Below are 102,126 nucleotides of genomic sequence, written 5' to 3'. Positions count from 1 at the left end.
GACAATCGTTTTCGGTGACAGCCTACTGAATTAAACGAATGATATTCACCAAACGGGCGCTATTCTTTTATAGAGAAGCGTCTTTTTCTTGTATTTCAAGTCTTCTCATGGTTAAGTAATTTTTTTGTTTTATACGATTGTTGAATAACTAACGTATAAAAGAGACTCTCCTTGAACATAATAGAATCTAGATTAATTGATTTATAGAATGGGAGCGTGAAGAATAATGTTATTATCTGAGGCCTGGGAACAGTATCAATTAGATAAAAAAATTGAGGGATATTCACCTCTGACTTTAAAAACATATTGTTTTCAATATAATCTTTTATTACGTTATTTCGGTGACATTAACATGAGTGAATTTACTACAGAAAAACTAAAGGGTTACTTAATTGAAGCAGGAGAACACTTAAAGCCATCTAGTTTAGGACACCGAGTTTGCATCAAATCACTTTTTAGCTGGACACATGATGAAGGTTTTATTCTTAAAAACCCTGCTGCTAAATTAAAAGAGCCGAAGTTAGGCAAAAGAATCCCAAAATTCCTTTCGGAACTAGAGATTGAGCATCTTAGGGAAGCATGTCATAACTCAATGGAGAATGCATTATTTGAATTTTTGTATTCTACTGGCTGCCGTATTGGGGAAGTCGTAAAACTGAATCTTGTCGATATTAACTTCTCAACGAATTCTGTCATTGTACATGGGAAAGGTGATAAAGAAAGGGAAGAATACTTTAATACTCGTTGCACCATTTGGTTAAAAAGGTATCTAGATGAAAGAGATGATGAGGAGCCTTGTTTGTTTATTACGGAAAGAAGGCCAAAAAGAAGTATGAGTATTGATAACCTAAGATTTATTATCAAACGTATATCAAATCGTGCCAGGATTAAAAAGAGTATTCATCCTCATCAATTACGTCACAGCTATGCTACACATATGATTAACAACGGTGCGCCACTTGAAGTGATACAAAGCTTACTTGGTCATGAGAAGAGTGAAACCACGAGAATATATGCTCAGCTGAGCGGAAAGTTGAGACACGATTTTTATATTAAATATTTTTGAAAGCTACAGAAATTAATCTTTAATCAAAATTGAGGCGTGCATATATAAAGACGTATCTTTTTGAATTGCGCCATATAGTGGAGGAAGGATTTTAAAATTTACATACAGAATTATTTTGTGTGAAGAAAAGGGGGAAAAGAATTGAACCATGATTTTTATCGCTCATTATTTCCTATATTAGCTACCCACACACACCTAGCTAGTTGTTCCCAAGGTGCATTAGCAAAGTCTGTTTCAAAAGCTATTGAGGAATATCATAATAGCCTACTTCTGTCAGGGAGTAATTGGAATGAAGCAATTAGTAAAGTGGATGAGACTAGGGTGAAATTTGCTGAACTTATTGGAGCCGAAACAGATGAGGTTACTGTATTATGTTCTGTTTCTGATGCTATTTCTGCTATTGCAACTTCCCTTCCTTATCAGCAAGAGAAAAATAAAATCATGTTTACGGATATAGATGTTCCAACTGTCGGTCATATATGGTTTGCACAAGAACAATTTAAGGATAATGTTTCCGTAATACGTTCTTCCAATGGGGAAATATCTCTGGAACAATATGGAAAAGAAATAACAACTGATACGCTTATTACATGTATTCCCCATGTGAATTATTACAACGGATATAAACAAAACGTTAGAGAGATTGCTGGGATTGCGCATAGAAAAGGCTCGCTTTTATTCGTCGATGCTTACCAATCAGCAGGACATATTCCAATTGATGCAGCTCTAACTAACGTTCCAATCGTTTATGTATTCTGTTTTGTCATCAGAAATCCTCTTGTTAAATTAATCAGTTTTTCTTGAACGACATGAGTCTTTTTATTCAATGTATACATGCTCAGCCAATTATACGATATCACTTCTATTTCTAATTTGTTAAAATGGTCCTTGATAGTAAGAATTTTCAAAAAACACTAAGGAGGATATACTATGTTTCCAGGATCTTTATATGAAACACATGTTCAAACAAAAAATTTAGAAACAGCAATAGAATTTTATAATAAACTAGGATTAGATCTAGCTCATTATATTGAAGAGCGCCGTGTAGCATTTTTTTGGTTTGATAAAAATAAAAAGAGAGAACAAATGCTGGGCGTTTGGGAGGTTTCAGAAGAAGAATTTCATAAAAGCCACTTTGCATTCAAGATTAACTATGAAGATATAATTAATGCAAGAGAATGGCTACTCAATAAAGGTATATGTCCAAGATCGGCTTTTGGTCTTGAACCTACTGAGCCCATGGTACAAACCTGGACACCTACTGCTAATCTTTATTTTTACGATCCTGACGGCAATTCATTAGAGTTCCTTTGTTTACTTCCTGAAAAGAAAAAAAATGTGGTACAAGATGTCATGTATTTAAGTGAGTGGGAAAAACTGGAAAGTGATGAATAAATTTGGTTTTTGACTCAGGGTGTTACTAGCAAAATAACTAAAGAACACTTTTACTGCTCCTTTGCATATTTCAATATTCCGTAATCGGGCGCGATTGTAGAATTTCACATCTATAAAATGATCAAACTTTTTTATAAATATTGTATAATTTTTCATATAGAATGAATCCGTTTTGATCAATCTTTTTTCAAAATGGGTTCTATTAATTTAACGTAAAATATGGGTTTGCGAGGTATTTTTGATCAGACTTTATTATAAAGCTACAATTAGAAGTGTTGGTTATGGCTCATGCAAAAGATGTTTTATCGGATCAATTGTTGGCAAATGCTAATGACCCAAGTTGGTACCTACCATTTTCAAATTCAGTAGAAAGATTGTCTGAGGAACATGCATTTTGGACGCCAAACGAAGAAAGTAATAGTATTGCTGAAATTGTGCAGCATCTACTATATTGGAATCAAACATGGCAAACAAGGTACCAAAAATCTAACGTTGATGCTGTGCCTTCAATAGGAAATAATAATAACAGCTTTATTATTCCTGAAAATCATACTTTTGCTGCCTTAAAAAAACAACTATTAGAGGTGCTTTTACGTTGGCAAGAGTTATTATCTGAAGAAAAGGTTGAGAGAGAAGTTAATGGTTATCCTGGACACGTGAAATGGTGGGCAATACTTGGAAATGTGTCAACTCATAACGCATATCATATTGGCCAGATCATTTATATCCGGAAGTTGCAAAATAGCTGGAAAATAGATGCAGGAGTAGATGAATAAATAAAAGTTGCACTAGTACTACTTGAACTCAAGGTTGCAATAGTTTAAGATCTAGCTGTCATTATGGCAGCTTTTCTTATTGTACAACGTGAAGGATAGTGAAAATTGCAAAGTTTTAAGGACAGATTTAAACTTCGCATAAATCTGTCCTTATAGGGAAAAATATGTAAGGTATTGTGCTGGAAAGCACTTGCCTATTCTAAATAAGGAGTGAGATGAGTGGCTGATAAAAACGAACGTAACCGTGTCGATAATGATGCTGGCGAAGCGGTAGGAACTGGTGTCGGTGCTGTCGCTGGAGCTGCTTTGGGTTCTGTTCTTGGTCCACTTGGTACCGTTGCAGGAGCTGTTGCAGGAGGAGCGATGGGTAACAAAGTCGGCGAAGGTGCCGATGAGGCTAATGACAGTGTTGCGAACCGAGAAGATTAGACTTTAACCAAGGTGACACTGAATGAATTGGATTCCCAAAAAGGGAGTCCTTTTTTTATTAAGTTAATTCAGCTTTTTTAGGTAAATTCCCAGTAAGATTGTGAATCAACTCACTTAAAGTAACGGGTGCGTTAGTTCAACAAGCTATAAGCAGCAATCATAATCATTTTCTTGATCTTCCGCAATCGGGCGATTTAATGGAGGAAAGATCACAAAAATGATCAATCTTTTTATAAAAACTTAAGGAATCCAAAATTAAACTTACGCATTTTGAGCAATCTTTTTTCAAAATGTGTGGGTTTCTTCTATATTATAAAATCAATATTTGCAGTAATACTTTGATTAAACTTAAATTGAAACCTACACCATACCAATTAAGCACCCCTTCTAAAGTAATAGTAACATCAGGGTTATATAAATATAGTATCATCAGAGATTGAGCGTATAGAAAGTATTACCAATGAATTTATGGCAGTAGCCAAACCGCAGGTGGTAAAGATGCAGCCTAATGATATTAGTGTGCTAATTGACCAAGTTTTAATGTTACTTCAACCTCAAGCAATGATGAATAATATACAAATCAGAACCGATTGTACAACTGGCCTTCCATTGATACCTTGTGAAGGAAATCAATTAAAACAAGTATTTGTTAATGTTTTAAAAAATGCAATTGAATCCATGCCAAGGGGAGGGGGAATTCTGATTCAAATCGATAAACTGAATAATGATCAAATAGGGATTCGTTTTATCGATCAAGGATGTGGGATTCCCGAAAATCGTATACCATATCTCGGAGAACCTTTTTATAGTATTAAAGAAGAGGGGATTGGTTTAGGATTAATGATTTGTTATAAAATTATTGAAACACACCAAGGAAAGATAAGTGTTCAGAGTGAAGTGAATAAAGGAACAACAGTTGAAATCACTCTCCCTATTTGTACACTTCAAAATTAATACATTACTTTATCTTTTTCCGACAGAAGACTCCTTCCTCAAAAATGTGAAGGTGTGAAACACCAATTTTAGATGGGGGATGAATTACGTTTCTTTGTATACTGTAGTTATCATACTAAAAAGCGAGGCGCGACCCATGATAGTAAATAAGGTATATAAATGTCGTATCTATCCCAATAAGGAACAAGAAATATTAATTGCCAAAACCATTGGTTGCAGTCGTTTTGTATTCAAGCGTTTTCTTGCTCTTTGGAATGATATCTATAAAGAAACAGGAAAAGGATAATTTGTTTAAATGAAAGTATTATCAGCCTGAACTAATCTTATTCACAGTAAGGTGGGTACCTATGGTACAATTTGAGCTTCCGTAACCTGGTCTGGTGTAAATGATGGAGGAAAGAGGATCATCAATTGCTCACACAACGATTATGCGCTGGTTTCATCAAAATGGACCTCAATTAGAAGAGAAAGTACGACATCACCTTAAATCAACAAATGATTCGTGGAGAGTCGATGAAACCTATATTAAAGTAAAAGGTCAATGGATGTACTTATATCGTGCAGTTGATTCAGAGGTTAATATAATTGATTTTTATCTAAGTAAATCAAGAGATAAACAAGCAGCCAAGCGCTTTTTCAGGAAAGCCTTGGTTTTTTCGTATGTTTCTAAACCTTGCGTGATAACAGTAGATAAGAACCCTGCCTATCCTATAACGATTCAAGAGTTGAAAGAAGAGAAACATATGCCTAAAGGCATACAACTAAGGCAAGTTAAATGTCTCAATAATATAGTGGAACAAGACCCTCGGTTTATTAAAAGACGAGTTTGTTCTATGTTAGGGTTAAAGTCATTTAAAACAGCAATCTCTATATTGAGTGGTGTTGAAGCCATGCATATGATGAAAAGAAAGAGGGTAACTTATTTTACCGGACGAGTCTGTCCAAAACCAGAAACAATTTATTCATAAATTGTTTGGCTTAGCTTCATAAGATAGAAATGAAGAGGGAATTGCCACTCTATGTTTCTAACTAACATTTTTGCAACAGAGCCCGCAATAGTATAGTATTTGACAAAGTTTACCCGCACTCTTCAAATTTTTAAAAACTTTGCAACAGAACCTAAAAACCTACCCGTAGATAGGTAGGTTTCTTGTTTATATTTATCTTATCTTTAAGGATATTTTTTCCAGAGTAGCCCCTCATAATCAGAATCGTTTCCGTACCCCCTATTGATTTACTTCTTTTGCTACAAGGGCAGCATATGCTTCTGCACCTGCTTTCGTTAAATGTACGCCATCTGGTGCAAAGTATGCCGTATTTCCGGCACTTGCTGAATGCCAATCGACTAACACCACATTTTTGTAAGCTGATGCTGCTTCTTTTAACTTCTCATTCACCAACGATTCCCACGGACGTGGTACCCTCGTATTGATTAATATAATTTTACGTTCATTCCCGATTACTTCTATTAATGATGCTAATTGCTCCTTGGTAAAGGCTCCATTTGTACCTAATCCAATAATGACATGATTTCCTAAATTCCCCTCATTCTTTAGCTGTTCCACAGCGGGGATTGCTTGTGACATTTGCCGACCTATTTTCGCATCAATCCTAATATTAGGAAAAGCATTCTTTAAATACGGAGCAATATCAATCATGATGGAGTCTCCTACAGCTGTAACTGTTAGAGGATCTTTAGGCTGTGCGGGACTCTCTTCTTTTTGTTCTTCTTTATTTTGAGGTGGTTCATCGGCTGGTTTTTCCCAAACTGCAACTGGATGTTTAGCCTGTTCTTCTTGCACTGCTTCCACCGTATCTTTTTGAGGATTCTCCTTTGCTTTACTAGCTGTTGTTAATCCAAAAGTAGCTATCGAAGAAATGCATACTGCACATATTAAAGCTAACTTACCACTTACAGTTAAGTTTCTTATTTTCAAGTTCTTAATCCGAATATTCTTCAATGCGCCTTTTCGTATTGGATTTTCAATAAACTTCCACGAAATTTGTGCAGCAATTATAATAAGAAGAAATTGAAGAATTGCTCGTGTAAACGAAAAATCTCCAGCATGTACCTTCGGAGTCGTCAATGTAATAATCGGATAATGCCAAAGATATATTCCATATGATCGTACACCCATCCAACGCAGTGGTCTAAATCTCAAAAATTGTGCGATTCTGCTAGCCGGATGCGCAAGGTTAGCGACTAACAAGGCTGTAGCAAGTGATAAAAGGACCATTCCCCCACGATATAGAAACGGCTCATATTGATTCGTCTTCCAAAACATAATGAGAATGATGCTAAGAGCAATTCCCCCAATAACATCAAGAATAAGACGTGCTTGCGGAATAATTTTATTCGCAAGCCTACTACTTGGCCAAAGTAAGGCGAGTGCCGCTCCAATTAGTAAAGAAAAAGCCCGTGTATCAGTACCGTAATAAATTCTACTCGGGTCAGAGCCTGGTTCATATAGGATTGCCATTGCTAAAGCGGATGCAAGCGCTCCTAGACAAATAAATAAGATCATGCGTGATTGTTTTCTTATGTAATAAAATCCCGAACTAATGACGAATGGCCAGACCACATAAAATTGTTCCTCCACAGCTAACGACCAAAAATGATTTAGCGGGGAAGGCTGACCAAAGCTATCAAAATAAGATAATTTATGATAGATATACCACCAATTACTAAAATATAATAAAGCGGCTAATGAGTCTCCTCGCATTTTTACAAGTAAAGAACTATGAAAGATTGTAATCCAGGCTAAGGTGACGATGAGCATGATAAGCATTCCGGGAAGTAATCTTCTTGCCCTACTGAGCCAGAATTTCTTTAAGTCAATTCTTTTATTCTTCTTCCATTCTATAGCCAGAATATCTGTAATTAAATAACCGGAAAGTACAAAGAATACGGTGACACCTAAAAATCCACCGGGCATCCAATTAAAATTGATATGATACAAAATAACACCTAGTATGGCTAGGCCCCTTAGACTATCTAATCCAACCATATAGCGACTATTTTTCTTTAATGGTTCGGGCATTCACAGTCCCCCCTATGTTTATCTAAAAATCTATTCATTTCATCTAATACTTCCTGTTCAACTTTTGAACGCATAATGTTTACAGTATAAGGGGGAAATTCACGTGAATCACCTTCAAATTGAATTATATTACCCGTTGGAGTATCCTTCATAGGTTCAGTCCAAGACATTAGAATAAATGCACTTACTTTAATTTTAACAATGTGAATTATATAGAAAATCCATAATATATTAATTTGTTATGAAATCATATTTCTTTCATAATAAAAACAATATAGTCAATTAGAATTACTATATTGCGTATAGTACAATGAGCTTTAAATAAAGTCAACTGAGTGGGCTTTATTTAAGGAGGTTTTATACATGAATCAACGAGCATTTAGTGAATTAGATCTTACATCACTTTTGTCATTATCCCTTAGTACAGTGATTGATGAACTACATGACAGATTGAATGAATTGGGGTTTGGAGATATTAGACCTGCACATGGTTTTATGTTTAAATGTATTCCCCCTGATGGAGCAACAGGCATAGAACTAGCCGAACACTTAGGGATTACAAAACAAGCTGTAAGTAAAATGGTGGATTATCTTGAGAAAAGTGGTTATATAATGCGCCGAACTCATCCCACTGATAAAAGAGGGAAGCTTATCGTTTTGACCGAACGAGGTTGGTTAGTATTGAAAGCAAAAGAAGAAATACTAACTGATATTGAGAGGCGCTGGATTGAAAACATAGGTGCTGAGCGTATGCAAATGCTCAAAGAAGATTTAACAAAATTAGTTTATGAAACAAATAAAGGTAAATTGTCATTGAGGTCTAGACCTGTTTGGTAAATATAGAGTGTCTCACAATATTAGATTGATGGGTAAACGTTGAGGAAACTACTATTGAAGAGATATATCAACCAACATTGAATAACAAAATAGCTTCCGACTCATATATGGAGTGATAACAACGGCGGGGAATTAGCACAACGTGGAACTGAATATCTAATTAAAAAAAGGATTGAACTGGATATGGGTGCTATTAAGACGCATGGATATAACGGTTCTGGTGCAAAAAAATTATCAAACTTGGACATACTAATACTACTAATCTAAAAAGGATGTGGATGATGTATGTCTAAGCCAAGTGCATTCAAATGGAAACACTATCAACCAGAGGTTATTGTGCTAATGGTGAGATGTTACCTACGGTACAATTTAAGTTTTCGTGACCTTGTAGAAATGATGGAAGAGCGAGGACTATCTATCTCTCATACGACCATCATGCGTTTGGTTCATCAGTACGGTCCTGAATTGGACAAGCGGATACGCTGTCACCTCAAGAAGGCTAATGATTCTTGTCGAGTCGATGAAACGTATATCAAAGTAAATGGGAATGGATGTACCTCTATCGTGCAGTAGATTCCAAAGGTAACACAATCGATTTTTGACTAAGAAAAACAAGAAATCAGAAGGCTGCAAAGCGCTTTTTCAAGAAAGCTTTGCGGTCTTTTCATGTTTCGCACCCTCGTGTCATAACAGTCGATAAGAACCCTATTCTTGAAGTTGAGATCACGTTGCTATTCTCTTATGTTAATGAGAATAGTAACGTGATTTTTATGAAATATGCACCGAAAAATTTATAGTAATAAGTCTGGCATTACCTCTCTAATTATTAGGATATTTTTCCTTAATATATGCATACTAAACATACTATAGAAGGTGCATAGAAGGTGAGGAAGTCATGGTTAAATTTTTGAAAAGGTTAAAATATAGAAGCAGTCCTAAATCATTTTCAATACGAGACAATACTCATTTTCAGAAGGGAAATATAGAGGGCTCTGTATTAGAAGCGAATTTATTAAAAAACATAGCTGAGCTTCAGGCTGTATTTTGTCAATCACCGGATTTAGTGATTCGCCAGTTTCAAATGAAAACAGATGGATTAGAAGCAGCTTTAGTGTATCTGTCTGGATTAATAGATAAACAATTGATTCAAAATCACGTTCTAACCCCTTTAATGAATAGTGTTTTTGATCCTAAAGTGGAACTTCCAATTACATTAGGACAAATTAAAATTATTAATACGTGGAGTCAGATTGAAAATGCTATTTTAGAAGGAGATAGTGTTTTATTAATTCACGGTCGAACTACAGCGTATCAATTGGACACAAAAGGATGGCCGCAAAGAAGTATTGAAGATGCTCATAACGAAATATCTCTAAAAGGTGGGCATCAAGGGTTTGTAGAAACCGGAGCTCAAAATATTGCAATGATTCGAAGGTATATTCCACATCGCGAATTAATGATAAAAGAGATAACAATTGGTATGCGAAGCAAAACAAAGATTTCTATTTTATATTTAAAAGATGTAGCTTCTGAAGAGGTGCTGAAGGAATTAGAAACACGGATTCAAAGCATAACAGTTGATGCTGTTACTAATACTGGTGAACTAATTGAATTCATTGAAGATAACCCGTACTCACCATTTCCACAATTTATGTTAACAGAAAGACCTGATTTAGCCGTTTCGCACATTCTACAGGGCAGATTTGTGACCGTAGTGGATCATTCGCCAAATGTATTAATTGCTCCAACAAATTTTATCTCTTTTTTTCAAGGGGTGGATGATTACGGTACAAGATGGCTAGTTGCTTCCTTTATTCGTATCCTTCGTTTTATCGCCTTTATGGTTGCTCTATTTTTGCCTGCGAGTTATGTTGCGTTTATTTCCTTTAATTTTGAAGTTATTCCTGTAGAGCTTTATTTATCTATTGCAGAGTCAAGAACAAGCGTACCTTTTGCTCCAGTAATGGAAGCATTACTTATGGAAATAACGCTGGAAATGATGAGAGAAGGAGCCTTACGCCTACCTACCCCGATTGGTCAGACAGTTGGAATGGTAGGAGGTATTATTATTGGACAAGCAGCTGTTCAGGCCGGAATTGTAAGTAACATTATGATTATTGTTGTTGCTGTTACAGCCATATCTTCTTTTATTATCCCTAACTATGATATGGGATCCGCAGTTAGACTTGTACGATTCCCAATGATGATCTTAGCTGCATTATTTGGAATTGTAGGACTGGTTATCGGGTGGATGACATTAATTGGACATCTTATCAGTCTTGAATCGCTAGGAACTCCCTATGGAACACCGTTAGCACCGTTTCGCTTTGCAGATATGAAAGATACTTTTGTACGCTTTCCTTTATGGGCGATAAGAAGGCGTCCTAAGGGTACAGGAGCTATTCAATCTATTCGACAAGGAAAGAATCAAAATAAAAGGTGAAACTATGAAAAAATATGCCTATAATGACATCACGCTAATGCAGTATATTGTTTTAATCAATGGAATGCAGGTCGGCACTGGCGTTCTATCTCTTCCACGTGTGCTTGCAGAAAAAGCTGGAACAGATGGATGGATAGCTATATTGATTGGCTGGATATTTTCCACAACATCAGGTGTTTTTATTGTGAAAACAGCTGCAAAATATCCCGAGGACACACTTTACGAAATTCTTATACGATTTTTTGGGAAAATAATAGGGAAAACACTTGTTGTTATTTACATGATGTACTTCGCTTTTTATACTTGTACTGTTCTTGTGAACGCTATGCTTTATCTTAAGGGATGGCTTCTTCCCAAAACACCTGCCTATCTCGTTATCTTTTTGTTTTCGATTCCTACCTTTCTTGTCGCACGTAACGGCCCTCGTATTATAGGGCGGTACTCCGAACTTACTTTTTATATGATGCTTTGGATTCCGATATTTTTTTTGGTACCTCTTAAAGAGAACGGAAGTTGGATGCCATTCTTTCCGCTCTTAAAAGAGGGATGGAAACCTATATTAACGGCTGTACCGACCACTGTTTTTGCTTATTTAGGATTTGATATTGCGTTCTTTTTATATCCCTTTTTACAAAAAAAACAGTATGCAGTCCATGGAATGGTTATTGCAAACACTTTAACGATGGTATTTTATTTATTCGCTACTATTGTTTGCTTTGCCTATTTTAGCCCTGATAGTATTACGCAATTCAACCAACCGGTACTAAATTTACTTAAAGTAATTGAATTTCGTTTTTTAGAACGTTTTGACATGATTTTATTGGCTATTTACTTGCCCGTTGTTTCTACATGCTGGATTCCTGCCTTATACTGTTCTGTATTTTGTTCAAGCCAATTACTTGGGAAACAAGATCACAGCTCTCATGTAGTTGTTCTCTTATTGCTCATTATCGGCATCGTATTCTGGGTTAGTCCTAGTTGGAATCAAGCCGAAACGGGGCTACAGGTATTATCCAATGCTGGGATGGGGTTAACCTATATATTACCTATCATTTTATGGATGTATGGCTGGCTATATGAGAAGTCTCATTGGGGGAAGATACATTGAAAAGAAAAGTACTATGTTGTATTTTGTTATCGGTGTTCATGATGACTGGATGCTTTGATCAAACGAATATTGAAGATGTTTCCCTTACTCTTGTACTTGGTATCGATTTAGATCGTAATAATAATTTATTGGTGTATATGTCAAGTCCTGTTTTTAATAAAGAAGCAAAGGTAAAAGAAGAAGTTACGGGTGTGAAATCTGCTACGATTCGAAATTCTAGAGACAAATTTGATGCTACCGTTATGGCACTTACCTCGGGAAGTAAAACACAGGTTATTTTAGTTGGAAAACGGCTATTGAAACAAAAAAATTGGATGAAATATCTTGATCCATTTCAACGAGACCCCAAAAATACAGTTACCACAAGGGTTGTTGCTGTTGATGGACCTGTTTCAGATGTCATCTTTTATAACCCAAAAGATAAGCCGCGTCTTCCTTTATATTTAACAAAGCTAGTTGAGACCGCCGCTTTAAGAAATATCACAGTAAAAACAAATCTTCAAGAATTACATGAACAAATAGCAGACAAAGGGGTAACAGCGAATATTACTGAAATGAAAAAAACGAATAAAATATTTGTGACAGGTACAGCTTTGTTAGATGAAAAAGGAAGGTATAAATTAACGCTAAATGCTGATGAAAACAAATTATTACGCATTTTGCAACAAGGAACCACAGGTGATTTTTCATTTACAATTCCAATTAAACTAAAGTCAAATAGCCAGGATAAAGATTGGACAAGCTTTACTGCCTATAGCATTAAAGTAAAGACAAAGGTGAGATATGATAATAGATTTATATTTAATACAGATATAAAGATGAGGGTCGGCATTACAGAACGGCTTTTTTCGTTCAATACAAGAAAAGATGCAGCAAAATTACAAAAGGCGATTGAAGCTAAGCTGGAAGCTGATTTCAAGCAATTAATGAAGAAAATACAAACTGCCAACATTGATCCCATTGGACTTGGGGGATACGCAAGAACTTACACATATCCAGAATGGAAAAAAGTCCAAAACAAATGGAATAATGCATTAGCAAAGGGTGATGTAAACATCAAGGTAGATGTAGAAATTGGTGGGATGGGAACGATTAAGTAACAGGAGTTCAACTGAGATTCGTACTAAATTTACAAGTATCTTCAATTTTAGAATGGGAATTTTCTTTAATAGGAGTCCAGCTGTACCCAGCAAGCTAAGAAAAACAAATACTCCAAAACAAACAATGTACATTTTTTTGTTTTGGGGTGTTATAAAATTCTTAAGTCGATGGATGTGTGGTGAGACCTCATATAGGAAGTATCGGGAAAGATGAATCAGTAATAGCTACTTATATAAAAATTACATAACTGTAGTCGATATAAATCCATTAAATGAGACGATTACTTGTACTGATGCTTTTCGTAATAAGAGGAATTTTTAAGTTTGGTGATGTAATTGAAGTGAATTAGAGGGGGAGAAATAAAAATAATTATCTCTTCCTAACTTAATTATATCACGTAAACAACGTTCGAAATAGACTGTTTCTTCTCATTTAATACTGCTACAATCGAGAACACATGCAAAGTAAGGAGAGATGTTACATGAGTTCTTTCGTTCTCGATTTTCAGGAAATAGAAAAAACGCAGCTTTCGCTCGTTGGTGGAAAAGGATTGAATTTGGGGGAGTTATCAAACATTCAAGGTATACAAGTGCCAGAAGGATTTTGCGTTACAACGGTAGGGTATGAAAAGGCCATCGAACAAAATGAAGCGTTTCAAACTTTGTTGAATCAACTAGCAATATTAAAAATTGAGGACCGAGATCAAATCGGTGAAATTAGTAAGAAGATTAGAGAAGTCATCATGGCAGTGGAAATTCCAGTTGATGTAGTGGAATCAGTAGCTCATTATCTCTCTCGTTTTGGAAATGAACATGCTTATGCAGTGCGTTCTAGTGCTACTGCTGAAGATTTACCATATGCCTCGTTTGCTGGTCAACAAGATACGTATTTAAATATCATCGGAAAAGAAGACATTTTGCAGCATGTAAGAAAGTGCTGGGCTTCCTTATTTACAGATCGAGCAGTAGTTTACCGAATGCAAAATGGTTTTGAACATAGCCAAGTTTCTATATGTGTTGTCGTGCAAAGAATGATTTTCCCTGAGGCTTCGGGCATTTTATTTACTGCTGATCCGATTACTTCTAATAGGAAGGTGTTATCAATCGATGCAAGTTTTGGACTTGGCGAAGCATTAGTCTCCGGCTTAGTATCTGCTGATAACTATAAAGTAAAGGAAGGGAAAATCGCCGATAAGATGATAGCGACTAAAAAAATAGCTATCTATGGACGGAAGGATGGCGGAACAGAGACGAAACAGATTGATCACACTCAGCAAAAGATTCAAACACTTACGGAACAACAAATATTACAACTAGCACAGATCGGAAGGCAGATTGAAGCTTATTTTGGTTGTCCGCAAGATATTGAATGGTGTTTAGTTGATGATGTATTTTATATTGTCCAAAGTCGCCCAATCACGACTCTATATCCAATTCCAGAAGCAAATGATCAGGAAAATCATGTGTATATATCGGTTGGTCATCAACAAATGATGACCGATACAATGAAACCATTAGGGTTATCTTTTTTCCTGTTAACGACGCATGCCCCTATGCGTAAAGCGGGGGGAAGGCTGTTTGTTGATGCTACACAAAGATTAGCTTCACCTGCTAGTAGAGATTTCTTAATAAACACTTTAGGAAAATCGGATCCGCTCATAAGAGATGCATTAACGACTGTAATCGAGCGAGATGATTTTATCAAATTGTTACCGGATGATGAAAAAGAAAAGAACCGTGGTAAAAGTACGCCACCTGCAAGTTCGCAACCAGAAATCGAAAACGATCCGGCAATCGTTACGGATTTAATAAAGAATAGTCAAGCATCAATCGAAGAGTTAAAACGAAACATTCAAATGAAATCAGGATCGGCTGTACTGGATTTTATTTTAGAAGATATCCAGCAGCAATTGCAGAAAATATTATTTAGCCCTCAAAGTACGGCTGTAATTATGGCGGGGATGAATGCTTCTTCATGGATGAATGAAAAGATGGAGCAATGGCTAGGTGAAAAAAATGCAGCAGACACACTTTCACAATCTGTACAAAACAATATTACGTCAGAAATGGGTTTAGCATTAATGGACGTTGCAGATGTGATTCGGCCATATCCAGAAGTCATTGAGTATTTACAGCATATAGAAGATGACAGCTTTTTAGATGAACTAGTTCAGTTTAAAGGCGGGGATAAAGCACGAGATGCAATCTATGCTTTTCTGAATAAATATGGAATGAGATGCAGCGGCGAAATCGATATTACGAAAACGCGCTGGAGTGAACAGCCAACTACAATTATCCCGATGATTTTAAATAATATAAGAGACTTTGAAGCAGGTGCTAGTAAGCGGAAGTTTGAAGAAGGGCTACAAGAGGCTTTGAAAAGAGAAGAAGAGTTATTAGACAGATTGAAGTATTTGCCAGATAGCGAACAAAAAGTAGAAGAGACGAAGCGAATGATCAGTTTAATTCGGAATTTCGCTGGCTATCGTGAATATCCAAAATACGGCATGATTAATCGCTATTTCATATATAAGCAGGCATTATTGAAAGAAGCGGAACGATTAGTACAAAATAGTGTTATTGCTGAAATAGAAGATATATACTATCTGACTTTTGAAGAACTTCACGAAGTCGTCTGCACGAATAAACTGGATTACGAGGTTATTAATAAACGGAAAAATGAGTACAAATTATATGAAAAACTAACGCCCCCGCGTGTTATCACGTCTGATGGTGAAATTATTATAGGTAAATATAAACGAGAAAATCTCCCTACCGAAGCAATAGTAGGTTTGCCCGTTTCTTCTGGAGTGATAGAAGGAAGAGCTCGTGTTATTTTAAACATGGAAGATGCGAATTTAGAAGAGGGAGATATATTAGTTACGGCATTTACTGATCCTGGATGGACACCATTGTTTGTATCTATAAAAGGGTTAGTTACCGAAGTTGGCGGACTTATGACACACGGGGCAGTGATTGCACGTGAATATGGGTTACCAGCAGTCGTCGGAGTAGAGAACGCTACGAAATTAATAAAAGACGGACAACGAATTCGGGTACATGGAACAGAAGGGTATATCGAGATACTGTAATTGTGCCTTAGATAAATAAAAAGATCATCCACTACATATAGTGGACGATCTTTTTGTTTTTTTAAACCAGCTGAATAGAAAGGTCCGTTACAGTACGACACGTATACTGTAGCCCTTACTTCCTACAGTTTGTATTGCTGCGGAGGATAGTTGCAGTTAGGGTGTAAGAATATTGAAAAAATGGCAAACTCCCTGAACACTAGAATGAGTACTAACAGAAGTTACTATCTCTCCTTTTCGAACTACATTGTCTCCTATAATTATAGTCAAGCCATGCGGACGGTGAAACAACAATAATTATAGTCAAGCCATGCGGACGGTGAAACAACAATGATATTAGAAATCACAATTGAAAAAGTATATCTTGCAATTATATACAGAAATTTTAATAGTTTTATCAACTTTCATCAATATTTTCCGAGAACATCGATGAATCAGAATGTATATCAATCTAAAACAAAGAATATTTTCAAAAATATTACAAATCAAGACAATATATTGCAAATTATTTGAATATTATTTATTATATAAACGTTGTACCGTATTTAATATTGGGGAGGAATAGGGATGAAGAAAAAGCCTTTTAAAGTGCTGTCTACGCTTGCGGCGGCAGCTGTGCTTAGTTGCACATTTGGGTTTGGTAGTCAATCTGTTTATGCGGCAACGCCGTCTAATGTAGGAGCTTTAAGTCCAATTGATAAAAATTTAATTCAGGAGGATCGTCTAGCAGATGCGCTCAAGAAACGCGGTATAATTAGTGAATCTGCGTCGAAAGAAGACACATTAAAAGCTGTTGAAAAATACGTAGAGAAGAAAAAAGGCGAAAATGCTGGAAAAGAACCAGCAGCGGGGGACAGTGTTACGAGAGAAGCTGCTGACTTTTTGAAAAAAGTTAAAGATGCAAAAGCAGATGAGAAAGAAAAAGCTGATCAACCTGCTAGTGGTCCGGTAGCTGGACAAGAGCCGATTAAAGGGGGATTAAACGGCAAAGTACCAACTACTTCAGCGAAGCAAAAACAATATAACGGTGATGTTCGTAAAGATAAAGTTCTTGTATTGCTAGTAGAGTTTGCTGACTTTAAGCATAACAATATTGATCAAGTACCAGGTTATATGTATTCAAATGATTTTAATCCAGAACATTATCAAAAAATGTTATTTGGTGATGAGCCGTTTACACTCTTTGATGGTTCAAAAATCCCAACATTTAAACAATATTATGAAGAGCAATCTGGTGGTAGCTATACAGTCGATGGGACAGTAACAAAGTGGTTGACAGTTCCTGGTACAGCGGCGGATTATGGTGCAGATGCAGGAGATGGCGGTCATGATAATAAAGGACCAAAAGGACCTCGTGATTTTGTAAAAGAGGCATTAAATGCAGCTGTAGAAAGTGGTATTGATTTATCTGAATTTGACCAATACGATCAATATGACAATAATGGTGATGGCAATAAAGACGAATCAGATGGTCTTATTGATCACTTAATGGTCATTCACGCTGGAGTTGGGCAAGATGGAGGCGGTGGTAGACTAGGTGATGACGCAATTTGGTCACATCGCTGGAACCTTGGGACACCATATCCAATTGAAGGAACAAAAGCAAAGGTTGATAACTGGGGCGGTAAAATGGCAGCATACGACTACACAATTGAGCCAGAAGACGGAGCAGTGGGTGTATTCGCACATGAATTTGGTCATGATTTAGGTCTTCCAGATGAGTATGATACGAAGTATTCAGGATCAGGTGAGCCAATTAACTCTTGGTCTGTTATGAGCGGCGGTAGCTGGGCAGGTAAAATTGCAGGTTCAACGCCACCGAGTTTCTCCCCGCAAAACAAAGAGTTCTTTCAAAAGAACATGGGTGGAAACTGGGCGAATATTGTAGAGGTTGACTATGATAAATTAAATCGCGGTATCGGTCTTGCGACGTACTTAGATCAAAGTGTAACGAAATCAACTCGTCCTGGCCTGATTCGCGTTAACTTACCAGATAAAGATGTAAAAGGTATTCAGCCTGCATTCGGTAAGAACTATTACTATAGTACAAAAGGCGATAATCTTCATACAACATTAGAAACACCAGTGTTTGATTTAACAAATGCAACACTGGCGAAGTTTGATTACAAATCATTGTATGAAATTGAAACAGATTATGACTTCCTTGAAGTACATGCAGTGACAGAAGATGGTACGAAAACGTTAGTGGATCGAATTGGCGAAAAGAATGTGAAAAATGGTCTAGACACAACGGACGGTAAATGGGTAGATAAGTCATATGACTTAAGCCAATTTAAAGGTCAAAAAGTAAAACTAGTATTCGAATACATTACAGATGGTGGTTTAGCACCGAACGGTTTTACTCTTGATAACGCTACATTAACTGTCGATGGAAATGTTGTGTTCTCTGATGATGCAGAAGGCGAAGCGAAATTAAAATTAAATGGTTTTGTTGCAGCAAACGGTTTTGATAAGAAGAAACATAACTACTATTTAGAGTGGCGAAACTACGCTGGTGCTGATCAAGCGTTAAAATATAGCAGTGGTGTACCGTATAATACAGGTCTTGTTGTATGGTATGCAGACTCTAGCTTTACAGATAATTGGGTTGGTATGCATCCAGGCGAAGGTTTCTTAGGGGTTGTTGACTCTCACCCAGAGGCAATTGTTGGAACGCTAAACGGCAAACCAACTGTTCAAAATAGTACACGATTCCAAATCGCAGATGCTGCGTTCTCCTTTAATCAAACGCCAGCATGGAAAGTTGTATCTCCAACACGCGGAACATATGATTACAAAGGGTTACCAGGTGTAACGAAGTTTGATGATTCTAAATCGTATATGAACGATTTAATCCCAGATGCAGGACGTAAAGTACCGAAGTTTGGATTGAAATTTGAAGTAGTTGGACAAGCAGATGATAATTCTGCAGGAGCAGTTCGTTTATATCGTTAATAATGGAGAAGCTGTTGAAGAGGATTCCTCTCAACAGCTTTTTTCATAGAAACATAAATTTCAAGTTATTAATAACTTGAAACTTTAATCAGTGGGGGTTTTATTCATCCCCCACTGATTATTAGCCTTCACCAATCGGGCGTTTACGGGCAGCCCGAATCCCACCTAACTTCTTTGCTCCAGCCGAATTTTGAGGTGGGAGTTTTACTGCCCGCAAATAGCGGGATAAAAATAATAATAACTACTCAGCCATACATTTCATTTAGAAGTTTGTTGATGTTCAGATTGATTAAAGCATGTTTCTATGCAGGCAAGCTTATTTCTTTAAGCCAGCTGCATAGAAAGGTCCATGAACTGCGATTGTTGATAAAATATGAGCAATTTCCTCAGGTGTTTCTTTTTGTCCATTATTTAACCATTGTTGAATGACACCTATATGAGCAGATGCCATATAAGAAGCTAAGTATTGGCTTGGGACAAGTAAATTTTCCTTATTAATGAGAGGGCCATTCATATCTTCAAATATTGTTTTCCACATAAAGTCTTTTAATTTTGTTTGGAAAGATAAATCTCCTTTTGGGCTTAGTACAGCTTTCATAAAATCACTATTTTCATTTAGAAATTCAAGAATAGAAGTGATAAGTACGAACGGCGTTGTTGGAGAAGGATTTGATCCAAGTTCAGCAATAACTTCCGGAAGCTTCTGTTTGGCAATGCTAGAAAACTCATGCATAATTTCCTCTTGGCATTTCGTCATTAAATCAAATTTATCTTGATAGTGTGCATAAAAAGTACCACGATTTATGTTTGCTTTCGTTGTAATATCTTTCACTGTAATGACTTCAAAACCTTTTTCTTCAATTAATTCTACTAATGCATTTCGTATGGCAGTTTTCGTACGAACAACACGTAAATCTAAATTACTATCGCGCAAAGCATGTCCCTCCTTAATTTTTTCCAACACATTTAAAGAAAGTGTCTTATAACCGACACATTCACTATTTTTGATTATTGTATAAGATTTAACTTAAACATATAATTCAAAATATAAATAAACAACACGTTGTTGGTTATTATAAATCAAATTAAAGGAGGATAAAAGAAAATGTTAAAAAACAAACTTTTATTATTATCACCAGTTATTGCACTACTTGTTGTTTTTATTTTTTCATTAACTTTATTCCCAACAGTTCAACCTCAGCCGAAAAACGTACCAATCGCAATTGTAAATGAAGATCAAGGAGTAGAAATTCCGAATCAAGCTAAAATGAATATGGGGCAAACAATTGTTGATATGATGAAAAAATCAGCGAAATCAGATGAAGAACCCGCGGTGAAGTGGGTAGAAGTAAAAAATAAAGAAGTCGTTCAAAAAGGTTTAAACAATCAAGAGTACTATGCAGCATTAGTTATTCCGAAAGACTTTAGTGCAAAACAAGCGTCGTTACGAACACCACAGCCTTCTTCGCCTGAAGTCGAAATATATATAAATCAAGGAATGAATACGGCGGCTTCAACTATGGCAGGGCAAATATTAAATGGCGTAGTTGATAATATGAACAATACTGTTCGTACACAACTATTAGACGGATTGAAAGCAAAAGGAGCTACTTTAACAGCAGATCAAGTTTCAAATTTAGTAACACCTATTACGAAGAAAGTGACAAATGTGAATGAAATTGGAAAAAATAGTGCGAACGGTAACTCGCCAATTTCTTTATTCCAACCGTTATGGATTGCAAGTTTAGCTAGCGCAGCAATCATCTTTATTTCGATAAGTAAAATGCCGGTAGGTACAAGAAAAGAAAACTTCGTATTAAAAGTAAAACAAATAGTAACAGGAGCTATTGCGGCGCTTGTAATTGGATTTGGTCTTACATGGATAGCAGATGGAATGGTAGGATTAAATATCTCGGATTTCACGGATACGGCTCTATTTTTATCCATTACATCATTTAGTTTTTTCTTAATGATTTCTGCGGTCCTTTCATTAGTTGGATTAAAGGGAATCGGGTTATTTGCAATGTTACTTTTCTTTGGTGCACCGCTATTGGCGCTAGCGCCTGAAATGATGCCTCCATTTTATCAAGACTGGATTTACTCCTGGTTACCGATGCGATTTATGATAGAAGGTCTAAGAGAAATCTTCTTCTTCGGAAAAGGATTTGCTTGGAATACTCCACTTACTGTACTTGTTTGGATTGGTGTAGTAAGTATGGTTATCATACTTGGAACAGCTTTAAAACGTAGTGTAGTAAAGGAACATAAAACTGAAGTAAATGCTTAAAAATAAAAGCCGTTTCACTGGTAGTGAAGCGGCTTTTGGTGGTGAAATCGATTGGGAAATAATTCAGTGGTAGATAGGATTTTTCGATGTTTTAAAGGTGAGTGAAGAACTAGTATTTACTGTCCCTATATATATACATGCTCCTACTATTTTAAATTGCATAAAATGTTATGCGAAATCATGGAGGGGATACGATGTATAATTCGAATTATCATGATTGGTATAGACAGAATGATAAGTTGATTAGTGATATCGAAAAAGCGATAAACGGAGAGTACACTGCCATAAATTGCTATGCAAAATTAGCTAATATGGCTCCAAATCAAGTAGAGCAAAAACAGATTCTTGAAATCCGTAATGATGAAATAAGGCATTTTCAACATTTTGTACAAATCTATACGAATTTAACTGGCAGGCAGCCGAAACCACAGATCGCAGAAGGTTGCCCTAATACGTACTTACAAGGATTAGAGTTCGCTATACAAGATGAGCAAAAAACAGTAGATTTTTATTTGGAAATTTCAGATGAAACATCAGATGCATCTATGAAAGATTTATTGCGCAGAATAGCTGCAGATGAACAAAATCATGCGGTGTGGTTTTTATATTATTTTGTGAAGGCGAAGTGAGTGTTAAAAATGAATGGCTGATGTGCTGAACATATTAGAAATTATTTTAAAACGCAGTGCAATAATTGAATAAGATATTTAAATGTAAGCAGAAGGAAACCGTTTCGCTAGTAGTGGAGCGGTTTTTTATGATGAAATACAAGTTACATAGGTATCGACAAAATAGAGTAATCAAATTTGATATATAATGTATGAAACAAAAATGAAAATAAAAATAAATAAGCTAGGAGCAAACATATGAAAAGAGGAATTACAGTAGATATTCTAGATGGATATGATAATTTACTTTGGAAAGTGTTAAAGCCAATTGATATTACTGCATTTGATTGGCAAGCCGTGGGAAGGGAGGAAGCTTATATAATAGTAGGGAATGGATTAGGTCCAGAATTATTTTCAGAAGATAACGAGATCATGGAAGGATCAGAATTAAAAAAACAAATAAAAGATAACATATATTATCTTTTATTTGTAGACTTAAAAGCATATCCAAAAGGGGAAGTACTAGGAGAAATTGAAACATATGAAGAATTTAAGGAGAGTAAGTGTGAAGTAGTCGTATTAGTAGCCGATGGTGATTACATACAAATTTATGCGAAAAAACAAGAAGAGATTGAAATGATGTATGAAAACGCACTGAATCAAGGATTTTATGTAGAATATATTACAGATGAAAATGATGGAAGGACTCGTATGTCAGTATGGTAGTAATTTGAAAGGGGAACAGCAATATGGAGAGAAATATTAGTAAAGAATATACAATTCGAATTGCTACTGAAAATGAAAGTGAAAGCATTATTACTCTATTAAAAGAAGTAGCACAGTGGCTGCAAGATAAAGAAGTAAATCAGTGGCAGTATCTTTTGGAAGGAGAAGCTACGGCCGAAATATTAGAAGGCATAAGAGCGAAACATACGTATGTTGTTATGAAAGAAGCTGAAATTGTCGGTACGGTCACAGTATCTCCTAAACAAAATGATTGGGATGAACATATTTTTGGTAAAGAGGAAGTTTCTAATTCATTATATATTCATAGATTTGCGATGAAACGGAAGCATAAGGGGAATGGAATAGGAGAATGGATTTTACAGTGGATAGAAGAGAATGTACAAAGTGATAAAGAGTATTTGAAGTTAGATTGTGTTGGGCATAATCGTACGTTGAATGATTTTTATAAGAGAAATGGTTTTGAGTATGTTGGTAGTACGGATGGGCATAGTAAGTTTCAAAAGAAGAGGGGAAAGTGAATGAATCCAATTAATACCGATTTAGTTAAAAGGTTGATAGGGGAACAGTTTCCTATATGGGCGCATTTAGAAACTAAGCCAGTAAAATGTAGCGGGCATGATAATAGAACGTTTCATTTAGGAGAGCAGATGAGTGTAAGATTACCAAGTGATGCAGCGTATGCACCGCAAGTAGAGAAAGAAAACAAGTGGCTTCCTATATTAAGTAAGGAACTTTCTTTACCAATTTCTGCACCAATTGCGAAAGGGAATCCTTCTGAAGAGTATCCGTGGCCTTGGTCTATTAATAAGTGGATAGAAGGAGAGACGGTCACGAAGCAAAATGTCCGTGACTTAAATGAATTCGCAATGGACTTAGGTTCATTTTTGACAGAATTACAATCAATCGATGCGAGTAATGGACCAATAGCTGGAGCACATAATTTTTACCGGGGCGGGCTTATATCTGTATACGATGAAGAAGCGAGAGAGGCTATTGAAAATAATAAGGACGTTTTTGATGAGACATTATTAAAACATCTTTGGAATTTAGCACTTAGGTCAACATGGGCGTGCAAACCAGTTTGGGTTCATGGAGATATTGCACCGGGGAACTTACTCGTTAAAGATGGAAAACTTAGTGCCGTAATAGATTTTGGCATATTAGGAGTAGGAGATCCTGCTTGTGATGCAGCGATGGCATGGACATTTTTTGATAAGAATAGTAGAAACGTATTTAAAGAAGTATTACGTATGGGTGAAGAAACGTGGAATAGAGCGAGAGGATGGGGGCTTTGGAAGGCGTTAATTACATATGATGCGAATAGGGATAGTAATAAGAAGGTGGCAGAAGAATCTTATCGTGTGATTCAAGTGATTGTGGATGATTATGAGAGGTAATAGAAAAAGCCTATTTGAATCGTATATTTCAAAATAGGCTTTTTCATATGATTAAATATTAGAAATTGAAAGAAGGAATCTAACATTATTATACAGAATATTTAGATAATAGGAGGTGTCGAATTTTGAGTGAAATTGAATTAAAAAGTAATGTAATTAAGACAGGGCGAGAGAGGGGGATTATTCTTCGGTTTGTACTCGCTAGTTTAGTAGGTGTATTCATGTTTTTTGTTCCCGTTACGATAAACGGTGCTTCGTCTATTATGATTGATCATATTGTATCGTGGATTAAAGCTGCTGTTCCTTCTGTAGTACCTTATTATGCACTATTTGTTATGGTAATTGGTGCGATTTATCCGTTCTACACGAAGAAATGGAATGCATCTATTGTAGACATTTGTTTTTCTATTTTAAAAGTAGTCGGCGTTGTTTTCGGTGTATTATATTGTTTTAAAGTAGGACCAGCTTGGTTCTTTGCGCCAGATGTTGGACCGTTTTTGTATGAGAAGTTAGTTATATCAGTAAGTTTACTCGTTCCAATTGGCTCGGCATTTTTAGCGTTATTAGTTGGGTACGGATTGCTTGAGTTTATCGGCACGTTTTGTCGTCCGATTATGAGACCGTTATGGAAAACACCTGGACGATCAGCAATTGATGCGGTTGCTTCCTTTGTTGGAAGTTATTCGCTAGCTCTTTTAATCACTAATCGTGTTTATAAAGAAGGGAAGTATACGACGAAAGAAGCAGCGATTATCGCGACAGGCTTTTCAACAGTATCCGCAACATTTATGATCATCATCGCAAAAACATTAGATATTATGCATTTATGGAATGTTTATTTTTGGACTACGCTTGTTGTAACATTCATCGTGACTGCTATCACCGTAAGAATCCCACCACTTAGTAGAAAACCAGATACATATATTACGAAAGAAGGATTCCCAGAGCCAGTTTATAAAGAGAAAATGTTAGAGCGAGCTTGGGAAGATGCGTTAGAAGTATCAAAATCTGCGCCAAGTATTATGAAAAATATCGCAGTGAATTTAAAAGACGGATTTATAATGACGATGGGGATTTTACCATCTATTATGTCAGTAGGATTAATTGGTATCGTCTTGGCAAAGTTTACACCAATATTTGATTGGATAAGCTATATTTTTTATCCATTTACATGGGCTTTACAGCTTCCAGAAGCGGAACTAGCTGCTAAAGCAGCATCAGTTGGTATTGCAGAAATGTTTTTACCGTCATTGTTAGTTGTAAGTGCACCACTCGTGACAAAGTTTGTTATTGCGGTTGTTTCGGTGTCATCTATATTGTTTTTCTCCGCATCAATCCCTTGTATATTATCAACAGATATTCCGTTAAAAGTATCTGAACTTATTATTTTATATGTGCAAAGAACGATTTTAACGTTGCTAATTATTACACCGATTGCTTATTTGTTGCTTTAAACTACTATATAAGTTTTGAATATATCGAGTTTTCTGACTTTCATAAGCAAATATTTACTCAATAAAAGCGGAAGTCATTTTGATTCAAATGACTTCTTTTTATTTATCGTAAAATCGCAATTCATGCGAGATAATAATCAGTGGAGAGAAATAAAAAACACGAATTAAAGTTTTACTTTATTTCAAAGTAAAAGTCACATTTAGTGTGAATTTAGTTTTTGAATATTCCTTGACAGGAATATTCCCATTTGGATATAATCAATTCAACAAGACGATAATATTAGTGATGATATTGATGTGTTATAACCGGAGAACATCACTTAACGAGGTGAGTGATATGTCGGATGAAATTCCGGGCGTGAACATGGCGACGCTGAGTGCCTTATCTGAACCGAATCGTATGAATATCGTTGAACTGTTGCGTGACGGTCCTCTAACTGTTGGGGAAATTGCCGACCAGCTAGGATTAAGGCAACCACAAACTTCAAAACACTTAAAAGTGCTAAGTGATACTGGAATTGTGGAAGTGCAGGCTGAAGCTAATCGCCGGATTTATAAGTTACGACCTGAGCCTTTCCAAGCACTTGATTGTTGGGTACAGTCATTTAAGCATGTGATGGAAGAGAGATTCGATAATCTAGATAAGTATTTGAAGGAATTACAAAACAAGGAAAAGTCTTAAGGAGGAATTGAAATGTCAAACAATACAATGGTATCGAGAGTAGAGAATGATCGAGTATTAGTACTGGAGCGCGTTTTTGATGCACCGCGTGATCTTGTATTCAGTATGTTTAAAGAAGCAGAACATTTGAAACATTGGTGGGGGCCAAGGGGCTGGGCAATTCCAGCATGCACTGTCGATTTCCGTCCAGGAGGCGTTTGGCACTACTGTATGAAGTGTGTCGATCAGAATATGGGGCAATTCTTTGGTATGGAATCATGGGGTAAAGGGGTTTATAAAGAGATTATTGAGCCAGAGAAAATCGTCTACACCGATTACTTTTCGGATGCTGAAGGCAATGTGAATGATTCTATGCCATCAACCGAGATGACATTGGAATTCATCGATTTAGGCGGAAAGACAAAGCTAATAAACCGTGCAGAATATGTTAACAAAGAGGCACTTAAAAGTGTTATGGACATGGGTATGCTACAAGGTATCACCGAAACTTGGGATCGTTTGAACGAGCGATTGGAGTCGCTGAAATAGATTTTTATACCCCAACTTTATTTTCGGTGATAATTAAGTTTAAGTGTATGGAGTTTAATAAAAATTGTTTATAAAGGAGCGTTAAAATAAATGATTAATAATGTTGGTCAAATTATGTTGTATGTGAATAACCAAGATGAAGTGAAGGAATTCTGGACAGAAAAAGTAGGGTTTATTGTCATTTCAGAGGAAGATAACGGTCAAGGAATGCGATGGATTGAAATTGCTCCGACGAAAGAAGCTGAAACAAGTATTATTCTCCATAATAAAGAGTTAATTGCTAAAATGCAGCCGGAGTTAAATCTTGGTACACCTTCTTTAATGTTCTTCTCAAAAGAATTCGATCGTTTATATAGTGATTTAGTAAACAAAAATGTTACAGTTGGAGAAATTGTAAATATGCCTACAGGTAGAATATTTAATTTTGCAGATAGCGAAAATAACTATTTTGCGGTAATGGAAAAGAAGTAAATTTCAATTCAAATTATGAGTGCGATGCCTGAATAAAGGCATCGCATTTTTTGCTTTAAGCTATATTATATTTCTGTAATGGTGAATTTGATTTTTATATAACAATAAAACGATATATAATAATGTGATATAGTAACAACAAAAGAAGGGGGCTTGCAAATGGAAATTATTCACGAAAGAGCAAAGTTACGGTTAATGGCTAGCAATGATGTCGAAAAAATGTTTTCAATTGTGGAAGGAAATCGGGATATTTGGGCGTATTTAATCTCTAAAATGGATACTGTTCAAGATATGCAGCAATATGTTCAAAAGGCGATAAAAGCTTATGGGGCAGGGAAGGATTTGCCATTTGTTGTTGTTGATGAAAAGACGAATGAAATAGTAGGAAGTACACGCTTATATAATATTTCAGTGGAAGATAAGACGGTCGAATTAGGGAAAACGTGGTATGACCCGAGTGTACAGCGTACGAGTATGAATACAGAATGTAAGTATATGTTACTTGAGTATGCTTTTGAAAAGTTGCATATGCGGAGAGTACAAATTAAGACGGATGCCCGAAATGAAAAAGCACAAAGAGCAATTGAAAGACTGGGCGCAGTAAAAGAGGGTGTACTTAGAAACGAAAGAAAATTGCCGAGTGGACATGTTAGAGATGCAGTTGTATACAGTGTTATTGCAAGTGAATGGCCAGCTGTAAAAGAACGGTTATTAGAAAAATTAGAGTCGTATAAAGAAAAACGATAATTCATAGTAAGAAAGGTGTATTGATTGTCTAGATGAAAAATATACCTTTTTTCTTACAAAACGGTTACTTCTTTTATTTACTTGTGTTTCATCATTCCATTATGATAAAAAATTCGTTACAATGTAGTTGTATGGTAATAAACTTATGAATTACATAAATGTAATGAAAACCGCAAACGAAAAATGAATTGATAATCCTCAATTTTAAATGAAAACCCTTTAATATATATGACAAGAAAAATTCCTTCTTTTAAACAAATTCAAACAAAATGATTTGATATATACGTTTTTATATAGAAGTATGGATGATGTACGGAGGCAGTTATAAATGAAAGAAAATAAGAAAAGTAAGAAAAGAAGAATCTTGCAAGTATTCTTGCTTATGATTTGTTCTATTATTTTATATGTAAGTTATGCAGCTTACGATATTTGGAGTTATCGCTTTAAAACAGATGATGATGTGAAGACAGATGCTGGTATCGTGCTGGGAGCAGCTTCATGGAACGGAAAACCATCTCCTGTATTTAAAGAAAGAATTAATCATGCAATTTCTTTATATAAGAACGGTAATATTAAAAAGATTATTTTCACAGGTGGTACAAAGTTTGAGGCAGAGCTTGAGGAAGCGCGTACTGCTAGAGTGTATGCACTGAAACATGGTGTAAAAGAAGAGGATATTCTAATTGAAACAAAATCTCTTTTCACAGAGGATAATTTAAAGAACGCAAAGCAAGTTGGAATAGAGAATGGAATACGCACATATACGATCGTGAGTGATCCACTTCATATGAAACGTGCGATGAAGATTGCAAAACATCTTAAAATTGAAGCGTATGCATCACCAACTCCAACGTCAGCGTATAAAACGTTAGATACAGAAATTCCCTTCTTTTTTAAAGAATTATGCTCGTATATTGGATACGTAACCTCTTTGCCATTAAAGGCATTGAAAGGGGATTAATATAAGAAAAGAACCTATCCTTTTATAGGAACTTTTCTTATTGTTCAAAAGCATTGTATTTTTATCGGAATAGTGAAACAATAGAGAAGTAACTTCATATAATCATAATGACAAAATGAACGGTTTATGAATCGAACATAAAGGAGATTATGTATGGCACTCTCATTTGTTGAAACAGAAGAACAATCTTTAGTGATTGAACAAATAAATAAATTGATTCCGAAGTTCATGGAAAGGGAGCATCAACTAAGTGAATTAGGGTCATTTCCGTATGAAAATATTAATAATTTGAAAGATATCGGATATACGAAATTAACGTTGCCAAAAGAATTGGGGGGCAATGCGATTTCCTTATATGATTTTGTTTTATTTCAAGAGAAAATAGCAGAAGGCTGCGGTGCTACCGCATTATCAATTGGATGGCACCTTGGCATTGTAAAGGAATTAGCGGAAAACCGTTCTTGGAATGAGGAAATGTTCACTTGGTTTTGTGAAGAAGTGCGTAATGGTGCGCTTTTTAATAGAGCTGCAACAGAACCGAAGACAGGTAGTCCTACGCGCGGCGGAAAACCAGAGACGTTAGCTGTCCAAAAAGGTGAGAAGTGGATTATAAATGGAAGAAAAACGTTTACGACAATGGCGCCAGTACTTGATTATTTTATCATTTCAGCAAGTATTGAAGGAAGAGAAGAAATCGGAGAGTTTGTCATTCCGAAGAATACACAAGGCGTAACAATTGAAGAAACGTGGGATAGTATCGCAATGCGAGGAACTGCGAGCCATGATCTCGTTTTACAAAATGTAGAGATAGAGAACCGCTTTTTTACGGATGTATTGGGCGGGAAAGTGAAACAAAAGGGTATTGGCTGGTTGCTACATATACCAGCATGTTATTTAGGAATTGCACAATCAGCAAGAAATTATGCAGTTCAGTTTGCGGAATCATACAAGCCAAACAGTTTAAACCATTCTATTAGTTTATTACCGAATGTTAGAAGATTAGTTGGAGAATTAGAACTTGAGCTTATGCAAGCTCGTGTCTTTTTATATCAAATTGCGAAAAAATACGATGAAGCAGAAGATAAACTATCATTGCAAGCCGAACTAGCAGCTGCGAAATATGTTGTAACGAACGCGGCAATATCTATTGTAGATAAAGCAATGCGCATCGTAGGAGCGAAAAGTTTATCAGAAAAAAATCCGCTTCATCGCTATTATTTAAACGTCAGAGCAGGATTACACAATCCGCCGATGGATGATGTAACACTGTCTATGCTGGCGGATGCGGCGTTTCGGTCGTAAATTAAAATAGAGGCTATTGAAATATACTAGTCAAGAGCTAGAAGATCCTATTGTAGGGTCTTCTTTTTTTATAAATAATAGATTTTATCCCGCTATTTGTGGGAGCCCTGCAGCCCGTAAAAGTCCGATTGGTGTGGGCTAATAATCAGCATAAGATAAGTTATATAGCGTACATTTTTATTCTTTAGGCTCTGTTAAATTTTAATGTTGATAATTGAGTAAATTAGAGGGAAACCCTTATATTTGGGTTTCCCGTTTTTATACTTTCGACTTTTTCGCTGTTAAGAAACATTTTTTAGCCAAGTAATAATTCGAAGTACCTGAAATGGTTCAAACCAAGTAATTAAAAACATCACAACGAAGAAAGAAATAAGTGATATGAATTTTAATGTTCCCTTTTCCCGTTTAGCAACTGCTATAAAACTTAGTACAATTCCAACTAAAAAAGAAATAAAACTAAAAAGGACAATCGGTTCAGAATAGCCATCTATTATCCAATTTAATCCGAATAATAATAGTCCTATAAACATTAAGGTCATTGACAATACACTGAATTTTTTCATAATTACACCTCCAAATATGATTTTACCATTTTAAGGAGTAAACGATAATTATTTTTTGTTGCATAAGAATTAACAATTACACGATAAACTTAGATAAACGTAAGCTCTCATACGTATCAATCATTTCATACACAAATGACGATAGGAGAAACTCTTTTATATTGTGTTTAGTGCTTTCGTTACTGCAACTATCAACAAATAAAAACCAATAGGAAATAAGTCTCGTCAACTTCAACGATACCATCAAATTGCTCAAAATCCATTTGTTTTAATGCACTTAACAATTTTTGTCTCCAATAAAAAAGCGTAACCCAAGTAACCCCTACGATTTCGGCAGATTTTCGCAGAGAATAGCCTTTGAACATACACTCAACAAATGTAATCCATTCGTCACCTTTTGGAGTACGGTAAAGAACGGTATTCGTTGTATCAGTAAATGTTTTACTACAACACTCGCTCTTTTTCTATGTGGGATAATTTGTTAGTGCTATTCAGGTTGCACCTCAAGCCTCATACTACTCTCAGATCCATCTTCATTATAAGTAAATAAATAATATTCTCCCGGCTCTGGAGAGGAAGCTAATGAACGCAACGTAAATGTTTCACTTTCATTCGCTTGTAATGTATGTTTTATTAGTTGCGCCTCATCTTTTGACTTGATTGAATACGTAAATGCATTTGGCCCAGTGTTTTCAACTGTGATTTTTAAGTCACCGAGACCACTAAAGTCAAATCCAGTACCCATGTCCCCGCGGAATGTATGTGTACTATTAACTAATGATGAACGAAATGTTGGGATTTCATTTGTTTCACTTGATGAGAGAGTAATCGTTTCTTTTGCTGTAACTTTAGCAGGAGTGGAATCTAGTTGTGTATTTTGCTTTGTTAATACAGCAATAGTGCAAAGTGATGCAATGAGAATAAATGAACTAGAGATAACGAACTGTTTTTTTGTAAGAATCATATATTTATATCCTTTTATAAGAATATAAGAATGTACAATTATAAGAAAAACATAACATATATGACATTTATTATCAATTCAAAAAATCTTTCTTTTCATTCTTCTTTTTGTAGTTTTATAGTAGAATGCTATGCTTCTTATTTCACCTCCTGTATAATAAGAAAAAAGCACGAAAAGAGGTTATCTCATGCTAGAGGTTATTGCAACTTGTTTAGAAGATGTGAAGCGAATTGAAAAGGCTGGTGGAAATCGAATTGAACTCATTTCATCATATACAGAAGGTGGTTTAACACCGAGCTATGCTTTTATAAAAAAAGCAGTAGAAGCAGTGCAAATACCAGTTCATGTTATGATTCGTCCGCATGCGAAGTCTTTTACATATACGGAAGAAGAAATTGAAATGATGAAAGAGGATATTGTAGTTGCTCAAAATCTTGGAGCTGCTGGTGTTGTATTAGGTGTGTTAAATGAACAAAATGAAGTTGAAGAAGAGAAATTAGCAGATTTATTATCTGTTGTAGATGGAATAAATGTGACGTATCACCGTGCGATAGATGATACAGAAAATCCAGTAGAAGCGATGAAAGTTTTGAAGAAATTTAATAAAGTCACTCACGTGTTAACTTCAGGCGGAGAAGGAAATGTAGTAGATAATATTCCGGTGCTTAGAGAGATGCAAAAGGAAAGTGAAGGGGATATACAGCTTGTTGTCGGAAGCGGAGTAACGAAAGAGAATGTAAAACAATTGCTAGATGAAACTGGAATTAAGCAGGCGCATGTAGGTACAGCGGTTAGAGAAGATAAGTCATGTTTTTCTGAAATTGACCTAAAGTTAGTACAAGAGTTAGTTGAAATAATAAAGTAAGTATTTAAGAAAGAGGAGAAACGATGAAGACAAATACGAAGAAAGAATTGATCTCATGGATTAAAACGATAGGTATTACACTTACGATTGCCTTTATCGTTCGTGGGGTGCTATTTACGCCGTCATTAGTACAAGGTGAGTCGATGATGCCAACTTTAGAAAATAATGAGCGAGTTCTCGTTAATAAGATTGGTTATAGTATAAACGGATTAGATCGTTTTGACGTTATCGTCTTCCACGGAAAAGAAGGGTATGATTTAGTAAAACGAGTAATTGGTTTACCAGGTGATACAGTTGAGTATAAAGATGATGTTTTATATGTAAACGGAAAAGCGATGGAAGAACCGTATTTAAAAGAATTTAAAGAAAAGGCGTCAGGTCGTGTATTAACTCCTGATTTTACGTTAGAACAAATCACAGGGAAAACGAAAGTGCCAGAAGGCCAAGTATTTGTTTTAGGAGATAATCGTGAAGTTTCTAAAGATGGTCGTATGTTTGGATTTATTTCAGAAGATGAAATTGTCGGAAAAGGACAAGCTGTTTTCTGGCCATTGAAACAAGTAAGAGCATTATAGAGAAAAAAGTATGGGAGAAATATATTCTTCCATACTTTTTTTGTGCCTACTTATTTAAATTGTTGGTTTTGCTATAATTTGAACTTTTGAAAGAGAACCATCCTTATTTCTAAATTTTATCTTGTATTCACCTTCAGGAAGCCAATTACTCCAATTTATACTAAATTCACTTATCGCTTGTTCCCCAGGTTTTAAAGTTACGTCAATCATCCAAGAACCTTTAGAGTTATATAAAGTGTAACTAAAGGGAGAGTCACCTATATTTTTTACAAGAACACTTAAGTCATCCCCATGAAAATAGTTAAAGCTAGAAATACTTGATCCGAAAAAATGAATTTCTTCGTTCGCTATTTTATGATGTTGGGCAACTTTAGCGGTTGACTGAGTATCTTCGTTTGTCGCAAATGTAACATTATAACCTATACAAAAAGATAACATAATTGCAGGAATCACTAGCAGTCTTTTCAAAAGAAACACTCCTCACATTTTGTTGTACATTACTAAATTAAATAATAAACGATATAGATTAAATAAATAATAGTTAAATATTAAAATTTACAAATATAATTAAATATTTTCGTTTTTTTTAAATAACTGACAAAATATATAGGGTAATGTACGAGAAAAAATATTGATAGAATTGAAAGAATATTTTATAATTTTAAATTATATGTTTGTTTCGAAAAATGGAATTTAAGTTCCGAAATTCGGAACGAAAAGGAGACATGATGAGTATAAATAAAACGGCAGTTAAGACAATGGATATTTTAGAGTTGTTTTATGAGCATGAGGAGCTAAGTTTAACAGAGATGGTTCAGCTTACGAATATGCCGAAAACATCTGTTTATCGTTTAATTGGTTCGTTAGAAGAAATGGACTTTTTACAAAAAACAGAAAAGGGCAAGTATCGTCTCGGAGTCGTTTTTTTACGATTTGGTCAACTTGTTTCACAAAGGTTATCCGTAAGAAATATTGCGATACCGTATATGAAAGAGCTTAGAGATAGTTTAGGACAAGCAGTAAATTTGATTATTCAAGATGGTAATGACGCAATTTATGTTGAGAAGATGGAAGGAGCTCAGCCAGTACGTGTTTATACGGCGGTTGGAAGAAGGGCTCCACTGTACGCGGGTGCATGTCCGAGAATTTTACTATCGTATTTTTCTGAGGAAGAGAAAAGGAAATACGTAGAGGAAACAGATTTAAAACAGTTTGCAGATGGAACAATCGTGAATAAGGAGCATCTACTAGAAGTGTTACATATGGCGAAACAAGAAGGGTACACAATTAGCTATTCTGAATTAGAAAATCATACAGCGGCTATAGCAGCGCCAATTTTTGCAAGTGATGGAACTGTTGTAGGTGGCATTAGTATTTCGGGATTAGCAATTGAGTATAGCGAAAGTAACATTGCGTATTTTATTGCGAAAGTGAAAGAGACAGCATACCGCATTTCGAAAGAACTCGGCTTTTGGGCATAGAAAGAGGGAGTGGGATGAAATTTTCTGCGTTAGGGGATCAAGCAATTATTGTTACATTTGGTGAAGAAATTGGGATGGATATATACGAAAAAGTACAACGATTATTTCAAGCGTTGAGGCGGCATCCGTTTGCAGGAATGGTTGAATGTGTTCCGTCGTTTACTTCATTAGCGGTGTACTACAATTTGTACGAAGTATGGAAGCGAAATGAGAGAAGTGAAAGGCCATATGATCACGTTTGCCAGTATATAAAGGAGCTGTGTGATTCATATAACGAGGAAGTGAACCGAGATGTGAAACATATTTCTATACCAGTGTGTTATGGGGGAGAATATGGACCTGATTTAGAAGATGTTGCGCATTATCAAGGATTACAAGTAGAGGATGTTATTCGAATACATAGTGAAACAACATATTTCGTGTATATGTTAGGTTTTACACCTGGGTTCCCTTATTTAGGGGGATTACCGAAAGAACTAGAAACACCTAGAAAAGAAACACCACGGTTACAAATTTCTCCTGGTTCAGTAGGTATTGGCGGAAATCAAACAGGTATTTATCCGCTTGAAACACCAGGAGGCTGGAATATTATCGGCCGAACACCTATTTCTCTATTTAATCCAAAAGAAGAAACACCAACATATATTCAAAGCGGTATGTATTTACGATTTATACCAATAACAAGGGAAGAGTACGTATCGCTTGAGGGGGCTAAAGAATGGATGTAGAGATTTTGCATGCAGGAATGTTTACAACAGTCCAAGATTTAGGACGATCTCATTATCAACAATACGGTGTACCTGTTGGCGGGGCTATGGATAAAGATGCGCTCAGGATGATTAATATGTTAGTAGGCAATGAAGAGAATGAGGCTGGACTCGAAATTACAATAATGGGACCTAAATTGTTAATCAAGAAAACGACATTGCTCGCGATTGGTGGAGCAGATATGGAACCACTATTAAATGGAGAGCGCATTCCATTATGGCGTCCCATATTAGCTGAAGAAGGAAGCATGCTTTGCCTCGGAAAAGCGAAAAGCGGTTGTAGGGCGTATGTGACTTTTGCGGGCGGTATAAATATTGATCATACGATGGGAAGTAAAAGTACTTACATACGTGCTGCTCTTGGTGGTATTGAAGGGAGAATGCTGAAAAAAGGAGACTATTTTCAAATTGGTACAGGAGCAGAAGTTGCAAGTCGTTTCATTCAAAATTTACAAGAAGAAGAGCGTATAAAAACGAAGTGGGCAATTTGTAACAATGCTTTACCAAAATATAAGAAGCATCCTATTCTTCGCGTCATAACAGACTTTGAATATGATCAATTCACAGAAGAAAGTATAAAGTCGTTTTTTTCGAAAGAGTATAAAGTATCCAATTATGCTGATCGCATGGGATATAGGCTTGACGGAGAGATTTTAAATAGAGTTGAAGAGATAGAAATTTTATCGAGCCCAGTTACATTCGGAACAATTCAAGTACCGAATGGTGGACAGCCTATTATATTAATGGCGGATAGACAAACGACAGGTGGTTATCCGAGAATTGGAAATGTAATTTCAGTAGATTTACCTCTTCTAGCGCAGCTGAAACCAGGAGACTATGTAACTTTTGAAAAAATAACTATGGGAGAAGCTGCACAATTATATATAGAACAGGAAATAAGTATGAGTCTATTAAAGAAATTCATCGCTTTACGAAGCTGAGATTAGGAGGAAAACATCGTGACTACAATCGATTTAAATTGTGATTTAGGAGAAAGTTTTGGAGCTTATAAAATGGGGAATGATGATGAAATTCTTCCGTTCGTTTCCTCTATAAACGTTGCTTGCGGTTTTCATGCGGGTGATCCGGCCGTTATGCGGCAAACAGTTGAAAAAGCTCTGAGGCATAATGTAGCAATAGGAGCACACCCTGGATTTCCTGATTTAATTGGATTTGGAAGAAGGAATATGCATGTTTCAGCAAGTGAAGTATACGATTATGTTTTATATCAAATTGGCGCGTTAGAGGGATTTGTTAAAGCTGCTGGAGGGAAAATGCAACATGTAAAACCGCACGGTGCCTTATATAATATGGCGGCAACTGATTCGGAAATTGCGGATGCAATCGCAAAGGCAATTTATCATATTAACCCCAATCTATTACTTTACGGATTAGCGAATAGTGAGGCGTTTATAAGGGCAACAGAAAAATATAATATAACTCTCGTACAAGAAGCTTTTGCTGATCGTACGTATAAGCAGGATGGAACTTTAACGAGCCGTACAGAAGAAAATGCTCTTATAAAAAATGAAGATGAAGCAATAAAACAAGTACTTCAAATGGTGAAGGAAGGGTATGTAGAATCGGTTAATGGGGAGAAAGTAGCAGTTCAGGCGCAAACGATATGTTTGCATGGGGATGGAGAGAAAGCGGTACAATTTGCGGAGAGAATATACAGAACATTCGAATTTAATGGTGTTTCTATATGCGCACCGAAATGAAAAATGAGGGGAAGTGCTGGAAATGATTAAATTAATCGGGATACTACTTGTTGCAGTTGGCTTTTTATTTAGATTAAATACACTATTAGTAGTTATGGTAGCAGGTATTGTTACTGGTATGGTTTCAGGATTAAGCTTTTATGATGTGATCAGCATGTTCGGTAAGTTTTTCATAGAAAATAGATATATGTCTATGCCGATTATACTGACTTTACCGGTAATCGGAATTTTAGAGCGTTATGGATTGAAAGAAAGAGCTGAGGCACTTATAACGAAATCAAAAGGAGCAACAACTGGAAGAGTATTAATGTCATATTTTACGATAAGAGAATCATCAGCAGCACTTGGACTTAATATTGGTGGGCATGCGCAAACAGTGAGACCGCTTGTTGCGCCAATGGCAGAAGGAGCTGCACAAGGTAAATACGGTAAACTCCCTGAAAAATTGAGAGAAAAGATTAAAGCAAACGCAGCAGCTGCGGAAAACACAGCTTGGTTTTTCGGAGAAGATATTTTTATCGCAACTGGTGGCATTTTATTAATGAAAGGATTCTTTGATTCAGTAGGTATGCATGTCGGTGTATGGGATATGGCACTTTGGGGAATTCCAACTGCGATATCTGCCCTTATTGTGAGCTGGATTAGGTTTAGAAGGTTTGATAAGTATATAGAGAAAACAATGAAGGCAGAAGAAAAACAAGAGAAGGAGGCTATATAAGATGAACATCATAACAATGGATACAATTTATTATTTACTAGGGATAATTGTTGCATTTATCGCTGTTCGTATTGCATTTGATCGTGAACATCCAAACCGATTCGGTTCTAGCTTATTTTGGGCATTGTTTGCAGTTACATTCATATTCGGAAATGTAATACCTTCATTTTATGTTGGCTGTATTGTGCTTGTTATGGTCGTATTAGCTTCATTAAATAAAGTAACAAAATCCGAGGAGAAAGAAGTACCAGTGCAAGAACGTGTGAAACATGCTGAGAAATTAAAGAATAAAATTTTCATGCCTGCACTATTAATACCTATTTTTACGATTATCGGTACTTTGACGTTAGGGAAAATCAAATGGGGGAATGTATCCCTTGTTGATCCAGATAAAGTAACGTTAGTTGCATTAGCGTTAGGAGCATTACTCGCATTCATTGCGGCGATGCGTATTACGAAATCAAAAATAACAACGCCTGTTCAAGAAGGAAGCAGATTACTACAGGCGGTTGGCTGGGCTGTTATTTTACCACAAATGTTAGCGGCACTTGGCGGTATTTTCGCGAAGTCTGGCGTTGGACAAGTTGTTTCTGATTTAGTCGGACAAGTGCTACCGACAGAGTATCCATTCGTTGCTGTTATGGCGTATTGTTTAGGAATGATGTTATTTACAGTCGTAATGGGGAATGCATTCGCGGCTTTCGCTGTTATTACTGGTGGGATTGGTTTACCTCTAATTGTACAAATGCATGGAGGGAATCCAGCTATTATGGCAGCACTCGGTATGTTTGCTGGATATTGCGGAACGCTGCTTACTCCAATGGCAGCAAACTTTAACATCGTTCCGGCAATGCTTTTAGAATTGAAAGATAAGAATGCAGTCATTAAGGCGCAAGTACCAATTGCTCTTTCAATTTTCATTATAAATATGTTTATAATGTACGGCCTTGTATATCGTTTCTAATTAGGAGAGTGAAACTATGAAAACAGTATTATTAACAGGATTTAATCCGTTCGGCGGAGAAAGTATCAACCCAGCTTGGGAAGTCGCAAAAAGTTTGCATGAAAAAACAATCGGAGAATACAAGATTATAAGTAAACAAGTTCCAACTGTATTTCATAAATCAATAAGTGTATTAAAAGAGTATATAGAAGAATTAACGCCTGAAATGATTATATGTATTGGACAAGCTGGGGGCAGACCAGATATTACGATCGAGCGTGTAGCAATTAATATTGATGATGCAAGAATTGCTGATAATGAAGGGAATCAGCCGGTGGATGTACCGGTTGTAGAAGAAGGACCAGCTGCATATTGGTCTACGCTGCCGATGAAAGCAATTGTAAAAAAACTTCGTGAAGAAGGTATACCAGCTTCCGTTTCACAAACAGCAGGTACATTCGTTTGTAATCATTTATTCTATGGTCTTATGCATGAACTAGAGAAACATGATAAGAAAATAAAAGGCGGATTTGTTCATATTCCGTTTTTACCAGAACAAGCTAGTAACTATCCAGGTCAACCGAGTATGTCACTTTCTACTATTAGTAAAGGGATAGAATTAGCAATCGAGGTAACGACGGAAGTGGAAGTAGATATTGTAGCGTGCGGCGGTGCGACGCATTAAGTAAAATGAATTGTACAACACCTATTGTAAACAACTGGTATAATAAGTATAGGAATATACATAGAGGTGATTTTTGTGCAATTTGAAGAAGTACGTTCGATATTAGAAAAAGCGAAGAAAATTACAGTGTTAACAGGTGCTGGCGCAAGTACGGAAAGTGGAATCCCTGATTTTCGTTCAGCAAATGGATTATATGCTGATGCGAATGTAGAAATGTATTTGTCGAGAGGCTATTATAATCGAAATCCGAAAGAGTTTTGGAAGCATTATAAAGAAATCTTTCAAATTAATACGTTTCATCAATATAAACCCAATCGTGGGCATCATTTTTTAGCGGAGCTAGAAGAACAAGGAAAAGACGTAACGATTTTAACGCAAAATATTGATGGTTTGCATCAAGTAGGTGGTAGTAAACATGTCATTGATTTACATGGAACACTTCAAACAGCGCATTGTCCGAAGTGTAAAGCGGGATATGATTTACAATATATGATTGATCATGAAGTGCCGCGCTGTGAGAAGTGTAATTTCATTTTAAATCCAGATGTTGTTTTATACGGAGATACGTTACCTCAATATCAAAATGCGATCAAACGTTTATATGAAACAGATGTACTTCTCGTAATGGGAACGTCACTCAAAGTACAGCCTGTCGCTTCATTCCCAGAAATCGCAAAGAGGGAAGTAGGCGCAACAACAATTTTAGTAAATGAAGAGTTAACAGGGAAAGAATCTTATTTTGATTTTGTTTTTCAAAATAAGATTGGTGAATTTGCCGAAGGGTTATCTTCGATTAAATAAGTTTTTGTTTTCGTAAAGAAACTGAGGTGAATGATGTCCACCTCAGTTTTTTTTGTATGAATTATATTCATGTTATTGCTTATTAAGGGGAATGGTAATAAATAGGATACGAAATACAAAAACTGAAAATTAAAACTTTTAATTCTTTTGTAATTAATATAAAATTCTATATATATCATAAAATTAAATTTGATACATAATGATGTAGTTGATTGCACTGTGGTGAACGTATTTTTTATGCACAGAAATGTTAATAGAATGAAGCGAGGGAGCAAAATGAGACAGAAAAAGGAGAAGCAGAAACAGTCGAAAAAGAAAAAGACTCATATTCCGTTTCGGTTAAATGTACTATTTTTTATCGTTTTTCTTTTATTTTCAGCTATTATTGTTCAATTAGGTAAAGTACAAATCATTGACGGAGAAACGTATCGAAATGAAGTGAATAAAAAGGAAGATGTAACGGTGAGTACTCCAGTTCCGAGAGGAAAGATGTTTGACCGGGAAGGGAAAGTTATTGTAAATAATAAACCGTTACGAACTGTTACATATACGAAAATGAAAGGAGTGGACTCAAAAGAGGTTTTAATAGTGGCAAGAAATTTAGCAAAGTTAATTGAAATGCCACAAGAAGATATGGACAAGTTAACAGAGACAGATAAAAAAGATTTTTGGATGCAGTTAAACGAAAAGCGTGCAGCAACAAAAGTAACGAAAGAAGATGAGAGTAAATTTAGGAAGCAGGAAATAGAAGGGAAAGACTTAGATAAGAAAGTAGAAGAGTTGAGACGAGAAAGAATTACACAAGAAGAACTAAACGAGCTTTCGAAAGAGGATATAGAAGTACTAGCAATTAAAAGTAAAATGAATGCGGGATATAAAATGACGCCACAAATCGTCAAAAAAGATGTCAGTCAAAATGAATATGCAGTAGTGAGTGAAAGATTATCGAGCTTGCCAGGCATAGATACGACTGTGGATTGGGAGCGCGAATATCCAAATGACAAAATACTACGTTCTGTACTTGGTAGTGTTTCTAGTGAGAATGAGGGATTACCAAGGGAGCAATTAGACTATTATTTAGTGCGAGATTATAACAGAAATGATCGTATTGGTAAGAGTTACATCGAAAAACAATACGAAGATGTGTTACATGGAACGAAAGAACAGTCTAAAAGTATTACTGATAAAGCTGGAAATATTATTCGGACTGAAAAAGTGACAAAAGGAAAAAGTGGAAATAATTTGATGTTAACAGTTGATATGGATTTACAGAAAAAGGTGGAGGAAAGTCTTGAAAGGAATTTAAGGGCATTTCATTCTTCTGAACCGATGATGGATCGTGCATTCGTCGTTATGATGAATCCGAAAAATGGTCAAATTCTATCATTAGCAGGAAAGAAAATTGTAAATAAAGATGGCGGGATGCAAATAGAAGACTACGCTTTAGGAACGATGATAAGTTCTTACGAGTTAGGATCAACAGTGAAAGGAGCTACGGTATTAGCGGGATATCAAACAGAAGCGATTAAGCCATATACGCATTTTTTTGATGCGCCAATGTTCTTTAAAGGAAGTTCGAAGCCGAAGAAATCGTGGAAAGACTTTGGAGATATTGATGATTTAAGAGCTTTACAAGTTTCATCCAATGTCTACATGTTTAATACGGCGTTAAAGATTGCGGGGATTGATTATGTACCAAACAATCCGCTAGATATTAAACAAGAAGCGTTTAATAAAATGCGTTATTATTTTAGACAATTTGGTCTAGGAGTGCCAACCGGTATAGATTTACCGAATGAATCGTTAGGTCAAATGGGTAGAACCGATAATATACCAGGTTTTTTACTTGATTATGCGATTGGACAATATGACACATATACGCCGCTGCAACTTGCGCAATATATGTCAACGATCGCAAATGGTGGTTACCGAATGAAACCACAAATTGTACAAGAAATTAGAGAGCAACCAAATAGACCAGAGGAAGTCGGAAAAGTCATTCACTCGATGGAACCAGTCGTGTTAAATAGAGTGGATATGGATCTGTCATATATAAATCATGTGAAAGAAGGATTTAGAAGAGTTTTCCAGGAGGTTGATGGGACAGGTACTGGAACATTTAAAGGTTTACCGTATAAACCGGCTGGAAAAACAGGAACAGCAGAGACAGTGTACGGTGGAGAAAGTGATATTGGAAGAGATGAGAACAACTATCGAAAAAAATGTTATAATTTAACTCTCGCCGGGTATGCGCCATATGACGCTGATCCGGAAGTCGCTTTTTCTGTTGTTGTGCCATGGGTGAATAATGATAAATCAGGCATTAATTCTGCAATTGGTAAAGAAATTTTGGATGCATATTTTGATTTGAAAACGCAGAGATCGGGTGTAAGTCCAGTCCCAGTAGCACAATAGCCGAATAAGGCACAGTAAAAACTTCAAATTGTAGTATATCACTGCGCAAATGAAAACATATTGTGCAGTGATATATTTTTGAGTTGAAAAGTGTTTTGATAAGGTGGGAATGGATATGAAAGAGGAGATTAAGAGAGGTTGGGGAAAGTACATACTATTTATATTTGTCCTAGTAGTAACGTACCAGTCTTTCACTTTATGTAAGGTGGAAGGAAAATCAATGCAGCCAACTTTACATGAAGAAGATTACGTATTTGTAAATAAAGCCGCTGTACATTTTTCTAGCTTACAGCACGGAGAAATCGTAATTATTAAGGAAGAGGATGGATCGAAATATTATGTGAAACGTGTGATAGGGCTTCCTGGTGACGTAATTAACATAACGAATGGAACTGTATACGTAAATGACAAAAAGCAAGATGAACCTTATATAAATAAAGATTTATATAATAATACACAAGTGTTTTACAACTTTCAAAAGACAAAGATTCCGCCAAATAAGTTATTTGTAATGGGAGACAATCGTGAACATAGTAAGGATAGTCGAAATGGTTTAGGATATATTGAAGAAGATAACGTTATTGGCAAGGTGGAATTTATATATTATCCTTTTTCAAAAATGAAAATACTAGACTAGTTTAGTATTTTTATTTTATTTTCCTCAAAAAACAATCAATGAATTAGGTGGACCTTTTAATCCGCAGGTGCTCCTATAAAGAGGAGAATAATTAACGCTTTTATATTAAGGTAACGGTTAGGAAATAGAAAGGATATGATGATATGTATAAGTACACAATATGCTTCATTAGAAAAGGGGATAACATACTCCTATTAAATAGAAACAAAAAGCCGACAATGGGAATGTGGAATGGCGTAGGTGGAAAAATAGAGGATAACGAAACGCCATACGAAGGAATAATTAGAGAAACATTTGAGGAAACGGGTATAGAGCTTCATAGTGTAACGTATAAGGGGAATGTCATTTTTAAAGAAAAGAATGATCCTCGGGATAGTGAGGGAATGTATGTGTTCCTTGCTGATTTACCAGATGAAGTACATATTGATACGCCAGTAAGCACTGATGAAGGTATATTAGAATGGAAGTCAATTGATTGGATATTAGACTGTGATAACAGAGGTGTAGTTAGCAATTTACAAAGATATTTACCAATAGTATTAAAAGAAGAAAATAATTTAGGGCATGCCTTTATTTATGAAAATCGTAATATTATTGAGTACACAACTGCTGTTTTGACAGAAGATGATACGAAAAAACAATATGTAAAACATCTCGTTTCACAATAGGAAAAGATACGTTAAAATACTAAGAAAAAGCCAAATTCCAATAAAGAATTTGGCTTTTTGCAGGGAATGCTAATTCAAGGTTTACTCTTCATAATTTGCTTTAATAATAAAGCGGTGTTGCTTCACATCGAAATACCCTTTTTGCAAGATGATTTCATGTATGCGATATAATTCCTCATTATAGCTATCTACTGTAAAATCAGGAATTTGCCACGGAATTGCTTTTAAGTAATAGACAACAGCACCGATATCATAAAAACGTTGAAGAGGGAACTCTTCCTTCGCTTCTAAAATTGTAAATCCATTCTTTTTTAGTTCATTACATGCCGTTTTGAGTGACCAACCTGAAAATTCGCTATTCAGCGGTGCACCAAACAGCTCATTAAGATGGGCACAATCCAGACCACCGACTTGTTGTGTAAGAAATGTTCCATTGGTGGAAAGAATTCTTTTTACTTCAGAAGCAGAATAGGAATCATGTTGATTCACAATTAAATCAAACTGACCATCTTGAAATGGTAAAGAAGTATCATCGGTCACCTCTACAACAGTAACCCCTAAAGGCTCTAATTTCTTTCGTGCAATTGGTACATTCGGAGCATAGCCCTCAGTAGCGTATATAGTTGGTGGGAAGGGTTGTAACATAGATAAAAACTCTCCGCCGCCAGTGCCCATATCTAGCATAGATTCTGCACGCTGCATAAGTTGGAAAGCAGTGCTACCGTACGACCATGATAAAGGCTCGCTATTCATACGGCCAGTTTCTGCAATGAAAGAAAAGTCCCAGCCGCTAAAATTTGTCTTTGCATTTTCTAATAGTGCCGAAAATAATGGATCACGTTTCATATTATGTCCTCCTATTTCGTTAATGAATGATATAGTAAGAAATGAGAAAGGGAGGACCTCTTATTAAAATTAAGCGGTTTTACGTTTCGTGTTCGAATAGATTCATACAAATTCGCTCCTTGCGAGAATAGTTATTTATATATTCGGGATAATCGAGTGAAAATCCTTTGAACTATAAAGGGAAGGTAGATATTTAATGAAGAATTGGATTGAGTTTACAGATAAAGAGTACGATCGAATTTGGGACAGAGTATATAGTGATTATGAGTTTTCACCAAGTGTTTCAATATTTCCATCGTTTAAAGTACCGGGACCGTTTATCACATATGACATCTCTCATTATTTTGGAGAATCGGTAGATTTAAATGTATATGACGATCTGGAAGATAAGGTGTTACAAGCTTTTAAAGAGAATATAGCATCGAATGAATATATAATGGCACTAGATTGGCAACATGAGTGTTATTGGGTGAATCCACACTTAGAGTTTGAAAGAAATGAATTTGATGAGTGGATTATACCAATATTTCCGAATGGAGATTACTATTTCTTTATTCAGAAAGACTTTAAGTGGGGGTATTTAGGCCATCCTTGGGAAGAGAGTATAACGATATTTGGAAAAGAATTAATAGAGAGCTTTGAACAAAATAAGCCAGAAATGTTTCAAAATATTTTAACGCAGGGATAATGTTTTAAAGAGAAAAAACGCTTATACTTCATTTTTGAAGCATAAGCGTTTTTGTTTAAAATACTTAAAAACAAAAATCTTTTGGTAAAGTACCATTTTTTATCACAGTTCTTAATCCATGTTTCATAATCCAAGGATTAACAGGATGGTTTTTATCGAGTAATTGTTGCAACCATTGAAAAACGAGTTCGTTATCTTCTTTTGTAATATCATTGATATGATTGGCTACTGATTTTTGAACATACTTAGAAGGGTCATTCATTAATGGCTCAAGAAGCTTTAAATTATTTCTGAAGTCCCCTTTAAGAGCTCCTATTTTTTTTGCCCAAGGAAGTCTTGGTCTAGTACCTTCTGAAGCTAATCTCCTAATGTGGCTGTTTTCGTCACGTAACCACTGTTGCAATATGTTCAATGTTTCTTCATGGTATTTTTCAAGATAAGGACGAATGGCATATTCAGCAGTATTTCTTTTTGTTATTTCATACATTGCGTTGAATGAGGATTCAAAATCATTAAGCCCATATTTTTCAACGTATTTTGCGATAGGCATATACATATATCCGTTTGTAAATGTGCCGACTTCTGTTGTGTTTTCTGGTCCTAATGTTTTCAGTAATATATGTATTGCTTCATTAAAATCTTTTTGTAATGCATTGTGTAATTCATCTGCTATTACTTCTACACGTTGCTTTAACTCTAAATTTTCAACTTTATATGTTACGGAATCTATAATTTTTTTTTTAGAGAAATTAGGATCATGTTTAGAAATAGAATCAGCCATTTTTCCTGCTAATTCTTCGTTGAATAAAAATTTTAATGGAACGTATTTGCCCATTTCTTCACCTCATTGGTCAGATAAAAACAATTGTTATTTTTTTATCGACAATCCATATACCAACGTCTCACTAGGAGTCGTAATACTAAAACCAGTCGTCTTATAATCAAGTTTTAACGTACCACCAGTGTAGTCTTTCGTGAATGAGTCCATTTGTACGATAAGATGTTCATCTTCATATACAACATCATCCGCATTATATGTATCCCAAATTAAATCCACATCAACGAAAATACTACAAGAGTTTGTCATTGTTCCTCTAATGCGAATGATCTTTTTGTCTTCACGTTCTAGTCTATGTATAGCTGCTTTTGCTTCATCAGTAATACGAATGTTCATGTGATCCCAACCTTTATGTATATTTCTTCTATTATTGCAAAAACAGGAGAAATAGGGAAGGGAGAAGCATTGTAATAAAAAACGAGCAAACAAATTTGTTTGCTCGTTTTACTTTATTTTAGTTCACATTTATCAAGTGGAATTACTTTCGTTTTCTTAGTAAATTTATATCCTAACCATAGTACTAAGAAGAGTGGTAAACCGATGTAAGAAACGAGTACACCGTTCCAGTCGATAGATGCTCCCGTAAATGCTCCGTAGTTTTGTCCTAAAATGACAATGACACAAAGTGTAAATGCAAAGATTGGACCGAACGGGAACCATTTTGCTCTATACGGTAAATCTTTTAAATCTTTTCCTTGGGCAATATATGCTTTACGGAAACGGTAATGACTAATAGCGATTCCTACCCAAGCGATAAATCCTGACATCCCAGAAGCATTTAATAACCAAATGTATACAACACCGTCACCGTATAAAGAAGCGATGAAAGCGACACTACCAACTACTGATGTTGCGATTAATGCGTTAACAGGTACACCGCGGTTATCTAATTTGCCTAAGAACTTTGGTGCTTTTCCTTGGCGAGCTAAATCCCAAAGCATACGAGTTGATGCGTACATGCCAGAGTTACCAGCAGATAAAACAGCAGTTAAAATAACAGCATTCATAACGGAAGCAGCGAAGGCAACGCCCGCTTTTTCAAATACAAGTGTAAATGGACTTACTGTAACATCACTTGCTGCAAGGCTTTCAGTCGTATAAGGAATTAATAAACCGATAACGAGAATTGCTAAAATATAGAATAATATAATGCGCCAAAAGATAGAACGAATTGCTTTTGGAATATTGCGTTCTGGATCAGCTGTTTCACCAGCAGCCACTCCTAGTAATTCAGTTCCTTGGAATGAGAAACCAGCAGCCATAAATACACCGATAATTGCCATGATTCCACCGTTAAATGGTGCATCTGCAACAGTGAAGTTTTTAAAGCCAACAGATTCGCCGCCCATAATTCCAAAAATCATCATAAAACCGACAATTAAAAAGATAATAATAGTAACTACTTTAATAAGTGCGAACCAATATTCAGATTCACCAAAACCTTTAACAGATAAATAGTTTAAGAGAAAAATAATAGCTAAACATAATCCGCTCCAAATAAGAGAAGGTGTATCTGGGAACCAAAATTTCATAATTAATGTTACGGCCGCTAGTTCAGCAGCAATCGTAATCGCCCAGTTATACCAATAGTTCCATCCAAGTGCAAAACCAAGTGATGGATCAACAAATTTTGTTGCATAAGTGCTAAAAGATCCGGTAACAGGCATGTAAGCTGCGAGTTCTGCTAAGCTTGTCATTAAGAAATAAACCATAATTCCAATTGCAGCGTATGCGACTAATGCACCGCCAGGACCAGCGGAATGGATAACACCACCGCTAGCAAGAAATAGTCCGGTACCGATTGTACCACCGAGAGAAATCATCGTAAGGTGACGAGATTTTAATCCACGTTTTAATTCACCTTGTCCTTGTGTAGTTTGCGTTTTAGAGGTAGTTTGATTCGTTGCGCTATTCATGTTCAACACTCCTTTTCTTGTAAGATAGGAAGGAGCGGGGGAGAAAAATACAAAAAACCGCCAAAAGAATTAGGCGGAACGTTTCACAAATAACCACCCCATCATACCCTTCCGTTAAGATAGCACCCCACGTTTACTCGGTATTTTGTAAACGTGACAGTTCTGTTCCTTTCGGAGACAGCCCCAGCCCATATTTCCAGAGAAGAAATATAAACTTCGGCAACTTTTCCTTTCAAACGGAGTCAGGTGACATTCTCTGTGTCTCATCCGCTTTACTAATAAAAGCTGCAACCTCTACCTCATCGGATTGATGAGGATTTATATATTGCTGTGATTTTTAATATATGGCAATTGTAATGAGTTTCTGAAAATATTGCAAGGGATTTTGTTGGGAAAAGTCAAAAAATATCGGTTATTGTATAGGAAACGCTTGCAAAACTCCACCCGAACCTACTGTTATGTAACAATAAGCAAAGAAAAAATTGTTATACAAAAGTTTCGCAAAAAATATTGAAAAACCCTTTAAAATTAAAAGAAAATTCAGAAAATATAATTCGACATAACCATTTAAAGGGGATTAGTTCTTTATTTTGTTTCGAAGAATAAACAAATGCGCGACATAAAGAGTGAATATTCTTTATATTTGTAGTAAAATTGAAGTATCGTTTAATTGAAAAGGGGACATCGTTATGAAATTAGAAACGGAAAGATTACATATAGTACCATGTACAGAAGAATGGCTTCATACTGCAAGTAATCAAGGATTCACAAGCGGTCCACATATTTTAAATCATGTAGAAAATATAAAAGAAGATGGGACTTTATTACCCTGGGGAGCTTGGTTTGTTATTCGGAAAGAAGATGACATCGTTCTAGGTGATATAGGATTTAAAGGGAAACCAAACGAGGAACATACAGTAGAAATTGGTTATGGATTTATTGAGAAATATTGGAATGAAGGTTATGCAACAGAAGCGGTTAGTGAATTAATGAAGTGGGCTTTTCAAACGGGAGAAGTGGAAACGATTATAGCAGAGACGCTCCTTGATAACTATAGCTCAATTCGTGTATTAGAGAAATTACATATGAAAAGAGTAAATAGTACTGAAACGATGATAAATTGGAAGAGTGAAAAATAAAAAAATACTGCCCGAGGGAAATCGGGCGGTATTATACAGGATTATGGCAACATTTGTTTTTGATCTGACGGATAGCCAGCCGTTGAATGCTTTGAATGATTACGGACAGCAATGAAAATAGAAATAATAACGATAAGACCAACTGCCACGTAAGAAAGTGAAATAATAGTTGGGTCCACTTTAAATGTCGTAAGTAGTGTACGTATATTCGTAAAGATAATAAGACCACCAACTAATACGCCAAGTAAATGAGTTGGAACGATGCGCACTAACCATGCGGCAATTGGAGCAGCAATAATCCCGCCAAGCATTAAGGCAAATACCCAAACCCAGCTTACTTGTTCCCAGCCAAGTGAGATGAAGAAACCGATTGTTGCAGCAAGTGAAACAGGAAATTCACTCGTATCTACAGAGCCGATAACTTTTCTAGCATCATTTCCTCTTGCCAGAAGTACAGGTGTTGTAATCGGCCCCCAACCACCACCGCCAGTTGAATCAACGAATCCAGCGAATAAGCCGAGCGGCACAAGTTGTTTAGCAGACATACGCTTATTTGAAGAAACAATTTGTTTTTGAATAATGAATCGTAATAAAATATAAACCCCTAAAGTAAATAAGAATATGGAAATGTACGGTTTAATTACATCGCCAGGTAAATTACTTAAAAAACATGCCCCAACAAATGCGCCAATTGCTCCTGGTAATGTAAGTCTAGAAACTGTATATTTATCAACGTTTCCAAATTTGATGTGAGATGCGCCGGAAGCCGCGGTTGTAACGACTTCAGCCAAGTGAACAGATGCGGAAGCTACAGCTGGTGCGATGCCAAACATTAATAATAGTGAGGTAGACGTTACACCATACGCCATTCCAAGTGCTCCATCAATCAATTGAGCGAAAAATCCAATAATAGCAAAGACAATTAATTTCTGCATAAATAATCCCCCTGTAATAATAAAGTGAAACTTTAATCAGTGGGGGTTTTCTTCATCTCCCACTGATTATTAGTTGAACCAATCGGGCATTTACGGGCAGTTGATCCCCCACCTAACTTCTTTGCTTTCGCTGAATTTGTAGGTGGGGGTCTTACTGCCCGGCAAATAGCGGGATAAATAAAAAGGCACTTTTCCCGTATGAGAAAAGTGCCTTTGGTTTTTCCAATCAGCAATAATTAGATTTGTTTTATTATAATACACATTAATCGTATAAATCAACTAGGTTTTAAAGTTTTTTGAATTGAATGAAAGAAAAATAAAATATACAATAAAAGGATGGAGAGAAAGGGGAGAAAGACATGTTAGCATTTGATCATCTCGTTCACGCAGTACATTGTACACCGGAGGAAGCGGCAAAACAAATGCAGGCACAAGGTTTTCATACTGCGTTAGGCGGAGAGCATACAAACTGGGGTACTTGGAATAGTTTATGTTATTTTGATTTATCATATATAGAATTTTTAGCAGTTCAGCATGAAGAAAAAGCGAAAGAAGCAGAAAATCCATTAGTGCAGGAAACGGTCGTGAAATTACAAAATGGAGAAGGAATGCTACAAATTGCAATTCGAACAGATGCAATTGAAGAATTAGCAGAAAAGTTTAGTAAGCACGGTTTACATACGATAGGACCATTTGAAGGGAAACGTATGAGAAAAGATGGAAGCCTTTTAGAATGGAAAATGTTATTTGTAAAACAAGAAGAAAGCGGACCGAAATTACCTTTCTTTATACAGTGGAATGAAACAGATGAAGAAAGAAGAAACGATTTACGTAAAATAGGTACGATTACGGAACATAAAAATAAAGTACAACAAATTGAAACGATTCATTATGCAGTGAAAAACGTTCGAGAAACAGTTAGGAAATGGAAAGAAGTAATGGGATTAACAGTAAGTTCAGTCACAAAAAATGAACAATGGAATGCTGAATGTCAAAGTGTATTGTTTGGAAATATTAGCGTACAATTTTGTGAACCGATTGGAGAAGGGATAGTATTAGAAAGGTTGAAGAAGCATGGTGAATATCCGTTTGCAGTAGAATTTAAAGGAGAAAATAAACGAGAGCATGAAGTGTTAAGTAGTTTGTACATATATTAATAGAGGTGAACGTTTTGGAAGCAATGTTAAGAGAGATAGAGAGAAAACTAGGGTGGCCTCGTATTGCAAAGTGTACAGCTATTACAAAAGGGTTTTCGCATGAAGAGAAATATAAAATAGAATTAGAGAACAGAGTAGTGTATTTTGTAAAAGTATGTGATGCTGCTAATTTTGAACGAAAACAAGAAGAATATACGTATATGGAACAATTAGAGTCATTACATATCCCGACGCCAAAGTTAATTCATTTCATAAAACTTGAGGAATTAAATAAATGTGTTCAAGTATTTGAATGGATTGACGGAGTAAATGGTGAAGAGGGCTTGCGGAAGTTATCGGTGGAAGAACAGTATAATGTGGGAAGAAAAGCAGGAGAAATATTAAAGAAGATTCATTCGGTAGAAAGAGAAAGTGCGAGTGATAAATGGGAAACATTTCGATGGAAAAAATACGAAAGATACTTAGAAGCGTTAGTAGACTATGAAATAGACTTCCTTGATTTGAAGCCAGTATTAAAGTTTGTAGAGAATCATAAAGACTTATTGAAAAATCGTCCTATCACATTTTTACATGATGATTACCACCCAGCAAATAGTATGATTCACAATAAGGAGTTTATCGTTATCGATTTTGGTGGATATGATTTTGGCGATCCAATACATGATTTTTATAACGTAGCGATTTTTACTACAAGAATAAGCAAACCATTTGCGGCAGGACAAGTTCACGGTTATTGCGGAGGTGACCCGTCACTCCATTTTTGGAAATTGTATTCATTATACGCAGCGATGACATTCCCGGCGGATATTGTGTGGACAAACCGAAGCACACCGCATTTAGTAGATGATATGCTAGAGAGATTAAACCGAATTTTAAAAGATCATAATCATTTTTCATCCTATATTCCAAAATGGTATCAATCACATCATGTGGATATAATAAACAATAAATAACGGAGGGGTTCATTTGGATAAAATAGCGGTAATTTCAGATATACATGGTAATATTCCGGCATTAGAATCCGTACTGAAAGATATTAAATTAAGAGGAATAGAGCGCATTATTTGTCTTGGAGATTTAGTAGGAAAAGGACCTCATTCCAGCGAAGTAATTGAAATTGTTCGTAAAGAATGTGAACAAGTTGTTATGGGGAATTGGGATGATTTCATTACAAAGCCGACTGAATTTGAAGCGTTAAAATGGCATCAAAAACAATTGTCAGAAGAACAAAATGAGTATTTGAGAAGTTTACCATTTTCAATCGAATTTTTTATGAGCGGCAAACTCATTCGTATGTTCCACGCTTCACCGAGAAGTTTGTATGAAAGAATTCAACCACACGCTTCAAGAGAAGAGCGTATTAGTATGTTCGAAAATAGTGAGTTGACAGAGAATATAGAAGGGGAAAGAAAACCAGATGTTGTTTGCTACGGTGACGTTCATCAAGCATACGTTCAAAATTTTAGAGGGAAAACGTTATGTAATGCTGGTAGCGTAGGAAATCCTCTTGAAATTACACAAGCGTCCTATTTAATTTTTGAAGGAACTTACAATGAAAAAGAAGCAGCGAGCTTTTCCATTCAACTCGTACGTGTACCGTATGATATTGAATTAGCCATTCGATTAGCAGAAGAGCTCGATATGCCAGAAATTGAGGAATACAAACAGGAGTTAAGGACTGCTTTGTATCGAGGGTTTAAGGGGAAGTAAGGAATATATAAATCGATAACAATATATCAACGATTTTTCAAATATATCTATCGCAACTTAAAATATATCAATGATTTTTTCAATATATCGACCTACCGACAAAGAGTGACAAACTTTATTCATTATAATTATATTATGTAAACAAAATGCGGGAGGGAATGTCATGCGCCGAAAACAACGCATTAAAGAAATTGCTGATCATATTTTAACGTTAAACTTAAAGCATCCAATAAGGGTTGGAGTGAGCGGTATTACAGCTTCAGGAAAGACAACATTTGCAAACGAACTAGCAGAGGGAATGAAAAAGTGTGGAGTACAAGTAACACGCGCTAGCATTGACGACTTTCATAACCCGAGGGTTATTCGATATGCGCAAGGGAAAGAATCAGCAAGAGGATATTATGAAGATGCACATGACTATATAGCTTTTAAAGAAAGGTTATTAATGCCTTTAGGACCTAATGGAGATTTAAGTTATGAAACGATTTCTCATAACTTAATAACGGACATCCCTGTACAAAATGCACCGCTAGTGGCCTCGCCAAATATGGTGTTAATAGTAGATGGAACATTTCTATTAAAAAAAGACATTGAGCATTTATTTGATTATAAAATTTTTGTAGATACAGATTTTGAGATTGCAAGAAAACGTGGTGCAAAGCGAGAAACCAAAGCGTTTGGAAGTTATGAAGAAGCGGAGAGGGTATTTTTAAACAGATATCATGCAGCTTGTAAGATGTACATAGACGAGCATAATCCGAAAGATTGTGCGGATGTTGTATTTCAGAATAGTAATTTTGATGATCCGGTAGTTGTATTTAAAGGAATTTAAAATCGTTTATATAGCAGAATAAAAAGGTAGAAAGGGTTTAGCCATCTAGGGTTTAAACTCTACCAAATATAGATGTAATAAAAATTATTGCAGTTTTGAATGAGTTAAAATAATGAACTGAAATACTTTATCTCTATAAACATGAAATTTGAAAATGAAAAATAGTGTTATAATTTGTGAAAGGAGATGTTTTGGATGGATAAAAAAGATAATCCAAACGATTGGCCTTTATGGGCGAATGAGTCAGTAGAGATAGTTCATGCAAATCCTGATTGGCAAGATAAAGGAAGATGTGAAGAACAGCAACTTTATGAACTGCTTGCTCCTCTCGGTATAAGCAAGGTAATACATATAGGAAGTACATCCATACCTGGTTTACCTGCAAAACCTATAATTGATCTAATGGCTGAAACAGACTCATTTGATAGAGTAGTAGATATTTCAGCTGAATTGGCTATATATGATTGGCATTATGTAAGTCCAGAATTAGATGAAAGACCTTGGAGAAGGTTCTTTGTGAAAGTTAAGAATAATAGGCGTGTAGCTCATCTGCATTTGATGGTTAAAGGAACTGAGAGATGGGAGCAACAACTTTTATTTCGTAACCGTTTACAAGAAAATCCGCAATTAGTTTATGATTATTCAAATCTTAAGCAAGAGTTGGCTAAAAGATTTAACCAAAATAGAGAAGCGTACACAAAAGCTAAAACAGAATTTATTAAACAAGTTCTAAAATGATTAAAATTTTGATCGTAACTACATTTGAATACAAATGAAAAAACTATACTTTATTTTATAACTTAAACTTACATAAAATGCATGTAAACAAAGTGAGAAGCTTTGGTGTTCCAATGTATTAGTACTATGCGAATACTTATTTTATATGTATTTCCTTTTATGTATCGGGATAAATTTTATATAATAGAATCAATTTCATAGAAGGATAGGTACTTGGTGAAAACCATATTAGAAATCGGCTTAATTTTATGAAAAAAATTACAGGGGAAAAGGGCAAGTTAAAAAACGTAAAAAGGGGACAGGAACTATAATGATGGAAGTACAAGAACTAAAAGAAGAATTGCAACAAATTAAAAATAACAATTATGCTGTACCAGAGGATGTGGACGCATATCCGTATGCACAGTGGATGCTAGATTATATCGGATCACCAGACGCTGAATTACGTGATGAATTGATTTATAGTACGCTTCACACATGGATTACAAATGATGTATTTAGACAAAAAGAATTACGAGGATTAATGTTACAAGCAATTAGTCCTGATTATTTATTTTATAAAATTGGTGAAAAGGGAACAGACTCTGTTTTTAAACGTGCGTTCTCCGTTTTAATTCCGCCGCTTATTTTATCTGTTCATGAAAAAGAACCACTGTTATCTGAAGAACAACTGTACAGTGTGGCGGAACAAGTTCTTGAATATGTCTATTTAGAAGAAGATGTAAGGGGTTACGTAGAAGGAAAAGGCTGGGCACATTCTACGGCACATGCTGCTGATGCACTAGATGCTTTAGCGCGTACAATCCGAAATCGCGAGTTTTCATATGCAATACTAGCTGCTGTTCGTCAAAAAGTTCGTATGAATGACTACTTATACATACACTTTGAGGATGAGAGATTAGTAACGCCAATCATGTCGTTGCGTAACCAAAATATTTTAACTGAAGAAGAGTGGAGCAACTGGCTACATAGTATAGCAATTGTTGAAGACATCCGAAATCCTCAGTATGCTATTTTAGTACAAAATATTAGATCTTTCCTAAGAAGTTTATATTTCATGGCTTTAGAGAAAGAGGGAAGTACTGCCTTTACAGACGATATATTGGAGACTTTGAAGGAATCGCGTAGGTATTAAAAAGTCTTCGAATTAGAGTGTATGGTTCATCATAAATGAGCATTTAAGCAAAAAAAAGAGTTGAAAAACTATCCTTTCTGTGGGTTTCCTACAAAAGGATAGTTTTTTAGTTGAATTGAAATTTTAGACTTAACTATGTAATAACGAGTTTATTAAATATGTAATTGCGGATTTTCTTCATATAAAGTATTAACATATTGTTTTAAATTCTTGATGAATAATAGAATCTCTTGACTAGGCATTCTAGCATGTTGAAGGTGAAATATGTTTCCTTTTCCGATTTCTAACTCGTTTGAAGTTAAAGTAATAGGGATATTCCTAAAGACATGCCATGGAAAGTACAAGTGTACAAAAGTCTCTCTAAAATATATACCCGATTGACAAATTAATACTCCATCCGAAACTTTACTCAAATTACCAAGAACAGACGTATCTAAAAAAGCAATGATTTGTTCTTCTTCTGAAACAATATACCGTGCTCCAATTCCCTTTAAATTTTTTTCTGAAATATGAGTGTCTACAAATAATCCATTATCAGGTTCTAGTAATTCATCGTGCGTCTCAAACAAAGAGCAGATTGATTTTATCTTATTAACTTTAATAACTGGATGTATATCATTTTGCTTTGAATTTTGGAATGAATTTGTAAGAGCTATAAGTAATTCTTTAAATAACAGTGGAGGATAATCACTTCCGTTAATATTAAAACTTTTGTGTGCATCAAAAGATAAAAAACCATCTTTATCAATTTCGATTTGTTTCACTTCATTTAATTGATCCCATTTCATATTCCCTTTACCTAATAGCCAATTTTTCCAGTATAGACCCGAACTTGTAAAGTAAACACCATATTTTCCTGATCCAAACAAATTACAACTTAAAAAAGCGATAATTTGATCATCCGTTGGTATAGAAAAACGTTTTTTTGCAATTGATAAGAAATCTTTAGGGATTCTAGTAACATAAAATCTAGACTGCTGATAGTCTAAACAAATATCAATTAAACGATTAATATCTACATTCAACATGATAATTCTCCGTTTCTTAAATATTTTCGATATAATAAATTATAATATCTTCAGGTAAAAATTAACAGTTTTAATTTATTGTATTTAAAACATGCTGATTCCTGTTAGTGTATTCTTGTCAATTGGATGGGGAAAGTACATAAAAAAATATCTTCCAAACATACTAATAGAATGTGTTGGAGGTGAGTTTTATGGATAAAAAAGATTTTCAAAAAGTTTATAATGAATACTTACATCAAGGGGAAACGCAAGCTCAATTAGAAGTAGCCCAGGAAGTCGGTTCAGGAGCAGAACAAATTGTTGCCGTTCGTAAAAATGATGAAGGTGATTTAATCGCTTTTAAAACAAGTGGTGGAAGAGAATTAGATTATATTACTGCTCTTGATGAAGCAAAATCAGGGAAGTTAGCTCATGTGGACGTATTTCATAAGTATGGCAGGGATATTATACGTAGTGAACCTGATGGTATGAAAGAGAATAACTTAGATAATTTACCTTCTTTTTAAACGGGTAAACCTCAAGAAGAGAATGTTAATTTGGATATTCTCTTCTTTTCTTTGCTAAGTTTTCCCTACAGATAGAAGGTTCATTTCTAGAGTGAAATCTCTTTTTTAAAAAGCTCTCTAAATGTCTCTTTATCTTCTGCTGTAAATGGTTTTGGCCCCTTTGTACGCTTGCCGCTTTTTCGAACCATTGCACTTAAATAACGTGTTTGTAATAGTTGGTCAATGTTTTCATTCGTATACTTATAGCCTTTATGGTGTAGAACGATACAGCCTTTTGCTAAAGCGAGCGAAGCAAGACCGTAATCTTGAGTAACGATTAAATCTTCTTTTTTTGCTAACTGCATAATCCGGTAATCCGCAGCATCTGCTCCAGAATCAACATAAATGGTTTCCACCCCTGCTGGCTGCTTCGCATTAGAATAATGAGAAAAGCTAGTAACGAGGGTAACAGGAATTTCTGCATTCGTAGCTTCAAAAATAATCACATCTTTTACAGGACAAGCATCTGCATCAACGTAAATTTTCATTTTTATCACTCCTATAAAGTGAAACTTTATTCAGTGGGGGGTGTTCATCTCCCGCTGATTATTAGTTGAACCAATCGGGCGTTTATGGGCAGTTGATCCCTCACCTAACTTCTTTGCTTTTGCTGAATTTTGAGGTAGGGGTCTTATTGCCCGCAAATAGCGGGATAACTAGGTTCGTGTTGATAATAATGGTAGATTTATCTTTTGTCAAACGTGGAAGCTTTATCTAATGTTATTTTTCACAAACTAAAATAGCCTCACGCAAACGAGAAATACCTTCCTCAATTTGATCTATATTTACCTTCCCATAAGATAAACGAATATACCCATCTTTCGCGCCGAAAATACTACCCGGCATAAAGGCGATTTCTTGTTTTAAGCTTTGCATTATGAGTTGTTTTTCGTTTATCGGTTCGTTTAATTTTCCCCATATGTAAATACCACCAGTAGGGTTTGAAAAAGAGATTTTATCATGAAGTTGCTCGTTTAGAGCGCGGACGATAATGTCTCTTTTTTCTGCTAGCATTTGTCGTAACGGTACGATATGCGACTCGAATGGAACGGTTTCGAAAAATTGCTGCATAAGCCACTGCGGGAATATACTCATTCCTAATTCCATTTGGTGCCGTGCGTCAGATAATCGTTCTACTACAGACTGCGGGGCGACAAGCCAGCCAACTCGTAACCCTGGCGCAATCATTTTTGATAAAGAATGTACATAAATGACAGTTCCATTTTCATCAATTGATTTCAAAGTAGGGCAAGGTTGTTTATTTTCTAAAGTAAGTAAACTAGACGGATCATCTTCAACGATCGCGATTCGTAAGTCTGCACAAAGTGATAACAGTTTTTTTCTACGGTTTGGGTGCAGCATTGTTCCTGTAGGGTTTTGGAAATTTGGATTTAAAAAGATCATTTTAATACGGTGTTTTCTATATAACTCTTGCACATCGTCGGGATTAATACCGTGCTCATCGACAGGTAATGGGAAAATACGAATACCTGCTGATTGGAATAATGGTAACGAATAACAGTGTGAAGGACTTTCGAAAGCGACGGCATCACCTGGATTTAATAAGCATTGCACGATAAGGTGAAGTGCTTGCTGTGCGCCAGATGTAATCATAATGGATTGTTCAGTCGCTTCAACTTTTAAATATTCTTTCATATATTTTACGACCGCTTGTCTTAGCGGGAGATAGCCTTGCGGGTGATCGTAACTTAATGACTGTGTTAACGGTTGTTCTCGTAAAATCGTTTGTAGTTGATCGTGAGGATAGAGGTTACAACCGAGCTCTCCGTTTGCGAAATCTATAATATTTTCATTTTGCTGTACTTCTGCCCGAATATGGCGAAGTAACGGTAAGTTCGGTAAAAAAGTACCGCCTTCTACGAAACCTCTCCAGTTCGGCGTTAATGTTGGAGAAACGCCCCACATATGTGTACTCACACGTGTACCTTTACCAGTTGTACTTTCTACAATTCCCATAGCACGTAGTTCATTATAAGCAGTCGTTACCGTACTTCGGTTTACATTTAACTGCGTAGCTAATTTCCGTTCGGAAGGGAGGAAGCTACCTGGAGGAAGCTCTCCGTATGTAATACGTCTTTCAATAAAGTCAACAACTTGCTGATAAATTGGGATTTTACTGTCGTTATCTAGCTTCCATTCCATACAAACGCCTCCGCATCTCTTATATATATCAAGTATAACAAATTGGCTGGGTAAAAAAACAGCCAATTGGACGGTGTTTTATCCAGCCAATTTTACTATGCTAAATAGGGAAGGGGAGATTCGGATGAAACGATGGCAAATGGAGTGGCTCCTAGTATCAGTTGCATTAGTATGGGGGGCAAATTATACAATTGGAAAGTATGGCGTGGCATTTATGTCATCCATTCAATTTAATAGTTTACGATTTTTAGTAGCATCACCGGTATTATTACTTATTACTTTTATTATGGAACGATCACTTCGTATTGAAAGAAAAGATTGGTTACGATTATTAGCAGTCGGTATCGTTGGTACGACGATGTATCAAACGATGTTTATGCTATCTGTGAAATATACTTCAGCAACGAACGCCTCATTATTAATTGCGATGTCACCTATTTTTACAGGGATATTAGCAGTATTGCACAAACAAGAACGCTTTTCGATGAAAGTACAAATTGGCTCTATATTATCCTTTGTTGGTGCAGCACTCGTTTTAATAACAGGGCATACAGGAGGAGCTTCATATGAGTATGCGTGGCTCGGAAATGTAATCGGATTAGTCGCAGCAATTGCGTGGGGATGGTATCCTATTTTGGCACAACCTCTCATTACAAAATACTCAGCAATGAGAGTTACATCATGGTCTACATTAATTGGAATTGTACCTCTCGTTGTATATTGTTTATTCAATGTAAATACGTTAACGTGGCCAGTAGATATGCCAAGCTGGGGGTCTCTAGCATATTCAATCGTCTTTGCGACAATCTTTGGGCTTGCAATGTGGTATGTCGGTATTAGTAAAATAGGCTCAACGAAAGTAATGGTTTATATGTATCTTGTACCATTGTTCGCAGTTATCTTTGCGGCAGTAATAATCGGAGAGCAAATAAACATGATGCAACTAGTTGGCGGGTTTATAATCTTTATCGGTTTATATGTTGTGAAAAAAGGCGGAATAAAAAAGCCAGCTTTAAATTTGAAGAAAGTAAGTTAAATATAAAAGGATCTCTTTCAAATAGAAGGGGATCCTTTTTGTTTTTGCAATAAAAGAGCTTGTTCAACAGCCCATTTTTGATGATTGTGACTTAGAAGCTCAACAGCAAGTAATGGAGACATCCACTTTAAAATATGATCTTCTTCAGAGATTTCAGTTTGTTTATGTACCATGTTCGCAATGTAAAAGAACCCATCATTTAAATAATATGTGTCTTCTTTTTCCGAATGAAAATATTGTGCAGCATTACCGATATACTGTTCAATTTCAATTGCCCATCCTAATTCCTCGAGCAATTCACGATATAAACATTCTTCTTTGGTTTCGTTATCTTCCATCCCGCCACCAGGTAAAAAGAATCGCTCTCCTTTTTGGATAACAGCTATGTTTGAAGTAGCTGGATTAAAAATAACCGCATAACAACTCGGCCGTAATACATAATGAACAGTAGGCTTTTTAGAACCAAATGTGAGTTTCGAAATCATAAAACACGACCTTTCTCTATAAAATACATAAAAGGAATAATAAGGTAAACACCGAATTGTATTAAGATAATCATAGTTGATTGGAGTGATATCAAAATGATAAATCGTAAATGTTCCAGATGTAAAGAAATAACGGGGACAATACATGGTGGTAAAAAAATCAAGGGAGAATTTTTATGTGAGGACTGTTTGCAAAAAGGAATTGCAAGCGGGGAAATCGAATTATCACAGATGGAGGAAGAAAAAACTTCGTATCTTTCTATAAAAATATTAAAAATAATGAGTGTTATTTATTTAATAGTGTCTATTATAACAGCTTTTTCTGCTGGATCACTTATACAGGATCCAGGGTTTGGTGGGGTATCATTTTCAATATCAGGTGCGATTGGTGTTATGATACTTGGATCGATATTCCAGTCTGTTCTTGTATTTTCAGGTATTTGGGTATTCATTCTTTTAGTGGAAACGGTTATAAAAATATATGAAAAAATGAAGTGAGTGAGAGGGAGAAACACATGCGAGTAAGAAACATGCAAGGGGAAGATTATGAAACGATTCATGCCATTTTAAATGATTGGTGGGGCGGGAGAAATATGGCTGGTATGTTGCCAAAATTGTTTTTCGTTCACTTCCAAGAAACGAGTTTTATTATTGAAGAAGAGGGAGAAACGTTAGGGTTTTTATGTGGATTCTTTTCACAAACACATAAAGATGAAGCGTACGTTCACTTTATCGGTGTAAATCCGAAGTTTAGAAGAAAAGGAATCGCAACGACATTGTATTCTTATTTCTTTGATGTTGCTCGCGCAAACAATCGTAAAGTTGTAAAAGCAATCACGTCACCAGTTAATAAAAAGTCGATACAATTTCATCAAGAAATTGGCTTTGAAATTGAAGCCGGAGATGATGAGGTAGATGGTGTATCCGTACATACAAATTATGATGGGAACGGCGGGAGTAGAGTTTTATTTTTAAAATATGTGTAAAAGTAGGCTAGCGCGAAGTTAGCCTTTTTGTCGTGAGGAGGTATGAAAATGGAGAGTAAACAAAGTAGAAATGAGTATTTACAGCGCATATATAAAGTTCAAGATTATATAGAATCAAACATAAATGATTCACTTTCAATTGAAGAGTTAGCCGATGTAGCAGGGTTTTCAAAGTTTCATTTTCATAGAATTTTTAAAGGAATCGTGGATGAGCCGTTATCTCGGTATGTGAACAGATTGAAATTAGAGAGGGCAACACATTTACTTACATATCGTATGGATATGACGGTTACAGACATTGCTTATCATTATGGTTTTACGGATTCAGCAGTTTTCTCCCGGACATTTAAAAGTCATTACGGTGTAAGTCCGTCTCACTATAGAAATCACAATAGCAAGAATTGCAAAGACGTAAGAAAAGGTTCTCAATACAATGAGTGTAAGAAGGTTCGAGGAGAGGTCGAAATTGTAACAGCGGACAATGTAAACGTCGCATACATAAGACATGTAGGTACATATAAAGAGTTAGCTATAGATTTTCCGAAAATGATAGAAAAACTATTTCATTACGCAGCGGAGCAAAGCTATCATGTATTCGAGGATACGAAGGTATTAACAATTTACCATGATCATCATGAGTTTACAGAAGACTATCATTTAAGAACAAGTCTTTGTATCACAATTCCGGATGCGTCCGCAGTAGGAACGAGTGACATTGGAATAATGGTAATACCTTCAGGAAAGTACGCGGTATGTCATTTTGAAATACGCCAAGTTGAATATAAAAGAGCATGGGATTTCTTATACGGTGAGTGGCTGCCAAATAGCGGATATAAACCGAGAGATTCATATCCTTTTGAAGTGTATAAAAATGACCCAAGGCAGCATCCAGAAAATAAACATATAGTTGATATATATGTACCAATCGAACCTTTTTAATTATAGATTAAGGGGGAAGAACAATGAAAACTGCTGAAAAGTTAGATTGCATTATAAAAGAAGAATACAAAAATATTAATGGTATGTTAGTAATGCAGAAAGATAATGTTATTTTTGAAAAATATTATAATGGATACGGTTCAGAGGATGCTTTTCATGTAGCGTCTGTCACAAAGACGATAATCTCTGCGTTAATTGGGATATGTGTAGATAAAGGCTATATAAAAAGCGTTGATCAAAACGTAATAGAGTTTTTCCCAGAATATAATTCTAATTCATCTGAAATAACAGTGCGGCATCTTCTTACAATGACAGCTCCATATCCTTATGCGGACTGGCAGGAACCGTTAGAAGAACTATGTACACAGCAGGACTGGATACAGTATACACTCAATCGAATTGGACAAGGCGGAGAAATTGGATCTTTTAAATATTCATCCGCAGGAGCGCATTTACTATCAGCTATTATTACGAGCGTAACAGGAAAAAGTGCTCGTGAGTTTGCGAATGAATACCTATTTCAGTCTATCGGTATGAGAGAAATTCCAAACTACAATATGAAAGCATTTGGATTCGATGACTTATTTGGAAAAGATGTGAAAGGGTGGGTTCACGATCCAAACGGTATTTCGACGGGCGGCTGGGGACTTACATTAACAGTTAAAGATATGGCTAAGTTTGGACATCTGTATTTGAATGAAGGTATTTATGATGGAAAACAAATTCTTTCAAAATCGTGGGTAAAAGAATCGACAGAAATGAATCAAAATCAATATGGTTACTTATGGTGGTTACGAGAAGAGGATGGAATCTTTTCATACTGTGCAATGGGCGATGGTGGGAATGTGATTTGCTGTGTACCAGAGATGGAATTATTGGTGGTCATAGCATCCGGAATTATACCAGAAGCGGGGGATAGATGGAAGTTAATTAAAGAATGCATCCTTCCTTATTTAAAAGCTTAAGATGTGTATTTTTATGAAAATGAGAATAAAAGGTTTAGTTATACTTGTTTTGTTCTCCATGATAGAAGTAAGTGTTGTGAGAAAGAAGTCGTTAAATTAAGATTAGAAAACTTCAACACCTATACAATTATTGAATAATTGCAAGGTGTTGAAGTACTTATGAGTTAATTAAGGTACATTCAACTGCAAGCTGAAACACCTTTTTCTGTTATTGTAAATTATTCTTTAACTTTTCGATGTATAAGGTATATCATGCCAAACACAATTGCCAGCAAGATAAATTTAGTTAATTCCATTAGGCTAATATTGCACTTGGTTGCCACTCCATCTGTTAAATAAAATACATTAAACATACCATGTAAAATTGCAGGTGTTATTACAGAACGGCTATACTCTCTCGTATAGGTCAAAATTATAGATAATATAAATAATAACGAGAGATAGCTAAATATTCCTACAAACCATAACTCATAGTTCTTATAAAAGAGTGCTACTGGTAAATGCCATAAAGACCAAAGCGATGCAGTAATGATTGCTGTTTGCGTTAATGAATATTTTTTTCGTAAATGGTAATGAAAATTTCCACGCCATATGATTTCCTCTAATAATGCAGAAAAAGATCCAACTGTAAGACCAACAAGCAAGAGAAATCCTAATTCATTCCAATGATTATATAAGAACTTTATATCATAAATATAAAAATAAAAATGGAGACATTGTCCTAGAAGTAGTGGGAATAATATGGAGAAAAGGAGTGTTTTTATTTTGGGACGTGAAATTCCAAATGTATGAACTATTTTTTGTTTCTTATATAATTTCTGATATAAAATAACAGCTAAAAGCGGAACAACCATCGTAAATCCTAAATAGTTACGACCATTTTCTATGTTCAGTAAGATAATATATACAAGCGATGTGAGACAATAAATACATAATGTAGAATGATAAACTATGTTTCTATTAATATTTTTCACCTACCTAAGTATATATAAGTTGTTAATCGAATATCCGATATTTTAATTATATATGAAATGAAAATAGACGGAATGAAAAATTCCATAAAACAACTTTGTTTTAAATTAACCGTCTACTCCCATATTTAAAAATTGAACAAGTTGATCATTTAAATAACTTGTACTATAAGAAAAGTCATTTTGATACCATTCAATAATGATGCCAATAATCGCATTTGCTTGGTAGGAACAATAAAGTGAATGGTTCACTCCTTCTTTAAGCAAAGCCTCTTTATCTTGAAGTAACAAATGCTTTATTTCCTCAAAAAATAGATAATAATACATTAAAGGAACCTTTTTGGAAAAAACAATTCTGTAGAATGATTTATATTTTTCGATATGATGAAAAATCCGAATTGTAGAAGGATCTAATTTACTAGTTTTCAATACTGATACATAGCGATAAGGTTCTTGATAAGAACGTGTCAAATCTGCTGTAATTTCTTTAAAATACTCCTCAAATAAATCTTCTACTTGTTTATAATGCAAGTAAAATGTACCACGATTTATTTTTGCCTTTCTGCAAATTTCCGAGATGGAGATGACTTCTAAAGTTTTTTCGTTTAATAATTCTAACAATGCGTTATGTAACGCCTCTTTTGTTTTCACAATACGCATATCTGTACGCATTATTTTTTTCACCTCTTATTGAACACATTTCTTACGATGTGTTAATTATTGAACATTTATCGTTTTTTTGCTCATTGTAAGCGTTCTTTTATATTATTATAATTTTTATTGAACAACTGTGCAATAAAAGACAAAGGGGGCCGTTTCAGATGAGATTAAAAGGTAAAGTAGCAATTGTCACTGGTGCTGCGTCAGGCATGGGGAAAGCAATTGCAGAAGGTTATGCAAAAGAAGGAGCAAAAGTCGTTGTATCAGACTTAAACTTAGAAGGGGCTCAACATGTAGTACAAGGAATTAAAGCTACAGGTGCAGAGGCCATAGCTGTTCAAACAAACGTTACCTTAGATGAAGATGTTCAACATCTTTTTGATGAAACAAAACAAGCTTACGGGAAATTAGATATTCTAGTTAATAATGCAGGTATCATGGATGGAATGGAGCCTGTTGGTGAAGTTTCAGACGAACGCTGGGAGAAGGTTTTCTCTGTGAATACAGTATCTGTAATGAAAACAATGCGTATTGCAGTGAATCTATTCTTGGAACAAGGACACGGTACGATCGTCAATAATATTTCTGCAGGTGGATTATACGGTGCACGTGCTGGTGCTGCTTACACAGCATCTAAACATGCAGTCGTTGGCCTAACAAAAAATACTGCCTTTATGTATGCGAACAACAAAATCCGTTGTAACGGTATCGCTCCGGGAGCAGTCATAACAAACATTGCTTCTACAATGACAAATATGAGCGAATTTGGTGCGAGCCGCCAAGCATTAGGTATGGCAATTAATCCACGTGCTGGACAACCAGAAGAAGTTGCACAACTGGCTATCTTCTTAGGCTCAGACGAAGCTAGTTTCGTAAACGGACAAGTGATTTCTGTAGACGGCGGTTGGACTTCATATTAATTTTAATTCACACCTATTAGCTATCAAGCTTAAAAAAATAAGTTCGATGCCTTTGCATCGGGCTTATTTATTCGTTGTTGAGATTGATTTGTTGATGGGGAAGTTGTGCGGAGTTAAAGAATTAATGAACAGAATGAGAGTTAGCAATTTAGTTAAGATACATATAAAATATAATTACTTTTTAATTTAGAAACCATCTTGATTAATTTTTCAAAATGGTTTCTTTTTTGCCTATAGAATTAAAATTGAAGTAAAAAAATAAATACCCGTAACTTTCCACCTCAAAAAATCGTTAAATAAAAGAATAGATTTTTTATCACGAATGGGGGAGAACCATGAAGATTCTAATTCTAGGTGGTACACGTTTTTTAGGAAGAGCTTTTGTAGACGAGGCTTTAAAAAGAGGGCATGAAGTTACATTATTTAATCGCGGAACAAATAATGAAATTTTTCCTGAAGTGGAGCAGTTAGTTGGAGATAGAAATGGCGATGTATCAAGTTTAGGAAATCGAAAATGGGATGTTGTAGTGGATACATGTGGATTTTCTCCGCATCACATTAGGAAAGTAGGAGAAGTACTTAAAGATAATATTGAACACTATACATTCATCTCAAGCATTTCCGTATATAAAGATTGGATTCCATATCACATAAAAGAAGACTATATAGTACAATCTGAACTTCCGGGTGAAAAGGTAAAGGCTGTAGAGAATGGTGAAATATCTCCTTACGAGTATTACGGTGCGCTTAAAGTATTATGTGAAAAAGAGGCTGAGAAGTATTGGCCAGGTCGTGTTTTACACGTAAGAGCAGGACTACTTTCGGGAATGTTTGATTATACAGATCGGCTTCCATATTGGATTCAGTGCGTAGCAAAGGGCGGAAAAGTGTTAGTGCCAGGAAGGAAAGACCGCCCAGTACAGTTCGTTGATATAAAAGATGTCGCAAGCTTTGGACTAAAAATGGCAGAAAATAATAAAGTAGGTACATTTAATGTAACGGGTCCGAAAGATGAATTGACGATGGAAGAGTTATTAAATACGTGTAAAGAAGTTACGAATAGCGATGCTGAATTCGTTTGGATTGAAGAATCATTTTTGAATGAGAATAAAGTACAGCCATGGACAGAGATGCCTTTATGGCTTCCAGAAACTTTTTCATTGGAAGGGGAAAGCGAGCCGTGGAAAGGTGGTTTTTCTGTTAGTATCGAGAATGCTGTTAAAGAGGGGCTTACTTTTAGAAGTTTAGAAGAGACTATTAAAGACGTGTATGAGTGGATGAAAGGTATGGAAGATGGGGAATTAAAGGCAGGTATTTCAGGTGAGTGGGAGAGAGTATTATTAGAGAAATGGTATAAAGAAGAGCCAAACAAGGGTACTTTTAGAATGATTTGATTTTAAAGGATGGTATAATTTATTGTATATATCATTATTCTAGAAGATATTCTATAAATTTCTAAACTATAGTAATTATTATGAATATAAAAGAGCACACTTATTCATAGCGAAAGTGTGCTCTTTTCCTTACTTATATTGTGATGGTGAAATGTGGTCTAGCCATAGTATGCCATCGTATTGTTCAATCGGCCTCAAAATTTCTTCGGATTTTTTAACGCCCCAGTGCCTTGCGGTAGTAGGTGTAAACATCCAAGATGTTTCAGGGCGATTGCTTTCTCCTTTTAAATTAACAAATAAATTAGGATTTTGAGATGTTCGTAATATATTCTCGATACTTTGTTCAGCATGGTCTGTATCTATAGGGACTATTTTATTAAGGTCACTACTATCCCAACTATTTCCGCTATATGCATATACGCCAATTGTGTACATTTGATCTTTTATCCGTTGAGGTAAATAATCAATCATATTGGGCGCTTTAAAATTGTGTTGTTGGTATTTGATCCAGTCGAGTATCATTTTTGAATTTTGTTTTCGGATATGATAGTTATGTCCCCATACAATGATTTTTTTATTTTTGTATTGAATATCACTTAACCAAGCTAAAGATTGTCCCATCTTTTGATCTCGAATATAAAATGATAGATCTGTAAGTTTAAAGTTTGTTGGATAAATAAAGTTTTTTTCTTTTACAGCAGCATCTTGGAGTGTTTTAATTGTATCAATGCGTATACTGATAGTCTTTTCTAATAGATTTACATCATATGTATTTGATGGAGCTATCTTATGTAATTCAGCTTTATGTTGCTGAATAAACGTTTTAATTTTTTCATATTTCGCTATTACTTGCTGAACGTCCGCTTTATATTGTTCGTAGGGGTACTTATTATCTATAGATTCAATTTTCTCCTCTATATTGAGTAATTCTTTATGAGCTATTTCTACATCATTAGCAATTTCAGGATTAATTTTTTCTAACCATTCTTTTGCAAACTCAGGGAAATAAGAATACCATCTGAATTGAGCATCAAACCCTGTTAATATAAGTGGTGTTCCTTTTTCTTTTTGATCTTTTATATATTGAAATAGCTCTAAAATTTCTTCAGTATGCCAAACACCGTATAAAGATTTTTTCATGGCCTGCAAAGCAGTTAATTGGTCGAGATTTTGATTTACAGCATTTGCCTCCGCAAATCCTGTTTCAAATGCAATAACATCATATCCCATTTCTTCATGTAAATACTTAATCATACGTACTTTTGATTGGTTTATTTCCTTAGCCCCATGTGTACTTTCACCAAGTAGAACAATTCGTTTATCCTTTACTTTTTCTTTTAAAAAGGATAAATCTTCATTTGTCTGTGCATTTGGTTCGTTTAATTTTTGTGCATTTTCCTTTATCCACTCTTCCCATTTTGGCTGATCTTTCGGTTTCTCTTCAGCAGAAATCACAGATGTAAATGCTGTAAAAGCAAGAAGAGAAGTAATCATTCCTATTTTCCATTTAGTAAACACATATTTCCCCCCATGAAACAATTTTGTTTTTTTAATAGCGGTAGATACATCCCAAATATCTACTATTCTTCCATATATTTATATTAGTTGATAATAACAAAAGAAACAACATGAAAATTAAGAATATTCAAACCGCTATTAGATGAGGAAGATTATTATTTTTATTAATTACTACGAGGTAGTTAACAACAAATAATGAATCAATAGTTAGAATAGTGGTTTTTATCTAAAAACATTGAAAGACTTGAGTGGATTTAGTAACCTTAATTTATAAATAATAGAGTGTAATTAGGTTAAGTGCATGTGAAAAAAGTTTTTGTGTACTTACTTGTAATTACAATTGCTTAATATCTTAATCCAAAATTATATAAAGGTGGCACAAAATCGTGGATCTTACATTTAAAGTAGAGGAAACATGTTTTAATTACCGAGTCGGAGCAATTTGTAAACACGATAATAAAATACTTATTCTTCAAGACGAAGGGGAAGATTATTGGTACGTACCAGGCGGACGAGTGAAAATGCTAGAAAATAGTGAAGATGCGTTAAGACGGGAGCTTGCCGAAGAACTAGGCGTTCCAATTGAAGTGAAGAGATTAATATGGTCAGTAGAAAATTTCTTTACACTTTCTGAGCGGAAGTTTCATGAGATTAGTTTTTATTATGAAGTAGAGCTACATGAATTACCTGCGAATGGAGCGGATCAATATATTTTGGAAGAAGAGGGTAGAACGTATTTGTTTAAGTGGGTGCCGGTAGAAGAGCTAGATACATATAACTTACAGCCAGCATTTATAAAAGATAAAGTAAAGGATGTATCAGTTCATACAGAACATATCGTTTTACAAAAGTAAACGTGTTCGGAGGGGGAAAAGGGTGAAGGGGACTAAAAAAGAGATACATATAGATGACAAAGTAATTCGTTACACACATATCGAAAAAGGTTCCAGTGCGATTTGCTTTATGTTTTCAGGTTCCGGTTACAATTATGATAAGCCGTTATTTTATTATGCGACGATGCTTATGCTCGAACATAAAATAGATGTAGTACATATTCATTATTCTTACGACGAACAGGTAATGAATAAACCAATGGAAGAATTAACAAAAATAATGATGGGTGATATTAATCCTATAATGAAGGAAGTATTAAAAAATGAGCAATACAACCATACAATGTTTTTAGGGAAGTCACTCGGAACAATTCCAATTGCAAATGATTTAATGAAGAGAGAAGCGCTTTTACAGTCAAAAATGATATTATTGACACCTTTACTTACGTTTGATATGATTTTTGATTCTATCTTACATAGTAATCACAAAGGGCTTTTAGTAATTGGGGATAAAGATCATCAATATAATGTAGATCAAATTAATCAGTTACATAAAACGAAATTAAAAATCGATGTTGTCAAAAACGCAAACCATTCTGTAAATGTTGGAGAGTTTGAAACGGAAAATTCAATTGAAGCTATAGCAAAAGTAATAGAAAAACTTAAAGAAGTTGTGAGGATAAACTAATTTGAGTTTTTAGTACATGCAAAAAGAGGTGCAATTTGCACCTCTTTTTTAATTTAATAAGCTTTCAGCACATGAAGCAAATAATCCTTCCGATTCAGCGGATTAAAGTCAACACGTTTTCGAATAGGGAAGGGAGCCGTAAGTTTTGTGAAACCACCTGGCTTGGTTGTAAATATTCCTTCTCCTTCAGTAAATGAATGGAGCATTCGTTTAAAATCCTCTGTTTTCGCAACAGGTAATGATCCTGTTAAATGGTAAGAGTTATTATATAATATAGGCTCAGCAAAAGTTGCTGGAATAGCAGCTAGTTTATACATTGCGGTACTAATTGCGTGCTCTGGAACAGTTAATTCAAATTCATTTACTGGTTCATATACATATGTTTCAGCTCGTTTTAAAGCATCGATTAAAACGAGTGGGGTTAAATTTCTAAAGTCACTCGCTGTTGTAACAGGACTAGCATAGCCGGTATGTGTTAACGTGACAATAACATCAGTAACTTCCCATCCGTATAATCCTTGTTTTAACGTTTGAAATACAGTATCTTCAATTGCTTTATGAAATGCTAAAGGTAATGATCCGAGTTCAACACCTAAGTTATACGTTATGCCAGAGTTAAGCACACCCCGTTCAATTTTAAAACCAATTGTTGCGTAAAATGGATTCGCTTTTTCGCCCATTACTTCGGCAGCATAACCTATACCAGCTGGCTTTTCGACACATACAACTCGCGTATTTGAAAAAGCAACTTGTATATTGTATTTTTCATAAAGTGTTGTTTCGATAACTTCTTTTTGCACTTCACCGAAAAGGCGAATGTATAGTTCATTATGAACATCGTCTTTCCACACTTTAATGAGTGGATCTTCTTCGCGTAGTTCCATAAGTGCAGCGTATAAATCATGAATTCGCTCTTTAGGTACCGCATCAATTGCAGCTTCCATTTGCGGTTCGGCAAAGTGAATATCTTTTATATAATCCGTCCGTTCACCGATAATATCCCCAATTTTAACATCGCTAAGTCCCCACACTTTACAAAACTCACCGCTATGAACGGTAGAAGTTTGAACCGCATTTCCATTATGAAACATGCACATTTTTTTAATCTTTTCTTTATGTGATAGAGATTCACTGCGCTGTATATCAACATATTTTCTGACGTGTAAACTACCAGAAAAAACTCTTATATAAGCAATCTTTTCGCCGGAAGATTCTCGTTCAATTTTAAAAACAACACCGGATAATGTTTCATCTTCTGCCGATGTATTATCTGGAATTAGGGATGAAATATTCTCAAGTAGTTCAGTTACTCCTATACCTGTCATTGCTGAACCGAAAAAGATCGGATACACATTTGCACGTTGTATTTGCTTTTCTAGTTCTTTACTTAATACTGCATCTGATATTATTTCGTTATTTACATATGATGCAAGCAATGATTCGTTATACGGTGCTAATCGTTCCATGCAATCGTCATAGGATTTGTATTCAATAATACGAGCTTCCTTTGTTCCTTCGTTCTCAGCAGAGTAGAAGGGGAATGCTTCATTTGAAAGGATCGCTTTTATTTGTTTCACAACTTTTTCAGTATTTGCTCCACTGCGGTCTATTTTATTTACAAATAATACAGTCGGTATGTTTAGTTTCTGTAATGTTCGCATTAAAATCTTTGTTTGTGCTTGCACACCTTCAACGGCAGAGATAACTAAAATCGCACCGTCTAAAACGCGGAATGATCGCTCCACTTCAGCGATAAAATCAGCGTGTCCTGGTGTATCAATGACATTTATTTTTAAGTCATCTATAAAGAAAGAAACGACAGATGCTTTAATCGTAATGCCGCGTTGTCTTTCTAATTCCATTGAATCTGTTTGCGTATTTCCACTATCAACTCGGCCGATTTCTTTAATCACATTCGTTTCAAAAAGAATACGCTCAGTCAAACTCGTCTTGCCAGCGTCTACGTGCGCGACAATCCCTATATTTATTGTTGTCATATATAAATATCCTCATTTCATTTTCCATTTTCATTTCCTCATTTCTATTTGTGAATTTCCGCATTACGATCACTCTCCAGTCATTTGAATTATTACTATTATAATGCAATTTACATTTTTTGTAATGCGGAAAAGCGCCTTAATTTGGAAAAATAAAAATGAAAACAAAATGCTTGCATTCTAAATCGATATAGATTATATTAATTGACATATCAACCATTGATACATCAAACGTTTTGTTTTGGATGTAAAGGAGGGGTAATTTGACAAGTTCATGCTCAAAAGAAGCGATTATTTTATATAAATTGCACTTCCTCAATAAAGAAGTAAGTTCGAAGTTTGAAGGGTGTACGGGTATGAGTCAATCTAGATTAGAGCTTTTACTTCAGTTATATGAAGTAGATGAAATTAGTCAAAAAGCACTTCAGCAAGAAGTGAATATTGATAATGCAGCGATTACGAGGCATTTAAAACAGCTGGAAGCAAACGGAATGATTACAAGACGTAAAAATCCAGATGATAACAGAATTACGTTAGTTTCTCTTACAGAAGAGGGGCGAAATAAAATTCAAGTGTATCAAGAGGAAAAAGAGCGTTTCGCTACATCAGCATTTAAAGGATTAAGTGAAGAAGAACGCGACAATCTTTTAACGATGTTAGACCGCATTCAAGAAAACATAAAAGAATTATAAAAAAGGGAGAATACAACTATGACAAACTTACTAAAAACTAATGACTTTAACGAAATTTTAACAGGACGCCGTTCTATCCGTAAGTACGATCCAGCTGTAAAAATTAGCAAAGAAGAAATGACTGAAATTCTTACAGAAGCAACACTTGCACCATCTTCAGTAAACATGCAACCATGGAGATTCCTTGTTATTGAAAGTGACGAAGCAAAAGCAACACTTGCACCACTTGCGAAATTTAACCAATCTCAAGTAGAAACATCTTCAGCAATGATCGCTGTATTTGGTGACTTAAACAACTTTGATAACGCAGACGAAATTTACGGTACAGCAGTAGAACGCGGATTAATGCCAGCTGAAGTAAAAGAAGATCAAATGAAAAAACTTTCAGGTTACTTCTCAATGGTTACACCAGAAGTAATGAAAGATACTGTTTTAATTGATGGTGGTCTTGTAGCAATGCAATTTATGCTAGCAGCTCGTGCTCACGGCTATGACACTTGTCCAATTGGTGGATTTGAGAAAGATCAAATCGCAGAAGCATTCGGATTAGATAAAGAACGTCACGTACCAGTAATGTTAATTTCAATCGGAAAAGCTGCTGACAGTGGTTACGAATCAGTACGTCTTCCAGTTGAAAAAGTTGCCCAGTGGAAGTAATTTTATAAAAACAGAAATAAGTGAGTTATGAGAGGGGAAACACCATGATTATTATTCACGCAATATTTCAAGTAGACCCAGCAAAGCAACAATCATTTTTAGAAGAAATTCAACCACTCATTCATGGTTCAAGAGAAGAAAGTGGAAATGTATCTTACGATTTATATAAAGATACAGAAAAAGAAAGTGTTTATACGATGGTAGAAGTATGGAAAGATGAAGCGGCAGTTGCGAGCCATAATGCAAGTGAACACCTCACATCTTTCATTAGTAAAGCGTCACAGTTTTTAACTGCTCCGCTTGATATGAAAGTTTATAATGGAGAGTTAGTAAAATAATAAGGTAGAAAAAGATGACTTTAGCGTATGGCTGAGGTCATCTTTTTTGTATAAGTGGAATATTCTTTCGACACCGTTATGTTGGAATAAGATAAGAGTGTTTTCTTATCTTTAGTTATAGAAGTTAATTGTATATTAAATATGAATATTCGGTTTATTTCAATATTTTTCCATGGTATAATTTTCTTGAAAATATAGAGATAGAGGAGAATAAGTGATGGGAGAATTTCAAAGTAATTTGCAAACGGCGCTGTAATTTAAGCAGAGTGTTGAAGAACTTGTATATCATGTAGGGAAAGTAAATAAGCCTAAGGGTACGGGTGAAGGTAGTTCTGGTGAAAGAAAAAAATCAAATGTGGACGAATTTAATGTATTTAAAGGCATAAATAAATCCCGTAAGAAAATTTTGAGAGGAAATAGAAAATAGGATTTAAAGCACTTGATTGTCAACTAATAGCAACGAGTGCTTTTTGTATTTTAGCGTAGAAAAAGATAGTTACACTATAATTTTATCCCGCACTAACGGGCTGACAATCAGTCAGGGATGGAGAAAGCCTCCACTGATTGAAGTTTCACTTTATAACTTAGCGGTACAGCAAGTACAAGTAGCAAGAGGGAGCGAACTGCCAGGGTAAACATCCAGTAATTATGTAACAGGCGTACTTAAAAAAAACGCTCATTTTCTTATAGATACTGATGAAGTTATAAAAATGATTAGTAGCATAGCAAATTGAAAGGATGGTAGTTATGAAGAATACGAATTTAATAGAAAAAATCGAAATAACAAAAAGCCCTAGCAGGGGAGCTAGGGCAGGGGACGGGGTATTAAGAATTGTTGATTCAATAAATAACGAATGACTTCTTCGAATAAGATTAGTTTAACACAGGAACTCGTACGTATGTGTTACAGAATTATGAACAGTGGACAAGTCTGTATATCTCGTTGGATTCTTTATATAAAATAATTTAATTCAAACTTAATATCAATAGCAATAAAGCGCTTAATGTCATAAATGTAAATACACCATAGCCAAATATTTTAATCCATTTTGGCAATTGATTCATGTTAGCTTTGTTTGTTGGGACACCTTGCATAGAAAACATGATTTCTTGGTCACGATCCCTATTGTTTTGTTGTTGGTACATAACATCATCACCTTTCTGACTACCTTATCTGTATATGCCAAGTTGAATGTAACTATGTACAGGTTATTCGACATTTGTGGTGGGCGACAAGAGATTAAGAATTAATGAGCTGTCCAATGAAAAGAAACATATTAAACAAAAGCGTTATTTTGTCGAAAAGTAATACGGAGATAAAGAAATAAAACCGATACTTTTTATTGTATCGGCTGTACAAATAACCTGTGCTGGAGATGTCTACAAATGGCTTAAGATGTTTTCTCTAAACAGTGTAGACAAGAATTTTTACGTTTATACGCACAAACGGCAGATAACTGACTAGGTTAACCGCCGTTTGTGCATAACACGGAGGAGAAATCCCCGTTTTGAAAAGAGTGAAGCCGGTGGGAAGTCGGTTCAGAGGTAGTATGTGTAATAAAAAAAAGATTATTCGTAAAGGGAAGTAAATTCACTTCTTAGTTACTTAGCAGATCACGAAAAGGATATCTTTCATTATGAAGATGAAAATAGAACAGCTTATTTTAAACATGATGGTAGAAATCTATAGTTCATTGACCACTATTCTAATGCGTATGACTAGAAGCGATGCAGATACTTCTCAAGTGGCGGAACGATGTGGGGGTTAATTAGAGATTTCACGGACTTTATATTCGGTAATGATAATTCAAATTGGCGAAATGGTTATGCCGGATTGTACTGTATTCATTGGGGGCGGCCGGAAGAAGGAATGGAAAAGATGTGTGATTATGCAAGGGAAATCGGGTATTTAAAAGCTTTATAAAATAGTTATTTGCGCGACACGTTTCCTTATAAGTGTGTAAACACGAAATAGGAGGGTTATCAAATTGATAACAACAACTGATTGACTGAAAGTAGGAATGAAAGCCGTCAGGTTGAGCTGAAACTACTTATCTGATACTCCTACATGCAAGGCGTGATAGTAGTCACAAATTGTATGAAGCTAGGTGAAGTCGGCTGAACAAAACCTAAGTGAGAAATCATATGGTAATGGATAGGTCGGGATGCTACAAAATATCTATGGTGAGAATGTCCAAAACAACGGACCGACGAACTTGCGAATGTACGGGTCTAAACTATTAATACATTAGAAATGTGTATGTCGTTAATGACGGTGTTATCTACCGAAGAGTAAGAGTGAATAATATGAAATTCGGAACATCTAACGATGAGGATGTAGAGATAACAGGCTTACAGCAAGCACCTAAAGATATATGTATAGCTAAGTCAATCGGAACGTGGTAAGCGAGAAACTGTCATCAACGCCTACTAGCAGACAGGTGCATATAAGGTTCTAACGAACCGAAATTGCTTTATTCTTGTGAAGGTGGGGACACAGTACCGACGAAGCATGTAACGAATGTGGAGGGATAGTCCCTAGTCTTGTCCTTTGAAAACTAAATTAACTAGATGTAACTCACAGGATCGAGTAAGATGATGGGACTTTTCGTAAGAAAGGGGAATTAATACATCGGTGAGTACAACATTACGACATGCAGAATATTACGACATGCAAAAAGTGTTTGATGATTTATATCAACGTAGCGAAAACAATGCTACTAAAGGTGTAAATTTATATAAGCACATCATATCAAAAGAAAATATTCTACTGGCATATAGAAATATAAAGGCTAACACTGGTTCTAAAACCGAAGGGACAGATGGTATTACAATCGACCATTATAAAATGGAAGATGTAGATACTTTTGTTGATAACATAAGAAAAGCTCTTGTGGACTACAAACCAAATACGGTACGTAGGGTAGAAATACCTAAACCAAATGGAAAGAAACGTCCATTAGGAATACCTACAATGAGAGATAGATTGATTCAACAAATGTTCAAGCAGGTTCTAGAGCCAATATGCGAAGCAAAATTCTACAAGTATTCATATGGGTTTAGACCCAATAGGTCAACGCATCATGCGATGGCTAGGTGTCAATTCTTGATGAATCGTGGGGGATATAGTCACGTAGTTGATATTGATATACAAGGTTTCTTTGACAACGTAAACCACTCCAAACTACTAAAACAACTATATAACATAGGTATAACTGATAGAAGAGTACTGACAATCATCTCGAAAATGTTAAAAGCACCAATCAAAGGAAAAGGCATTCCTACAAAAGGAACTCCGCAAGGAGGAATTCTAAGCCCATTACTAAGTAATGTTGTATTAAATGATTTAGATTGGTGGATATCTAGTCAGTGGGATAATATCAAAACAAGAAAACCATATACACTACCAAATAAAAACCATCATCTATCAAAAACAAAATTGAAGAGAATGTATATAGTTAGATATGCAGATGATTTTAAAATATTTACAAACAATCACAAATCTGCAACTAAAATATTCCATGCAGTGGAAGGTTATCTCGAGAATCAATTAAACCTTAACATATCTAATGAAAAATCAACTATAACTAACCTAAAAAGAAAATCTTCGGATTTTCTGGGGTTCTCTATTAAATTCGTTAAAAAGCGCAAAAGATATGTGGCAAACACACATGTAAGCGAGAAAAAGAAAAAGGATATTCTTGAAAAAGCAAAAACAAGAATTAAAGCAATTCAAAAGAATCCATCAGGGAAAACAATACAGGACTATAACTCTTACGTGCTTGGTATTAAAAATTATTACAAAATTGCAACACATGTAACTATAGACTTTGCTGAAATAGCCTTTCGTCTCTCGAAAACTTTGTTTAATCGTCTAAAATCAATAGGGAAATATAAGATTCCTACCAATGCAAATGCATTATACAAAAGAACTCATAGGAACAATTATAGAACCTTTGAAATAGCAGGTAATCATGTATATCCACTAGCGGATATACAAACACGATTCCCTCAAAGTTTCAGTCAAGACATATGCAATTATACTAAGCAAGGAAGACAAAAACTCATCAAAAGCCTAAAAGGTAACATTGCCAATGAAATGCAAAAGATGTTGATATTCTCTAATAAAGGACAAAGCATGGAGTATACAGATAACAGAATATCCAGGTATTCCATGCAAAATGGTAAATGCGCTGTCATCGGAATCTTCTTAATAGCTGAAGATGTGCACTGTCACCATAAAATACCGAAAGGTATGGGAGGAACTGACGAGTTTAATAACCTGATTATTGTACATGAATTTGTCCACAGACTGATTCACGCTACAAATGAAGAGACGATTAGAACTTATATGAGAATACTTCAATTGAACGATAAACAATTGAAGAAAATAAACAAACTCCGTAAAGTTTGTAATCTAGTTACTTTAGTATAGAAGAATAAGATGGGACGCTGTATGCGGTGAAAGTCGCACGTACAGTGTTAAGCGGGGGAAAAGATGGAGATAACTTCAAAGTCTTACCTATCGCAACGAATAGGAAAAGGGAAAAGAATTAAGTTCACTCGTTCTTAAGAGTTTTCCCTTTGAAATTTACTTTTTGTTCGTTGTTCTATATACGTCTGAAGTTGGTAAGTCCACGCCATGTAAATCTTGAGTAATGCTTTTCTTTTTAACATTGGTATTGTCTGGATTAGTTGTTTCTTCCATCTGTTCTTGAGCTTTACTAGGAGTATTTAGAGCATCTGATGATACGTGGTCAAGTTGTTGACTTAATACATTTTTTTCATTCATGTTATGTAGCTCCTTTGTGAATTTAGATATAAAAACAATGTAATTATAAATAGTTACTTAAATATTTTGTTTCTTTGAATGGAATCATATGCAAAAATTAACTAATTATAAAAATTATTAGTTCGTAATAAAATCGTAATCTTGCGAGAAAGGCAGAAGGGGAGAAGAAATTTTAGACAGACTTCAAAATCTTAATTTTGTGGGCATGAGGTACCGCCTTATTGCCATCAAATTAAGGGGGAAATTAATCCCCCTACAACAAAAACGCTATTTTTTTTCATTGCGAATATTGTACTTTTTTAACCGACGGATCAGTGAAGTTTGGGTAATTCCAAGAACTTTTGCAGTTTTACGTGTAGTCTTATTTTCCTTAAATGCCTGTTCTATAATTGTTTTTTCCATACTTTCGATAATCTCGCTTAAATTGTTGCCTTTTTTCAGAGATTCTAAAGCTTCTTCTTCCATACTTACCGAGAGAAAGTGCTCTGGTAAATCATGAATCGAGATTTCTTCCTTTTTAGCCATAATAACGAGCTGCTCAACAGTGTTTTCCAACTCGCGTATATTTCCCGGCCACTGATAACGTTGTAAAACACCTATCGTTTGCTTCGAGAAGGTACGTGTTTGGTTGAATATTTGGTTATACTTTTGCAAATAGAAATGGATTAGCGGAAAAATATCTTCATGTCGCTCGCGTAGCGGCGGAATGTTTACTGGTAAAACATGAAGGCGATAATATAGGTCAGCCCGGAATTTTCCCTCTTTTACCATTTCTTCGATTTTGCGGTTTGTTGCTGCAATAATGCGAATATCAGCCTTTACTAACTGTGAACCGCCAATAGGCATATAGGTCTTGTCCTGCAGTAATTGAAGGAGCTTGGGTTGCAGATGTAGCGGAAGTTCACTAATTTCATCCAAAAAAAGCGTTCCTTTTTCAGCTGTTTTGACGAGCCCTGTTTTCCCTTTTGAATTAGCACCTGTAAAGGCTCCCTTGTGGTAGCCGAACAATTCAGATTCGAGAAGCGTATCGGGAATTGCCGCACAATTTAAGTGGACAAAGGGTTGATTGTTTCGTTCACTCAACTCATGAATACGCTTCGCAACTACGTTTTTTCCAACTCCTGTTTCTCCGTTAATAAGCACAGTTGAATCAACACTTGCTACTCTTTCCATGATGTCAGCAAGCAAATTATGTACTTTACTATGTCCGATAAAGGACTGTTCCTCCTTCATTAGAATATACCGGGTATTCATTTTCTTTATTTCTAGTAAATACCGCTTCAATACGGGGGCCAATTCTTCCCATTCTAGTTTAGAAACATTATCCATCCAATTGCTTATATCATGACCATGTGCTACAAAATAAATGGGATTTTCCTGCTCATCCAAAATAATGTCCCCTGTTACTGTCATCTTGTTACCACCGGTAATTTCTTGCACAGTGGTTACAGTACTTCCATTTTGTAAAGCCATTTCGATTACGGATGGGGTGAACGCACCCTCTTTTTTCAGAATGAAAATATTTCTACCAATCAATTCTTCCTTGCTTTTGTTAAAAAGCTTACAACCTGCTTGGTTTACCCACATAATCGTTCCATTTTTGTCAACAATATTCATCCCACTTTCAAGACTATCGAGAATTTTTAAGAGATATTTGGTTTCAATTTGGACAGGAATGTCGGACATGGCTTAAATCCTCCTATGAATGCATCTATGTTGAACCGTAAGTGGTTCAAAGTAGATGGAAATTAGTGAACAGAATGAACCGTTTATGAATCTATTGAAACGAATTTAATTCATTATATCTCACAATAGCTAGATTTAGAGGTATTTTTTATAATTTTCTGTCTATTTTCTGTATTTTCGTTCCAAATTGATGGCATGATTTTTGCATTATAAAAGTGTACAGTGCGGAATTATTAATTTATAGGGGGAGGTAGTTAATAGAATCTTTTCTATTTATCAAGGATTTTTCATTTTATCGGAATGGAAGAGGATCGCCATTTTTACTAGCAGAGAAAAAGCTTATCCTAGGAATGTCGTTTAATGAAAGCGTTTTAACGACGCGTTATTATAACTAATAGGATGATAGATAAAAATTAACAAATATATCTATTATAACTTACTGGCCTATAAGTCACGGTTATGAAGAATAAAAGGTGATCTGCACTCGTTTTCTCTCTTTGTTTTCACTTGGCGTGGGGCAGGAAAAGGATATGACCGCTTCTATGAATGAACGGATTCTCTCTCCCGCCTAAAAAGAAAGGTTTTATGTCGTTTTTTCAATTTGTACTTATATAAAAAGGATGGTGTATGTATGAATGCAAATTTAGTATTTATCAATGGTGAAGTTATTACATCAGACAGACAAAACTCAATAGTGGAATCTGTAGCAATAAAGGATAATCGAATAATTGGGCTCGGTTCAAATTTAGAAATGAATAAATTCATTGGGGAGAAGACTGAAGTTATTGACTTAGCAGGAAAATCTCTTCTTCCTGGATTTATTGATGCTCACACACACCTAGTTTTATATGGGGTGTTTCAGTTGAATATCAGTTGTAAAGAAAGTCACATCGACTCTGTTGCAGCTGTACTGAATGAGCTTAAGAAAAAAGCGTTGGAAACTCCAAAAGGTGAGTGGATAAGAGCTTGGGGGTTTAATGAAACTAGCGTAAAGGAGAAGCGGTATCCAACGATTGCTGAGCTAGATGCCATCTCAACGGAGCATCCAATCATCATTTCTCGTACGTGTGGACATATTTGTATCGTAAACACAGCAGCACTAGAGAAGGCTGGAATTGACGAAAAGACACCGAACCCTCAAGGTGGAATAATTGAAAAAAATGAGAAGGGGGAAATTACAGGGAAATTATTTGAAGCTGCAAATATGAAGATGAATGATGTAGCAAGCTATACAGATGATGAACTTATGAAAGCTGTTAAAATCGCGTCGGATCATTTCATTTCAGGAGGTATCACGAGTATTCATGAAGCAGCTACTTTTGATTCTAATTGTTATCGTTTGTTACAAACAGCTATAAAAACGAAAGACATCCGTGTTCGGGTATATGCAATAATTGGTACCATAAATGAATCCGATAAATTTGTAAATAAAATGATGAATGCAGGGATAGTAACCGGTACAGGGGATGAGAGGTTTAGAGTTGGACCGGCTAAAATATTTTTGGATGGTAGCAGCTCTGGTCCAACGATTGCAACTCGGGAACCCTACTCCAGCGATCCTAACAATTTTGGGATTCTTTATTATAGTGAGGAAGAAATATATAAAGTTCTAGGTGAAGCACATAAAAAAGGCTATCAAATTACAGTACATGCTCAAGGGGATAAAGCTATTGAAATGTATTTAAATTGCGTAGAAAAAGCGTTAAAAGAAGCACCAAGGAAAAATCATCGCCATCGAATCGAGCATGCAGGAGTTTCAACCCCAGATTTACAAGAAAGAATGAAACAACTGGAAGTCATTCCTATTCCAAACCCACCATTTCCATATGAATATGGCGAGATATATGCTCACAATTATGGTGAACGTGTTAATTATATGTACGCTGCTCGTGATTATATAGATAAAGGTATTATTGCAGCAGGTAGTTCAGATGCACCGGTTACTGATTATAATCCTTTATTAGGAATTCATACTGCAGTTAATAGAAAAAGCCAATTTGGAGCCGGAATTGGCACAAATCAATCCATTAGTGTACTAGAAGCTATTAAACTTTACACATGGAATGGCGCTTATGCAAGTTTTGAAGAGGATATAAAAGGTAGCCTAGAAGTAGGGAAATTAGCTGATTTAGTTATTTTAAGTGAAAGTATTTTAAAAGCTGACCCAGACCGTATTAAGGATTTAAAAGTGGAGACAACGATTATTGATGGAGAAATTGTCTATCAAAAGGAGAATGATTTAATGTTGAAAAATTAAATCTAGGCAAAAGGATTTGTTAATAAAAGGGGGGTATTACAATTATATATACATCAATTAAAAAACGACATACCCCCTCTTTATAGACGGGAGAAAGTATCTAGTATCTGGCTATGAATAGAAGTGGTCAGGTCTTTTTTCTGCCGCATATGAAGTGAAAACAGAAAGAATAAACGAGTATAGGTTACCTTTATTCTGCATAGCAGGGATTTAGATGCCAGAAAATCAAAATGGAGTTACATATTAACAAATCCTTTTATAATACTGGCTCTTAATCCATAAAATTTCAAACTATGAAATAGGAGGTCGAGCATATTTTGAAATATATTAAACTCTTACTCTTAATTCCTTTTATAGGGTGTGTTGGATTCTTGCCATTTGCAAATAGAATTGAGCCTTACGTATTAGGAATGCCTTTTCTTTTATTTTGGATTGTATTTTGGATGGTACTTTCCTCAATTATTTTAACTATTGTTTATAAGCTGGATCCTGATAATAAAGGGAGTGAGGCAGAATGAATATATCATTATTTATTATTTTTATTTTCTTAATCCTATCTCTTTATTTAGGGATAGCAGCAAGAAGAGGAAAAAAGATGAATTTGCAGCAATTTTCAGTTGGTGACAGAGGTTTTGGAACCTTGTTCGTATTCCTATTAATAGCTGGAGAGGTTTATACGACTTTTACTTTTCTAGGCGGAAGTGGTTGGGCGTATTCCAAAGGAGCTGCTGCATATTATGTGCCCACGTATATATTTCTAGCATATATAATATCTTATTGGATTGCACCTAAAATTTGGAGATACGGTAAAGAACATGGTATTATTTCACAACCTGACTATTTTGCATCTAAATACGATAGTCGTGCAATGGGGGTTTTAGTAGCTATTGTGGGAAGTTTAGCCCTTATACCATATATTTGTATACAAATGAAAGGGTTAGGGATCATTGTTTCAGAGGCTTCTTTTGGAGCTATTTCACCAATAGTTGCAAGTATTATAGGGGCAATAGTTATTACAACATATGTCATATTCTCTGGTATTCATGGCTCAGCTTGGACAGCTGTGATTAAAGATATTATGATTTTGGGAGTAGTTATTTTTTTAGGCCTATACATCCCTAGCCACTATTTTGGTGGAATTGAGCAAATGTTTAAGTCTGTTGAGGCTGTTAAACCTGAATTGTTAACGTTAGCCGATCAGGGACTAAGTGTACCGTGGTTTATCTCTACTATCCTTTTAAATGCAATATCTTTTTATTTATTGCCGACTTCTTTCACTGTGGTTTTCTCGGCAAATGGTGAAAAAACACTTCGGAAAAATGCAATTACCCTACCTTTATATACTATATTATTACTGTTTGTGTTCTTTATTGGCTTTTCAGCTATCGTAAAAATCCCTGGTTTACAAGGAGCTGATGGAGATCTTTCTCTTTTAAGATTATCTATTCAAACATTTGATCCTTGGGTCATCGGAATAGTTGGAGCAGCTGGTTTATTAACGGCTTTAGTACCAGCATCCGTTATGTTAATGTCTGCATCTGTGGGCTTAACAAAAGGAATTTACAATGTTATTTTTCCAAAAGCTACCGAAAAACAACAATTAGTAGCCTCAAAACTATTCATCATTTTCCTTTCTTTGACTGCTTTAATCTTCACAGTATTTGGCGGGACAGCACTTGCAATGTTAAATATCATGTCATACAGTCTTATCGCACAATTGGCACCTGCATTATTCCTTAGTTTTTCCAAAAAAAATTATATTAATAAATATGGTGCAATGACTGGAATTATTACAGGAGTGCTCCTTGTATTGTATGCTACGATTTTTAATATAAAAATCGCAACCTTTTTTCCAACAGTCCCACACACTATTAATGACATTAGTACAGGAGCAATCGCATTATTTATTAATATCGTAATAACTATTATTGTAAGCTTAGCTTCAAAAAACATACCGATTCAAAAGGGGTCTTCCACATCAACATTAAGCTAAAATAATTTTATATCTATATAACGAGAAAAACGTTATTTTTTTGAAAATTCACAGAAAGGATGACGTTTTTTATGAATTTTTCGATTCAAAATGAAATTTGAAAAAGATCAAAACTATCTGTTCTCTACGGTCTATTGGAGGCAGGTAGTTTTATTTTTCTCGAATTTACATAGTTTGTAATAGATAGTTGAACTATTGTGAAAAGAGGGGGATGAATCGAATAGAATTATCCCTTATTTTGATCACTCATATTCACTTCTCTAATTTCAGGAGTAAGCGAATATGATACGGTCACAGTGAAATTACATTCTAGAGATGATCGGGAAAGTGTTGGGAAAGAAGCAGTAGCACGTATAAATGAAATTAAATCGCCTAAATTTGAACATAAATTCAAAGCTCCAGAGGATGGAAATGAGTTTATGGGGGATTTAGACGAGTCTACGAATATGATGAAAATGGTCTTTGGGGGAATTGCTGGTATTTCGTTATTAGTTGGTGGCATCAGTGTTATGAATATAATGCTTGTATCTGTAACAGAACGTACGCGTGAAATTGGCATCCGAAAAGCGCTTGGTGCAACGCGTAGTAAAGTATTAATGCAGTTTCTTATTGAATCTTGCATTTTAACAGCACTAGGTGGCTTAATTGGATTTATGCTTGGCGTATTCTTTGCATGGTTAATTGTGATATTCGCAGAATGGTCATTTATTGTTTCAGTAAATTTAGGACTGATTTCGGTTGGAATATCTATGTTTATCGGTATTGTATTTGGTATACTACCGGCAAATAAAGCAGCAAAATTAGAACCGATTGAATGTTTGCGATATGAATAAGAAGGGAAGAGAATATAACTTTTGTTATGTTCTCTTTTTATTTTCATGCAAAACTCTTCCTCAGCTTATCGTATCAAAATTTGAACGTAAGCATTTTGTAAGGAATGGATAAGAAAAAAGAGAGATTTATCATATAGGATTAAAGTATAACTTGATGTGAAGGGGGAAGAAATTAACTTAAATAATCAATTAGATAATGGAGTATTGCAAGAAATAGTAGTGATTTTTTGGCACAGCATGTATGTCAAAAAGTGAAAGTTACAAGTTGTTAGGAACGAAATTATCAGTACTTAAAATAGAGGCATTATATTGTTAGTGAAGAAAAGGGTTGTACGAATGAATTATCAATACGATATTAATAGAGGAGAGAGAGCCTTATGAAAAAATGTAATTCAATTAAGTTAGCAAGTTTGGCAGTTTTATTAGCGGGTACTACTCTATTCACACCAGGTTTTACTGTGAAAGCAGAGTCTGTTCAAAATTTATCTAGTCCGTCACAATCACATGATCAAAAGAACCGAAATGGTTGGAAACAAGTAATGCAGGAGACAGTACAGCTTGGAACGCCAGGGATATTAGCTAAGACGTCTAACAACGGAAAAACTAGTAGTTATACAGCTGGCGTGGCGGAATTAAGTACAAAGCAACCGATGAAATCGGAATATCGCTTTCGGATTGGTAGTGTGACGAAGACTTTTACTGCCACGACTGTTCTTCAATTAGTAGGAGAAAATCGTATACAACTTGACGATCCAATTGAAAAGTGGCTACCGGGTCTCATTCAAGGAAATGGGTATGATGGCAATCAAATTACGATACGTCAACTTTTGAATCATACGAGTGGTATAGCTGAATATTTAAAGTCAAAAGACGCTGACATAATGAATTCGAAAAAAACGTATACAGCAGAAGAAATAGTGAAAATGGGGCTTTCTCTACCACCTGATTTTTCGCCAGGTAAGGGATGGTCGTATTCAAACACAGGATACGTAATATTGGGGATGCTTATTGAAAAAATAACTGGAAATAGTTATGCAGAAGAAATTGAAAAGCGAATTATTGAACCTTTGGATCTGTCAAATACGTTTTTACCAGGGAATTCAACCGTTATCCCAGGAAAGAATCATGCTCGAGGGTATATGAAAATTGACGGAACAAGCGAGTTGAAAGACATAACGTATTATAATCCGAGTTTAGCTAATTCAGCTGGAGATATGATTTCAAATGCGGACGATTTAAATAAGTTCTTTTCTTCTTTACTCGGTGGTAAGTTACTGAAGGAGAATCAATTAAAAGAAATGCTTACTACAGTTCCTACAGAAGGAGAAGGCGTTGGTGACGGATATGGTCTTGGAATCTATGAGACTAAACTTCCAAACGGTGTTTCAATTTGGGGTCACGGAGGGGCAATTCCTGGATTTACTACTTTTGTTGGGGGAGTAATTGGAGGCAAACATACATTGGCGGTCAGTATTAACTCTTTAGGTGCGATTGATATTATTACGCAGTTTAATAAAATGATGCAAATTGAATTTAATAAATAGATGAAAAGAAAGCGAATTGGATTCTGTTATAGGTGTATAAAAAAGAGGTGCTTTTTAAATTTCGCAAATATGGACAGTATTAGTATCTATGGTAATCAAGTTTATGTAGAACATAAATACGATACAAGTGTATTTCAAAGTGAAAGTCAATCTTATAGCTTAGTATAAAAATAAAAAGAATGTCAGTTGCATGACATTCTTTTTATTATGGATCAAAGAGGTATGATTCGGATTCTGAAAATTGTTATTTTTAAAACCATTCCATATAATGAAAGTTATAGAGGGTTTTACAGAGGAGTTATGAATGGAAAATACTTTAGTTGATTAACTATTTCTTGTTTTAACCAATATAACAGTTAATAGATTTGGAGTTGAATACATTGGCACAAAATCATTTTAAATGGAGTAATAAACAATTACGAGAACATGTTGAAGTAATAGACGGCAAGAGAAGTCCGCACATTTTATTAAAGAATGCAACGTATTTAAATTCTTATTTACGTGATTGGACTGTAGCAAACATTTGGATCTATGATGACCGAATTGTATATGTAGGAGAAAAATTGCCAGAGCAATTACATGAATGTGAAGTCGTTGATTGCGAGGGGAAGTATATAGTTCCAAGTTACATAGAACCGCATGCGCATCCATATCAGTTGTATAATCCAGAGACGTTAGCAAATCATGCGATGCAATTTGGGACAACAACTTTCATTAATGATAATTTAACTTTATTTTTCACATTACAACGTGAAGTAGCATTTCGTTTATTAGATGAATTTAAAAAGATTCCAGCGAGTATGTATTGGTGGTGCCGTTTTGACGGGCAGACTGAACTGCAAAATGGGGAATCTTTATTTAATAGTGAAGAAATAATGGAATGGCTTAACCATGAAGATGTTCTTCAGGGCGGCGAGTTAACAGCGTGGCCCAAATTATTAAATGACGATGATGAAATGTTAAATTGGGTACAGGAAACAAAGCGGTTACAGAAGAAAGTAGAAGGTCATTTTCCAGGTGCGTCTGAAACAACATTAGTGAAGTTAAAGTTGTTAGGTACGGACTGTGATCATGAAGCGATGACAGGGCAGGAAGCATTAACACGTCTTATGCAAGGTTACACCGTTTCTCTTAGAAACTCTTCAATCCGTCCAGATTTAGAAGTTTTACTGAAAGAACTACTAGAATTAGGTGTTAAGCAATTTGATAGATTCTTTTTCACAACAGATGGTTCACATCCGTCATTTTATGAAAACGGATTGACGAATAGGATGATAGAAATAGCGATAAAGCAAGGAATACCAGTAATTGATGCTTATCATATGGCAAGCTATAATATTGCCCGTTATTATAATATGGAGCATTTACATGGTGCGATTGCCACAGGTAGAATCGCCAATATTAATATTTTGGAAAGCAAAGAAAACCCAACTCCAATTCATGTTATCGCAAAAGGACAATGGGTGAAACATGATGGATTAAATAAAAATGAATCATTACGTGTAAAGTGGGATAAATTTCAAGTAATACCTCTACGATTAGATTGGTCTTTAAAGAAAGAGGATATGATTTTCTCTGAAACAACAGGTATAAAACTATTAAATGATGTTATTTCCAAACCATATGTAAGTGAAATCGACTTAAATAGCGATGAACTGTCCATTGATCATGATGAATGTTTCCTTATGATGATTGCTCGTGATGGCACTTGGCGAGTGAATACAGTTGTGAAAGGTTTTGCGAAAGAATTAGGAGGTCTTGCAAGTTCTTATTCTGGTACAGGTGACATCATTCTTATTGGAAAAAGTAAAGAAGATATGCTTACAGCTTTTCATAGAGTAAAAGAGCTTGGTGGTGGTATGGTAATAGCGGAAAGAAATGAAGTGTTACACGAAATTGCATTACCGTTGCTCGGGATTATGTCTGATTTAAATATGAGTGAATTAGTACAGGAAGAGAAAAAGATGGTGAAATTACTGCAAGAGCGAGGCTACGCTTATAACGATCCAGCATTTACGATTTTATTCTTTTCTGCGACGCACTTGCCTTTTATACGAGTAACACCTATAGGATTATATGATGTGAAAAGTAGTAAAGTACTTGCTTCACCGGTGAATTTGATAAAGTGAAACTTTAATCAGTGGGGGTTTTTTCCATCCCCACTGATTATTAGTCTTCACCAATCGGGCATTTATGGGCAGTTATCTTCCATCTAACTTCCTCGCATTTGCCGAATTTTGAGGTGGGAGTTATACTACCCGCAAATAGCGGGATAAAGCAATATTAAAAGGAAATGTCCTATAAAAAGTCTGTTTTATAGGACATTTCTCATTTATAGCATAAGAATATCTTAAGCCTCAAATAATATAGTATCTACATTATTTGAGGTGATACGTAAATATGAAAAAACTATTGTATATTTTAAGCGTATTTGTATTATGTGTATCGATACAACACGTTGTACATTCCCAATCAGATGCACCAAGCTTATCTTCTGATTGTCTCGAAGAAAGAAAAACTCGAGATGAAAAGTATGTGAAAAATATAATGAGGGATATTAAATCCACGTTTAATTTGAATTTTGATGAAAATAGCTTTTGGGAAGTTGATAAAAGAGATTTAGAAGCTGCACACTTCATGTATGGTGGCCGGGTTGATGATACTTATTATAATTCGTTAACTAAAGCTTTTGAAAGTGGTGGATATAGAGGAGAGCCTAGGTTGTTTGTAAAGCCGCTTGAAGCATTTTTACTTTATAAAGAAATAGACGATACAAATGTAATAAAACATCTTGAACTTGAAAAAGGGGAATGGATCGTTACCGAAACGAAAAAGAAGCCAGGAAAAATAGTGGAATACAAACCGTTACAATGTGAAAAAGATTATCTGAAAAAGAGAAATGAGTACCATAATATAAAATGAGGTAACGAAAATCTTGAAGAGGAAAGCTTTCGTTAATAAATGTAAATTGGTCGATAGAAATCACTAGTAAGTTCGCCATAAAAAAACGTCATTTTAATCATTAAAAATGACGTTTTTTATATTCTTAAAGTCTTTGCATCGCACTCTCAATCCTCTTTACCAAATCAGCTGACACTTTATGAAAATACCCCAAAACTACCTTTCTAATATCATTGGATATAACTTTCAAATCACTAGCTAAATTTTCAGCGAGATGTTCTTTTTCAATGTGTGATAACTTCGCATAAAATTCACCAGCCTGCCCAAAGTCGTCTTGCTTAGTTATAGAAGTTCTTTCAAGTTTGCCTTCAACGTATCTTCCGTCACCGCTTGTAATTTGATTAGCAGGTGTCCAATCTTGCTGTTGGTTAACCTGTAATTTACGAAATTCAGGTCCAATTCTTCTTCTTTGAGAATCACTATAAATATTAGCACGGCCTTGCAGCATTTTATCATCAGACAATTCTGCGCCATCCAGTAAATTAGAAGGAGAGAAGGCGACTTTTTCTACTTGTTCCATATAATTTTCAGGATTTTTATTTAATACCATTTTACCGACGGGTATAAGAGGATATGCTTTTTCATCCCATACTTTTGTATCATCTAAAGGATCATAAGAAAGATGTGCTTCATCTTTCGGATCCATGAGCTGGACATATAAACCATATTCCACGGGTTTACCAGCCTCAATTGCATCGTATAAATCTTTCCCACTATAATCAGGGTTTTCCGCAGCTAGTTTATTTGCTTCTTCACTAGTAATGAATTGTACACCTTCAAATGGATACCAATGATACTTTATATACTTTCGATTGCCTTGAGCATTTCTCCAAACATATGTATTTACACTGTGTCCTGGGATGTGGCGAAGGCTTTTTGCCGTACCAGTATCAGAGTATAAACGGACAACAAAATGAATGGATTCTGGTGCTCTAGCGACAAAACTCCAAAATCTATTAGGGTCTATTAAGTTATTTTTAGGTGAAGGCAAGAGCGCTTTAATAGTTTCAGGGAAACGCATCGCATCACGAACAGAAAAGACAGGAATGTGATTACATAAAAGATCAAAAACACCTTCTTTTGTATAAAATTTTGTAGCAAAACCGCGTACATTTCTAGAAGTATCAGGTGTTCCTTTCGTACTAACAGCTAATGAAAACCGTACCATAACAGGAACCTTCTCATTAGAATTTTGTAAAAAACTTAGTTTAGTATGTTCTGACATCGGATATATCGTTTGGAAATAACCGAATGCACCGTAACCTTTTACATGAACCGGTCTTTCTAAAATTTTTTCATGAATAAATTCTTGTAACCCCTCATGCAGTACACTATCTTGCTTTAAAACAGGTCCACGTGAACCAACTGTTTGAGAGTGAAGTTTAGCTGGTTCATTAAGTTCTCGATTTTGATTAAGGTCTTCTCCTAATAAAGATTGCCTCTGTTTATCATATTTTTCATTCATCGATTTAGCCTCCAAATTTTTTTTTCATCGATTGTTACTAAATATGATTCTATAGCCTTGATTATGTATTACATACGAAGTTCAAATTAGTAACATACCGCTAGATGAAAAAAATGCATATGCAGTGGACCTGTTGTAATAGAGGAAATTATGAAAAAATAAATATCGTGAAAGAAATACTTAAAATGAAAATTTAAAGAGTATCTATATAAATAGTTTTTGTTAATAGAAATTAAAAACAGGGAAAAAAATTAGGAGGAATTTATCATGTCGGATTGGTCTCAATTAGATAAAGAATATATTATGCCTACGTATTGTCGTACGAAGGTTGCGATGGAAAGAGGAGAAGGGTGTAAACTGTATGATGTGGAGGGGAAAGCATATTTAGATTTATTTTCTGGTGTAGGAGTAAACGTATTAGGATACAATCACCCTAAAATTGTGCAAACGACAATGGAGCAAGTTACGAAATCGTTGCATCTTCCTTTTCATTTTTTAAACCCAGTTGCGATTGAGTATGCAAAGAAATTAGTTGATAACTCTTTAAAAAATGGAAAAGTCTTTTTTACAAACTCTGGTACGGAAGCAACAGAAACAACGTTAAAATTAATTGATAAATATAGATCTATTACGAATGAAGAACGTGATGGAGTCGTTGTGCTGAAAGGTAGTTTCCACGGGCGAACGTTAGGGGCGCTACATTTTACGAGACAAGAAAATGTGTATCAAAATTTCCCTAAAACATCTATTCCTGTATATGAAGTGGAGCGTGAAAATATAAAGGAATTAGAAGATATAATTGTTAAGGAACATCCCATTGCAATTATGCTAGAGCCTGTTTTAGGAAGCGGGGGGATCTATCCTTTATCAAGTGAATATTTACATGGTGTTCAATATTTATGTGATAAATATAATGTACTTCTCATAGTCGATGAAGTACAAAGTGGTATGGGCAGAACTGGAAAACTATTTGCTTATCAAAATTTCAATATTACACCAGATATTATTCAAATTGGTAAAGGAGCAGGAGGCGGGATACCGCTAGGAGGAATCATTGTAGGTGAAAAGCTATGTGATGTATTTTCACCAGGAGATCACGGAACAACGTTTGCACATTCATCAATGGGAACAGCTTTAGGTTTAACGGTATTAACAACATTAATTGATGATGGTTTAATGCAAGAAGCATATGAAACTTCACTATATTTAAATGATAAATTGCAAGAAATTCAGAAAGAAAATGCTTATTATATTAAAGAAGTACGTCATGCGGGGATGATGTTTGGTATTAGTGTGAATGATACGAATGAAAATGTGAAGAAATTGCAGCTTGAATTAATGGAGAAAGGGATGTTAGTCGATGTTACACAAGGGAATATCATCCGTTTACTCCCTCCGTATATAATTACAGAAAAGGAAATTGATGCATTTATTAATGAATTTATATCCGCTATTCATAGAGTAGAAGCGATAGCAAATGTTTAAAAATATTTATCCCGCATCAACTCCCGTAAACTCCCACTGATTATAGTTTCACTTTATGAAACTACAAATATAAAAAATACCTTATTTTTAATTCGCGCAGGAAGAAAATAGGGGTGGAAAAATAAATTTATATATTAAAATGAAAAGCTGAAAAAGGCACTCATACAGCGCCTTTTTCAGCTTTTTAAAATATCTAATTACTTAACCTAGAAAGCATCTCATTGGACAAATAATTAATTATGTGAAACAATAATAACAGATAAGGAGACGTTGCTTTTCCTTAAGTGCTTCGTATTGAATTGATTCTAGTAAGAGAAGGTGTGCTGAAAGAAGTTAAATTAAATAAGGAGCTGTTTTACTATATGCAACAAAATAATGATTTAGATTTTGGACCTCAAGATGTTAATATTGTAAACCCAAAACAAGCGAGGAAAGCAGTCGTTGCTACTGGCATTGGGAATGCAATGGAGTGGTTTGACTTTGGATTATACGCATATTTGGCGGTAATATTAAGTCAATTATTCTTCTCGGGTGTGAATGATAGTGGTTTGCAACTTGTACTTACATTTGGTACATTTGCGGCGGCCTTTCTAGTTCGACCAATTGGAGGTATTTTCTTTGGTAGAATAGGAGACAAATATGGCCGAAAGATTGTTTTAAGTACGACTATTATTTTAATGGCACTTTCTACATTATTCATCGCATTACTACCAACCTATGAACAAATTGGTGTATGGGCACCAATACTACTTTTAGTTGCTCGAATGATTCAAGGCTTCTCTACAGGCGGCGAATATTCAGGAGCAATGGTTTATATCGCAGAATCTTCTCCAGATAAAAAGCGTGGTATACTCGGTAGTGGTCTTGAAATTGGAACACTCTCAGGTTACATTGCTGCCTCGGTAATTGTTACCATTTTGACGTTATTGTTAACAGATGAGCAAATGCTCAGCTGGGGATGGCGTATTCCTTTCTTAATTGCTGCACCAATTGGTTTGGTCGGTTTATATTTACGACGTCATTTAGATGAATCTCCAATCTTTCAAGAGATGGAAAAAGCACAAGAGGAATCTGAAGACAACGAACAATTTTCATTTATGGATATATTAAAATATCACAAAAAAGACTTCTTATTAAGCACAGTAATTGTTGCCTTCTTTAACATTACAAACTATATGATCCTTTCGTATATTCCTTCTTATCTAACACAGGTACTAAAAGTCAAAGAAACAACTGGCTTATTAATTATTTCAATTACGATGGCACTTATGATTCCACTGGCACTTTATTTCGGTAAATTAAGTGATAAAGTTGGTAATAAGCGCGTAGTACAAATCGGTTTAATTGGTTTAGCATTATGTTCAATTCCAGCATTTTTATTAATTGGTAACGGACATATTGTAGCCATGTTTGCGGGTATTTTCGTCTTAGGTTTCTTCCTTAGTGTTTATGAAGGAACATTGCCTTCGTTATTACCAGCACTCTTTTTCACCGATGTACGTTATCGTGCACTTTCTATCTCCTTTAACATTTCTGTATCCATATTTGGTGGGACAACACCGCTCGTATGTTCATACTTAGTTCATGCGACTGGTAATCCGCTCGCACCGGCATTTTATTTAACAGGTGTAAGTATTATTGGATTAGTTGCATTTAGTGTACTGTTTGTTACAACATCAGGACGTGCATTAAAAGGATCTTATCCTACCGTAGAATCGAAGAAAGAAGCACACCAAATTGCTAAAGAAGACCCTGAAGAAACACTTTGGTGGCATGAAGAATCTTTAGAAATTGAAGCAGGGAAGAATGCTTAAGTTTGAAAAGTGACGTATAAGTATACAAAAAGACTCCTATTTTAATAGGAGTCTTTTTGTTACATTATTTCTTCCGCTTCTTCAAACTCTTCTGATAAGCATAAAGCTTATGAACCTCTTCTTTAAATTCATGCAAAAGTACAGCATTTTCACTATTCGAATAACGTACTGCATTATAAGCGTCTACAATAATATGACTCTGAATATTTACATCTTCTTCATGTTTTATTCTTTCTAACCAAGCCTCAACAGTTTCTCCTCGTTCACGGTTTATAGGAGGGGATAGTTTACTCTCAAGTTTGAAAATTTCTTTTCGAATTTCGTTATTTGGTGGTTTATTTCGTTTGAACTGTTTTTGGCTAATGCCGTCTTTATCAGTAAGTATTGTAGATTCAAAGACAGGCATATTTGGTAAACTTAAATGTTTTCTTTTTTTTATTATTTTCCAAACGACGTAAATAACGATGGCTGTACAGACCAATATTGTAATACTATTTATAAGGGTTGGGTCAAAAGGACGTTGCCCCAATTCCTCTTTAATTTGAGGATCTTTCAAATTCCCTTTATTCGACCAAAAATCGTCTGTTTCTTTTAATGCAGCTGCCGAGAACAATGGATTTAAAGCATAACCAAATCCTAAAGCAACTACTTGTATGATATAAGAAAAAAGAAGCCGAATATAAGGAAATACCGGAATAAGTAAAGCGCTAATTATTCCAATCGTAATGATAGAAGTGAAACGTAATAGCTGTTGATTACGATTTGAACCTGTTAACCAAAATGTAATCATGATGTGTAAAACTAATAGTAACAATTTCCATACTGGAGGAAAAGGCGCATAAAATATAGCTATAACGGCAAACCATACAATACCGCCTAACGATTTTTGAACCGGATATCCAGGTCCGACCGCGTATACGATAAAGAAAAATAGCGGTAATATAATCGTGCCAAAAAGAGAAAAAGGTAGAAATAAAGAAAAACCGACTATTTGAAGAACTAACAGTATTACAAATCCTGTTGTTTTTTTCTTCATTAATTTATGAATAAGAACTACTCCTATATAACCTGTTGCTAAAAATATAGCAATACCAACTAGCTCGTCTCTTTCCGTTAATAATGAAAGAAGGAGGAGTAGAATAAAGTCATTAACGTGATAGAGCCAAGTTTTCAACTGGTTCCACCATCCCTTCATTATTAATGAGAAACGTAGGTTGTGTTAGAAGAGGAAGCTCATTCTTCTGTAAACCAATGTATATCATTGTAGACGAGCGCTCCCTTTTTCTCGTTACATAGTGAAGAAATCCTTGTTTCGGAAGTAGCGTACTATCATCTGAAATACGTGCCAATTCCTCTAATGCCTTCCCGTAATGCGCTTGTCCTTCGTTTAATGGTAAATACAAGGGACCACCTTCTGCTAATACACTAATAAACAATTCAAACGGTATTTGATGCTTCGTTGCGTATTGGCAAATGTATGTGGTAAATGAAATAAGGTCTTCTATATTCTCTTTCCAACCGAATCCTCGATCAGCAGCTAAAGAAAGACAAATCGTCCAACTATAATTTTTTACAGGTTCATATTGCTTGGCTTGTAATTCCTGCATTTTAGCAGATGCTTTCCAATGGATAGAGCGGAAAGACTCACGTTCATATCTTTTTACACCGATAATAGATGTTTCATCATTATAAAAAGAGAAATTCGTTCGATAAGAACCGTTTAATAGTTGCTGAAGTTCTTGCAAACCTGCTACTTCTTTAGGTGAAGGATACACAATAATTTCAGTTCTTAATTTATCAAAGACAGGTAAATGTACAGTTAAAAGATGAAAAGGATCTTTTAATACACATTCGAACTGTTCAATTTGAAATACACCACGCTTCGTTGCAGTTAATGTTAAATCCCATTTTTGCGCCGAATGGGCAGGTTGAGAAAATGGGAAAGAAAATAATGTTTTTGATATTTGTTCAATCCCTTGATCCTTATGCGGTATAAGGGACGAATTTAAATGGAAATAACAAACACCATTAACGAGTGGTATATTTGCCCCATTTTTTAAATGAATAAAAAACTGTCCAGATTCATCAGGGAAAAGCCGAGTTGTTTGTTTCTCATTTATAACTTGAAATTTTTTCTCTATGTAAGCGACATATTTATAAATGAAAATCGCAAATAAATAGTAGAAGAAAAAGAGAAACATAATCATTCGTTGTGGCAGAAAAAACGTAAATAGTATAGCGCCTGGCACAGTTAATTGAATAATATGGAGTTGAAAAAATAAAGGTACAGTTACAACGCGCTGTCCATTCATGCTTGTTCAATCTCCACAGGTACATCCACTTCTTTTAATATCCTTTGCATGATTTCATTTTTTGTCGTACGTAACGCGCCTTCCATTGATAAGACGATACGGTGATTCCAAACAGAAGAAACTAAAAATTGTATATCTTCAGGCGTACAATATTCTCTGCCGCGTAAAAAGGCTAATGCCTGAACGGCACGTACTAAAGCTAATGTGGCACGTGGGCTTACACCATTAGCGATGTAATCATGATTTCTTGTAGCGTGAGCAAGTTTAATAATGTAATGTTCTAACGGTTCTGATACGAAAATTTCTTTCACTTGTTTCTGTGCTTCTAAAATGTCTTCTAAAGAAATGACGGATGTTACGCTTTCTAACGGTGCATTATTACGAAAACGACGCATCATTTGTAGCTCATCTTCAGGAGTCGGATAACCAATGGAAATCGTCATTAAAAAGCGATCAAGTTGTGCATCTGGAAGAGGGAAAGTTCCTTGTGATTCAATCGGGTTTTGCGTCGCAATAACAAAGAACGGTTTCGGAAGAGGAGTAGACTGCTTTTCAAGTGTTACTTGTCGTTCTTCCATCGCTTCTAACAAACTAGACTGAGTTCGTGGCATCGCGCGGTTAATTTCATCCGCAAGTAATATGTTTGTCACGACTGGTCCAAGTCTTAACTCAAATTCACTAATTTTCGGATTAAAGTATTCAATACCGGTCACATCGCTCGGAAGTACATCGGGTGTAAATTGAACGCGAGAAAAATTACCACCAATACTTTTGGAAATTGTTTTCGCAAGTAATGTTTTCCCAGTACCAGGCACGTCTTCAAGTAGTACATGTCCATCAGCAAGCAATGAAACGAGTAGTAAATCAATAACATTTTCCTTACCAACAAATACAGATCCTATATTTTCTTTTAATTTATGAATCATATGTAACATTCCTTTCATTATAAAAGAGCTAATATTTCTATATTTTAACAAATTTTTCAGAAAATTAGTATGATTTTTTAATTCAAAGAAATAGATATTTAATTTTAATATTACACTTGCATATTTTGGAATATGATTATACAATATCGTTACACGATGTATCGCAAGTCGATATATCATGAGGCGATGTATCGGAGGTAGTTATAATGAATGGGAAAGCGCAAAAATATATTCCATTAACTGAGGCGACATATTACATATTATTGTCACTAGTGAAGCCAATGCACGGTTATGGAATTATGCAAATGGTAGAAGAGATGACAAATGGGGAAGTAAAGCTCGGTCCTGGTACTTTATACGGGAATACGACGAAGTTATTGAAAGAAAAGTTAATTGTTGAAGTAGCATCTACTGATAGGAAAAAATGCTATGAGTTAACACCGTTTGGGAGAGAAGTGTTAGAGCTAGAGTATAACAGGTTACAGAGATCTGTAAGAAATGGAAACAGTATATTAGGGGAGTGAATGGAAGATGGAGACAAAGAAGGTATTTAAATTTTTCACGGCATGGAATTTAGAAAAAGAAGAAGTTTTTTTACGAAAGATGCATCAGCAAGGCTGGGCGTTACAAAAATATAATATGATGTATACGTTTAAGAAAACTGAGCCGAAAGATGTAATATATAAAGCGGATTTTAGATTGGTTTATAGAGATTCAAAAGAAAAACAACAAGAGTACTTCGAAATATATGAAATGTCTGGTTGGAAAAGCGTAACGAGTTTTACAAGATGGAATTATTTTTGTAAAGAAGTAGAAGAGGAAAATGAGTTACCTGACATATATTCAGAGAAGGACACGAAGGTGCAAAAAATGAAGGAGTTATTACAATTTATTGCATTTATTTCAATAGCTATGTTACCGTTAATGTTTAACACATTTTTAAATTCAACAGAATCAATAGTGCCAATGTGGGCGAAAGTTATGATGGGGCTTGTTAGCTGTATGTATGTTTATTTCTTTATAAGGATCTCTTGGAAAATTAAGAAATTGAAAAGCGAAATATTATAATAAAGAGTGGATTTTAAAAGAAGATGATTTCGTAGATATTATACGGGAATCATCTTCTTTCATTTCTATGTAATTTTATTTTGTTCACTCTTTTTTACATAATAAAAGACTATATATTTAAGGCATAGAACTAACAGTTACAAAGATAATACTAGTAATAATACCTAAAAAAATCATAAATGATGAAGAAACAATTAATAATAATGAACTACTGATTAATACTATTTTATTAGAGTTTTGATGTTTAAAGTGGTAATAAAGTAAAAAGCCGCAAACAGTAGAAACAATCCATATAGCTAGACCGTAAGGAGTTGTTATCTTCTTCCAATCGAAAATCCAAAAGTAAAAAATACCTATGTGACAAGTTAATAGTAGAAATGTAGATGGAATCATTAACTTTTTATTTAAAATCATTTATTTCACCTCTCTTATGTAAATATTACCAAAAGGGTGTGGAGTTGAAAATATAATATGGAAGTGAATAAGGTTTTCACTTAAAGAAACTACGAGATGAGTAAGAGATATTTCTAAATCAATTTCCATTTGCATGGGAATTTAAATGGAAAAAGAACCATATAAAATTATGAAGGGAGGAGAGTCATAAAATGCAGAGAATGAACAATTATTTTCGTGCTCGTGCGAGTATGGTATACATGATGACTAATAATGAAGTAATGAATCACATTGTTGCTTTTCATATGGATACGAATGGAATGCTCACCTTTGTGGGTTCTTACCGAACTTACGGAAGAGGTACTGGTATAAAGGAAGTTTCTACAGAAACGGCAAACGATGGTATAGATCCTCTAGCATCACAAGCTTCTCTGACTTTGTCCCGTGATGGTCGTTTCCTATTTGCAGTTAACGCAGGCAGTCATAGTATCAGTAGTTTTATCATAGCAGATAACGGGGTACCGATTTTCGTGGATGTAAAGCCATCAGGAGGTGCTCAGCCCAATAGCATTGGTGTGTATGATAATCTTCTCTATGTCTCCAATGTAGGTAATGCTGCAAACAATTTTGCATCAAATATTACTGGATTTCACATAGATGATAAGGGAAATCTTACACCTATTCCAGGATCCACTCATGCTCTCAGTACCTTTAATGCTCAGCCCGCACAAGTTCTCTTCACCCTGGATGGTAGTAAAATTGTTGTCTCCGAGCTTACATCAAACCATCTCAGTGTCTTCCATGTAAATAAAGATGGTACGGTTACAGGACCAATTGTTAATGATTCTTACGGTAAAGGCCCATTGGGTGCTTACTTTCTATCGTCCGGAATTCTCTTAGTTACAGAAGCAGTTTCAAATGCGTTGTCATCTTATTCATTGAGCAATGACGGTACTCTTCACGTAATCAGCGGCTCTGTACAAAACGGATATAAAACTGCTTGTTGGGTTATAACAACGAAGGATGAACGTTTTGCCTACACTACGAACACTTTAAGTGGCACCATCTCCACCTACCAAATCGCCCCCAATGGAGTACTGTCAGTAGTAAGGCATATTACTAGTACACCGCCGGGGACAGCACCGGGTCTTCCGATGGATGTTGGAGTGAGTAAAGATGGACGACATTTTTACACCCTTAATGGAAATCAGGGTACAGTGTCAGTATTTAATATTCAAAGTGATGGTAGTCTAGTAAGGTTGCAGGTTGTTGCTTCATCAAATTTTCCTTACTTTGGGTCGCAAGGCTTAGCTGTTCTTTGATTCTATTGGGCCGCTATATTTGTGTGGAAAAGAAAAATATATGACGGTGTATGAATAGTAGACATGTAGATGAATTAGGAACCTTTGATTAAACAGCAATTGTCCACCTTGCTTACGTAAAACGGAAAAACCCCCTATAGAAAATTGATAGGGGGTAGGGAAATATTTAAGAGAAAGACTGATTTTGAGCCGGTTTAATAAATTGTTCTGGATTTTCAACAAGCCCGCATACAGCACATTGGACGCGGTAAGTAGGTCCTTGATAAGCCATATGAAAAGCGTTCATCGTTTCATTTGTGTATTCTTCTTCTACTTGACCAGTTTGTGGATTTAACTTTACTGG

General features: G+C 35.3%; 96 protein-coding genes, 9 pseudogenes and 1 riboswitch (1 of these 106 only partly in view). Of the genes and pseudogenes, 76 read left to right on the top strand and 29 right to left on the bottom strand.

All coding sequences use genetic code 11. The annotated features are described in order from the left end of the window. Positions 1-226: 226 nt before the first annotated feature. From FT637_RS13305 to FT637_RS13270, 8 genes and pseudogenes are all read left to right on the top strand, one after another. Entirely contained in the window at positions 227-1,066 is an 840-nt protein-coding gene (locus tag FT637_RS13305) for a tyrosine-type recombinase/integrase (RefSeq protein ID WP_193646698.1), read from the top strand. A gap of 141 nt (positions 1,067-1,207) precedes the next feature. Further along, positions 1,208-1,870 (top strand): aminotransferase class V-fold PLP-dependent enzyme, encoded by a 663-nt coding sequence (locus FT637_RS13300; RefSeq protein ID WP_227493782.1) that lies wholly within the window; start codon positions 1,208-1,210, stop codon positions 1,868-1,870. Positions 1,871-1,996: 126 nt separating this feature from the next. Then, positions 1,997-2,461 (top strand): VOC family protein, encoded by a 465-nt coding sequence (locus FT637_RS13295; protein ID WP_193646697.1) that lies wholly within the window; start codon positions 1,997-1,999, stop codon positions 2,459-2,461. Positions 2,462-2,742: 281 nt separating this feature from the next. Further along, positions 2,743-3,237, top strand: coding sequence for a DinB family protein (locus tag FT637_RS13290; protein ID WP_193646696.1), 495 nt, complete (start codon positions 2,743-2,745; stop codon positions 3,235-3,237). 219 nt (positions 3,238-3,456) lie between these two features. Further along, positions 3,457-3,666 (top strand): glycine zipper domain-containing protein, encoded by a 210-nt coding sequence (locus FT637_RS13285; protein WP_000764044.1) that lies wholly within the window; start codon positions 3,457-3,459, stop codon positions 3,664-3,666. 402 nt (positions 3,667-4,068) lie between these two features. Next, positions 4,069-4,620 (top strand): annotated as a pseudogene (locus FT637_RS13280) (ATP-binding protein); the annotation flags it as partial. Positions 4,621-4,756: 136 nt separating this feature from the next. Beyond that, positions 4,757-4,903: pseudogene (locus FT637_RS13275) on the top strand (helix-turn-helix domain-containing protein); the annotation flags it as partial. A 37-nt stretch (positions 4,904-4,940) separates the two neighbouring features. Further along, positions 4,941-5,610: pseudogene (locus FT637_RS13270) on the top strand (IS6 family transposase). A gap of 236 nt (positions 5,611-5,846) precedes the next feature. Here FT637_RS13270 and FT637_RS13265 read toward each other — a convergent pair. Then, positions 5,847-7,661 (bottom strand): acyltransferase family protein, encoded by a 1,815-nt coding sequence (locus FT637_RS13265; RefSeq protein ID WP_193646694.1) that lies wholly within the window; start codon positions 7,659-7,661, stop codon positions 5,847-5,849. A gap of 44 nt (positions 7,662-7,705) precedes the next feature. After that, positions 7,706-7,873: pseudogene (locus FT637_RS13260) on the bottom strand (DUF3238 domain-containing protein); the annotation flags it as partial. Between the two features lie 151 nt (positions 7,874-8,024). Between FT637_RS13260 and FT637_RS13255 the strand changes: the two are divergent. From FT637_RS13255 to FT637_RS13225, 8 genes and pseudogenes are all read left to right on the top strand, one after another. Next, entirely contained in the window at positions 8,025-8,498 is a 474-nt protein-coding gene (locus FT637_RS13255; protein ID WP_193646693.1) for a MarR family winged helix-turn-helix transcriptional regulator, read from the top strand. 285 nt (positions 8,499-8,783) lie between these two features. Then, positions 8,784-9,232: pseudogene (locus FT637_RS13250) on the top strand (IS6 family transposase); the annotation flags it as partial. 161 nt (positions 9,233-9,393) lie between these two features. Then, positions 9,394-10,941 carry a spore germination protein gene (locus tag FT637_RS13245; protein ID WP_193646692.1) on the top strand — a complete coding sequence of 516 codons (1,548 nt, stop codon included), beginning with the start codon at positions 9,394-9,396 and terminating at the stop codon, positions 10,939-10,941. Between the two features lie 4 nt (positions 10,942-10,945). Beyond that, positions 10,946-12,049, top strand: a complete 1,104-nt coding sequence (locus FT637_RS13240; RefSeq protein WP_193646691.1) for a GerAB/ArcD/ProY family transporter — start codon at positions 10,946-10,948, stop codon at positions 12,047-12,049. Beyond that, positions 12,046-13,149, top strand: a complete 1,104-nt coding sequence (locus FT637_RS13235) for a Ger(x)C family spore germination protein (protein WP_193646690.1) — start codon at positions 12,046-12,048, stop codon at positions 13,147-13,149. Before FT637_RS13240 ends, FT637_RS13235 begins: the two co-directional genes overlap by 4 nt. Before the next feature lie 226 nt (positions 13,150-13,375). Beyond that, positions 13,376-13,499 (top strand): annotated as a pseudogene (locus FT637_RS29900) (YolD-like family protein); the annotation flags it as partial. 132 nt (positions 13,500-13,631) lie between these two features. After that, positions 13,632-16,241, top strand: a complete 2,610-nt coding sequence (gene ppsA, locus FT637_RS13230) for a phosphoenolpyruvate synthase (RefSeq protein WP_193646689.1) — start codon at positions 13,632-13,634, stop codon at positions 16,239-16,241. 567 nt (positions 16,242-16,808) lie between these two features. After that, entirely contained in the window at positions 16,809-19,196 is a 2,388-nt protein-coding gene (locus tag FT637_RS13225) for an immune inhibitor A domain-containing protein (protein ID WP_193646688.1), read from the top strand. A 316-nt stretch (positions 19,197-19,512) separates the two neighbouring features. On the opposite strand, the gene FT637_RS13220 is transcribed toward FT637_RS13225, so the two are convergent. Further along, complete coding sequence (locus tag FT637_RS13220; protein ID WP_193646687.1) at positions 19,513-20,130, bottom strand: TetR/AcrR family transcriptional regulator; 618 nt, start codon at positions 20,128-20,130, stop codon at positions 19,513-19,515. Positions 20,131-20,301: 171 nt separating this feature from the next. On the opposite strand from FT637_RS13220, the gene FT637_RS13215 reads away from it, so the two are divergent. The 12 genes from FT637_RS13215 (at position 20,302) to FT637_RS13160 (ending at position 30,380) form a co-directional block, all read left to right on the top strand. Next, complete coding sequence (locus FT637_RS13215; RefSeq protein ID WP_193646686.1) at positions 20,302-21,483, top strand: YhgE/Pip domain-containing protein; 1,182 nt, start codon at positions 20,302-20,304, stop codon at positions 21,481-21,483. A gap of 194 nt (positions 21,484-21,677) precedes the next feature. Beyond that, entirely contained in the window at positions 21,678-22,112 is a 435-nt protein-coding gene (locus FT637_RS13210; RefSeq protein WP_193646685.1) for a ferritin-like domain-containing protein, read from the top strand. A 237-nt stretch (positions 22,113-22,349) separates the two neighbouring features. After that, complete coding sequence (locus tag FT637_RS13205; protein WP_002110639.1) at positions 22,350-22,817, top strand: DUF2691 family protein; 468 nt, start codon at positions 22,350-22,352, stop codon at positions 22,815-22,817. A gap of 23 nt (positions 22,818-22,840) precedes the next feature. Beyond that, positions 22,841-23,356, top strand: a complete 516-nt coding sequence (locus tag FT637_RS13200) for a GNAT family N-acetyltransferase (RefSeq protein WP_193646684.1) — start codon at positions 22,841-22,843, stop codon at positions 23,354-23,356. Further along, positions 23,357-24,235: an aminoglycoside phosphotransferase family protein gene (locus FT637_RS13195; protein ID WP_193646683.1), complete on the top strand. Its 879-nt coding sequence runs from the start codon at positions 23,357-23,359 to the stop codon at positions 24,233-24,235. Between the two features lie 125 nt (positions 24,236-24,360). Continuing rightward, complete coding sequence (locus FT637_RS13190; RefSeq protein ID WP_193646682.1) at positions 24,361-25,689, top strand: YjiH family protein; 1,329 nt, start codon at positions 24,361-24,363, stop codon at positions 25,687-25,689. Between the two features lie 337 nt (positions 25,690-26,026). Next, positions 26,027-26,371 (top strand): ArsR/SmtB family transcription factor, encoded by a 345-nt coding sequence (locus FT637_RS13185; protein WP_193646681.1) that lies wholly within the window; start codon positions 26,027-26,029, stop codon positions 26,369-26,371. A gap of 12 nt (positions 26,372-26,383) precedes the next feature. Next, positions 26,384-26,899, top strand: a complete 516-nt coding sequence (locus FT637_RS13180; RefSeq protein ID WP_193646680.1) for an SRPBCC family protein — start codon at positions 26,384-26,386, stop codon at positions 26,897-26,899. 90 nt (positions 26,900-26,989) lie between these two features. Continuing rightward, positions 26,990-27,370 (top strand): VOC family protein, encoded by a 381-nt coding sequence (locus FT637_RS13175; RefSeq protein ID WP_193646679.1) that lies wholly within the window; start codon positions 26,990-26,992, stop codon positions 27,368-27,370. Positions 27,371-27,529: 159 nt separating this feature from the next. Beyond that, positions 27,530-28,117, top strand: a complete 588-nt coding sequence (locus tag FT637_RS13170; RefSeq protein WP_193646678.1) for a GNAT family N-acetyltransferase — start codon at positions 27,530-27,532, stop codon at positions 28,115-28,117. A gap of 328 nt (positions 28,118-28,445) precedes the next feature. Beyond that, entirely contained in the window at positions 28,446-29,078 is a 633-nt protein-coding gene (locus FT637_RS13165) for a YdcF family protein (RefSeq protein WP_193646677.1), read from the top strand. A gap of 153 nt (positions 29,079-29,231) precedes the next feature. After that, positions 29,232-30,380: an acyl-CoA dehydrogenase family protein gene (locus FT637_RS13160; protein WP_193646676.1), complete on the top strand. Its 1,149-nt coding sequence runs from the start codon at positions 29,232-29,234 to the stop codon at positions 30,378-30,380. 281 nt (positions 30,381-30,661) lie between these two features. Here FT637_RS13160 and FT637_RS13155 read toward each other — a convergent pair whose 3' ends face one another. From FT637_RS13155 to FT637_RS13145, 3 genes and pseudogenes are all read right to left on the bottom strand, one after another. Next, on the bottom strand, positions 30,662-30,943 hold the full coding sequence (locus FT637_RS13155; RefSeq protein WP_193646675.1) for a hypothetical protein: 282 nt from the start codon (positions 30,941-30,943) through the stop codon (positions 30,662-30,664). Between the two features lie 209 nt (positions 30,944-31,152). Next, a pseudogene (locus tag FT637_RS29895) lies at positions 31,153-31,392 on the bottom strand (IS1595 family transposase); the annotation flags it as partial. A 38-nt stretch (positions 31,393-31,430) separates the two neighbouring features. Next, the gene (locus FT637_RS13145; RefSeq protein ID WP_193646674.1) at positions 31,431-31,907 is read right to left on the bottom strand and encodes a hypothetical protein; all 477 of its coding nucleotides are present in this window, start codon (positions 31,905-31,907) and stop codon (positions 31,431-31,433) included. A 187-nt stretch (positions 31,908-32,094) separates the two neighbouring features. Between FT637_RS13145 and FT637_RS13140 the strand changes: the two genes are divergently transcribed. Next, positions 32,095-32,772, top strand: a complete 678-nt coding sequence (locus FT637_RS13140; RefSeq protein ID WP_193646673.1) for a copper homeostasis protein CutC — start codon at positions 32,095-32,097, stop codon at positions 32,770-32,772. 23 nt (positions 32,773-32,795) lie between these two features. Beyond that, complete coding sequence (gene lepB, locus FT637_RS13135; protein ID WP_128280467.1) at positions 32,796-33,347, top strand: signal peptidase I; 552 nt, start codon at positions 32,796-32,798, stop codon at positions 33,345-33,347. A 54-nt stretch (positions 33,348-33,401) separates the two neighbouring features. Here lepB (FT637_RS13135) and FT637_RS13130 read toward each other — a convergent pair whose 3' ends face one another. Beyond that, positions 33,402-33,815, bottom strand: coding sequence for a hypothetical protein (locus tag FT637_RS13130; RefSeq protein WP_193646672.1), 414 nt, complete (start codon positions 33,813-33,815; stop codon positions 33,402-33,404). 260 nt (positions 33,816-34,075) lie between these two features. Here FT637_RS13130 and FT637_RS13125 point away from each other — a divergent pair, with 260 nt between their 5' ends. The 11 genes from FT637_RS13125 (at position 34,076) to FT637_RS13075 (ending at position 44,183) form a co-directional block, all read left to right on the top strand. Further along, a complete protein-coding gene (locus tag FT637_RS13125; protein WP_193646671.1) occupies positions 34,076-34,828 on the top strand; it encodes an IclR family transcriptional regulator in 753 nt (250 codons plus the stop codon). A 14-nt stretch (positions 34,829-34,842) separates the two neighbouring features. Next, positions 34,843-35,556, top strand: a complete 714-nt coding sequence (gene pxpB, locus FT637_RS13120; RefSeq protein ID WP_193646670.1) for a 5-oxoprolinase subunit PxpB — start codon at positions 34,843-34,845, stop codon at positions 35,554-35,556. Then, positions 35,547-36,536, top strand: a complete 990-nt coding sequence (locus FT637_RS13115) for a biotin-dependent carboxyltransferase family protein (RefSeq protein ID WP_193646669.1) — start codon at positions 35,547-35,549, stop codon at positions 36,534-36,536. The genes pxpB and FT637_RS13115 overlap by 10 nt, the downstream gene beginning before the upstream one ends. 18 nt (positions 36,537-36,554) lie before the next feature. After that, positions 36,555-37,316 carry a 5-oxoprolinase subunit PxpA gene (pxpA, locus tag FT637_RS13110; protein WP_193646668.1) on the top strand — a complete coding sequence of 254 codons (762 nt, stop codon included), beginning with the start codon at positions 36,555-36,557 and terminating at the stop codon, positions 37,314-37,316. Between the two features lie 22 nt (positions 37,317-37,338). Further along, positions 37,339-38,034 (top strand): DUF969 domain-containing protein, encoded by a 696-nt coding sequence (locus tag FT637_RS13105; RefSeq protein WP_193646667.1) that lies wholly within the window; start codon positions 37,339-37,341, stop codon positions 38,032-38,034. Position 38,035: 1 nt separating this feature from the next. Beyond that, complete coding sequence (locus FT637_RS13100) at positions 38,036-38,998, top strand: DUF979 domain-containing protein (protein ID WP_193646666.1); 963 nt, start codon at positions 38,036-38,038, stop codon at positions 38,996-38,998. A 16-nt stretch (positions 38,999-39,014) separates the two neighbouring features. Further along, a complete protein-coding gene (gene pcp, locus FT637_RS13095; protein ID WP_193646665.1) occupies positions 39,015-39,662 on the top strand; it encodes a pyroglutamyl-peptidase I in 648 nt (215 codons plus the stop codon). A gap of 75 nt (positions 39,663-39,737) precedes the next feature. After that, positions 39,738-40,463, top strand: a complete 726-nt coding sequence (locus FT637_RS13090; protein ID WP_193646664.1) for an NAD-dependent protein deacylase — start codon at positions 39,738-39,740, stop codon at positions 40,461-40,463. Between the two features lie 258 nt (positions 40,464-40,721). Beyond that, on the top strand, positions 40,722-42,878 hold the full coding sequence (locus tag FT637_RS13085) for a peptidoglycan D,D-transpeptidase FtsI family protein (RefSeq protein WP_193646722.1): 2,157 nt from the start codon (positions 40,722-40,724) through the stop codon (positions 42,876-42,878). Between the two features lie 115 nt (positions 42,879-42,993). Then, positions 42,994-43,515, top strand: a complete 522-nt coding sequence (gene lepB, locus FT637_RS13080; protein ID WP_002146882.1) for a signal peptidase I — start codon at positions 42,994-42,996, stop codon at positions 43,513-43,515. Positions 43,516-43,658: 143 nt separating this feature from the next. Then, positions 43,659-44,183: an NUDIX hydrolase gene (locus tag FT637_RS13075; RefSeq protein ID WP_193646663.1), complete on the top strand. Its 525-nt coding sequence runs from the start codon at positions 43,659-43,661 to the stop codon at positions 44,181-44,183. A gap of 81 nt (positions 44,184-44,264) precedes the next feature. Here FT637_RS13075 and FT637_RS13070 read toward each other — a convergent pair whose 3' ends face one another. After that, on the bottom strand, positions 44,265-45,029 hold the full coding sequence (locus FT637_RS13070; RefSeq protein WP_193646662.1) for a class I SAM-dependent methyltransferase: 765 nt from the start codon (positions 45,027-45,029) through the stop codon (positions 44,265-44,267). A 196-nt stretch (positions 45,030-45,225) separates the two neighbouring features. On the opposite strand from FT637_RS13070, the gene FT637_RS13065 reads away from it, so the two are divergent. Continuing rightward, positions 45,226-45,717 carry a DUF2716 domain-containing protein gene (locus FT637_RS13065; RefSeq protein WP_193646661.1) on the top strand — a complete coding sequence of 164 codons (492 nt, stop codon included), beginning with the start codon at positions 45,226-45,228 and terminating at the stop codon, positions 45,715-45,717. Between the two features lie 64 nt (positions 45,718-45,781). Here the strand turns inward: FT637_RS13065 and FT637_RS13060 are convergent, their stop codons facing one another. The 3 genes from FT637_RS13060 to FT637_RS13050 all read right to left on the bottom strand — a co-directional run bounded on the left by FT637_RS13060 (position 45,782) and on the right by FT637_RS13050 (position 48,471). Next, positions 45,782-46,552: a DNA alkylation repair protein gene (locus FT637_RS13060; RefSeq protein WP_193646660.1), complete on the bottom strand. Its 771-nt coding sequence runs from the start codon at positions 46,550-46,552 to the stop codon at positions 45,782-45,784. Between the two features lie 33 nt (positions 46,553-46,585). Continuing rightward, positions 46,586-46,891: an iron-sulfur cluster biosynthesis family protein gene (locus FT637_RS13055; protein ID WP_193646659.1), complete on the bottom strand. Its 306-nt coding sequence runs from the start codon at positions 46,889-46,891 to the stop codon at positions 46,586-46,588. Positions 46,892-47,004: 113 nt separating this feature from the next. Next, entirely contained in the window at positions 47,005-48,471 is a 1,467-nt protein-coding gene (locus tag FT637_RS13050) for an amino acid permease (RefSeq protein ID WP_193646658.1), read from the bottom strand. Between the two features lie 112 nt (positions 48,472-48,583). Next, a riboswitch (Lysine riboswitch) is annotated at positions 48,584-48,776 on the bottom strand. A gap of 384 nt (positions 48,777-49,160) precedes the next feature. Here FT637_RS13050 and FT637_RS13045 point away from each other — a divergent pair. Beyond that, entirely contained in the window at positions 49,161-49,610 is a 450-nt protein-coding gene (locus FT637_RS13045; RefSeq protein ID WP_193646657.1) for a GNAT family N-acetyltransferase, read from the top strand. A 41-nt stretch (positions 49,611-49,651) separates the two neighbouring features. Here FT637_RS13045 and FT637_RS13040 read toward each other — a convergent pair whose 3' ends face one another. Then, positions 49,652-50,545, bottom strand: coding sequence for a sulfite exporter TauE/SafE family protein (locus FT637_RS13040; RefSeq protein WP_193646656.1), 894 nt, complete (start codon positions 50,543-50,545; stop codon positions 49,652-49,654). Between the two features lie 359 nt (positions 50,546-50,904). On the opposite strand from FT637_RS13040, the gene FT637_RS13035 reads away from it, so the two are divergent. The 6 genes from FT637_RS13035 (at position 50,905) to FT637_RS13010 (ending at position 56,117) form a co-directional block, all read left to right on the top strand. Further along, the gene (locus FT637_RS13035) at positions 50,905-51,702 is read left to right on the top strand and encodes a VOC family protein (protein WP_193646655.1); all 798 of its coding nucleotides are present in this window, start codon (positions 50,905-50,907) and stop codon (positions 51,700-51,702) included. A gap of 14 nt (positions 51,703-51,716) precedes the next feature. Then, positions 51,717-52,655, top strand: coding sequence for an aminoglycoside phosphotransferase family protein (locus tag FT637_RS13030; protein ID WP_193646654.1), 939 nt, complete (start codon positions 51,717-51,719; stop codon positions 52,653-52,655). A 13-nt stretch (positions 52,656-52,668) separates the two neighbouring features. Further along, the gene (locus FT637_RS13025) at positions 52,669-53,412 is read left to right on the top strand and encodes a metallophosphoesterase family protein (RefSeq protein ID WP_193646653.1); all 744 of its coding nucleotides are present in this window, start codon (positions 52,669-52,671) and stop codon (positions 53,410-53,412) included. A gap of 163 nt (positions 53,413-53,575) precedes the next feature. Then, positions 53,576-54,244: a hypothetical protein gene (locus tag FT637_RS13020; protein ID WP_193646652.1), complete on the top strand. Its 669-nt coding sequence runs from the start codon at positions 53,576-53,578 to the stop codon at positions 54,242-54,244. A gap of 195 nt (positions 54,245-54,439) precedes the next feature. Next, positions 54,440-54,982, top strand: a complete 543-nt coding sequence (locus FT637_RS13015) for a GrpB family protein (protein ID WP_193646651.1) — start codon at positions 54,440-54,442, stop codon at positions 54,980-54,982. 310 nt (positions 54,983-55,292) lie between these two features. After that, positions 55,293-56,117, top strand: coding sequence for a DUF2785 domain-containing protein (locus tag FT637_RS13010; RefSeq protein WP_193646650.1), 825 nt, complete (start codon positions 55,293-55,295; stop codon positions 56,115-56,117). Between the two features lie 152 nt (positions 56,118-56,269). On the opposite strand, the gene FT637_RS13005 is transcribed toward FT637_RS13010, so the two are convergent. Further along, a complete protein-coding gene (locus tag FT637_RS13005) occupies positions 56,270-57,145 on the bottom strand; it encodes a hypothetical protein (protein ID WP_193646649.1) in 876 nt (291 codons plus the stop codon). A gap of 191 nt (positions 57,146-57,336) precedes the next feature. On the opposite strand from FT637_RS13005, the gene FT637_RS13000 reads away from it, so the two are divergent. Beyond that, positions 57,337-57,651 carry a DUF3892 domain-containing protein gene (locus FT637_RS13000; RefSeq protein ID WP_193646648.1) on the top strand — a complete coding sequence of 105 codons (315 nt, stop codon included), beginning with the start codon at positions 57,337-57,339 and terminating at the stop codon, positions 57,649-57,651. Positions 57,652-57,737: 86 nt separating this feature from the next. Here the strand turns inward: FT637_RS13000 and FT637_RS12995 are convergent, their stop codons facing one another. Together FT637_RS12995 and FT637_RS12990 are read right to left on the bottom strand one after the other, a co-directional pair. Beyond that, entirely contained in the window at positions 57,738-58,178 is a 441-nt protein-coding gene (locus tag FT637_RS12995) for a YaiI/YqxD family protein (RefSeq protein WP_193646647.1), read from the bottom strand. A gap of 232 nt (positions 58,179-58,410) precedes the next feature. Next, positions 58,411-59,853, bottom strand: a complete 1,443-nt coding sequence (locus tag FT637_RS12990; protein ID WP_193646646.1) for a PLP-dependent aminotransferase family protein — start codon at positions 59,851-59,853, stop codon at positions 58,411-58,413. 124 nt (positions 59,854-59,977) lie between these two features. Here FT637_RS12990 and FT637_RS12985 point away from each other — a divergent pair, with 124 nt between their 5' ends. Then, complete coding sequence (locus tag FT637_RS12985) at positions 59,978-60,889, top strand: DMT family transporter (protein ID WP_193646645.1); 912 nt, start codon at positions 59,978-59,980, stop codon at positions 60,887-60,889. 17 nt (positions 60,890-60,906) lie between these two features. Here the strand turns inward: FT637_RS12985 and FT637_RS12980 are convergent, their stop codons facing one another. Further along, positions 60,907-61,374 carry an NUDIX hydrolase gene (locus FT637_RS12980; protein WP_193646644.1) on the bottom strand — a complete coding sequence of 156 codons (468 nt, stop codon included), beginning with the start codon at positions 61,372-61,374 and terminating at the stop codon, positions 60,907-60,909. Positions 61,375-61,470: 96 nt separating this feature from the next. Between FT637_RS12980 and FT637_RS12975 the strand changes: the two genes are divergently transcribed. Genes FT637_RS12975 through FT637_RS12960 form a run of 4 tightly spaced genes read left to right on the top strand, consistent with a single transcriptional unit; the run spans position 61,471 to position 64,264 of the window. Further along, complete coding sequence (locus FT637_RS12975; protein ID WP_193646643.1) at positions 61,471-61,872, top strand: DUF3980 domain-containing protein; 402 nt, start codon at positions 61,471-61,473, stop codon at positions 61,870-61,872. A 17-nt stretch (positions 61,873-61,889) separates the two neighbouring features. Beyond that, complete coding sequence (locus tag FT637_RS12970) at positions 61,890-62,360, top strand: GNAT family N-acetyltransferase (RefSeq protein ID WP_193646642.1); 471 nt, start codon at positions 61,890-61,892, stop codon at positions 62,358-62,360. Between the two features lie 48 nt (positions 62,361-62,408). Then, positions 62,409-63,299, top strand: coding sequence for an AraC family transcriptional regulator (locus tag FT637_RS12965; RefSeq protein ID WP_193646641.1), 891 nt, complete (start codon positions 62,409-62,411; stop codon positions 63,297-63,299). A gap of 23 nt (positions 63,300-63,322) precedes the next feature. Further along, the gene (locus FT637_RS12960; RefSeq protein ID WP_193646640.1) at positions 63,323-64,264 is read left to right on the top strand and encodes a serine hydrolase domain-containing protein; all 942 of its coding nucleotides are present in this window, start codon (positions 63,323-63,325) and stop codon (positions 64,262-64,264) included. A 218-nt stretch (positions 64,265-64,482) separates the two neighbouring features. Here FT637_RS12960 and FT637_RS12955 read toward each other — a convergent pair whose 3' ends face one another. Together FT637_RS12955 and FT637_RS12950 are read right to left on the bottom strand one after the other, a co-directional pair. After that, positions 64,483-65,238: a CPBP family intramembrane glutamic endopeptidase gene (locus FT637_RS12955; RefSeq protein WP_193646639.1), complete on the bottom strand. Its 756-nt coding sequence runs from the start codon at positions 65,236-65,238 to the stop codon at positions 64,483-64,485. 105 nt (positions 65,239-65,343) lie between these two features. Then, positions 65,344-65,907: a TetR/AcrR family transcriptional regulator gene (locus FT637_RS12950; RefSeq protein ID WP_227493780.1), complete on the bottom strand. Its 564-nt coding sequence runs from the start codon at positions 65,905-65,907 to the stop codon at positions 65,344-65,346. Between the two features lie 149 nt (positions 65,908-66,056). Between FT637_RS12950 and FT637_RS12945 the strand changes: the two genes are divergently transcribed. Together FT637_RS12945 and FT637_RS12940 are read left to right on the top strand one after the other, a co-directional pair. After that, a complete protein-coding gene (locus FT637_RS12945; protein WP_193646638.1) occupies positions 66,057-66,815 on the top strand; it encodes an SDR family oxidoreductase in 759 nt (252 codons plus the stop codon). A 335-nt stretch (positions 66,816-67,150) separates the two neighbouring features. After that, positions 67,151-68,209 carry an SDR family oxidoreductase gene (locus FT637_RS12940; protein ID WP_193646637.1) on the top strand — a complete coding sequence of 353 codons (1,059 nt, stop codon included), beginning with the start codon at positions 67,151-67,153 and terminating at the stop codon, positions 68,207-68,209. A 129-nt stretch (positions 68,210-68,338) separates the two neighbouring features. On the opposite strand, the gene FT637_RS12935 is transcribed toward FT637_RS12940, so the two are convergent. Then, the gene (locus FT637_RS12935) at positions 68,339-69,727 is read right to left on the bottom strand and encodes an erythromycin esterase family protein (protein WP_193646636.1); all 1,389 of its coding nucleotides are present in this window, start codon (positions 69,725-69,727) and stop codon (positions 68,339-68,341) included. A 386-nt stretch (positions 69,728-70,113) separates the two neighbouring features. Between FT637_RS12935 and FT637_RS12930 the strand changes: the two genes are divergently transcribed. Both FT637_RS12930 and FT637_RS12925 read left to right on the top strand, forming a co-directional pair. Next, positions 70,114-70,581 carry an NUDIX hydrolase gene (locus FT637_RS12930; RefSeq protein ID WP_193646635.1) on the top strand — a complete coding sequence of 156 codons (468 nt, stop codon included), beginning with the start codon at positions 70,114-70,116 and terminating at the stop codon, positions 70,579-70,581. A gap of 22 nt (positions 70,582-70,603) precedes the next feature. Then, a complete protein-coding gene (locus FT637_RS12925) occupies positions 70,604-71,248 on the top strand; it encodes an alpha/beta hydrolase (protein WP_193646634.1) in 645 nt (214 codons plus the stop codon). A gap of 53 nt (positions 71,249-71,301) precedes the next feature. On the opposite strand, the gene FT637_RS12920 is transcribed toward FT637_RS12925, so the two are convergent. Further along, positions 71,302-73,245 (bottom strand): GTP-binding protein, encoded by a 1,944-nt coding sequence (locus FT637_RS12920; RefSeq protein ID WP_193646633.1) that lies wholly within the window; start codon positions 73,243-73,245, stop codon positions 71,302-71,304. 263 nt (positions 73,246-73,508) lie between these two features. On the opposite strand from FT637_RS12920, the gene FT637_RS12915 reads away from it, so the two are divergent. The 3 genes from FT637_RS12915 to FT637_RS12905 are packed head-to-tail and all read left to right on the top strand — an operon-like array spanning position 73,509 to position 74,932. Beyond that, the gene (locus FT637_RS12915) at positions 73,509-73,937 is read left to right on the top strand and encodes a MarR family winged helix-turn-helix transcriptional regulator (RefSeq protein ID WP_193646632.1); all 429 of its coding nucleotides are present in this window, start codon (positions 73,509-73,511) and stop codon (positions 73,935-73,937) included. An 18-nt stretch (positions 73,938-73,955) separates the two neighbouring features. After that, positions 73,956-74,594, top strand: coding sequence for a nitroreductase family protein (locus FT637_RS12910; RefSeq protein ID WP_193646631.1), 639 nt, complete (start codon positions 73,956-73,958; stop codon positions 74,592-74,594). Positions 74,595-74,638: 44 nt separating this feature from the next. After that, entirely contained in the window at positions 74,639-74,932 is a 294-nt protein-coding gene (locus tag FT637_RS12905; protein ID WP_193646630.1) for a putative quinol monooxygenase, read from the top strand. Between the two features lie 966 nt (positions 74,933-75,898). Here the strand turns inward: FT637_RS12905 and FT637_RS12900 are convergent. After that, the gene (locus FT637_RS12900; protein WP_193646629.1) at positions 75,899-76,078 is read right to left on the bottom strand and encodes a hypothetical protein; all 180 of its coding nucleotides are present in this window, start codon (positions 76,076-76,078) and stop codon (positions 75,899-75,901) included. 439 nt (positions 76,079-76,517) lie between these two features. Here FT637_RS12900 and FT637_RS30465 point away from each other — a divergent pair. Continuing rightward, positions 76,518-76,856 (top strand): annotated as a pseudogene (locus tag FT637_RS30465) (hypothetical protein); the annotation flags it as partial. A gap of 711 nt (positions 76,857-77,567) precedes the next feature. After that, a complete protein-coding gene (gene ltrA / locus FT637_RS12890; RefSeq protein ID WP_193646627.1) occupies positions 77,568-79,367 on the top strand; it encodes a group II intron reverse transcriptase/maturase in 1,800 nt (599 codons plus the stop codon). Between the two features lie 156 nt (positions 79,368-79,523). Here ltrA and FT637_RS12885 read toward each other — a convergent pair whose 3' ends face one another. Together FT637_RS12885 and FT637_RS12880 are read right to left on the bottom strand one after the other, a co-directional pair. Next, positions 79,524-79,724: a hypothetical protein gene (locus FT637_RS12885; protein WP_193646626.1), complete on the bottom strand. Its 201-nt coding sequence runs from the start codon at positions 79,722-79,724 to the stop codon at positions 79,524-79,526. 267 nt (positions 79,725-79,991) lie between these two features. Continuing rightward, positions 79,992-81,410: a sigma-54 interaction domain-containing protein gene (locus FT637_RS12880; protein ID WP_193646625.1), complete on the bottom strand. Its 1,419-nt coding sequence runs from the start codon at positions 81,408-81,410 to the stop codon at positions 79,992-79,994. 631 nt (positions 81,411-82,041) lie between these two features. On the opposite strand from FT637_RS12880, the gene FT637_RS12875 reads away from it, so the two are divergent. The 7 genes and pseudogenes from FT637_RS12875 to FT637_RS12845 all read left to right on the top strand — a co-directional run bounded on the left by FT637_RS12875 (position 82,042) and on the right by FT637_RS12845 (position 90,959). Then, the gene (locus FT637_RS12875; RefSeq protein WP_193646624.1) at positions 82,042-83,667 is read left to right on the top strand and encodes an amidohydrolase; all 1,626 of its coding nucleotides are present in this window, start codon (positions 82,042-82,044) and stop codon (positions 83,665-83,667) included. A gap of 317 nt (positions 83,668-83,984) precedes the next feature. Further along, positions 83,985-84,185, top strand: a complete 201-nt coding sequence (locus FT637_RS12870) for a DUF3311 domain-containing protein (RefSeq protein ID WP_193646623.1) — start codon at positions 83,985-83,987, stop codon at positions 84,183-84,185. Further along, entirely contained in the window at positions 84,182-85,660 is a 1,479-nt protein-coding gene (locus FT637_RS12865; RefSeq protein ID WP_193646622.1) for a sodium:solute symporter family protein, read from the top strand. Before FT637_RS12870 ends, FT637_RS12865 begins: the two co-directional genes overlap by 4 nt. A gap of 464 nt (positions 85,661-86,124) precedes the next feature. Then, a pseudogene (locus FT637_RS30605) lies at positions 86,125-86,493 on the top strand (ABC transporter permease); the annotation flags it as partial. Between the two features lie 377 nt (positions 86,494-86,870). Continuing rightward, a complete protein-coding gene (locus FT637_RS12855; RefSeq protein WP_193646621.1) occupies positions 86,871-88,037 on the top strand; it encodes a serine hydrolase domain-containing protein in 1,167 nt (388 codons plus the stop codon). 380 nt (positions 88,038-88,417) lie between these two features. Beyond that, positions 88,418-90,166, top strand: coding sequence for an adenine deaminase C-terminal domain-containing protein (locus FT637_RS12850; RefSeq protein ID WP_193646620.1), 1,749 nt, complete (start codon positions 88,418-88,420; stop codon positions 90,164-90,166). 271 nt (positions 90,167-90,437) lie between these two features. Continuing rightward, on the top strand, positions 90,438-90,959 hold the full coding sequence (locus FT637_RS12845) for a hypothetical protein (RefSeq protein WP_193646619.1): 522 nt from the start codon (positions 90,438-90,440) through the stop codon (positions 90,957-90,959). A 124-nt stretch (positions 90,960-91,083) separates the two neighbouring features. Here the strand turns inward: FT637_RS12845 and FT637_RS12840 are convergent, their stop codons facing one another. Beyond that, positions 91,084-92,463 (bottom strand): catalase, encoded by a 1,380-nt coding sequence (locus tag FT637_RS12840; protein ID WP_193646618.1) that lies wholly within the window; start codon positions 92,461-92,463, stop codon positions 91,084-91,086. Between the two features lie 267 nt (positions 92,464-92,730). On the opposite strand from FT637_RS12840, the gene FT637_RS12835 reads away from it, so the two are divergent. After that, positions 92,731-93,948, top strand: a complete 1,218-nt coding sequence (locus tag FT637_RS12835) for an aspartate aminotransferase family protein (RefSeq protein WP_193646617.1) — start codon at positions 92,731-92,733, stop codon at positions 93,946-93,948. 362 nt (positions 93,949-94,310) lie between these two features. Then, positions 94,311-95,762 (top strand): MFS transporter, encoded by a 1,452-nt coding sequence (locus FT637_RS12830; RefSeq protein ID WP_193646720.1) that lies wholly within the window; start codon positions 94,311-94,313, stop codon positions 95,760-95,762. Between the two features lie 64 nt (positions 95,763-95,826). On the opposite strand, the gene FT637_RS12825 is transcribed toward FT637_RS12830, so the two are convergent. From FT637_RS12825 to FT637_RS12815, 3 genes are read right to left on the bottom strand one after another with little or no spacing between them, the layout of a single operon-like run. Beyond that, the gene (locus FT637_RS12825) at positions 95,827-96,936 is read right to left on the bottom strand and encodes a DUF4018 domain-containing protein (RefSeq protein WP_193646616.1); all 1,110 of its coding nucleotides are present in this window, start codon (positions 96,934-96,936) and stop codon (positions 95,827-95,829) included. Beyond that, positions 96,911-98,074 (bottom strand): DUF58 domain-containing protein, encoded by a 1,164-nt coding sequence (locus FT637_RS12820; RefSeq protein ID WP_193646615.1) that lies wholly within the window; start codon positions 98,072-98,074, stop codon positions 96,911-96,913. The genes FT637_RS12825 and FT637_RS12820 overlap by 26 nt, the downstream gene beginning before the upstream one ends. After that, entirely contained in the window at positions 98,071-99,000 is a 930-nt protein-coding gene (locus FT637_RS12815) for an AAA family ATPase (protein ID WP_193646614.1), read from the bottom strand. Before FT637_RS12815 ends, FT637_RS12820 begins: the two co-directional genes overlap by 4 nt. Before the next feature lie 206 nt (positions 99,001-99,206). On the opposite strand from FT637_RS12815, the gene FT637_RS12810 reads away from it, so the two are divergent. Both FT637_RS12810 and FT637_RS12805 read left to right on the top strand, forming a co-directional pair. Then, on the top strand, positions 99,207-99,524 hold the full coding sequence (locus FT637_RS12810) for a PadR family transcriptional regulator (protein ID WP_001013435.1): 318 nt from the start codon (positions 99,207-99,209) through the stop codon (positions 99,522-99,524). 7 nt (positions 99,525-99,531) lie between these two features. Further along, entirely contained in the window at positions 99,532-100,068 is a 537-nt protein-coding gene (locus tag FT637_RS12805; RefSeq protein WP_193646613.1) for a DUF2812 domain-containing protein, read from the top strand. 117 nt (positions 100,069-100,185) lie between these two features. Here FT637_RS12805 and FT637_RS12800 read toward each other — a convergent pair whose 3' ends face one another. Continuing rightward, on the bottom strand, positions 100,186-100,482 hold the full coding sequence (locus FT637_RS12800; protein ID WP_012261179.1) for a hypothetical protein: 297 nt from the start codon (positions 100,480-100,482) through the stop codon (positions 100,186-100,188). 191 nt (positions 100,483-100,673) lie between these two features. On the opposite strand from FT637_RS12800, the gene FT637_RS12795 reads away from it, so the two are divergent. After that, on the top strand, positions 100,674-101,783 hold the full coding sequence (locus FT637_RS12795) for a lactonase family protein (RefSeq protein WP_193646612.1): 1,110 nt from the start codon (positions 100,674-100,676) through the stop codon (positions 101,781-101,783). A 166-nt stretch (positions 101,784-101,949) separates the two neighbouring features. Here the strand turns inward: FT637_RS12795 and FT637_RS12790 are convergent, their stop codons facing one another. Then, positions 101,950-102,126, bottom strand: partial view of a hypothetical protein gene (locus FT637_RS12790; protein ID WP_000433610.1) — the 3' portion only. The gene runs 72 nt beyond the window's last position; only the last 177 of its 249 coding nucleotides appear in the window; its start codon lies off the right edge, out of view; its stop codon occupies positions 101,950-101,952.

Source organism: Bacillus cereus, assembly GCF_015071065.1.
Taxonomy (GTDB): Bacteria; Bacillota; Bacilli; order Bacillales; family Bacillaceae_G; genus Bacillus_A; species Bacillus_A cereus_BA.
The sequence above is the reverse complement of the archived record's forward strand: the minus strand, read 5'-3'. Positions and strand labels throughout refer to the sequence as shown.

Excerpts from the sequence above, each read along its gene's own strand:
- FT637_RS12945 (WP_193646638.1), top strand. The coding sequence starts at position 66,057 with ATGAGATTAAAAGGTAAAGTAGCAATTGTCACTGGTGCTGCGTCAGGC.
- FT637_RS12795 (WP_193646612.1), top strand. The coding sequence starts at position 100,674 with ATGCAGAGAATGAACAATTATTTTCGTGCTCGTGCGAGTATGGTATAC.
- FT637_RS12815 (WP_193646614.1), bottom strand. The coding sequence starts at position 99,000 with ATGATTCATAAATTAAAAGAAAATATAGGATCTGTATTTGTTGGTAAG.
- FT637_RS13160 (WP_193646676.1), top strand. The coding sequence starts at position 29,232 with ATGGCACTCTCATTTGTTGAAACAGAAGAACAATCTTTAGTGATTGAA.
- FT637_RS12995 (WP_193646647.1), bottom strand. The coding sequence starts at position 58,178 with ATGAAAATTTACGTTGATGCAGATGCTTGTCCTGTAAAAGATGTGATT.
- FT637_RS12910 (WP_193646631.1), top strand. The coding sequence starts at position 73,956 with ATGACAAACTTACTAAAAACTAATGACTTTAACGAAATTTTAACAGGA.
- FT637_RS13245 (WP_193646692.1), top strand. The coding sequence starts at position 9,394 with ATGGTTAAATTTTTGAAAAGGTTAAAATATAGAAGCAGTCCTAAATCA.
- FT637_RS12835 (WP_193646617.1), top strand. The coding sequence starts at position 92,731 with ATGTCGGATTGGTCTCAATTAGATAAAGAATATATTATGCCTACGTAT.
- FT637_RS13000 (WP_193646648.1), top strand. The coding sequence starts at position 57,337 with ATGGATAAAAAAGATTTTCAAAAAGTTTATAATGAATACTTACATCAA.
- FT637_RS13295 (WP_193646697.1), top strand. The coding sequence starts at position 1,997 with ATGTTTCCAGGATCTTTATATGAAACACATGTTCAAACAAAAAATTTA.
- FT637_RS13060 (WP_193646660.1), bottom strand. The coding sequence starts at position 46,552 with ATGGGCAAATACGTTCCATTAAAATTTTTATTCAACGAAGAATTAGCA.
- FT637_RS13170 (WP_193646678.1), top strand. The coding sequence starts at position 27,530 with ATGGAAATTATTCACGAAAGAGCAAAGTTACGGTTAATGGCTAGCAAT.
- FT637_RS13075 (WP_193646663.1), top strand. The coding sequence starts at position 43,659 with ATGTATAAGTACACAATATGCTTCATTAGAAAAGGGGATAACATACTC.
- FT637_RS13205 (WP_002110639.1), top strand. The coding sequence starts at position 22,350 with ATGAAAAGAGGAATTACAGTAGATATTCTAGATGGATATGATAATTTA.
- FT637_RS12920 (WP_193646633.1), bottom strand. The coding sequence starts at position 73,245 with ATGACAACAATAAATATAGGGATTGTCGCGCACGTAGACGCTGGCAAG.
- FT637_RS12940 (WP_193646637.1), top strand. The coding sequence starts at position 67,151 with ATGAAGATTCTAATTCTAGGTGGTACACGTTTTTTAGGAAGAGCTTTT.
- FT637_RS12845 (WP_193646619.1), top strand. The coding sequence starts at position 90,438 with ATGAAAAAACTATTGTATATTTTAAGCGTATTTGTATTATGTGTATCG.
- FT637_RS13255 (WP_193646693.1), top strand. The coding sequence starts at position 8,025 with ATGAATCAACGAGCATTTAGTGAATTAGATCTTACATCACTTTTGTCA.
- FT637_RS13180 (WP_193646680.1), top strand. The coding sequence starts at position 26,384 with ATGTCAAACAATACAATGGTATCGAGAGTAGAGAATGATCGAGTATTA.
- FT637_RS13125 (WP_193646671.1), top strand. The coding sequence starts at position 34,076 with ATGAGTATAAATAAAACGGCAGTTAAGACAATGGATATTTTAGAGTTG.
- FT637_RS13175 (WP_193646679.1), top strand. The coding sequence starts at position 26,990 with ATGATTAATAATGTTGGTCAAATTATGTTGTATGTGAATAACCAAGAT.
- pcp (WP_193646665.1), top strand. The coding sequence starts at position 39,015 with ATGAAAACAGTATTATTAACAGGATTTAATCCGTTCGGCGGAGAAAGT.
- FT637_RS13105 (WP_193646667.1), top strand. The coding sequence starts at position 37,339 with ATGATTAAATTAATCGGGATACTACTTGTTGCAGTTGGCTTTTTATTT.
- FT637_RS12965 (WP_193646641.1), top strand. The coding sequence starts at position 62,409 with ATGGAGAGTAAACAAAGTAGAAATGAGTATTTACAGCGCATATATAAA.
- FT637_RS12820 (WP_193646615.1), bottom strand. The coding sequence starts at position 98,074 with ATGAATGGACAGCGCGTTGTAACTGTACCTTTATTTTTTCAACTCCAT.
- FT637_RS13155 (WP_193646675.1), bottom strand. The coding sequence starts at position 30,943 with ATGAAAAAATTCAGTGTATTGTCAATGACCTTAATGTTTATAGGACTA.
- FT637_RS12960 (WP_193646640.1), top strand. The coding sequence starts at position 63,323 with ATGAAAACTGCTGAAAAGTTAGATTGCATTATAAAAGAAGAATACAAA.
- FT637_RS13050 (WP_193646658.1), bottom strand. The coding sequence starts at position 48,471 with ATGAATAGCGCAACGAATCAAACTACCTCTAAAACGCAAACTACACAA.
- FT637_RS13045 (WP_193646657.1), top strand. The coding sequence starts at position 49,161 with ATGAAATTAGAAACGGAAAGATTACATATAGTACCATGTACAGAAGAA.
- FT637_RS13100 (WP_193646666.1), top strand. The coding sequence starts at position 38,036 with ATGAACATCATAACAATGGATACAATTTATTATTTACTAGGGATAATT.
- FT637_RS13290 (WP_193646696.1), top strand. The coding sequence starts at position 2,743 with ATGGCTCATGCAAAAGATGTTTTATCGGATCAATTGTTGGCAAATGCT.
- FT637_RS13225 (WP_193646688.1), top strand. The coding sequence starts at position 16,809 with ATGAAGAAAAAGCCTTTTAAAGTGCTGTCTACGCTTGCGGCGGCAGCT.
- FT637_RS12800 (WP_012261179.1), bottom strand. The coding sequence starts at position 100,482 with ATGATTTTAAATAAAAAGTTAATGATTCCATCTACATTTCTACTATTA.
- FT637_RS13085 (WP_193646722.1), top strand. The coding sequence starts at position 40,722 with ATGAAGCGAGGGAGCAAAATGAGACAGAAAAAGGAGAAGCAGAAACAG.
- FT637_RS12970 (WP_193646642.1), top strand. The coding sequence starts at position 61,890 with ATGCGAGTAAGAAACATGCAAGGGGAAGATTATGAAACGATTCATGCC.
- FT637_RS13200 (WP_193646684.1), top strand. The coding sequence starts at position 22,841 with ATGGAGAGAAATATTAGTAAAGAATATACAATTCGAATTGCTACTGAA.
- FT637_RS12855 (WP_193646621.1), top strand. The coding sequence starts at position 86,871 with ATGAAAAAATGTAATTCAATTAAGTTAGCAAGTTTGGCAGTTTTATTA.
- FT637_RS13145 (WP_193646674.1), bottom strand. The coding sequence starts at position 31,907 with ATGATTCTTACAAAAAAACAGTTCGTTATCTCTAGTTCATTTATTCTC.
- FT637_RS13010 (WP_193646650.1), top strand. The coding sequence starts at position 55,293 with ATGATGGAAGTACAAGAACTAAAAGAAGAATTGCAACAAATTAAAAAT.
- FT637_RS13055 (WP_193646659.1), bottom strand. The coding sequence starts at position 46,891 with ATGAACATTCGTATTACTGATGAAGCAAAAGCAGCTATACATAGACTA.
- FT637_RS13215 (WP_193646686.1), top strand. The coding sequence starts at position 20,302 with ATGTTAAAAAACAAACTTTTATTATTATCACCAGTTATTGCACTACTT.
- ppsA (WP_193646689.1), top strand. The coding sequence starts at position 13,632 with ATGAGTTCTTTCGTTCTCGATTTTCAGGAAATAGAAAAAACGCAGCTT.
- FT637_RS13195 (WP_193646683.1), top strand. The coding sequence starts at position 23,357 with ATGAATCCAATTAATACCGATTTAGTTAAAAGGTTGATAGGGGAACAG.
- FT637_RS12810 (WP_001013435.1), top strand. The coding sequence starts at position 99,207 with ATGAATGGGAAAGCGCAAAAATATATTCCATTAACTGAGGCGACATAT.
- FT637_RS13040 (WP_193646656.1), bottom strand. The coding sequence starts at position 50,545 with ATGCAGAAATTAATTGTCTTTGCTATTATTGGATTTTTCGCTCAATTG.
- FT637_RS13140 (WP_193646673.1), top strand. The coding sequence starts at position 32,095 with ATGCTAGAGGTTATTGCAACTTGTTTAGAAGATGTGAAGCGAATTGAA.
- FT637_RS12980 (WP_193646644.1), bottom strand. The coding sequence starts at position 61,374 with ATGATTTCGAAACTCACATTTGGTTCTAAAAAGCCTACTGTTCATTAT.
- FT637_RS12885 (WP_193646626.1), bottom strand. The coding sequence starts at position 79,724 with ATGAATGAAAAAAATGTATTAAGTCAACAACTTGACCACGTATCATCA.
- FT637_RS13065 (WP_193646661.1), top strand. The coding sequence starts at position 45,226 with ATGAAGAATTGGATTGAGTTTACAGATAAAGAGTACGATCGAATTTGG.
- FT637_RS12975 (WP_193646643.1), top strand. The coding sequence starts at position 61,471 with ATGATAAATCGTAAATGTTCCAGATGTAAAGAAATAACGGGGACAATA.
- FT637_RS13240 (WP_193646691.1), top strand. The coding sequence starts at position 10,946 with ATGAAAAAATATGCCTATAATGACATCACGCTAATGCAGTATATTGTT.
- FT637_RS12900 (WP_193646629.1), bottom strand. The coding sequence starts at position 76,078 with ATGTACCAACAACAAAACAATAGGGATCGTGACCAAGAAATCATGTTT.
- FT637_RS12830 (WP_193646720.1), top strand. The coding sequence starts at position 94,311 with ATGCAACAAAATAATGATTTAGATTTTGGACCTCAAGATGTTAATATT.
- FT637_RS12950 (WP_227493780.1), bottom strand. The coding sequence starts at position 65,907 with ATGCGTACAGATATGCGTATTGTGAAAACAAAAGAGGCGTTACATAAC.
- FT637_RS12905 (WP_193646630.1), top strand. The coding sequence starts at position 74,639 with ATGATTATTATTCACGCAATATTTCAAGTAGACCCAGCAAAGCAACAA.
- FT637_RS13165 (WP_193646677.1), top strand. The coding sequence starts at position 28,446 with ATGAAAGAAAATAAGAAAAGTAAGAAAAGAAGAATCTTGCAAGTATTC.
- FT637_RS12875 (WP_193646624.1), top strand. The coding sequence starts at position 82,042 with ATGAATGCAAATTTAGTATTTATCAATGGTGAAGTTATTACATCAGAC.
- FT637_RS12840 (WP_193646618.1), bottom strand. The coding sequence starts at position 92,463 with ATGAATGAAAAATATGATAAACAGAGGCAATCTTTATTAGGAGAAGAC.
- FT637_RS13115 (WP_193646669.1), top strand. The coding sequence starts at position 35,547 with ATGGATGTAGAGATTTTGCATGCAGGAATGTTTACAACAGTCCAAGAT.
- FT637_RS13035 (WP_193646655.1), top strand. The coding sequence starts at position 50,905 with ATGTTAGCATTTGATCATCTCGTTCACGCAGTACATTGTACACCGGAG.
- FT637_RS13015 (WP_193646651.1), top strand. The coding sequence starts at position 54,440 with ATGGATAAAAAAGATAATCCAAACGATTGGCCTTTATGGGCGAATGAG.
- FT637_RS13070 (WP_193646662.1), bottom strand. The coding sequence starts at position 45,029 with ATGAAACGTGATCCATTATTTTCGGCACTATTAGAAAATGCAAAGACA.
- FT637_RS12990 (WP_193646646.1), bottom strand. The coding sequence starts at position 59,853 with ATGGAATGGAAGCTAGATAACGACAGTAAAATCCCAATTTATCAGCAA.
- FT637_RS13210 (WP_193646685.1), top strand. The coding sequence starts at position 21,678 with ATGTATAATTCGAATTATCATGATTGGTATAGACAGAATGATAAGTTG.
- FT637_RS13185 (WP_193646681.1), top strand. The coding sequence starts at position 26,027 with ATGTCGGATGAAATTCCGGGCGTGAACATGGCGACGCTGAGTGCCTTA.
- FT637_RS13265 (WP_193646694.1), bottom strand. The coding sequence starts at position 7,661 with ATGCCCGAACCATTAAAGAAAAATAGTCGCTATATGGTTGGATTAGAT.
- FT637_RS12865 (WP_193646622.1), top strand. The coding sequence starts at position 84,182 with ATGAATATATCATTATTTATTATTTTTATTTTCTTAATCCTATCTCTT.
- FT637_RS12805 (WP_193646613.1), top strand. The coding sequence starts at position 99,532 with ATGGAGACAAAGAAGGTATTTAAATTTTTCACGGCATGGAATTTAGAA.
- FT637_RS12985 (WP_193646645.1), top strand. The coding sequence starts at position 59,978 with ATGAAACGATGGCAAATGGAGTGGCTCCTAGTATCAGTTGCATTAGTA.
- FT637_RS13020 (WP_193646652.1), top strand. The coding sequence starts at position 53,576 with ATGCGCCGAAAACAACGCATTAAAGAAATTGCTGATCATATTTTAACG.
- lepB (WP_128280467.1), top strand. The coding sequence starts at position 32,796 with ATGAAGACAAATACGAAGAAAGAATTGATCTCATGGATTAAAACGATA.
- pxpB (WP_193646670.1), top strand. The coding sequence starts at position 34,843 with ATGAAATTTTCTGCGTTAGGGGATCAAGCAATTATTGTTACATTTGGT.
- FT637_RS13005 (WP_193646649.1), bottom strand. The coding sequence starts at position 57,145 with ATGTTGAATGTAGATATTAATCGTTTAATTGATATTTGTTTAGACTAT.
- lepB (WP_002146882.1), top strand. The coding sequence starts at position 42,994 with ATGAAAGAGGAGATTAAGAGAGGTTGGGGAAAGTACATACTATTTATA.
- FT637_RS12880 (WP_193646625.1), bottom strand. The coding sequence starts at position 81,410 with ATGTCCGACATTCCTGTCCAAATTGAAACCAAATATCTCTTAAAAATT.
- FT637_RS13305 (WP_193646698.1), top strand. The coding sequence starts at position 227 with ATGTTATTATCTGAGGCCTGGGAACAGTATCAATTAGATAAAAAAATT.